We start from the raw sequence: 115,343 nt of genomic DNA, 5'->3' as shown, positions 1-115,343 counted from the left end.
ATCTGGATTATATTTACCAAGGCGCGGTTCAACTATTTTCTCAGTAACAAAAGTACCTAAAATAGCAATTAAAAATACCGAAACTATCATAAAATACCAGTTCGCTTCAGCGCCAACTTGGTAAGTTGGGTCTATCATTTGAGCTGCTGGCGTAGTAATACCCGCTAAAAGTGGATCTATTGTACCGAGTAATAAATTAGCACTGTAACCGCCCGACACACCAGCAAACGCAGCAGCAAGACCCGCTAGCGGATGACGACCTAAACTATGAAATATCATTGCCGCTAACGGAATAAGTACCACATAGCCAAGTTCTGAGGCGGTATTTGATAAGATAGCGGCAAACACCACCATAAAAGTAACTAAACGTTTTGATGCGCCCATCACCATGCCGCGCATAGCGGCAGATAATAAACCAGAGTGTTCAGCAACACTAACACCTAATAATGCAACCAGTACCGTACCCAATGGTGCAAAGCTGGTAAAATTAGTCACCAGGCCTGTTACAATCCGTTGTAAGCCCTCAGCACTGAGTAGGCTAACCACTTCAATTACGCCATCAGGTTCACGACCGGCGGCCCCCTCAGGCCGTGGATCGATGGCGCTAAGTCCAAACCAATCGGCAACACCACTAAATAAAATAATGGCAATACAAAACAATGCAAATAACGTAATAGGATGGGGAAGCATGTTCCCTAAAAACTCTACTGTGGCTAAAAACCGATTAAACCAGCCGTTTTTTGCGACCTGATTTTCATCTTGGGATGTATTTGGTAAGTCTGACATACCATGCTCTCTCAATTACAAAATGCGCGTAAACTAGCATTATTTTGCGAGTAGGTCATGTAATAAAGATGAATGACTTGTTATGTCATAGTAACGAGTGGGGAGTGCTTATACACTTAAGTAACAAAAAGAGGCTCTCGCCTCTAAAGTAACCTGTTTAAACTTGCTCTATCGGTTCTAGTTGTAATTTTGCGGCAATTAAAACAGCTTGAGTACGGTTATAAACACCAAGTTTTCTAAATATGGCGGTAATGTGTGCTTTGACCGTGGCTTCAGAAATATGCAGTTCGTACGCTATTTGTTTATTCAACAAGCCTTCGTGCAAATATTGTAATACACGATACTGCTGTGGAGTAAGTGATGCCACCTGTGCAGCAATTTCTTTATCCTGACCTGCAATTTCGGCTACTTTATTTTTAAGCTCTGTTGGCAGCCAAATATCACCCTCTAATATCTGGTTTATTGCATTGGCAATATCATCGGATGATGATGATTTGGGAATAAACCCCATTGCACCATAACCCATTACTTTAGAAACAATATTTACATCTTCACTGCCCGACACCACCGCTATGGGCAGGCTCGGATAATCTTCACGTATACGAATTAATCCATACAAGTCGCCATTGCCTGGCATATGTAAATCTAGTAATAAGATATCAAGATCGTCTTGTTCGCTTAACACTTGCAATGTGCTATCAAAATCAGCTGATTCAAAAACCTCTAAATCAGTAAACTTTGCGCTCAAAGCGCCCTTTAATGCTTCACGAAATAACGGGTGATCGTCCGCTATTAAAAACTGACTCATTGTTTACTCCCAAAAATTCGGCTGCTATCCAATAGATAACAGCCGATATACTACGTTTAGAATCAACTTGTAATCAAGCTTTTAACGCGAAATTAACGATTTAATCGGTTTTCTACTAACTCATCAACCACCGACGGATCCGCAAGCGTTGACGTATCACCTAGCTGTTGGTACTCATTGGCGGCAATTTTACGTAAAATACGGCGCATAATTTTACCTGAACGCGTTTTTGGTAACCCCGGCGACCATTGGATCATATCGGGTGATGCAATGGGGCTGAGTTCTTTACGTACCCAATTACGAATTTCTTTGGTTAATTCATCGCTAACTGTGACGCCTTCGTTAGGGGTAATGTATACATATATACCTTGGCCTTTAATGTCATGCGGGTAACCAACCACTGCCGCTTCAGCAACCGCTTCATGAGCAACTAAGGCACTTTCAATCTCAGCCGTACCTAGACGATGACCTGATACATTAAGTACATCATCAACACGCCCTGTTATCCAGTAATCACCGTCGTCATCACGACGACAGCCGTCTCCTGTAAAGTAAACACCTGGGTAGGCGCTAAAGTATGTTTGTTCAAAGCGCTCATGATCGCCATACACAGTTCGTGCTTGTGAAGGCCAGCTATCCAAAATAACCAGATTACCTTCCACTGCGCCCTCTAATGTATTACCCTCTGCATCATATAATGCTGGCGCAATACCAAAAAATGGTCGCGTTGCAGAGCCTGGCTTCAGATCTGTAGCCCCTGGCAGTGGCGCAATCATGATACCGCCCGTTTCGGTTTGCCACCATGTATCAACAATTGGGCAGTTAGATTTACCAATTTTTTCAAAGTACCAGGTCCATGCTTCTGGATTGATGGGCTCTCCCACTGACCCCAAAATGCGCAAACTATCTCGATTTGAACTAGCAATTGGTTCATCACCTTTTGCCATCAGTGCACGAATAGCAGTCGGTGCGGTGTATAAAATAGTCACGTTATGTTTATCAACGATTTCTCCCATACGCCCTGCTGTTGGATAAGTCGGTACACCTTCAAATACCACTTGTGTACACCCATTAACGAGCGGCCCATAAGCAATATAACTATGGCCTGTGATCCAGCCGACATCGGCGCTACACCAAAAAATATCATCTTCTTTTAAGTCAAAAACATATTCGTGGGTCATTGATGAATACACTAAATAACCACCGGTAGTATGCACCACACCTTTTGGCTGACCTGTTGAGCCTGATGTATATAAAATAAACAATGGATCTTCGGCGTTCATTCGCTCAGGTTCACACTCTGGTGCTTGATCTGCAACTAAATCATGCCACCAAATGTCATGAGGATGCCAATCTACATCGCCAGCAGTTAATTTATGCACGACAACGTGCTCAACGCTGGTCACTGAATCTTGAAGTACAGCTTCGTCAACGTTTGCTTTAAGGGGAACACAATTACCCGCGCGTCTACCTTGATCTGACGTAATCACCACTTTAGCACCCGAATCATTAATACGATCCGCAATCGCCGATGGTGAAAAACCGCCAAATATAACCGAGTGAATCGCACCGATACGGGCACAAGCTTGCATTGCATAAATAGCCTGTGGGCTCATTGGCATATAAATGGCAACACGGTCACCTTTTTTCACCCCTAACTTTTTTAACCCATTAGCAAACTTAGCAACTTCATCATGTAATTGTTGATAGGTGATATTTTCGCTTTGCGAAGGATCATCGCCTTCCCAAATTAGTGCGACCTTATTAGCTTTTGTTTTTAAATGACGATCAATACAGTTATAAGATGCGTTTAGGTAACCATCTTCATACCATTTGATATTAATATGGCCTTTATCAAAAGAGGTGTTTTTTACTTTAGAATAAGGAGTATACCAGTCTAGGCGTTTACCGTGCTCAGCCCAAAACCCTTTAGGGTCCTCAACAGACTGTTTATACATCGTATTATATTTTTCATTATCGACGAGCGCTGCGCTTTTGATGCTCGCAGGAACTGGGTAGATACTTTGTGACATATTTGTCTCCAACTTATATTCTGGTTTTAACTAAGCATCACTCAGCAGTGCACTATTAAATATTAGACATTAGTTGTATCAAGCTTCAAACAATGGCTATCTTGTCTATAATACCGTAAATAACATTCTGTTAAATAAGTGTTAAGTGTATTCCCATACAATTATTAAACCTTAGTCTAATAGACTAATAGTTGATTGAGTAAATTGTTTACATGTACAAAAGTAGCTTACATCGGTAAATGCTTTAGCTAGTAATAAAATGATAGTATTTACAAATACTTTTTAACAAACAATATAAAAGAACTACACAACAAGTAGCCTATAAAGGACGAAACAATGAAATTTAGCCCTATAAAAACACTAGTAGCCAGTGCCGTACTTTGCGCGTTTTCTAGCAGCGCTTATGCCGCAACAGCTGCAAAAATAGGTGATACAGAGTTTACCTACGGTGGATACATTAAACTCGACGCAATGTGGAGTGACTATTCAGCGGGTGCACCTGCTGGCACAAACGTTGGCCGTGACTTTTATGTTCCAAGCACAGTACCTGTAGGTAACGACAACAGCTCGGATGCCGTATTTGATATGCATGCCCGTGAATCTCGCTTTAACTTTGGTACTTCAACGCTTTTAGATAATGGTAAAACCGTCAATACAAAAGTAGAACTTGATTTCCTAGCCTCTGCACCTGGCGGTAATGAACGGGTATCTAACTCTTATTCTCCGCGCATTCGTCATGCTTTTATCTCTTATGATGGTTGGTTATTTGGTCAAACGTGGTCAAACTTTCAAAACGTAGGTGCATTACCCGAAGCGCTCGATTTTGTTGGCCCTGCGGAGGGCACGGTATTTGTTCGTCAATCTCAAATTAAATACACTACAGGTGCATGGTCTTTTTCGTTAGAGAATCCAGAAAGCACAATCACTACAGCCGGTGGTAGTATGGCTGTTACCGATGATGCTTCATTACCTGATTTTACCGCACGCTACACCCACAAAGCTGATTGGGGTAACGTTGTAGTTGCTGCACTTGCACGTCAACTTACCTATAAAATAGGTGATGTTGATGCCGATGAAACCTCATTTGGTGTTAGCGCATCCGGCATGGTGAAGCTTGGAGAAGACAACCTTAAATTTATGCTTACTCAAGGTAAAGGCTTGGGTCGTTATGTTGGTATAAACGTAGCACGCGGTGCAGTGCTTAACGGTAATGACTTAGATGCCATTGATTCAACCTCTGGTTTTATTGCTTATCAACATAAGTGGAACAGCCAGTGGCGCTCTACTTTCCTATATTCGTTCTTTTCAGCGGATAACAATGAAAGCTTGTTTGCAATTTCAGGTGATCCAACAAAATCAAGTCAAAGCTACAGTGCTAACATTCTTTATTCACCAGTTAAACGCCTAACCTTTGGCGCTGAATTAAAACATGCCGAGCGTGAGCAAGAAAGTGGTGTAGATGGCGATCTGGATCGCTTACAGTTCTCTGTTAAATATGCATTTTAATTTCACACTCCCTTAACATACTGTTTTACTTCCTGAGCGGCTTTGGCCGCTTTTTTGTTCAATTAAAGCTTAACAAGTAAAACCACAAAAAATCATCAATAATAGCAATAAAAACGAGCATGACCGCACGTAACCGGCTACACACCTCCCATTTTACATTACAACTCAATATCAAAACAAAATAGCTATTGAATTACCTTTTTTAACGAACTCATTTCTACAAACAGTATCATCCACAGTAACTATAAGACTATTCACAGACTAATTGCTTTCTATTAAACCCAGTAAAAACACCTATGCAAATGATAATTATTTTTATTTGAGATTTTTAAATCTAAATAGTAGAATGTGCCAACTACTTAAATAAACTCAAATAATATTAATTAAGGGAAACCATGAAACTCAATCGCACTTTTGCACTTTCTTCTTTAGTTTTAGCTATGGGCTTTTCGGTTCATGCACAAGAGGCATCAACTAAAAATACCGTTGAAAATAACGATGAAAAAATGGAAGAAATATTAATACTTGGTGTACGTCAAGATCGTGTTAGCCAAGGTGCTACAGGTTTAACTATAGAGCTTAATGAAACACCACAGTCTATTAGTGTAATAAGCGCAGAACAACTCCAAAAATTTTCTGCAAATAGTATTAATGATGCATTGAAAATGGCCACGGGTATTACTGTAGAGCAAGGTGAAACTAACCGCACACGATATACTTCCCGAGGGTTTGATATTAAAAGCACTCAAGTTGATGGTGTTGGATTACCTAATAACTGGGGACTTGTTACTGGTGCAATGGAAAGTTATGGTTATGAAAAAATTGAAGTCATTCGAGGTGCTAATGGGCAACTAACAGGCGTTGGTAATGCGGCAGGTACTATTAACTATGTTCGAAAGCGTCCAACAAATGAAAATAAAGGTGAAGTCGGTATCTCTGTTGGTACTTATGGTTTAAAACGCTTACAAGCAGATTATTCATTTTTACTCACAGAATCAGGTGATTGGGCTGCACGCATTGTGGCTGCTGCAGAAGATTCTGATTCATATTTGGATGGCTTAGAAAATGATCGTACTTACTTCTCTGGCGTGGTTGATGGGCAACTAACAAATAATTCAACACTTTCATTTGGCGTTTCGTATCAAGATGCTAATACTGATGGAACTATGTGGGGAGGATTACCGCTTTCATATGCCGATGGTACACAAGCTGAATGGGATGTAGGTACTAGTACAGCTCAAGAGTGGACTAAATGGGATACTCTTAATACCACTGCGTTTATTGAATACACTTATGTTTTCAATAATAACTGGGAGATTAAAACAACTTATAATTACCAAGACTCTGAGGATCAAAGTAAATTACTTTATCTTTATGACGCTCAGAAGATGTTCGATAGTGAAACTAATTTAGGTTTAGTTAGTCTTCCTGGGCGATACGATACAGAATTCTCAGCTGATTTATTTGATATTACAGCTAAAGGTGAATATAGCTTATTTGGTCAAGAGCATGAATTAATGCTTGGTGGAAGTATTTCACAAAGTACGGCCTATTCTTTTACTAACTCTTATGATGCAGCAACAACTGAAGCTTACGGATTGGCGCCTGCTTTTCCATACGCGTTAGATGCGATTGCTGAGCCTATTTGGGGAGCTCAAACTAAGTATGCTGATATTGATGTTACTTTGAAGCGATTCTTTGGTTCTACTAAATTAAACCTAACAAGTGATCTTTTTGTTATTGCTGGCTTTAACGCCATCGATTATGAGCGTACAGGCTTCAGCCAAGGCGTTGCCATAGATAATAATGAAAATGAAGTTAGCCCTTACCTTGCAACAACGTATGCAATCAATGACGATGTTAATGTATATGTAAGCTACTCCGATATTTATCAACCACAAGAACAATATGATTACGACGGTAACTTTTTAGATCCAAGTAAAGGTGTTAATTACGAAATTGGAGTAAAAACTCAATGGTTTGATGATCGTCTACTTGCTACCTTTGCAATATTTAGTGCCAAACAAAAAAATATTGCAACTTACGCTGGACTAAACTCATCTGGATTTAATTACTATAAAGGTGAAGATCAAGATACACAGGGCTTTGAATTAGAGTTAACCGGACATATAACAGATGATCTAAATGCTGTATTTGCCTATACATACTTAGATATTAATGATGACGCTGGCAATAGCTCTCATGAGTGGGAACCTGAAAATGTTGTTAATTTTTCATTCGATTATACATTACCACAACTACCTGACTTTCAGTTTGGTTTAGCAGGTAAATGGCAATCGAAAACAGCAAATATAGCAAGTAATGTGAAGCAGGATTCTTATTTACTTGTAAACGCATTTGCTCGTTGGAATGCTTCAGAAAACGTATCAATACAAGCTAACATTGATAACATTACTGATGAAAAATACATTACTAGCTTAGCTAATGTTGGTTTTTATGGCTCTCCTATGAGCGGTAAAATCAGTCTAACCTATCGCTTTTAAAGCCCAACTTTAATTAGACGCACCTCAGTTACTACTAGAAGTGCGCTTTAAATTTTTAATAACAAAAAAGCGCTAACCTCAGTAGTTAGCGCTTTTTTTAGCTCGGGTCAAATCAAGCTATAACAATGTATCAATATTTAAAGCTCTGGCGCTTCACCTAATACGTCTTCACCATCTTCTGGCTCAACGGTTGCTTTTAGTAACAACATCTCACGCAGTTTACCTTCAATCTCATCAGCAATCTCAGGGTTTTCTTTTAAGAATTTAATTGAATTAGACTTACCTTGGCCAACTTTATTGCCATTGTAGCTGTACCAAGCACCGGCTTTTTCAACCAGTTTATGCTTAACACCTAAATCAATCAGCTCGCCTTGCTTAGAAATACCTTCGCCATACATAATGATAAATTCAGCTTGTTTAAACGGCGGTGCCACTTTATTTTTTACAATTTTAACACGGGTCTCGTTACCAACAACTTCATCACCTTCTTTTACCGAACCAATACGACGAATATCAATACGTACTGAGGCGTAAAATTTAAGTGCGTTACCCCCAGTGGTGGTTTCAGGGTTACCAAACATCACACCAATTTTCATACGAATTTGGTTAATAAAAATACACAATGTGTTTGAGCGTTTAATATTGCCTGTAAGCTTACGCAATGCTTGTGACATTAAACGTGCTTGTAAGCCCATGTGTGAGTCACCCATGTCGCCTTCAATTTCAGCTTTGGGTGTTAATGCTGCCACCGAGTCAATAACAACCACATCAACCGCACTTGAACGTACTAACATGTCGCAAATCTCAAGCGCTTGTTCACCTGTATCTGGTTGAGATACAAATAACTCATCAATGTTAACACCTAACTTTTGGGCGTATACTGGATCTAGGGCATGCTCAGCATCAACAAAGGCACAGGTTTTACCTTCTTTTTGAGCTTCAGCGATAACTTGCAATGTAAGTGTTGTTTTACCTGATGACTCCGGGCCATACACTTCAACAATACGCCCCATTGGCAGGCCGCCTATACCTAATGCAATATCAATCCCTAATGATCCTGTTGATATAGATTCGATGTTTAACGCCTTATTATCACCCAATTTCATAATTGAGCCTTTACCAAATTGACGTTCAATTTGTGATAAAGCCGCATCCAATGCTTTTTGTTTGTTATCGTTCATTCTACTCTCCAATCCAGCTAATGTAGACAAGTATACTGTATGAAATCACAGTATCAAGCTAATTTTATTATTTTATCTTCTCTATTATTATTTTTAATGAAAATACAATGGCTTGTAGCCTTACTTGCGCTCTATCACCACTAAATACTTGCTCAAATGTCCAGTGTTCATCATTGATTTGCAGCCCAAACCATACCAGCCCCACAGGCTTACCCGCTGTTGCACCGCCAGGCCCTGCAATCCCTGAAATAGCAATGCCAATATCGGCATTAGCTGCCTTACAAGCGCCTGCAGCCATCTCTTTAACTGTTTGTTCACTTACCGCTCCAAATTGCGCGAGAGTATCAAGCTTGACGTTAAGTAATTCATGCTTTGCCTCGTTACTGTAAGTAACAAACGCACGGTCAATATAATTTGAACTTCCGGGTGTATCTGTAAGCGAATAACTCACCCCGCCACCGGTACATGATTCAGCAGTAGTGATCCATAAGCGTTTATCCGTTAAAATAGCGCCTAATTGCGCAGCAAGTGTTTTAATCTCTTGATGTAATTTCATATTCAGCCTTTGGGTAAATACATGTCGTTTGATCTTTATGCACCGCACACTATAGAACAACAAACCCCTATGATGCAGCAGTATCTAAAAATAAAATCAGCGCATCGCGATATTTTATTGTTTTATCGGATGGGTGATTTTTATGAACTTTTTTTTGATGACGCAAAACGCGCCGCACAGCTGCTAGATATTTCACAGACACATCGCGGTAAAGCTGGCGGCGATCCAATACCGATGGCAGGTGTACCTTATCATGCGGTAGAGAACTACTTAGCCCGCTTAGTACAAATGGGTGAGTCAGTGGCTATTTGTGAACAAGTAGGCGACCCTGCCACCAGCAAAGGGCCTGTTGAGCGTAAAGTAGTACGTATTGTAACCCCAGGTACAATTTCTGACGAAGCGCTACTGCAAGAACGCCAAGACAACCTTTTAACCAGTGTATGGCAAAATAAAAAGGGCCAATACGGGATTGCCTACCTTGATATTAATTCAGGGCGTTTCAATGTCGTTGAAGTTAACACTGATGAAGCATTTAGCTCTACGCTTCAACGTCTTTCTCCTGCTGAATTACTTTACAGCGAACGTTTTGAAAACACGCATTTAATTGAACACATCAAGGGGGCACGCCGCCGCCCACAATGGGAATTTGATTTAGATACCGCTCAACATTTATTGTGCGAGCAGTTTGGCACCAAAGATTTAGTCGGTTTTGGGGTAGACAAAGCACACTCTGCAATTGTTGCCGCAGGCTGCTTAATGCAATACGTTAAAGATACTCAACGCATTGCCCTGCCCCACATTCGCGCAATCACACTTGAACATAACGAACATGCGGTAATTTTAGATGCATCGACTCGTAAAAACCTTGAGCTGACCGTTAATTTATCAGGCGGATATGAAAATACCTTAGCGCAGGTGCTTGATAAAACGGCTACCGCTATGGGCTCACGATTGCTTAAACGTCGTATTCATACGCCTATTCGCAATAAAGATGAGCTCAATTCACGACTCAATGCCATTAGTGCCATTTTAGATGCACAACTATGCAGCGAACTTCATCAAGCACTCAAAGATATTGGTGATATAGAACGTGTTATTGCACGTTTGGCATTACACACCGCTCGTCCACGCGATTTAACGCGACTTCGCAGCGCATTGCAAGCACTGGCACCGCTACATACCTTGTTAAATGATGCCACAGATCCACGTATTGCTCATATTATTGAGCATTCTAAAGAGCTCCCTGAACTGCAAGCTCTACTTGAACGTGCCGTGATTGATAACCCACCGGTGTTAATTCGTGATGGCGGCGTCATTGCACCAAGCTATAACAGCGAACTTGATGAATGGCGTAATTTAAGCCAAGGTGCTACCGATGTACTTGAACAATTAGAGCTACGCGAGCGCGAACGTACCGGAATAAGCACGCTTAAAATTGGTTATAACCGTGTGCATGGCTTTTTTATTGAAGTGAGCCGCGCTAATTCACATTTAGTTCCAGCAGATTATATTCGTCGCCAAACCTTAAAAAATAACGAGCGTTATATAATTCCAGAGCTTAAAGAACACGAAGATAAAGTACTGGGTAGTCAATCCAAAGCGCTAGCGCTTGAAAAACAGCTGTATGAACAGTTATTTGAATTTATTGCGCCACATATTGAACAGTTACAAATAATGGCTTCGGTGATTGCTGATTTAGACGTGCTGAACAACTTAGCAGAACGTGCGCAAACACTCAATTATGCAAAACCAGAACTGTGCGATAACGATAATATCAGTATTAAACAAGGCCGCCACCCTGTGGTAGAGCAAGTAATGAAAGACCCATTTATTGCCAACCCAGTAGAGCTAAACAGCCAACGTAAAATGCTGATTATTACCGGTCCTAACATGGGGGGTAAATCAACTTATATGCGCCAAACCGCGTTAATTGTGCTTATGGCACACATTGGCTGTTATATCCCAGCTGATAGCGCTAAAATTGGTAATATAGATAGAATATTTACCCGCATTGGTGCCAGTGATGATTTAGCTTCTGGGCGTTCTACGTTTATGGTTGAAATGACCGAAACAGCGACAATTTTAAATAATGCCACCGCGCAGTCTCTGGTGCTTATGGATGAAATTGGCCGAGGAACGAGTACGTATGATGGCTTATCACTTGCGTATGCAACAGCTGATCATTTAGCATCAAAAATAGCGGCAAAAACCTTATTTGCCACTCATTACTTTGAACTTACAGAACTTGCTGAGCAAACACCTGGATTAGTTAATGTGCACTTAGATGCCATAGAGCACAACGATACGATTGCCTTTATGCATAAAGTATTAGATGGCGCTGCAAGTAAAAGCTTTGGATTACAGGTGGCGGCACTGGCGGGTGTACCTAAAGAGGTTATTTACCAAGCAAAACAAAAGCTTGCGCTATTAGAAAATCATCAAAGCGTAACAACACCAAGTACCGAACAACAGACTTTTACTTTCGACAACGAAACCGTACTTCACTCTCCCTCTGAGCTTGAAGAACAGCTAGCAGCAATTGACCCCGATAACTTATCACCACGTCAAGCGCATGAATTATTGTATAAATTAAAAGCGTTACTTTAACAAGCAAACAGCCCGACTTAAAAAGCCGGGCTGTGTATTACATTATGTAATTTCAGTGTTAAGCAAACTGCTCAAATAAGCTTTCGGTGCTCAATCCTTCTTGTTGTAAAATGTCTTTTAACCGGCGCAGTGCCTCTACTTGAATTTGGCGAACTCGCTCACGCGTTAAACCTATCTCACGACCTACGTCTTCGAGTGTTGAAGGCTCATAGCCCAGTAAGCCAAATCGACGAGCGAGTACTTCGCGTTGCTTAGGGTTTAACTCCCCTAACCAATCAATAATATGCATATTCATATCATTGTTTTGTACTTCTCCTTCGGGGCCCATATTTTTTTCATCAGCGATAACATCCAATAACGCACTGTCATTTTCACCACCAATAGGCATATCAACAGACGCTATTTTTTCATTTAAACGCAGCATTTTGGTTACATCTTCAACTGGCCTATCTAAACTTTCTGCAATTTCCTCGGCGGTAGGCTCATGATCGAGTTTTTGAGTTAATTCACGAGCAGTACGTAAATAAACATTAAGCTCTTTAACCACATGAATAGGTAAACGAATAGTACGGGTTTGGTTCATTATGGCGCGTTCAATTGTTTGGCGTATCCACCAGGTGGCATAAGTAGAAAAACGAAAACCACGTTCGGGATCAAACTTTTCAACCGCTCGAATAAGGCCTAAATTACCTTCTTCAATTAGATCAAGCAATGCAAGCCCACGGTTATTATAGCGACGTGCAATCTTAACAACGAGCCGTAAGTTACTTTCAATCATACGTTTACGGGAGGCTTCACAGCCTTTTAACGATTTACGAGCAAAAAAGACTTCTTCTTCGGCGCTTAGTAAAGGGGAAAAACCAATTTCGCCAAGGTATAGCTGTGTGGCGTCAAGATTTTTAGTGACTTCTTCTTTTACAAATACATCTTCATCATCCACTGTATCAAGTAACTGTGAAGACTCTTCAAGTTTAGAATCGTCAAACTTATCATCAGTGGGGATTTTATCAGCTTTTGCTACATCAGCCATAAGACTTCTCCTAAGCAAGCTATCAATAACTTAAGATTAAGGTCTGTGGTCGTTTTATAAGACTTTGCTGTATTAGCCATGAGCCTTCTCCAGAACAATTAATCAACACCTTGAAGCTCAGGGTAGGTATTTAGCAGGATTGACAGCCTTACCTCGATAACGAATTTCAAAACGAAGAGCCGTTACTGTGGATTCTGAATTACCAATTTCTGCTATTTTTTGTCCCGCCTTCACTTCTTGCTTTTCTTTAACAAGTAACTTTGAGTTATGTGCATAAGCACTTAGATAATCATCATTATGTTTCAATATGATTAAATTACCATATCCTCGCAGCGCGCTACCCGCATAGACGACCGTTCCATGTGCAGCAGCTAAAACTGCAGCCCCTTTTCTATTAGTAATCTGTAGGCCTTTGTAACCATTTTCCTTGCTAGAGAAGCGTTGTGTTATTTTGCCTTTAGCAGGCCAAAACCACCTCAATTTTCTATTTTGCGAACCGTCAGGCTTACTAATTTTTTGGTTAGCTTGTTTTTGAACATACCTTCGTTGTTTCGGCTTATCAAGCTCTTTCTTTAACTTTTTGTTATTTTTTTGTAAATCAGATGGGTTTTTAGTTGACTTTTTTTGATACGTTTTTTCTACAGCCCTTGCTCTACTTGGTTCTAAAAGGGATACAACCTGACCAGGGACAATAATATAAGGTGATGGAATAGAATTGTTTTTTGCAAGCTCTCTAAAATCTTTCCCTGCACTAAAAGCGATTGAGTAAAGTGTATCGCCTTTTTGCACTGTGTACTTTGCACCGTTAATGTTAATACGTGAAGTGTAATCGTTAATATTGTTACTTAAATTACTTACCGGTGCTGGAACGTGGCGAGATGAGCAGGCACAAAGCAAAACACTAATAAATAAAGCAACATAGCAACGTATTTGTTTATTCAATGTGTTTTGCCCTCTGTATTGATACCTCAATATAATAGTGCTTATCGCAATAATATATACGCAACCGCAATTAAAGCTACAACAGTCCAGCCAAGGCCTTCAATATATTGACGTAATTTTTGCTCCATTTTACCCCCCCCCCATTTCATTAAAGCAGCCACTAAAAAGAAACGTGCCCCACGTCCAATTGCCGAGGCAATAATAAAGGGTAAAAATGCCATGTGTAATACACCGGCACCAATGGTAAACACCTTATAAGGAATAGGAGAAAACCCCGCTAAAAACACCACCCACACCCCATATTCTTTAAACCAATTTAACGCTATGTTAAATTTATCCTGCCATTGCATTTGCGCGATTAATGGCTCTACAACTGGCTCAAATAACCAAAACCCAAGTAGATAACCCAAAATACCGCCAAGTACTGACGCTATTGTAGTAAAACTTGCAAATCGCCATGCTTTACTCGGTTGTGCCAACGACATCGGCGCTAACATCACATCGGGTGGCACCGGAAAAAAGACTGATTCGGAAAAGCTCATGGCGGCTAAATAACGCTCTGCATGACGGTGTTTAGCCCACACTAAGGCCATATCGTACAACTTAGTAAACAACTTCAAAATGAATTCCTATTCAATATCACCAGAGACTAAAGGTACAAATCTTACTGGCGCAATTACATGCTCTGTAAAGTTATCGCCTTGGCGAATAACCATGGTTAATTTTTGTTCTCCCTCACCAATAGGCGCAAGTAACACGCCTCCATCGGCAAGTTGTGCGAGTAACTCAGGAGGAGTGTAGGTTGCTGCGGCCGTGACTATAATACCGTCAAATGGTGCTTGCGATTGCCAACCTTGCCAACCATCACCATGTTTCATAGCCACATTATACAAATCGAGCTGATGCAACCGACGTTTTGCTTGCCATTGCAGCGCTTTTATACGTTCAACTGAATATACGTTAGAGAATACTTTGGCAAGCACTGCTGTTTGATAACCAGAACCGGTGCCAATTTCTAGTATTTTATTTTTAACTCCAGCCAAGCGCATTAATTCGGTCATTCGCGCAACAATATAGGGCTGAGAAATAGTTTGTCCCTTCCCTATGGGTAACGCCGTATTTTGATACGCTTTGTGCTTTAAAACATCATCAATAAAAATATGCCGAGGAATTTGCGCTATTGCGTTTAAAACCTCGGTATCTTCTACGCCTTCTCGCTGTAGCAGCTCTGAAAGCGCTTGTGCACTGCGGGTGTAATTAGCCAGCACGATTGATCTCCAAATCGGCTAACCACTCTCCTACGGCCTTAATACTATCTTTGGCGGTCATATCAACGCTTAATGGCGTAACCGACGCATAACCATTGTTAATTGCATAAAAATCAGTACCTTCCCCAGCATCGCTTTCAAGGCCGAGGGAGCCATACCAAAAAATATCACGCCCCCATGGATCTATTTGCTTTGTCATGGTTTCTGCTTTATGGCGTGCGCCTAAGCGCGTTACCTGAATGCCTTTTAGTTCACTTAGCGCAATATCAGGAACATTAATATTAATGATCTGATCTTTTGGCAGCGGATGCGACGCAAGCCCTTTAATAATATTAACCGTGACTGCCGCAGCCGTTTCAAAATGTTCACCATCATGCGCGCACAAAGAGACCGCAATTGCTGGCAAACCCAAATGACGACCTTCAGTAGCCGCGGCCACTGTACCAGAATACAGCGTGTCATCGCCTAAATTACCGCCATGGTTAATACCGGCAACGACTAGATCAGGTTTTTCATCTGCTAACTGATTCACACCTAAATGCACGCAATCAGTAGGAGTACCATTTACCGATATAAAGCCATTGTCGAGCGTTGTTGCACGCAGTGGGTTCATTAACGTTAGTGAGTTACTTGCACCACTGCAATTTCTGTCTGGCGCAACCAGCGTAACTTCGGCAATTTGTATTAACGCTTGGTATAAAACAGCAATGCCTTTGGCATTAACACCATCATCATTACTTAATAGAATCTTCATCTAGGTTGTCCTTTTCTTTTCGCTCGCGAGGACTGGCATCGGTGTAATCAACCAACTCGCGCAGTAAAGCCGTTGCAAAGCAGCCTTTGGGTAAGCCAAAGCTGAGTTTTAATGTGCTGTTATCAAGTGTTTCTACGCTTAGCGCTTGCGGGATTAAACGCAGCATTCTGCGCTCGTTTTTAAGCCCTAATTCACCTAAGCCATCACACCATGCCTGATACGGCGCTAACCATGTTTTTTCTTGTTCGGTAAGGCCTTTTTCACTTTTTCCTACCATAGGAGCCGACATCATAATATCGCCTGAGGCAAGTCGCGCAATATTTTCATCGCTTATTGCATCTTCAAAAAATGCATTACTGCCGCTGAGCATAAATACTTCACGGTGCATAGTTTTAGCAAGGCCGTGCTGTGCTACGCGCAAACTAACAATTTGATTAAACACATGCGAACGCGCAGCGGAGATGATAATACCGCGTAGTTTTTTATCGCGAATACGCTCACCGGCAAACATTTTTTCAGCCATTACTAAGTTATGACCATCACGGCCAAAGCGCTGTTCACCAAAGTAATTGGGCACACCAGCACGCACTGCATTTATGCGGCACAAAATATCAAGCGGCTTGGTTACATTACGCAGGGTGATGGTGAATTTATTACCCTTGTGGCAACCTGTGCGTAATTTACGCTCATGACGCTGCTGCGAAACCACAAACACACTTTCACTATTGAGCTCAGTAAAATCAATATGCTTTTTAATCGGTACTTTCACGCTAAACCACTGCGAGCACACGCCATGGCGGTCTTTCATACCCGCATAACTTACATCACGGGGGGATACACCGGCTTTTTGCGCAATTAGCTTGGCCACATATTGGGTGTTTTCGCCTTTTTTAACCACCTGCAAACACACGTGCTCACCACTGCCGGTAAACTCAATACCGAGGTCTTCATCGACCATAAAATCTTCTGCGGTGGTTTTAAAATCGGCTTTAGAAAGCGGTGCGCCGTATAAATAATTTAATTCACTCATGCGGTTTGTTTACTCATTAACGCTTTATTCATAATAACCACAGCATGACTAGAAATGCCCTCTTTACGCCCCTCAAACCCGAGTTTTTCGGTGGTTGTGGCTTTAACATTTACCTGTGACAGCTCGGCATTTAAGTCACTGGCAAGGTTGGCTCGCATGGCTTGAATATGTGGTAGCATTTTTGGCGCTTGCGCCACAATGGTGACATCCGCATTACCTAATACATAACCTTGCTGTTTAGCAAGGTTCACTACATGGCGAAGTAAAATACGGCTATCTATGTTTTCATATTCACTGGCCGTATCGGGAAAATGCTTGCCAATATCACCCAGTGCCAATGCGCCTAAAATAGCGTCACATAAAGCATGAATAGCCACATCACCATCTGAGTGCGCTAAAAACCCTTGTGGGTAATCAATTTTTTCACCGCAGATGGTTAAAGGTCCTTGGCCTCCAAATTTATGCACGTCAAAACCATGGCCTATTCGTATCATGTTGCACTCTCATTATTTTGTTTTTGCAGTAAAAATTTGGCTAAATCTAAATCTTCTGGGGTGGTAATTTTAATATTGTCACTGCGCCCTGCCACTAATCTTACAGGCTTGTTTGCCCATTCCATGGCACTGGCTTCATCAGTAATAATTGCCCCATTGGCTAACGCATTTTGCAGTGCCGTTTTCAGCTCGTCGTATTTAAACAGTTGCGGGGTAAGCGCTTGCCATAAGTCATCACGTGGCACTGTATGCTGTGCATGAGTTTGCCCACGCTTTATGGTGTCTTTTACTTTACTGGCTAAAATACCGCCTTCATCAGCTTGCACGCACTGCGTTATTAAACGCTCTATATCAGCAACATTCACTAACGGCCTTGCCGCATCATGCACCAACACCCATTTTGGCGGATCTGACGCTAAAAAAAGTAAGCTATTTAACACCGAATCTGCACGCTCTTTGCCACCAAGGGTTCGCACAATGCGAGAATCAGTTAACGTAAGATCGTTAAAGTAAGGATCGTTGTCGCTCAATGCCACCACAATAGCGCTTAATTGCGGTAACTGCGCCAACTTAGCGAGCGTATGCTCTAAAATGGTTTTTCCCGCGAGGGAAATATATTGCTTAGGTGTTGCATGTTGCATTCGGCTACCAACACCGGCAGCGGGCACTATTGCAGCAAAGGTTTGTTTATTTATCATAGCGTTGAGCCGGTAAAACACGAATAAATGTTTCGTCCGGTTTGATCATTCCTAATTCGTTGCGGGCGCGCTCTTCTATACCTTCAAGGCCGAGCTTTAAATCTTCTATATCCGCTTTTAATACTTTATTGCGCTTTATTAGCTTTTCGTTTGTTTGTTGATGCGATGCCACCGCATTTTTTAAACGGGTGTAATCTTGCACCCCGTTATGACCAAACCAAAGTCGGTATTGAATAAAAAGTGCTAAGCACAATAAGCCAAGTTGAAAAAATCGCATTAAACACTCCTTATTTTAATTGTAATCATTTGCCTAGGGTCTGTTGACCTTTCAAGGTTAAATTTGCAGCAGTCTGTTTGGTATTTAGGCAAGGCAGAGCCTATGTGGTGTGGTTATTCCCCATAAATAGGCGATAACGCAGCATCAATGCCAAACAGGCGCTGCCCTTCGGGTTCTGCCTAGGGGCGATTTACTCTTTGTTGCTCGGTTTTTACTTAGCCCACTAGGTTACAAACCTCGCGCCGCGATTAAACCGCCCCTAGTTTGAACAAATTGTAATCCGCAAAGGTCAACAGACCCTAGGCTAATGGCCGCTTAACATTGCGCCAATTAATATTGACTGCCAATAGCATTTCCCGCAGTGATAAAACCCGTGGCGAACTGCGTTTTGAAAACTGCCACTGATGACCACAACATGCCGCTGCAAGCGTTGCTTTACTGGGTTTGAGTAACTGCGCACTTTGTTGCTTGTGCCCTTGACCTAAAAAATCAAACCAGCCAAGTTCATTACAATGAACCTGTGTTTTAGTTACTTGGTCAATGCTGTCTATTCTAACCTGAGTTTGGCCGTGATTTTGTAATAATACAGGAATAATCAGCCCCACTTTGGCATTCGTTTGATAAAAAAGTTCATTCGCTGAGGGGTTAACCTCTGGCGGCGTTGGCTTTTGTTTCTCAAGCCAGCCTCCATTTTGTGGATCAAGTGTAAAAGGTAACTCAGCATTAGCGACTCGCGTTGCTGCACGTTCAATATAATAAGGCAAACTTTTTAACTGCCTGCGTAAACGCTCTCCATTGGGCTCGGCGACTAATCGCTGCACCTCACGCTGATAAAAAGCATTGCTTAATTGTGCATAAAGCACTTTTTGTGCATCAGTTTGCCACATTTCAACTTGTTGGCCTGTGTTAAACTGTTTATTTTTAGCAACCTTTTTAGCAACCAATCGCTGTACTCTAAAACATCTTAATGAATGTTTTATAACACAGTAACGCACAGTTTTTAAGCACTGGTTATTAATTTAAGCACTTGGCTTTTCGCCTAATTTTGCAATGCCTGACTCTAAAAATTGCACCATGGCACTGCGCTTTTTACCAATTAATAAACTGCCATCAGCTAAAAACATAAAGTTTTGCCAGTTACGTTTAAACACATCAAATGTCGTTTCAATAATATTGTCGCGTGCCATGCAAAAATAAACGGTGGTATTAGCCTGCCAATCTAAGTGGTTAATTATCGTCTCAGGTAGTGAATCATTTTCGCTTTCCCACGCATCTTCCCAATTAATTTGTTGGCTAAAATTTTGCTCTTGCGCGCACCAATCGGTTTTATCAAAAAAGTCTGGATGATCATGTTCACGACTCACCATGGTTGTCCACAGTACGGCGGCACGCTCACTGGTCATCGGTTTAATATTGGCTGCATCAGCATCAGAAACCGGCATATCTTTGTGGCGAAATACCCAGGCTTTTTTGTAATCATCAAGAGAAATATAATTCATAGTATTGCTGTATTCTTTGGCATAATAAAAAGCGAAGGCAAATTATACAAGATAACAGACTATGACTACAGCACTAAAACTGGGTTTATATCAACACTACAAAGGCCCACAATATAAAGTTATGCATGTGGCGACTCACAGCGAAACCAACGAGCCATTGGTAATATATCAAGCGCTATATGGCGATTACGGCATATGGGCACGCCCATTAAGTATGTTTACCGAAACCATAGAAAAAGACGGTAAAACCATTCCTCGTTTTGCCTACCTTGGTGAAGCCGATTAACTATGGCATTATAACGTATAATAATTACTGCTCAGACCAGATAAAGGATACCCCGTGCAATTTAATTCTACTGATAATTACATCGCAAGCTCAGCATTAAAACAGGCAGTAAATGCCGCTATTATGCTGCAAAAACCGCTTTTAATTAAAGGCGAACCAGGCACAGGCAAAACCATGTTGGCCGAGGAGCTCGCTAAAAGTTTAGATACCGAGCTTATTCAGTGGCATATAAAATCAACCACCAAAGCGCAGCAAGGCTTATACGAGTATGATGCGGTATCTCGCTTGCGTGACAGCCAACTGGGCGATGAGCGCGTTCATAATATTAGTAATTACATTGTTAAAGGTAAGCTGTGGCAAGCGTTCATGTACGCAGAACTAAACGGTAAACGCCCAGTATTACTGATTGACGAAATAGACAAAGCCGACATTGAATTCCCTAACGATTTACTACTCGAACTCGATAAAATGGAATTTCATGTATATGAAACCGGTGAGCGCATTGTGGCCAAAGAGCGCCCAATTGTGATCATCACCTCAAACAATGAAAAAGAGCTGCCTGATGCATTTTTACGCCGCTGCTTTTTTCATTACATAGATTTTCCAAGTGCGGACGAAATGCAGCAAATTATCGATGTGCACTACCCAAACGTTAAACAAGATTTAGTACGCCAAGCACTGGAAGTATTTTTTAACTTACGCGAAGCCAATGGCCTTAAAAAGAAGCCATCCACCAGCGAGTTACTGGATTGGTTAAAACTATTAATGGCTGAAGACATAGATGCCAAAACCCTGCACGATAAAGCGCAAAAAGGCGGTTTAATGCCGATGTTTGGCGCGCTACTTAAAAACGAGCAAGACATAAGCCTAATCGAAAAACTTGCCTTTATGAGCCGTCGCTAAGATGTTGATTGCGTTTTTCTTCAAATTGCGTGAATACCGTTTACCCGTCAGCCTTCGCGAACTACTTGATTTAATTAACGCTTTAAAACAAGGCGTTATATTTGCTGATGTAGACGGGTTTTATCATTTAGCGCGCACTATTATGGTAAAAGATGAAACCCATTTTGACCGATTCGATAAAGCCTTTGCCGATTACTTTAGCGGTATTGCCGACTTAGACCTGCTCGAAAGCTTAAAACAGCAGCATAACCTGCCTGAAGATTGGTTGCGTAAAGAGTTTGAAAAGCACCTAAGCGATGAAGAAAAAGCCCAACTAAAAGCCATGGGCGGGCTCGACGAGCTAATGAAAACCCTCAAACAGCGACTAGAAGAGCAGCAAAAGCGCCATGCTGGCGGCAATAAATGGGTAGGCACTGGCGGCACCTCACCCTTTGGCGCGTATGGTTATAACCCTGAGGGCGTGCGCATTGGTCAAGACGGCAACCGCAATCGCCAAGCAGTAAAAGTGTGGGATAAGCGCGAATACCGCAACCTAGATTCTGACCGCGAAATTGGCTCACGCACCATAAAACTGGCGCTTAAAAAACTACGTAAATTTGCCCGCACCGGCGCAAGCGACACCCTTGATTTAAACGAAACCATTCGCGCGACCGCCAAACAAGGCGGCATGCTCGATGTAAAAATGGCCCCCGAGCGCCACAATGCGGTAAAAGTATTGATGCTGTTTGATATTGGCGGCTCAATGGATGACTACATTCACACCTGTGAAGAGCTGTTTAGCGCCGCCCACAGTGAATTTAAGCATTTAGAATTTTACTACTTTCATAACTGTTTGTACGAACACGTGTGGCAAGATAATCAGCGCCGCCACTCAAACGTAGTAGACACCATGACGCTGATTAACAAATTTACCAGCGACTACAAAGTTATATTTGTCGGTGACGCCACTATGGGCCCGTATGAAATTGCCTACCCTGGCGGCTCAGTAGAACACTACAATGAAGAACCCGGCAGTGCGTGGTTGGCGCGAATCACTAATCACTTTGATAAAGTCGCGTGGCTCAACCCTCAACCGGTTGAACACTGGCCATACTACCAATCAATTGATTTTATAAAGCAGCTGATGGATAACAGAATGTACCCACTGAGTTTAGATGGAATAAGTAAAGCGATAAAAGAGCTGAGTTAACCGTAATACGGGTAGTTAATTTTTTACGTAGGTTCGGTTGAGGTAGGTTGGGTTGAGCACAGTGAAACCCAACGAAAAAAGGCTGCATCAATCAACATAGGCGTTTTGCATTATCGATTGGCTGAACAGCGCCAAGTATAGGTCGGATAAGCGAAGCGCCATCCGTCACAGTAAATTATCTTGCCAATTATTATCAATATTTTATGTTGTCGAAAGACTAGAAAGTGCCAACAGTGGACGGTCAGGAGAACAATGTCTGAAGTCAAGATTTGACCCTCTAGCCTTCTCTAGCCTTTAATTCAAATTAAGAATTAAGGGTGCGGAACAACAGGTGTGGGGCTGAAGGTTAGAGACCTCCGGCTACCCTTATGTGATTATATTAGACCGTAGTAGTTATTCAACGCTGTGGCAAGTAAACTTCCCGCTACACCTAATTCGATCTGCCAACTTGTATCGATTGCTTTAGATACCATTGACTGCATCCACGATTTTACCGAAGGCCCAAATTTATCCTTCTCAGTTATAGAAAAATCAGAATCACTTTCTATGGCAACTTTCAGAAAAGTAATATCGTTATCTTCAACTCCGTTGTCCTTCAGGGTCTTAGCCAAAGAATCGAAATCATATTTGACGATACTGTTTTTTATTTTTTGAGTATTATCCGAGCCCAGCAATATTGTTACATTATCGCCAAATATCGCATTATTAAATAGATTTGAAGCATCGAATTTTCCAGCAGCTTCCTTTACTTCTTTGTCAGATTCCAATTCCGAAAATTCTGAGCTCAACTCAAGAACAAAATCCAAAAGGCGTGACCTTACCTGCATCAATATATTGGAAACACCAGCCACTGGTATTTCAGACCATGCCCGTTGAACCATATATGAATTAGCCAATCCCTTGCTTAGCATTCCATTTGCCTCCATTGGTATCGGTGATTGGAGTCTGTCGCCATCACTAGAATGCACTATTTTCTCAATCACAGCTAATGAATGAGTTAGCTTAGCTTGCTCCCACATCTCCCTGAAAGTTTTATCAAGATGGAGCATCGGGACAGGATGAGAATTTACTTCGTAAGCTCCATTTGTTGCCGAAACTAGTACTTGTGCCGGAATAATACGATAATCAGGGAGTTCATCTTCTCCACTGTAACCATTCAGCTCTTTGTTCACCCAAACTACTAGTTCTTTGTGCCCAATTTTATGAAGAAGAACCTTCATTTTAATCAGCGCCTCAGTCAAAACACCATCGTTAGAGCTCAATATTTCTACAATCTCATCTACTAGTTTCATTGATTTCTCTCTTGTGGTGCTTCATATAACGCTCAAAGCAGCAGCGCGGTAAGCATCGGCTGACTTAGCTTGTTAAACGAAGCCGCTTTGCGGCAGAAAAAGCAGATCGCGTATTTAATTAACTCTCTACCAATGCCGGTAAGGTTAATTGGAGTTCACGGTTATGAACACACACGATCAAGCTCGTTTCGAGTCTTTATATTCAGCCTATATTACCGAATTAAAACTGCAATGCAAGAATGATAAAACCATTGATTGTTATGCTCGGTGCTTACGCCAGCCGCTGTCTTTTTTGACACCTACCCTGATAATCTCAGCGCTGACAATCTCAAACGCTACTTTCTTTTTCTTGTTGAAAACAAATCATGGAGCGCGGTTAAAATTACCCGTAATGACATTCAGTTTTGTTACAAACATGTTTTCCATCGTCCGTGGACGTGGGTAGAGATTATTAAACCGCCTAAAACTCAGGTAGTTCAAGATGTGTTATCGCCCACTGAAGTCGCACGCATCATTAACGCCACCTGCAAACTCAACTATCAAACCTATTATTTAGTCACCTACAGTCTAGGTCTGCGCCTCAGTGAAGCCATTAACTTAAAGGTATCCCGGACTGCAAAGCGCGCATGACGCTGTATCTTGCGCGTATTGGCAGTCATATTATTGGACAGAATCAGGTTGTCGGGCTGACGATATAAAACACGGATGTGATCTTATTCTAAGGAGCAAGATTCGACGTAGCAGCAAAAGCTGATGCGTGAACTAAAGCCATAAAAGAAAGGTAAATACGCACAAAACAGGTAAGTAAAAACACGGCGAAATTAAGTAGACCGCGTTATTTGTTTTAAGGTTTTTTATAAACATTTTTTAAGCGATACGCAGCCTTAACCTCACTCGGCCTGAAAAACATAATCAAGCCGTCCCACAAAGCTTCTATCAATTTATTTACTATAAATAAGTGTCAACATCAGCAACGGGCTTGTCCAACAATAGGATTAAGTTGCAGCTTCGCGCAACCTATCCTTATTTATTGTGTTCATTTTCTAAGTTTTCTCGCACATATTTTACAAATCGGGGATCTTGAAAGAGCAAGACTTGAATAAATAGTAAAACAAACAACTATCAAGCTAAAGCCAGAAAGTACTTCGAACACTGTTAAAAATTGAAGAAACCATATACTTGGGCTTATATCACCGTAACCAACAGTAGTAATGGTAACACCACTAAAGTAAACAGCTTCGAGTACTGAGTTGAATTTATAAAAATCCTTGAAAAAGCACACTGGCATTAAGAAGTACAGCGTTCCAAAATTAATAATCAGTTCAATGTAACTGGTTAAGGCTAACTTTAATCTCTCGCCATACTTCAAGTCACTATTAGGTAAGCCACCGTTCAACTTATCAATTGCGTCCCCCAAAAACGCTTTAGTTATTTCGATTGCTCTTGAGAGCAAAAAAGACCACACAACCAAAACAATCATGAACCAGTATATATATTTAATAACTGGTTGAGACTCAAATCCGTAAACAGGAAACAGCTGAAACTCTAATATTGATAGTAGTTGAACCGCTAAACAGATCGTCAATGAAGATATAAAATATCGCGTGTTGTACTTTTTTAAAGCACTTGAGAGCTCTGTGGAACTTGCACCTTTTTCGATCAGGGCATTCTTACTGTATTCTGCATACTTATACGTTGGGGTAACAAGCCACCAAGCACATGATGTTTCTTTCTTCTGCATTAATTTTTACTTCTTACTCATATGAACATAACGCTTGCAGCACGCGCGCCCATGGAATGGAGCCGAAGGCGCAATGTAATGGGCGTCGCCGTGCCTACACTTGTTGAACGAAGCCGCTTTGCGGCAGAAAAAGCAGATCGCGTGTTTAATTAACTCTCTACCAATGTCGGTAGGATTAATTGGAGTTCACTGTTATGAACACACACGATCAAGCTCGTTTCGAGTCTTTATATTCAACCTATATTACCGAATTAAAACTGCAAGGCAAGAGTGATAAAACCATTGATTGTTATGCTCGGTGCTTACGCCAAGCCGCTGTCTTTTTTGACACCTGTCCTGATAACCTCAGCGCTGACGATCTCAAACGCTACTTTCTTTTTCTTGTTGAAAACAAATCATGGAGCGCGGTTAAAATTACCCGTAATGCCATTCAGTTTTGTTACAAACATGTTTTCCATCGTCCATGGACGTGGGTAGATATTATTAAACCGCCTAAAACTCAGGTAGTTCAAGATGTGTTATCGCCCACTGAAGTCGCACGCATTATTAACACCACCCGCAAACTCAGCTATCAAACCTATTATTTAGTCACCTACAGTCTAGGTCTGCGCCTCAGTGAAGCCATTAACTTAAAGGTATCGGATATTGATAGCCATTTAATGCGGGTGCATTTGCGTTATACCAAATCTAAAAAAGACCGCTTTGTGCCATTACCTCAAGCAACCTTGTTTGCATTGCGCCAATACTGGTGCACTCACAAACATCCTGAGTTAATTTTCCCTGGAGGGAAACCGCCCTTTCTGCGCAATGGTCACTCATTAGTCCCTCAGGGTCAGGTCCTGACGAATCCCCACAATTTGATAATATAAATCAATAAGATAATGTAAAAAATAGTTGAAGTGCACAGCCAATTTTGATCTTATATGTTTTTTCCAACCAAAGAAATTACAAAGTAAATCGACTATGCACTTGAGTAAATTATTACATAAAACATTTTCTAATACAGCGGGTATTATTGATAAGCGTAACCACTGCACATTAATGAAAGCGGTAGAAACACTCTGCCAACATAAGTTCTTATCCATTGCTGCTTTAGGGCGAAAACTAAAGAGCAACGCGAAGGTTAAACACACTATTAAACGAATGGATAGGTTATTTGGCAACCCTCGCGTCCAGCACTCCCGCAACCACTATTACCAAGAAATCACTCGCCGCGTAATTGGTCAAATTAGACGTCCATGCGTGACGATTGATTGGTCTGGGTTAACACCCTGTGGCGAGTTTCATTTATTACGAGCAGCAGTCCCAGTTAAAGGTCGAGCAATGACAATCTATGAGCAAAGTTTTCGTGAATGTGAATACATGAAGCAAAGCGTGCATAAGGATTTCCTCAAAACACTTAAATCAATATTGCCTTCTGAGTGCAAGCCGATCATCGTTACCGATGCAGGATTTCGCAATCCTTGGTTTAAGTTAGTGCTTAAATTTGGTTGGGATTTTGTAGGCAGAGTGAGGCATCAAACACAATATCAAAAGCCAGAAGATGATACATGTTGGTCACCAGTCAAAACACTTTACTCAAAAGCAACTGCAAGACCCGCTTATTTATTTGAAACACAACTCGCTAAAGCCAATTCATTGAGTGGTCACTTTTACTTATTTAAATCAAAACCTAAACAAAGAAAGAAGAAAAATCTTCGAGGAAAAACTATTCGCAGCAGCGTAAGCTTGAAACATGCTAAAGGTGCGACGGAGCCATGGTTATTATTTACCTCATTGTGCAATATTAATTATTCAGCACAAGATATTGTTAAAATTTACAGTCAACGAATGCAAATAGAAGAGTCCTTTAGAGACTTAAAAAACACAAGTAATGGCTTGAACTTACGTCATTGTCGTAGCTATGAAAAAGGCCGCTTGAATGTCGCATTATTGATTGCATTAATTGCTAATTTTATCCTTTGGCTAGCAGGTTTAACGGCAAAAATATTGAATGTGCATAGAAGCTTTCAGGCGAATACGATAAAGGATAGAAACGTGCTGTCTTGTTTTAGTTTAGGAACGCAATACTTCGAAAAATTTGGCTATAAAATAAAATTGAAAACGTTTTTAGAAGCACTCAATCAATTAAATAAGGATTGCCGTGAGTGCTTGTAGCTTGGATAAAAAATGTGGGGATCCCTCAGGGTCAGGTCTTTCTTCTTGCCTTTTTATTGGTTTTGGCTAATCTTTAGATATTGTAAGCGTCCGGCGATCACCAGCTAGGCTTTAAAATACCACGGTAATAGCCTGTCGATATCGGGCTTTGGTTGGCATAATTAATTTAAACATGCCGTGATGTAATCGTATGGCATTAAGGCGTTGGCTTTGGTTTTGGCTGTTTCAATGATGCTGTAAAATATCGCACTTGCGTGTTTCCCTGTCGCTATTTGACTAAACAGCCAGTTCTTACGGCCAATGACGAACGGTTTGATGGCTCTCTCTGCTCGGTTATTATCAATGCTCAGCAGCCCATCGTTGATGTGCATGATGAGTTAAGCCCATTGGTTTACCATGTAATTGGCAGCAGCTTTGTTGCTTTAACTTAAAGCGCTTTACTCATAAACTGAATCAACTAATTGAAACTCCGTGTCTACTTTATCCAAGTCAGATCAACCTTTAACCTTTAACCTTTAACCTCGAACCTCGAACCTCGAACCTCGAACCTCGAACCTCGAACCTCGAATATAAAATCACATCAACTTCCAAACCACAAACGCCACAGCAAAGCCAACTAAGTACACCAAGCCTAACCAGGTTAAGCTGCGCAAAAGTAAACTGTGTTTAATAGCAGGCTCTGAGCGCACTAGGCTAAAATTAAGCCATGCAAAAACGGGGGTAGTAACAAAAGCAAGTGTCATGGCAAAGGTAAGCATGGGGCCAAGGGCTGATTTAAAAAATAAAATCACCGCCATACCAGCCAATGCTTGCAATATAAGCCACGTATTTAAACTGTGCTTTGATTGCTTAAAACCCAGTAGTTTATGGGATTCATTAAGCGTACGGGCGTAACCGTCAAGCACGGTAAGCGTAGTGCCAAACATGCATAAAAACGCGATGGCAGATACCAACGGCCTTGCCCATTCGCCGATAGTGAGTGCATACATATCAATAAGCTGTTTAGCAAAGGCTACACCGCCAAGCTCTATATTACTGCTTTGCCCGCATTGCACCAACACCCCTAAACTAAAAAACATCAGCGCGAGCCCGGCGGTTAACCAATAACCTACATTAAAATCGAACAAGCCTTGGCGTTTAGTCACGCTTTGCTGGGCTTGTTTTTCTTTAAGCCATAAAGAACTTAGTGCCGATATTTCAATAGGCGCTGGCATCCAGCCCATTAAGGCAACCATAAAGCCTAACATGGCAAGTTCATACGGTGAGGGGCCAACGTAGTCTGTAGGTGCTACTGGGCCGTTCTTAAAGGCGATGATTAACGCTGTAATAGTGGCGACAGTGAGCAATCCCATAATTGCTTTTGCTACGTTATCGAGCGCTTTAAAGTGCCCCAGTAATAATATAACTAAACACACCGCCAATATTAACCAGCACAGTAAAGTAACAGGAATGCTAATAGGTAATGCGTAATGTAATAAACTCGCTGTAAGCAGCAATACGCCGGCGGTGTTTACCACCGCAGCAATAATATTCAGGGCAATAAAACTGTAAAAATAACCTGGGCCTTGGTTTTTATACCCCTCTACTAGGCTGTTTTTGGTGGCGAGCGTGTATTCCATACCAAAACGAAAAAACGGGTACTTTAAAACGTTAACCACCACAATAAGCCAAAATAGCTGCCAGCCAAATAATGCGCCAGCCTGAGTTGAGGCTACCAAGTGTGAGCCACCAATGGCAGCGGTTGCCATTAAAATACCGGGGCCGAGCGCGCCTAACCGAGACTGCCATGTGTTTTGTGTGTACTGCATTAACTTCTCAAATTGGGTGTGTTATGTGTTTTGTTTATTAATTATTATTATTAATAAACCATATGAATGCATAACTTACCTAATTTGCAGGCAATAAAAAAGAGCCCTAAAGCTCTAATGCCGTTCACTTAAGGTGAGCGGCTTTTTTATTTCTAGCGTACCGCTGCGGTCTTGGCTTGACTGAGCGAGGGAAACTTCGCTCCCTTCGAGGCTCTAGAATTAGGCTTTCTGCCATCGTATAAAAGTATTTTAACTGACGTGGTATGGCCCCTGGGGTTGAATAAGGTAATCCAACAAGCAACCTCATTATTTGAGCTAAACTACCATTGAAACTCAGTTGGTACGGTAAATAATCACCTTTTAATGTGTGGCACATTTTTACCATCTGATATCGCACCATATTATAAGTAAGCAACACTCCCCACAGCTCTTGCTTTACAAGCGCTGGTAAGCGACTTCTTAATGTTAATCGATTACCCAGCATATATTGCTTTTGTTCGCGATAACCAAGCTCTATCTCCCAGCGGTGACTGTATATATCGCCTATATCGGCTGATGGATATCGCATCGGATCTGTCATCGATGTCATCACACTGTATGATTTCCCCTTTATTTTTCGAGTCACTAACCTCGCTATTAAGGTGTCAGGCAGCGTTGGCCACATTTTGCTTGCTCTTGGGTTACTGCTAAGTTGGACTAATTTATCATTACGCCCTAATGTTTGAATAACGTTATATTGCACATTTTTTTTCAGGGGGATTAGCCAATGGCGTTCACTGCCAGTCGTTTGCCATTTATGTAAAAGCCCTAAAGAATAGAAGCCTTTGTCGAATAAAGTGAGACTGTTATCGGGTGTGGTTTCTATAAGCTTTTCAGCCAGCACCATTTCATTGACCTTGTAATCATCAAAAGCGCTCCCCGTTATTAAATGGCTGCTCAGCTCCATTTGACACACCATTCTGACCTGTGGGTATTGTGTATTGGCCGGTTTTGTAAAGGCCTCATTATTTTGGGGGGAGTCATCCGTACGCCAAACAACACCATCGACACCAAGCAAAGTAAGCCCATTCCAATGAGGGTGATTAGCGTCATCATTCCAATGTCTTTGGGTGCATTCAAATAAGGCTTTCATGGCGGCTTCACCTAGGTTTTTACGACGCTGAGTTAAAGCACTTGGCGCAACAAATGGCTTTCCTTCTCGGTCAATAATGTCGAGCATATTAACGACATCGGCCATGGATTTATCATTATAAATAACCATACCGATCAACAACCAAGCCATCGATTCTAGGGTTAGTTTTCTTTTTCGTAGTGTAACGGTTTCGGTCAGCGCATAGGCTTCTTCGATAAGGGATAAAGGGAGTAAATCTGCGAGTGTTTCAACTTCATTAGGTTTGATGTTGTTGATAATATCGAGAGCATTAGAAAGTTGCATAAAAAAATCCGAATTCTACAAAAGAATTCGGATTCTTACATACCTAGAAGATCGTTCAAGTGCTATTAACTATTTCTTAAATGATCGGCATTAGCCCTAAAGCTCTTTTTAAAAATAACACGTTGTTAATTTTTTATTTTAATTCCATCTCTTGGATGATTTCATGTGCTATTTCTGGTGTGGTACTTACCGGCTTTTCGTGTAAGTTTGCTTTTATTTGCCCTTTACGATGCTTTAGTGCGGCATCGAGTTTTTTAGCTGCGCTGGAAATAGCAGGATACATAACTTCGTTTTCCCCTTTTACCGATATACGCGCACCTTCATAATTTGTGCTAATTTCTGCTTGAAACTTATGATGCTCTGTTGAAAGAATAATATCTAAAGATATCAATGATGGGAAATGGCTCGCAACTTTTGAGAACTTTTCGTTAATGTGTTCTTTAATAGAATCAGTAACGTCAACATGGTGACCGGAAAGATTAATTTTCATAGGGTATCCTTTTTTATGTTACCTCATAATTAGTATTGGGGGCTAAACGAATTAACACAAGAGAAAAAAGCGATATTTAAGGTTTATTTACTATTTTAGGTGATTTAAATCATATGTTGTGCAAAGTTTATGCAAAGCCCATTAAATATGGGCTTTAAACGACTAATTAGTCACAGTGCTGATTAGCTAGTCTGTGTATGAACAACAGTAATCTGCAAAGTCAGCAACTTTTACTTGGAATTTAACATTAGCATCAACGTTAAATGATTCACCTGCCGACATTGTTTGCCATTCACTCTCATCTGGCAATAACACTTCCCATTGGCCGCCGTTTAATTCCATCAATTCTTTTTTACTGGTTGCGAATTCAAACTCACCGGGTTGCATAAACCCTAATGTTTTTGTGCTGCCATCACCAAATACCACAGCACGGCTCGATACTTTACCGTCAAAATATACGTTGGCCTGTTTAACGACACTTACATTATCAAACTGAGACATCCTCACTCCTGTTTATATTGTTTTTAAATATTCAGCGACCACCTTGCCTGATAGATAAGTGGCTTGCAAGAAAAGCGCTGTGAAAATTCTCACGAGCTTCGGGCTTCGGGCTTCGGCTGATAGCTGACAGCTCTGTATAAAAAAGCCCGCGCTGCGTTTAACACAGTGCGGGCTTTTTAAATTTTAAAGCTAAAACGATTAAAACAATGCGTTTGCTTTGTTAACTACATTTTCTACGGTAAAGCCGAAGAACTCAAACAGCTCGTTTGCCGGTGCCGACTCACCAAAGGTGGTCATACCCACTACTGCGCCATTGAGGCCTACGTACTTGTACCAGTAGTCAGCAATACCGGCTTCAATCGCTACGCGGCGTGAAACGCTTGCTGGTAATACGCTTTCTTTGTACTCTGGCGATTGATCTTCAAACGCATCCGTACATGGCATAGATACCACACGTACCTTTTTACCCTGTGCACGTAGCGCTTTAGCAGAGTCTTGCGCGAGTTGTACTTCAGAACCCGTTGCAATCAGAATAAGCGCTGGGTTGCCATCACAGCTTAAGATGTAGCCCCCCTTTTTAACGTCGCTTAATTGCTGTGCATCACGCGCTTGTTGCTCTAAACCTTGGCGAGTAAAGATTAACGATGTAGGGCCGTCTTTACGTTCAATAGCTTGTTGCCATGCAATGGCCGACTCAACTTGGTCACACGGGCGCCAGTTGTATAAGTTAGGCGTTAAACGCATGCTGGCAATTTGCTCTACAGGTTGGTGAGTTGGACCATCTTCACCTAAACCAATTGAGTCGTGGGTGTATACAAAAATGCTTGGTTGCTTCATTAATGCAGCCATACGTACCGCGTTGCGTGCATATTCCATAAACATTAAGAAAGTTGCACCGTAAGGAATAAAGCCTTTATGCAGTGCAATACCGTTCATAATGGCCGACATCCCAAATTCACGCACACCGTAGTAAATGTAGTTACCACTGGCATCATCTGCTGTTAAGCCTTTAGAGCCATCCCAAATGGTTAAGTTTGAACCGGCTAAATCAGCAGAGCCACCCATAAATTCTGGTAATAATGGGCCAAATGCATTTAGTGCATTTTGCGACGCTTTACGCGAGGCGGGATTTGCCGGGTTTGCTTGTAGCTGTTCAATGTACGCTTGCGATTTTTCAGCCCAATCAGCAGGGAGTTCTGAATGGGTACGACGCTTAAACTCAGCGGCTAGTTCTGGGTATGCTTTTGCGTATGCAGCAAATTTTTCATCCCAGCTTGCTTCAAGCTGTTGGCCTTTTTCTTTGTTATCCCACTGAGCGTAAATATCTGCTGGAATTTCAAACGCATCGCCCGTCCAACCTAAAAACTCGCGAGATGCTTTAATTTCATCATCCCCTAGTGGAGCACCGTGGCAGTCGTGGCTGCCTGATTTATTAGGTGAGCCGTAACCAATCACTGTTTTACAGCAAATGAGGGTTGGCTTGTCAGTCACGCTTTTGGCCTCACTAATAGCAGCACTTACAGCATCGCTATTATGGCCATCAACGTCACTAATTACATGCCAGCCATAGGCTTTAAAACGTGCTGGGGTGTCATCGCTAAACCAACCTTCTACTTCACCGTCGATTGAAATGCCGTTGTCATCCCAAAAAGCCACTAATTTACCTAGGCCTAATGTACCGGCTAGTGAGCATGCTTCATGCGAAATACCTTCCATTAAACAACCATCACCCATAAAGGCATACGTATGGTGATCAACAATGTCGTGGCCTTCACGGTTAAACTGCGCAGCTAATGCTTTTTCAGCAATGGCCATACCTACCGCATTAGTGATCCCTTGACCTAATGGGCCCGTAGTGGTCTCAATTCCTGGCGCGTATCCATATTCTGGATGGCCTGGTGTTTTAGAATGCATTTGGCGAAAGTTTTTAATTTCGTCCAGTGGCAAGTCATACCCACTTAAATGCAGTAGAGAATAAATTAGCATTGAACCGTGACCATTTGACAGTATAAATCTGTCTCGGTCGGCCCACTCTGGGTTTGTTGGGTTATGTTTTAGATAATCGCGCCATAATACTTCTGCGATATCGGCCATGCCCATAGGGGCTCCAGGGTGACCAGATTTGGCCTTTTGTACTGCGTCCATTGACAAGACGCGAATAGCATTTGCAAGTTCTTTGCGAGATGGCATGAATTCTCCTACCTTTATATGTATTTGCGCGGGTATTTGTATATCCCCATTCTTACTTATTGTAGGGGTTGTGTGCAATTAAAAACCCGCAAAAATAGGGCATTATGAATATTTTTTAATAACCAGTTACTCTCTGGCATTTTATTTAGACGTCTAGGCGTAAAAAACTATGAAAGTTGGCTTGTTTTAGATAATATACGCACCTTAATTTTTTTAGCGCTAATACCGACGTTTGTGAAGCGCAATATTTGTGAGCATAATGACAATGGCAAAACATTTATTTACTTCTGAATCTGTTTCTGAAGGTCACCCGGATAAAATCGCCGATCAAATTTCTGATGCGGTGCTTGACGCTATCCTAGAACAAGACTCTCATGCGCGCGTAGCGTGTGAAACTTACGTAAAAACCGGTATGGTTATGGTTGGTGGTGAAATAACCACTAGCGCATGGGTTGATATTGAAGAAATTACCCGTAAAACAGTGCGTGAAATTGGTTACACACACTCAGATATGGGCTTTGATGCCGATTCGTGTGCCATTTTAAACACCATTGGTAAACAATCACCAGATATCAACCAAGGTGTTGACCGCAAAAGCCCAGAAGAGCAAGGCGCTGGCGACCAAGGCTTAATGTTTGGTTACGCATGTAACGAAACCGAAGTATTAATGCCTGCTCCAATCACTTATTCACATCGTTTAGTTCAGCGCCAAGCGCAAGTGCGTAAAAGTGGTGAGCTTAACTGGTTACGCCCAGATGCAAAATCACAAGTTACCTTTGCATACGAAAATGGCAAGCCAGTAGGTATTGATGCTGTTGTACTTTCTACTCAGCACAGCGAAGATGTATCGCAAGCTGATTTAGTAGAAGCCGTTATGGAAACAATTATTAAGCCAGTACTTCCTGCTGAGCTTATTACTAGTGCTACTAAATTCTTCATTAACCCAACGGGTCGCTTTGTAATTGGTGGACCTATGGGCGATTGTGGTTTAACTGGTCGTAAAATCATTGTAGATACTTACGGTGGTATGGCCCGTCATGGTGGTGGTGCTTTCTCAGGTAAAGATCCATCAAAAGTTGACCGCTCAGCAGCCTACGCTGCACGTTATGTTGCTAAAAATATCGTAGCTGCTGGCCTTGCTGATAAATGTGAATTACAAGTGTCTTATGCTATTGGTGTTGCAGAGCCAACCTCTATCAGCGTTGAAACATTTGGCACAGGTAAATTAGAAGAAGCACGTTTAATCGAGCTTATTCGTGAACATTTTGACTTACGCCCTTACGGATTAATTAAAATGCTAGATCTTGAGCGTCCTATTTACCTTCCAACAGCGGCTTATGGTCACTTTGGCCGTGAAGAGTTCCCATGGGAGCGCACAGATAAAGCAGACGCACTTCGCGCAGCAGCTGGCTTATAAGCCAGCTAGCAAATATTAAAACGGCCCTTTTTAGGGCCGTTTTGCTATGTTAGTAAAGTTAGTGATAAAACAGTCTCGAATTGTTTAACATTTTAGGTATATACTCTGCTTATAATAAAAGTGTATTAGGAATAAAAATGACCGACAATTTTCGTGTTATATTTGTAGGACTTGCAGAGGACGTAACGAGCCAAGCAGTCACCGCAGCTTTGACTGAAAAACTAAAAACCTCACCTGAAAAGGTGGCGGCATTTTTTAATGGCAAGCCACTGTTTGCCCCTAGCAGCAAAGAGAAAGCCCTCAAGCAAGCCAAATTACTCTCTACACTCGGCGTTAAAAGTAAACTTCAACAAGCAGCCGTTGCTCAGACCACTTCACAAACAACTTTAGATAGTCAGCGCGATCAACGTTTATTTGATGCCTTAGATTACATAACCAGTAGCTTAATTCGTCTTGAAGAAAAATTAGAGGACCTTGAGCAGCGCCTCCCTGAAGTTGAATTATCGTTGCCAGAAGAAAATAAACAACCATGGCAAGATGACGATTTAATGCTTGATGAGCCACTGTCTGATACACCGAAAAAACGCAGTAACACCATTTTATACGTACTTATTGCCACTGCTGTAATTTTACTGATTGTGCTTGTTGTGTACTTGTTGTTTCCTGATTTATTCTCTTTTTAATTACGGTTTAGTGATTTAATGAGTAATAATCGCGCACAAATAAGACACGACATTCGTAAAGCACGTAATAATCTATCAAAAAACCAGCAAAAAATAGCCGCTGAATCGCTTAAAGTGAATTTTATTCAACACTTAAAAAGCGAAAAATCAACCAAAAAAAGCCATATAGCCCTTTATTTAAGTAATGATAGAGAGCTAGATACCTCATTGTTAATTAAAGAATTATGGAGAAAAGGCCATGTTATTTACTTGCCAGTGATCCACCCATTCAACCAGGCTAATTTGCTATTTCAACGCTATGAAAAAAACTCACCCATGAGAGCAAATCGCTATGGTATCTTGGAACCTAAGCTGAACTGCTCTCAAATATGCCCATTACCTGAGCTTGATTATCTACTTATGCCGCTGGTAGCATTTGACAAATACGGTAATCGCCTAGGAATGGGAGGTGGGTTTTACGATAGAACATTGGCACGTTTACACGCACAACACTGGCAAAAACCGCAACTTATTGGCCTTGCACACGCATGCCAACAAGTCGATGAGTTACCCATTGAGTCGTGGGATGTACCACTAAAAACAATTATCACACCCGATAAAACCTACTGTTGGTAAATGTTAAAATACCATTCCAACATCCTAATTGAAAAAATGAGCAGACAACAATGACACAAGATGAATTAAAAAAAGCAGCTGCGTGGGCTGCACTCGAGTTTGTAAAAGAAAACACCATAGTGGGTGTGGGTACAGGCTCAACCGTTAATCATTTTATTGATGCCCTAGGCACAGTAAAAGACACGATAGTCGGTGCGGTTTCTAGTTCAGAAGCCTCTACAGCGCGCTTAAAAGAGCTTGGTATAGAAGTATTTGAGCTGAACGATGTATCGGCACTGGATGTATACGTTGATGGCGCAGATGAAATTAATGCCCAGAACGAAATGATCAAAGGGGGCGGCGCTGCGCTCACTCGCGAAAAAATAGTCGCAGCTGTCGCTAAACAGTTCGTGTGTATTGTTGATGACACAAAATTAGTCGAAACCTTAGGGAGCTTTCCACTGCCAGTTGAAGTGATTCCGATGGCGCGCAGCTACGTTGCCCGTGAATTATTAAAACTCGGCGGTGACCCCGTTTATCGCCAAGGTGTTATTACCGATAACGGCAACGTTATTTTAGATGTACATAATTTAAAAATTACCCATGCTAAACAGCTTGAAACACAAATAAATCAAATTGTTGGCGTAGTTACCAACGGCCTATTTGCAGAACGCGGTGCTGATAAAGTGATTATCGGCACTAAAAATGGGCCACACATTATATAGGATAGGGTTATGAGTAAGGTATCGTTAGCAAAAGACAAAATTAAAATTCTCTTGCTTGAAGGTGTTCACCAAAGCGCGGTTGAAACGCTAAAACGCAATGGTTATAGCAATATCGACTACGTTAAAACATCACTGCCAGAGGACGAGCTTATTGAGCGCATTAAAGATGTGCACTTTGTAGGGCTTCGTTCTCGCACTCATATAAACGATGCCGTATTAAATGCGGCTGAAAAGCTGGTCGCTGTGGGTTGTTTTTGTATTGGTACAAATCAAGTAGATTTAACTGCAGCGCGAGAGCGCGGTATTGCGGTGTTTAATGCGCCGTTTTCAAATACCCGCTCTGTGGCTGAGCTGGTGCTAGGTGAAATACTACTGTTATTACGTGGTATTCCACAGCGTAATGCAGCCGCACACCGTGGCGGCTGGTTAAAAACAGCCAATGGCTCGTTTGAAGCCCGTGGTAAAACCCTTGGCATTATTGGTTATGGTCACATAGGTACTCAGCTGGGTATTATGGCTGAAAACATTGGTATGAATGTGGAGTATTACGACATTGAAGACAAGCTCTCATTGGGTAATGCAACGCAAGTACACAATTTAACGCAGCTATTACAACGCGCTGATATTATTAGCTTACACGTACCAGAAACACCACAAACTAAAAATTTAATTGGTATGGCAGAGCTTGCTGTGATGAAGCAAGGCGCTATATTAATTAATGCCTCACGCGGCACTGTGGTTGATATAGATGCGCTAGCAGAAGCACTCACAGAGAAAAAGCTCAGCGGCGCTGCTATTGATGTATTCCCCGTTGAACCTAAATCGAACGATGAAGAATTTATCTCGCCACTGCGCGAATTCGACAACGTTATCTTAACCCCGCATATTGGTGGTTCAACCCAAGAAGCGCAAGAAAACATTGGTATTGAGGTGGCTGGTAAATTAGCTAAATACTCAGATAATGGCTCAACAATTACAGCGGTTAACTTCCCTGAAGTATCATTACCAGAGCTTGCTAACCGCAGCCGCTTATTACACGTACACCACAACCGCCCTGGCGTATTAACACAAATTAACCAAGCCTTTGCTCAACACGGAATTAACATTGCTGCACAGTACTTACAAACGGATGAATCAATTGGTTATGTGGTTATAGATGTAGACACCGACCACTCAGAAATAGCGCTTAAAGAACTAAGCGCGGTAGAAGGTACAATTAGAGCGCGTATATTGCACTAATTGCTTTTCAAATTAAAAAATCGATTACAGATTTAAATGTAATCGATTTTTATTGCTAAGATGATTAATTAAAAGCTTCCAGCCGATTTAACTGTATCAGTTAATGAAGCTTTGTTTATGTAACCTATCATACTGGGATTTTTACTGATCAAGTCTATAACCTCAGAATCGTTAGACACCTCTTTTGGCGGTGACCCTTTACCTGTAAAAATTAGCTTTGACCAATATGCCTTCAATTGACTCCCTGACTTTGATAAAACTGAATTATCAAACTCATCTCGTACGTTTGAACTCTCATCTTGATTTATAGGCACAGCTTGGCTGCCATCAGGAAATGATTTAGTTTTACCTAAAAAAAGTCTTGATATATCTGATTGTTCAAAACTTACGTTATTTGAAGGATGGACAATCACAACCAATTCAGAACGGGCACTAAAACATGTAATGATTAAAAATATAAAAATAATTTTTTTTAAATACGTCATGTTGATTCCTTAAAATACTAAATCAATGCCAATGGAAACAGCTTTACTGTCTCCTGCCACTGCTAACTCAAATGACTTATCTTTAACATCATCATATTGAACCTTAAACGCAGCAGATGGATGAAAGTCCCAACGCAACCCCACTGAAGTCGTATTATGTTGTTCGCCATCAACTATATCTTCTTCAAATTGTGAATAGCTAAAATAAGGAGTGATTGAATCTAAACGATAGCCTAATGTAATCATCGCTGTATCGCTATTACCATTAAGATCTAGCCTATTTAGTTCCGTTAAAACAAAAATATTATCAAAGTCTAAGTTAACAGCTAATCCATAAAATTTGCCTGTTCGACTATTTTTCCCATCAAATAAAACCCGCTCTCCATCACGGTAACGCTCATTTTTATAGGTCATATGAGTCATGCGCACTTCAAACCAGTCTTTATTTAGCTGCAACACTCCCCCCATCATATCTCGCCATACCTCCCGCGTAGGTTCGCCGAAAAAGAATTCACTTAAAAGTTTATTTTCTGTGTCATCCTCTTCACCAAAGTAAATATTTCCCATTACAGACCAATCGCCAATATCACCGCTATATAATGCATTGACTCCGTTGTAATTAAAAACTTGCCATGTGTAATTATCAGCCGGCGGACGCATCCATACATAGGCATAACCTACATCATAAAAATCAGAATAATAAAACAGCGGTAAACGCTTTTTACCAATCTGAACAGTCCAGTTATCATTTACTTCGTACGATAGATACGCCCATTCAATTTTAGCATCAAAATCATTTGCTCCACGCGCTATAATTTGTCCTGTCATGGATAAACCTTCGGCTAAATTTGCCCTGATCTGAAGTCCAAATAAGCTTTCAGGTTTAAAGGAAATTTCTTCAGTATATGCTGAAACATTAGGGTAATCAGCTAGAAATGTTGGGGGGATATCATATTGAGGAACGCCACTTCCTGATAGAACCTTACCAGCATTAATACTTGAAAACCCTGATAGATTAATCTCACTATAACTCGCCCCAGAAAACAAAGCACAATTAATAGTTAATAACCAAAACAGCTTTTTAATCATTTTACGCTACCTTATTTCGTTAGTAGTTAGTATTTTGCAATGTGCAACAGTTAAAATAGTACAAATCTTTAACATTCGCCTGTTTTTTATGTTTATAAAAATCAGGTTAAGGTATTAATCTCATTGACTCTGACATTTTTTGTCATCAATACCTTGCCTAAATCGCTTTTAACGCTAACGACGCTGGCATTTTGAGATCGTTTAGGTATATAACTAAAAGGCACAAAAAAAGCGCAAACTAAATTCACGCTTTAATTATTTGATATGTCTAGTGTTATTACTAAGGCTACTATTAATCGCCTTTAACGTCTAAATTTATAAATTTAACCAACTCATCGGGTTGACCCGCTAACATCATTAGCTGCTGATTTACTTCCATCATGGTTTTACCTGCTGGGAGTTTAGCTGAAATACTAAGCGAGTTTAATCCTTTAGCAAAAGCAATTAACGCTTGTGCGATTTCTTCGGTCACAGGCGCTTGCTCTAGCTGCTGTGCAAGCATTGCTTGCATTTGCTCAAGCGTCATACCTTGTTTGGCAAGCTCGTTTTCTAATAAACCTTTAAGATCACCTTGATTATTAACGATAAAGCTGACATTACGTGGTTCAAGCTGACTCATCGTTTGCATCATGATTGTTTGCTGTTGTAGCTCTTGCTCATAGGTAAGCGGCGTATTGCCTGCACCTTGCTGAGCCTTACTGATTTCAAGTGAGGCATCCATAAATGCTTTAGAATTAGCTAGCCCAATATTCATATTCATACTGGCAATATCGTTGGCATGCAGATTAACCACAATGTCACTGTTACCTGTTTGCTCATCGTAATCTAATGATGAGTGTAAATCATAACTGGCCGACGCTAACATCGTGTTTGTATCGCCTGGTAATTTAGATACAAACGTTTTATCAAACTGAAAGTTTTTCAGCGTAAAAGCGGTATGGGGTGATATTTTATCGGTTTCGTAACCTATTACTTCAACATGTTCAACCGTGGCAATATTATCACCCTCTGGGCTGGTCACTTCTATGTTGCTAATAGTCACGCTGTTTGAAATAACACTGGCCGATAACTTTGTATAATTAAAGCTAGCACCTGTTTGTTCAGTAACTAAAGCCAACTGCTTATCAACCTCAGCACGCACTTCTTGAGTTGCTACATAGTTTGCATAGCTTACGCCACCCACACCGGCTGCAATAATTGCGGCTGCTATTACTAATTTTTTCATGTTATTTCCTTATTAAATTCTTTGCGTTAATAGTTCAAAGCAAGACTATCATTGGGAGCATTAGCCGTTAAGCAGTTTTTAATTAATTAAGCTAAGTAGCTCGTGCACGGTTTTAACGGGCGTTATTTTAGCGCCCAGCCCTTCCATTGATTTATGGTAGTTGCGAAATGGGATAAATATTTCAGTAAACCCGTGCTGTGCCGCCTCTTTAACCCGTGGTACACCACTGTCGATTGGACGCACATCACCGTTTAAACTCAGCTCTCCCATAATACAAGTCGTTCGCGGTACAACAAATTCGTTTAAGCTGCTCAGTAATGCCGTAACGAGTGCTAAATCGATACAGGTTTCTGATTCATCAATTTTTAAGCCGCCAACAATATTAAAAAATGTATCGTGAAATATTTTGGTTTTGGTGTGCTTACGTAAAATACCGGTGAGCATTTTAATTCGGTTCATATTTAACCCCACGCACACACGTTGTGGGAACTCAGCTTCGGTTTCAGTGGTTAAACATTGAATTTCGAGCAGCAAATTACGATTACCCTTACGGATACAGGTAATTGTTGAGCCCGGTGATTCTGTTGTTGAACCCGATAAGAAAATTTCACTGGGGTTATCCACACTCAGCATACCGCGTTCACACATTTTAAAAATACCCACGGTATCAATATCACCAAAACGGTTTTTATTGGCTCGCAGTGTACGCACTTGACCGTCGTTGGTGTCAATATGCAATAGCGCATCAACAATATGTACTAAAGTTTGTGGGCCAGCTATTTCATTATTTTTATTGACGTGGGCAATAATGAACATGGTCACATCGTTTTGCTTACAGTACTGAGTAAGCGCTTGAGCGGCACTTTTTACTTGCGAGGGTGAGCCTGGGCTGCCATTAGCGGTATCGGTAACGACTGCTTGAATGGAGTCGATAACGGCAAACTTAATTTTATTTTTATCCAGCTCTTCTATAATTGTTTCAACACTGGTTTCTGACAGTAAATAGAGTTCATTTTCATTATAATCAAGCTTTAAACGGTTTACTCGATTTTTAAACTGCGATAAAGACTCTTCCGCGGTGCAGTAAAGCGACGGCATGCGCTGAGACATTCTTGCCACTAAATCCGACAACAGTGTTGTTTTTCCCGCCCCAGGATCGCCTGAAATAATATTCACTGAGCCGGTGGTCACGCCGCCGCTTAAAACACGGTCAAGTTCACCAATTTCGGTAGGCTGCTTTTCAACTTCGGCTGTTGCCACTTCATTGATTTTTTTAGAGCCACCACCAACGCCACCTGCATAGCCGCCAACACTGGTGCGAACGGCCGTTTTTTTGCTTTGCCCTGCTGAGGGTTTAAACTCGGCTAACGTATTCCACGCACCGCAGCGACACTGACCTTGCCAGCGTTGATAGTTCATGCCACATTCTGTACAAACAAACTCTATTTTAGCCGCTTTAGCCATTTAAAACCTTACCTACTCTTTTCATTGTTCAGCGTATTTTGCCATTGCACACTGAGCTTTAGCAACAACGTCTTGTGATTAAGCACATTTAGTATCACACTTATACCATTAGGATGTTGTTACATTTAGCTTAGGGCATACTTCTTGCTTAAAAAAGCCAGTAGTAACTCGCCAATTAATTGGCTAATAGCAAATAATAACAAACACAAAGTATACCTACTTTTAAATTAGACGGTGATGATTTATAAATGGCTGAAGACGTATTGCTTAAGCATGAAAAACTTGTTGATGAATTAAAACAGTATTTAGGAAATGCTAAGTTTGACCTCATTTTCAAGTCAAAAACCGCCGAGTTAACCAAACCCGAGCAGTTTTTAATAAAAATGGAAATGTCACGTTTATCTCAGCCGATAGACCGCTTTATTGATCTACGCGGTTTAGTAACAGGTGAGGTGAAACCTTATGACTATAAAGGTAAGCAGCACTTTATGGATGACACCGCAATTAATGTATTCGAAGCGGCCATAAAACAACACCACGGTTATACCCTTGCTGTTTACGAAGCGGTAATGAACACTGAGAACAACTACCGTATATTGCAGCAAAAACAAGCCACACAACCAACTATTGAGCCTGAAAAACAACCTGTATTGCCTACCAATGTAATTAAGTTTGCAGCGTATGAAAGTCGCTGTGAAGAGCGAATGAATTACTCAATTAAAATTACTATTGAATATGATGGGCAAGCAAAAATTGAAGCAAGTACCTCTGATATTTCACTCAGTGGCTGTAAAATCAAACTAACATCGCGTTACAGCTTAAAAAAAGATCAGCTTATTAGCATGCACTTGATGGGACTAGAACAAGATTTTGAACTAGGGCTAAAAAAGGGCATTGAATATCAAGTTGTTGCTATAGAACACACTTCAGATGAATTTAATCATATTCGCCTAAAACGTACTTTTAAAGAAAATAATAAGGCATTTGATCGCTTTTTAGAAAGCTTTATTAATGGTAATAAACGCCGCTATAAAGTGAACTTAGATAATACCTTAGATGCTGTTATTTCTAAGGGATATGAGCAATATTACATTCCTAGGGTAAATTCTCTATACGTTTTTATTAGCCAAAAAAATGGTGTTTATTATCCAAGCCTGAGTTTAACCACCGAAAATAATTTATTTATTCAACGCTATTTTACTGATGAGCGAAAAACATCATGCCTTTACAATGTATTAAACCATAAGCGTGTTCGTACCCTTGCTTTAAAACCTGTTGCTGTGAAGGAAGAATATTTATATACCTTTACTCATATCTCTAAGGGGAAAATTTACTACTATTCAGCCACACGTTCAGAGCTTGAACAGCAACCACAATTAAAAGCTCTGTTTTTAGGTTTTGGTAGCCAAAGAGACAGTTGGCGTTGCTTTAAGCTACAACTGATGCCAAGCCACAGCGAAGATGCGTATATTCCACTATCTTTACCAAATTCATTAGGTAAAAACATTGAGAAGCTTAATAAGCGGCCTTCACCGCGTGTTGAAGGGGCAATAACAAATGTTAAATATTTAATGCTGCTTACTCAAGTGGGCGGTAAACACGAGCAACAGCATTATCAGCGTTACGAATTCAATAAAGCGTTAGCAAATAGACTAAAGCTCTTTGGCCACAGTAAGCATGAATCGCCCCCCGAACTTAACGCTGTTGCCCTTGAGTATGTAAACCTTCGTTCTAACAAGCGCTATTTATATAAAACGAGTGTTATTATTAATACTCGTGATGCGGTATTACATGGCCATACGCGGGATTTTTCAGTATTTGGTTTACAGCTAGAATGCAATCAAGCCGTTAACTTTAAAAAAGGGGATGTTGTTTCACTGTCATTTCCTGACTTGCAAAAAATTACCAAAAACTATTCTCTTAGTCTTATTCAGTATGAAGTAATGGCAGTGAGTAAATCGTTAACCACCATTAATTTAAAAACTTATGTAGAAAAAGAGTTATCTCATACTGGGGTCGATTTTTTTACCCTTTTAATTAATAGCAACAAACAAAAATTAAAAGCGGCCGAAGAGTCACCAAAAGTACCGGGGCTTTCTACCGCGCTTAGAAATATGGTGACCAAAACACTGTGCCAATTCCCAATTTACTTACATAAATCAATGGCACATTTTGAAGTGGGTGCCATGGGGCTTGGTTTATACCCAAGTCCACTGCATGTTATTTTACAAAACTTTGCACTGTTAAACGCTAAAACAGACCTATCGAGTATGATAACTAGAGCCCACATTGTTGATGTAATAACCCCTAATATAAAAGATCGCTCCCGCCAAGACCCGCCCGTAGAATTTAGCTTAGTAATTAGCTTTGACCCTAAAAAAGAAAATATTGCCGATGCAATCACCAGTCAGTGTATTTTAGGCACTGATTGCAGCAAGTTTAAGCCACAAATAAGTAAAAGACTTAAATCGGAGTTGGTTTTTATTATGCGTTTATATATTTCACGCACAGGGCGCTTAGATACTGACTATTTAGCTAATGAGCTACAGTATGTTAGCCAATACGCACTGCATAAAGCTAAAGACTTAGAAGATGCTTTATGGTCTGTCGCGGGTGTTGGCGATATTATTGATGTAACAGATGAAGCAATTGAGCCTTTAGCGCTCAACCAACAACAGGTTGAACAAATGAGCAGACGTAAACTCATTTGGTTAAATCGTTTAAGTTAAACCTGTGGTGTATTAAGCGGAATAGCCAACATATACAACAATTGTAATAATGAGCCTTGGCAAATAGCGGCTTTGGCCTGTTCAATCACTTTGGGTTTACCATGTATCGCAACCCCTAGCCCAGCTTGAGCCATCATTTTTAAATCGTTTGCGCCATCACCAATAGCCACCGTTTGCATTTTTTCAAGGCCCAATTTTTGTTGTAATGTGTTTAAAACTACCGCTTTTCGCTCTGCATCGACAATATCTCCTAACACCCTACCTGTGAGTTTATCATCTTTAAACGCCAGTACATTGGCATGCACTTCATCCAGACCAATCAACTCCTGTACCCGCTCAGCAAACGGTACAAAACCACCCGACGCTATTGCTAAATACCATTGGTGTTGTTTTAAAATTTGGCACAACACTTTAATACCTTCCATTAAAGGGAGTGTATTTTTAAGATTATCAATTAAGCTTTTTTCAATACCTTTAAGCTTGGCAACCCGCTGATGTAAACTGTCACTAAAATCTAATTTACCTGCCATCGCTTGTGCAGTTACGCTCGCAACTTCGTCATATACATTAGCTAAACGCGCTATTTCATCAATACACTCAATTTTAATTGCAGTAGAGTCCATATCCATCACCAATAATCCCGGCGAGTACAAATCAGGGGGGGTACTCACTTGTACTAACTGACAGCCTAGGGTATTTGCAAAAGTTTGTAACTCAAGTGGATTAATAGCTTGAACTGCGTTTTCTATGTAAAAACACAGCGCAGGAGATAGGCCCAAATCGGGCTGATACTGACAGATAGCTGTAACCTTTTGCTGGTGTGTGGCAAAAAAGTCAATAACACTATTGATATGCGCCATAGTAAAATCACCGGCAAATGCAATGCTAAATAATCCTCGGCTTCTGTTAGGGGATGCAGTTAAAGGTGCAAAAATACCTTCTTGATAGCTGAACCATTTATTTAGAGCAAATTGTGATAATAACAGCTCAGCACTGTGCTGTGCCATGTTCGCATTCGACATGGGATCTCCGTTTACATTTCCTGACATTTAGCGCATTGATGATAGAGAGAGTAGATACAAAATTCGCCATCAGGGTAGATTTAAGGTTATAGTGTAGTTGTAACATCAAAACAAAATGTTGTCAGCAGCATATACGGTGACTATGAAAAATAACCATCTTAAAAATCCACTTACAGCGTCGCAAAAAAAGCGTTTAACTCGTTTATTATTAGCGGCTGGCTGCTTTGTTTTATTAAGTTGGGTTGGCATAAACAGTAGCTTTCAAAGCCATCAATTACTTTACGATAATGCTAATAGTGCAGCTAAATCACTGACTCAGTTTATGGCACTCAATGCCAAGCAGCCGTTAATTGAAAAAAACAAATCGCAACTCACTTTGCTGTGCAACAACATAAGCCAAGATGAATTTGTACTCTCAGCCACTATTTATGACAAGCAAGGTGTAATGCTTGCCAGCAGCGATAATTGGCAATCGCATCATGTATATGGCTTATTACCCGAGTCATCCCCAGGCATTAGTAAATTAAAAACCCCGTTCGTTGAACAAGTGATTTCGGATGATAACCGCCCTATCGGCTTTGTATCTATCACCTATTTAACCCGTGCTGCGGTCTCTGCTAGCCATAATCATTTTCACGATTTAGGACGCCAAGTATTACTAATGTTGATAATTGCCTGTATTTTCACTTGGCAACTAGGCAGAGGGTTAAAGCGCTGGCAAGTAAATCGTTATATACAAAAAACCTCAGAGCACGAATCGTAAAGCTGCTTGGCAAGCACCTCTTTATCACTGTTTGGTTTTAAGCTACATAGTGCGTTAAACACATTAGGAATATGCAGCGGTGTGTTTATTTCACCTTGATAACCACTTAATGGCATTGAGGGAGAGTCAGTTTCAAGCACTAAATGTTGAGGTTCAATTTTTGCTATTACTGCGCAAGTTTTAACTGCGCGTTCATACGTTATTATCCCACCGACTCCTAGTTTAAAGCCCAGCTTTATATAGTGCTGTGCTTGTTGTATTGAGCCAGAAAAAGCATGGATCACACCGCCATTCTTAGGTTTACAACGCTTAAACGATTGCGCTATCAAATCATGGCTTTGTCTGTGATGCACAATCAGTGGTAAGTTAAGTTCATTAGCAAGGGCTATTTGCTGCTCAAACAGAAAAGTTTGTTTTTCAAGATTTTCGATACTGCGATCAAGCCCGCATTCACCAATAGCCACCAGCTGAGCTTTGTTTGTTTTAGCAAAATTAAACAATGATTCTAAGTGCGATTGCTGATGCTGCGCTAAAAAATAAGGATGTAGCCCTGCAGCTATGCTGATTTGTGGGTAGGTTGCTTTAAACTGCAGTAGCTTTTTAGACTGCGCCAAGCTAATGCCTGGCACAATAAATTGTATAACGCCCTTTGCTACACAGGCATTAATCAGTGATTCTCGATTTTCATCAAACTCACTAAAATCGAGATGACAATGCGAGTCTATAAACTTCACGTTATTAAACTATTAAGGGTTTAAACGGGTAATTGTCCAACTATTGTCGGCTTGTCGCTGATACATAAAGCGATCATGTAGACGATGTGCACCGCCTTGCCAAAACTCGATTTTTTGTGGCACAACACAATATCCACCCCAAAAATCAGGAAGTGGAATTTCACCTTTAGCGAACTTGTTTTTCATATTGGCAAAGGTGTCCATTAACACTTTACGTGATGATACCGGGCGGCTTTGCTTTGAAGCCCATGCTGCTAATTGACTTTCTTTAGGACGCGATAAAAAGTACTTAGCCACAGCCGATGTAGGTAATGGCTGCGCTTCACCATACACAATTACTTGGCGTTCCATAGGGTGCCATGGGAAGTGTAAGGAAATTTTATTATTACCTTTAAGCTCTTGTGCTTTTCGTGAACCAGTATTAGTAAAAAACACAAAGCCGTTATCATCTAAATGCTTTAGCAACACAATACGCTGTGAAGGCTGGCCTGTATTATCAACTGTCGCCACCACCATTGCTGTAGGGTCGGGAAGATTACTGCCCACCGCATGCTCAAGCCAAGTTTCAAACTGTTTGAATGGATCGTCCAATAAGTTATCTTCGCTGAGCGCGTCTTGTAAGTATTCACGACGTATATCTTCGAGTTTCATAAAATTCCCTCTAGGTTCTAGGTTCTAGGTTCTAGGTTCTAGGTTCTAGGTTCTAGGTTCTAGGTTCTAGGTTCTAGGTTCTAGGTTCTAGGTTAATCAAAGTAAACAACCAACTATCTGGTCAAGCAACCAAAAAGATGCGTGATTTATATTAACTTTGTTGGGTTTCGTTATACTCAACCCAACCTACGGAGCTGTCAGCTACAAATTGATGACCTATTAGGAGGTGTCAAGTATAAACCTAACACCTAACACCTAACACCTAAAATTATCTGCAAGTGCAGGAGTGCTCGCAAGGCAATGAGTTTATTTATGCCAAGGAGCATACGTTCTTGTATATGACTTAGCTTTTTTGGGTTTCGCTGCGCTCAACCCAACCTACAACAAAATCCGGCCTAGCTAGTTTAGCCTAAGCATGCCTGTTGGCAGCTAAAGCGAACTACACGCAGCAGACGTTCACCTAAGTAGTTTAGTCTAAGACAAGGCGGACACTCGACTTATCCCTATGTGATTAGGGTCAACTATTTAGTGCCAAGCTTCGCATCTACAAGTGTAGAAGTGCTAGCAAGGCGGTAAAACTATTTATGCCAAGGAGCATACGGTTTGTATGTGACTTAGGCTAAATAGTTTTACCAACGCAGCTAAAGCGAACTACACGCAGCAGATTACATTTGCTCCATGACTTCGATACCTAGTAGATCTAAGCCTGTGCGCAGCGTATCTGCCACTAAATTACACAACACTAAACGGCTATCACGCACACTTGGCTCTACGCCCTCTTTGAGCACTGGGCAAGCTTCGTAGAAAGTCATGTATAAACTGGCTAGCTCGTATAAGTAACCACATAATACGTGCGGCGTGGCTTCGTTGATCATCAGATCAAGCACTTCTTCTAATTGCAGTAATTTAAGTGCCAGGGTTTTCTCTTGCGGCTCAATAATACTCACATCAGCCTTTAAACTTACAGCATCAACGCCAGACTTACGGAAAATACTGCGCACGCGCGTATACGCATATTGTAAGTAAGGGGCTGTTGCGCCTTCAAAGCTTAGCATGCTGTCCCAGTTAAAAATGTAATCGCTGGTACGGTGCTTAGAAAGATCAGCGTATTTAACCGCGCCAATGCCCACTTTACGAGCAATTTCACTGCGTTCTTCATCAGATATATCTGATTCACGCTCAGCAAGTTTAGCTGCTGCGCGAGTAATTGACTCTTCAAGTAAATCAGCTAATTTTACCGTGCCACCTGTACGGGTTTTAAATGGTTTGCCATCAGCGCCCATCATGGTGCCAAATGGGCAAAACTCGTAACTGGTTTCATCACGTAACAAACCAGCTTTACGTGCAGTGAGCTCTACTTGGTTAAAGTGTAAACTTTGGCGCGCATCTACAAATATTAAAATACGCTCAGCGCCTAGTTTGTTTGAACGGTAATCACAGGCCGCTAAATCTGTGGTTGCATATAAAAAGCCGCCCCCTGATTTTTGCACAATAAACGCTGAAGGTTCACCGTCTTTATTTGCCAGCTCATCTAAAAATACCACTTGCGCGCCTTGCGACTCTACGGCTATATTTTTATCTTTTAGTAAGCTGATAATATCGTTAAGTTCACTGTTATAGGCACTTTCAGCCATAATGTCGGCTGGTGTAAGGGTTACGTTTAAACGCTTGTATACTTCTTCAGAGTGCTTCACTGAGGTGGCAATAAATAGCTTCCACAGTTTTTCACAGTGTGCGTCGCCACTTTGCAGTTTAACCACGTAGTTACGTGCTTTATCGGCAAAGCCTTCTTCATCGTCAAAACGCTTTTTGGCATCACGGTAAAAAGTTTCTAAATCAGCAAGGGCCACAGTATCTAAATCAACACCTTGGTTAATTTGATCTTCTAAATGCGCGATTAACATACCAAATTGTGTGCCCCAATCACCCATGTGATTTTGACGTACAACGGTATCGCCTCTAAATTCAAGCGCACGCACTACCGCATCACCAATAATGGTTGAGCGTAAATGACCTACATGCATTTCTTTTGCAAGGTTAGGCGATGAGTAATCAACCACCACTTTTTGTGGCTTGGCGTGCTCATTTACTGCAAGTTTTGCATGGTTATTAGCAGCTTGTACGCTTTGTGCTATAAATTCAGGTTTTAAGTGAATATTAATAAACCCAGGGCCCGCAATTTCCGTTTTTTCAGCAATGTCACTTACATCTAACTGATCAATAATCTTTTGCGCCAATTCACGTGGGTTACTTTTCATTTTTTTAGCTGCACCCATCGCGCCATTAATTTGGTAATCACCAAACTGTGGGCGTGTGCTTTGTGTAACCGCTGGGTTGGTATCTGCAGGTAAGCCTGCGGCAGTCATGGCAGCAATGGCTTTTTCTACTAAAATGGTACGAATATTCATTATATTGTTTACCTTTATAAGCCCACCAAAGCGGGCTTTTGTGCTAATTCTATGCGTATGGTCTAGTTTTCACGGGTGTGGTTAAATACCACCTCAGGGTAACGTTCAATCGACAAGTTAAGATTGACACGACTCGGCGCGATATACGTTAAGTTATCGCCACCATCGAGTGCTAAATTGCTTTCGCACTTACGTTTAAACTCTTCAAACTTTTTAACATCATCACAGCTAACCCAACGGGCGGTGTTTACATTCACGCTTTCATAAATTGCATCAACGTTATATTCTGCCTTTAAACGCGCTACAACCACGTCAAACTGCAACACACCTACCGCACCTACAATTAAGTCATTATTAATTAATGGCCTAAATACTTGTACTGCGCCCTCTTCTGAAAGCTGCACTAATCCTTTTAATAATTGCTTTTGTTTTAATGGATCGCGCAGACGAATACGGCGGAACAATTCAGGGGCAAAGTTTGGAATACCGCTAAACTTAATTTTTTCGCCTTGAGTAAAGGTGTCACCAATTTGAATCGTACCGTGGTTGTGTAAACCAATAATATCACCGGCGTAAGCGTCTGCTGTGCGTTCACGATCGCCGGCCATAAAGGTTACCGCATCAGAAATACTCACCTGTTTACCAATACGCACATGGTTCATTTTCATGCCTTGGCTGTATTTACCCGATACAATACGCATAAAAGCAATACGGTCACGGTGTTTTGGGTCCATGTTGGCCTGAATTTTAAATACAAACCCTGTGAAGTTTTCTTCTGTCGCTACGACTTGGCGGTCTTCAGTTTCACGTGGTAAAGGCGTTGGCGCCCATTGCGTTAGGCCATTTAAAACGTGATCAACACCAAAATTACCAAGTGCGGTACCAAAATACACAGGCGATAGCTCACCGGCTAAAAACAAATCTAAATCAAACTCGTGTGATGCACCAATAACCAGCTCTAGCTCTTCACGTAACTGCGCGGCAAGCTCATCACCAATCGCTTGGTCGAGCTCTGGGTTATCTAGCCCTTTAATGCTACGCACTTCTTGAATAGTGTGGCCTTGGCCCGTTTTATATAAAATAGTTTCTTCGTTATGGATATGGTAAACACCTTTAAATTCTTTACCACAACCAATTGGCCACGTAATAGGGGCGCAGGCAATATTTAGCTCTGTTTCTACTTCGTCAAGCAACTCCATTGGGTCACGTATGTCACGGTCACATTTATTCATAAAGGTAACAATTGGCGTGGTGCGCAGGCGTGTTACTTCCATTAACTTGCGAGTACGTTCTTCTACACCTTTAGCAGCATCAATGACCATTAAACACGAATCTACCGCGGTTAAAGTTCGGTATGTATCTTCAGAGAAGTCTTCGTGTCCTGGGGTATCAAGTAGGTTAACCAAAGCCTTGTTATATGGAAATTGCATAACTGAAGTAGTGACAGAAATACCACGCTCTTTTTCCATTTCCATCCAGTCAGACTTGGCATGCTGGTTTGAACCACGGCCTTTTACCGTTCCGGCTTTTTGAATTGCTTGTCCGAATAACAATACTTTTTCAGTGATGGTGGTTTTACCCGCATCCGGATGCGAGATAATCGCAAAGGTACGGCGCTTATTAATTTCGCTAAGGAGATTTTGTTCAGCCATTAAAAAGATTCTTTTAGTTGATATACGGATGTATTTGTATTTTAGTATGCTGAGCTTTCAGAGCTAATTACAAGCCAACCCCGAAAGCTCAACATACCCCAACAAGAACCCAAATTAGCTCTTGTGACGCTATCCGTTATATTAATTGTAATTGACTACTATTTTCGCTGATCTTGGCATTATAAACAATCAATGGTTGGGTATTAATGAATCTTTTTTAATGAAACGATTAATATGGGTGTTCCCAATAATTATTAACAATAACGATATAAATTGGTCACTAACTTAACACCATGCTTGAGTAATAGTGCTGTAAATCATATTATTGTCCGATTACATGGAGGATTAAATGTTGGGTAATGAAAACCAGTAAACTAAGTATTCGATTATTATGGTATATAACGCCACTGGTTATATTGCCTTTGTTATTTTTAGGCGGGTTCACGCTCACTAATGTAACAAACTCTACACAAAAACAAGCTGATTTGATTATGAGTCGTTTTGTAGAGCAGCAGCAGCAAAAGGTGTTCAACTACATAGATTCATTCCATGCAACTGCCAAATTACTTTCAGCGTCTCCTGTACTGAGTGATTTTTTAGCAAAAGATCTATTCGAAGACGCCCGTTATACTTATCGCCTTGGTGCATTGATGGATGTATTTGCCAGTTACAGTGAAGCCTATCCTGATATTATCAGCATCAATTTAATTTCTAAAAATGGTAAAAGCGACGCGTATTACTCCAGTAATTTAACCGTAGCGCCTAAGTCTTATCCATTTTTTGACCAAGTCACACAAAGTAATTTAAGCCAACAGCAGTTTATGGTACAAAAAGAAGATGGCGCCACCAACTTATACTTTGTACAACGCATATACAGTGTTGACTATTATTTAAAGCGCCCACAACAACTTGGTTTTATAATATTAAAGGTTGACCCTTCTATTTTAAATACCAGTATTTTAGAAGCGCCATACAATAATACCTTAAACTTACTGCTCGCCAATGATGGAAAAATTCTATTTAGTTCTGATTATAAAATGCGAGGCCACTATGTCAGCGAATATGAACTAAATAAAATTAACGACTTAGCCGATATAGGTAGCTTATCTACCATCGAGCTTTCAAGTGTTGATAAAATAGAACGACTAATTTTTGCAGCTCAAATGAGCGGCGGTTATTACTATGTCTCAACCATTCCCAAAGCCGTTTTATACCAATCGGGTAAGGCGATTAGTGTAATTACCGGGCTCATTGTGATTATTTCTGTGATCACTTTACCCATCTTAATTTTTATTGTGGTACGTAATTTATTACTCAATCCAATTGAATTATTAGGTGAAGCAAGTCATCGCGTTGGTGATGGCGACCTCTCAGTCACACTGCCCGCTTACACAACGGATGAAGTAGGCATACTGTTTAACGACTTTAATCATATGATTAATCAAATAAAACATTATCAACAACAGTTAGAAGAATATAAACATCACTTAGAAGACAAAGTAGAAAGCCGCACTAAAGCGCTTGAGTCGATGAATAGTAAGCTTGAAGCAGCCATAGCCCAAGCAGAGCAAGCCAACCAGCTCAAAAGTCGATTTTTAGCCAATATGAGCCATGAAATTCGCACCCCACTCACCGCAATTATGGGCTTTACTGAACAACTACTGCATAGCAATAAGCAAACCAATGACAAGCACCATTTGGGTACTATTTTACGTAATTCAAAACACTTATTAGAGCTGATTAATAACATCCTTGATCTATCAAAAATTGAGGCCGAAAAACTGGCTGTTGAACAAACCCCGTTAAATGTTGTACAGCTAATTCACGATGTTGAATCAATCATTAAACCTCTCGCACAACAAAAACAGCTGTCATTTAGCGTTAATTACTCACTGCCGTTGCCGCACACTATTAACAGCGATATTACCCGCTTAAAACAAATACTCATCAATATCGCCAGTAATGCAGTTAAATTTACTGAGCATGGTCATGTAATAATTACGGCTAAATACCAAGCACCAAACACACTCACCTTTGTAATAGAAGATAGCGGCATAGGCATGTCGGCAAACCAAATAAGTCGATTATTTACGCCATTTGAACAAGCTGATGCGACCACCACGCGTCGATTTGGTGGCACGGGATTAGGGCTGTGTATTTCAAAAAATTTAGCTCAACTGCTTGGTGGTGATGTGAGCGTAACCAGCGAAGTAGGTAAAGGTAGCTGTTTTACAATTGATATAGACTGTCATTTAGCTAATGAGCTCAGTAATAAACTATTTTTAACTGAACCATCTCAATTGACTCCGGAAAAAGATTCACAACTTTCTTTTGCTACCAATAGCTTTGATGCGCATATTTTAGTAGCAGAAGATAATCCCGATAATCAGCTACTGATTAAATTACTATTACAAACATGGGGATTAGAGCCTGACATGGCCAACAATGGAGCACAAGCAGTAGAAATGGCATTAGTGAACGACTACCAACTAATAATCATGGATATGCAAATGCCGGTTATGGGCGGCTTAGAAGCAACTAAAATGCTTAGAAATGCGGCTTATGATGGCCCAATTATCGCCCTAACCGCTAATGTCATGAACCATGATATTGATACTTACCTTGAAGCAGGCTGTGATAAAGCGCTGGGGAAACCCATTGATAAAGACGCACTGGAAAATGTACTTGTAAGTTATTTACACCTTGAACGTGATAATCAAAATAAATGGGACAGCTTATTAAAAAGTGAAAAATTTCAGCAAATAAATGCTAATTATTTGACAAGTTTGCCAGATTATTTAAAACAAATAAAAACTCTGTATAACAGCCGAGACTGGGAAACATTACGCGCCCTTGCCCACAGTATTAAAGGCAGTGCGGGTTGTTTTGGGTTTGATGATATTTATCAAAGTGCCTCGGCGGTTGAGCAAAGTTTGGCGAGCAGTGATATGCCACAAAGCGAAAAGCGGATTGCAGAGCTAATTACAGCCATAGAGACTACAATTGCTAATAAGTAATACCGTTAAAAATTTAAACCCAGTGCCATGCCCATTAAAATAGCATCTTCAAAGCCATTTTTATTTGGCGCATCGCTGGGATAATAATTTTTACGTACTGACATTTCAATAAAGCCTGCACGTTCATATAAAGCAATAGCCCGCATATTAGACGCTCGCACTTCTAAAAATAAGTTTTCGGCACTGTGTTGCTCACCGTACGCTATAAACTGTGTTAGTAACTGCTTAGCAACCCCTTGCCCCTGAAAACTTGGAGCAACACAAATATCCATTAAGGTAAAATCAGGTCCTGCTTTTTCGCCAATGTAAAAACCTATCATTTGCTCGTCATCGAACGCGGCTAAATTAAAATAGCGCCCCTGCAAACACGACTGCATAGTTTTTAACGCCCAAGGATGTGTATGGCAGGCATTTTCAATGACCATAAGGTCATTAATATGCTCATCGGTAACCGGTTTAAAGTGTATCAAGGTATTCACTCATTAATGCCCATAATGTGCGTTTTTGTGCACAAGTTAGGTTTGAACTAGGTAGCCCTAATTGTTGCTCACTAAACTCGATGGTTGGCGATTTAACAATTGAATTTATTGTTACAGGCGCAAATGCGCGCTCAATATCATCTTTTAATTTATCACAGAGTATTAACGATGAAATTGCCGGTTGAGCTGGGCGAAAGTATTGATTAAGTTCAAGCGTTTCTATACCAAAAACAGATGCGTAACGTGAATGCATAACAACTCGATGGATTAGTAAGTTGAATAATATATGAAGTAATCAAAACGATGTAAAGAAGAAATGGCAGGGGCGGAGAGATTCGAACTCCCAACCGTCGGTTTTGGAGACCGCTGTTCTACCAATTGGAACTACGCCCCTGCAATGACGATGAATTATAAAGACCTTTCGACAAAGGTAAAGTAAAAAATCAAACTTTTAGTTTATTTGCTTTTTAAATAAACAAAACGGCGAATTAGCATGCTAATTCGCCGTTAGTTATTACTTAATTAAAGTAATGAGAGAGTTATTCCCACTCAATCGTCGCAGGTGGTTTACCTGAAATATCGTAAACAACACGTGAAATGCCGTCGATTTCGTTAATTATACGGTTTGAAACCACACCTAAAAATTCATACGGTAAATGTGACCAACGCGCCGTCATAAAGTCGATGGTTTCTACACAACGAAGTGAAACAACCCAATCATACTTACGTGCATCCCCCATCACCCCTACCGACTTAACCGGTAAAAATACCGTAAATGCTTGGCTTACTTTGTGGTAAAGCTCTGCTTTGTGAAGCTCTTCAATGAAGATAGCATCTGCGCGGCGAAGTAAATCACAGTACTCTTTTTTGATTTCACCAAGAACGCGCACACCTAAACCAGGCCCCGGAAATGGGTGACGGTAAAGCATGTCGTACGGTAAACCTAACTCTAAACCAATTTTACGTACTTCATCTTTAAATAACTCACGTAATGGCTCAACAAGGCCCATTTTCATGTCATCTGGTAAGCCGCCCACATTATGGTGCGACTTAATTACATGCGCTTTACCAGTCGCTGATGCCGCTGATTCGATGACATCAGGGTAAATTGTACCTTGGCCTAACCATCTAGCATTTTTAAGCTTTTTAGCTTGCTCATCAAATACATTAATAAACGTATGGCCAATGGCTTTGCGCTTATCTTCAGGGTCTGATTTACCCGCTAAGTCATTTAAAAATTGATCTTCCGCGTCTACTTTAACAATGTTTAAGCCAAACTTATTGCCAAACATGTCCATTACTTGTTGGCCTTCGTTTAAACGAAGTAAGCCGTTATCAACAAATACACACGTTAATCGCTCACCAATGGCGCGGTGAATAAGCATAGCCACAACCGATGAATCTACACCGCCCGATAGCCCTAAAATCACTTCGTCGTCGCCTACGGTTTCTTTAATGCGCTCAATGGCATCATCGATTATTTTTGCTGGCGTCCATAATTTTTCACAACCACAAATATCAATAGCAAAACGCTCTAATAAGCGTTGCCCTTGATGTGTGTGCGTTACTTCTGGGTGAAATTGCACGCCATAAAAACGCTTTTCTTCGTTAGACATCGCAGCATGCGGGCAGGTAGATGTTTTAGCTGTAGTGTTAAACGTATCTGGAATTTCCATTACTTTATCACCGTGGCTCATCCACACATCTAATATGCCATTACCGCCATCAGTAATATGATCTTCAATGGCATCAAATAATGCACAGTTACCCACTTTTTCAACTTGTGCGTAACCAAATTCTTTTTTATCTGAGCTATGTACACGCCCACCTAGCTGCGTTGCCATTGTTTGCATACCGTAACAAATACCAAGAACGGGTACACCGGCGTTAAATACATACTCAGGAGCACGTGGGCTGTTTTCAAGCGTAGTTGATTCTGGGCCACCAGAGAGGATAATACCTTGCGGGTTAAACTCGCGAATTTGCTCTTCGGTTACATCCCAAGCCCAAAGCTCACAATAAACACCAATTTCGCGCACGCGACGGGCGATTAACTGTGTGTATTGTGAACCAAAATCTAAAATGAGGATCCGTGAATCGTGAATATCTTTGCTCATGAAGTATCTCGTAAAGTCAGATGCTAAACGCCACCAGCATAAGCTGTGTGGCTATATTAGGGCTAGTAAATACCAGCCCAGTTATTTCAAGTAGTGAGGAGTGATTAACCTAAACGGTAGTTAGGCGCTTCTTTGGTAATTTGCACGTCATGAACATGCGACTCACCCATACCTGCAGACGTAACACGTACAAATTGCGGTTTAGTGTTTAGCTCTTCGATTGTGGCACAACCGGTTAAACCCATTGCACTACGCAGACCGCCCACTTGTTGGTGAATAATGGTTGCAATTGGCCCTTTGTAAGCTACGCGACCTTCAATGCCTTCTGGTACTAACTTGTCAGCTTGGTTTGATTTTTGGAAGTAGCGATCTGATGAACCTTCTTTTTGATCCATTGCCCCTAAGCTACCCATACCACGGTAAGACTTGTAGTAACGACCTTGATAAAGCTCAACTTCACCCGGTGCCTCTTCAGTACCTGCCAACATAGAGCCCACCATTACACACGACGCACCGGCAACTAACGCCTTTACAATATCGCCAGAAAAACGAATGCCGCCATCGGCAATCACAGGGATATCACGGCCTTTTAAGCCTTCAACCGCATCTGAAATAGCCGTAATTTGCGGTACACCACAACCGGTAACAATACGTGTAGTACAAATTGAACCTGGGCCGATACCCACCTTAACCGCGTCTGCGCCCGCATCAGCAAGCGCAATAGCACCTTCGGCAGTAGCTACATTGCCCGCAACAATTTGTAGTTCAGGGTAAGCTTGGCGTGTTTGTGCAACGCGGTCAATAACACCTTGTGAATGACCATGAGAGGTATCAATTAGTAGTACATCAACACCGGCTTCAACTAAGGCTGCAATACGCTCATCAGTCCCGGCACCAACACCAACAGCTGCACCTACACGTAAACGACCTTGCTCGTCTTTACATGCGTGTGGTTTGTCTTGAGCCTTTTGGTAATCTTTTACTGTGATCATGCCTTTGAGCTTAAACGCATCATCAACAACAAGGATTTTTTCAATACGGTGTTCGTGCATTAAGCCTAAAATTTCTTCGCGAGCTGCGCCTTCTTTAACGGTAACTAGCTTTTCTTTTTTCGTCATAACAGTTGAAACAGGTTGTTCAAGCTTAGTCTCAAAGCGCATATCGCGGCTTGTTACAATCCCGACAAGGTGATTGTCACCATCGGTTACAGGAAAACCTGAAAATCCCTTTTCCTGAGACAACTCAACAGCATCTGCAATAGTCAGATCAGCCGTTACCGTAACAGGATATGAAACAATACCTGCTTCATAGGTTTTAACTTTACGAACGTTTTTCGCTTGTTCTGCAATGGTCATGTTTTTATGAATAAAACCAAGACCGCCTTCTTGCGCAAGGGCAATAGCTAAACGAGCTTCAGTAACAGTATCCATAGATGCTGAAATGAGCGGCAAGTTAAGTTTGATACCACGCGTTAAGCGAGTTGAAATATTTGCCGTGTGTGGCAAAACAGTAGAATGACCAGGTACTAAAAGTACGTCATCAAAGGTAAGAGCTTCTTTAGCGATTCTAAGCATTTTGGCAACTTCTCACATGTGGATCTAAGATAAGGAATTGCGACCAAATTTTAACAGCGTTGTAGGCACTAGTAAATAATATTTTGTATTTATTTATGATAGACTCGCTTTCTAAATAGTTTTAGGTTGTTTTTTATGTTTTCTAAGCCCTCGCAAGCCATTTACACCGTATCGCGACTCAACCGAGAAATTCGTTCTGTGCTTGAGCAAGGTTTTGCCTCTTTAGTATTAACCGGTGAAATCTCTAATTTTATTGCACCTGCATCTGGGCATTGGTATTTTTCGTTAAAAGACGATAAAGCGCAAATAAAAGCCGCCATGTGGCGCGGTAATAATCGTAATCAAAGTTACCGCCCGATAAATGGCGCACAAGTAACGGTTAAGGCTCGGGTATCTTTGTACGAACCTCGTGGCGATTACCAGCTAATTGTTGAACATATGGAGCCTGCGGGTGAAGGGCAACTAAAGCTTGAGTTTGACGCGCTAAAAATGCGTTTGGCTGCAGAGGGCTTATTTAGCTCCGCTTATAAAAAACCCCTACCCCAAAACATAAATCGCATAGGGGTGATCACCTCACCTACAGGCGCCGCAATTAAAGATATTTTAACAGTGCTAAAACGACGAGCGCCGCAATTAGAAGTCGTTATTTACCCTGCGATGGTGCAAGGCAAAGAAGCGCATGGTCACTTAATCAAGCAAATAGAACTAGCAAATCGTCGTAACGAAGTCGACGTTATCATACTCGGGCGTGGCGGTGGTTCATTAGAGGATTTATGGTGCTTTAACCATGAACAACTTGCTCGTGCTATTTATCAAAGCTCATTGCCTATTATTAGCGCTGTTGGCCATGAAATAGACACCACCATAAGTGATTACGTAGCCGATGTACGCGCTCCAACGCCATCTGCCGCAGCTGAGCTAGTAAGCCCCAATACACAAGAGCTGCACAATAAGGTTAATCAGTTAATTAGCCGTTTAGCGAATGCATTTAAACATGACATTGCCGATAAACGTGCACTGGCCATACAGTTGCAGCACCGCTTAAATTTATGCCACCCGCGCAATCAGCTAAACCAAAAATCACAACGCTTAGATGAGTTGAGTATTGCACTGCAACAGGCAATGCGTCAGCGTTTATACCAGCAAGAACGCGTGTTAGTTAATTTAACACCCAGACTAATGCGTCAATCTCCTGATAAAAAGCTCTCACGAGCAAGCCATCAGTTAGCCCAGCTACATGCAAGGTTACACCAAGCGATGCAGCAGCAATTACAACAAGCAAATAACACTCTGGCCTTGCAAGCAAGTCGACTTGATTCGGTAAGCCCGCTTAATGTATTGGCGCGCGGCTACAGCATAACTAAAACAGCACAAGGCAAAGTTATTAAATCTGCTAAAGAAGTTAAAAAAGGCGATGTGTTAATTACAGAACTTGGCGATGGCAATATAGCGTCACAGGTAACTTAAAGCGCTGTAATAAACAACATAATTAATTCCTTTTAACTTTTATTTTTAGAGCATAGCACTAGTATGCGATTCGTTTTCTGGTTCTGAGTACTCCAAAAAATTTTGATTCATACTCTCTGCTGGGCACTCACAATCTGGACGGCCAATAATTTTTGCAGGCACACCCACCGCGGTGGTATGAGGCGGTACTGGGCTTAATACCACAGAGCCTGCGCCAATACGTGCGCCCTCGCCCACTTCAATATTACCCAACACTTTAGCGCCCGCACCAATAAGTACGCCTGCTCTAATTTTAGGATGGCGATCACCTTGCTCGTTACCCGTACCACCTAATGTAACCGATTGTAATATTGATACATTATCTTCAATAACGGCAGTTTCACCAATAACAATACCCGTGGCATGGTCAAACATGATGCCTTGACCCACTTGGCAGGCAGGGTGAATATCAACCCCAAACACCTCAGAGGTACGACTTTGAATAAAGCGCGCCAGCTCTTTGCGATTTTGTTGCCATAAGCAGTGCGCTAAACGATGCGCTTGTATCGCGTGAAATCCCTTTAAGTTTAAAATCACAGTAAGGTAAGTTTCAGCTGCAGGATCACGGTCTTTTACTGCTTTAATATCGTGAGCAACATGCGTTAGCATACGCTCGCATTTTACAAAAGCTTGGTCAAATAATTCGCGTATTGTAAAAGCAGATACCACAGCATCAGCTAACTTATTAGCAACAATAAAACTTAATGCCGAACCCAAACATTCGTGGTTTAAAATACATGAATACACATGGCTTGCTAAAAGGGGTTCACGAGTTACTACTTCATTTGCTTCGCTGCGAAGCTGTTGCCAAATTTCATGACGCATAATAATGCCTTAAGTTAGTACAAAGAGCCTGGCGTCAATTCTAACGGATTTACCACCTAGGTGTTAATCCCTTTGTTATTTGTTCTAGTTATTAAATATAACCAGTTAAGTTTTGAGTATATATTACTTTTTTAAAGTCATGTCATATGACAGTTAGGCTGATTTAACTATTTATTAAGCTTGATGAAACCAACCAAAATGATGTTAATAACAGTCCATCTAAAAGTTTTATCGCAGGTTTGATTATTAGCTCGGTAGTTAGTTTTGCTCTTGGCGCAGCCTCAGTACTTTTAGTAAGTAACTAGTATTTACAACCTAAAATATAAAAATGCCCCAATGCTTACTGCACAGGGGCATTTTTTTATACTTAAGAACTTAAATTATTGAAATACTTTATCAACCTTCATTACTTCAATATTTTTTGCAGGTATAGCTAATTTATAATCAGCAATGACTTTATCTTCAGCCACTAACTCGGCAGGCTTATCGGTGTTATACACCATGGGCGAGGTTTGCATAGATGCTAAACGCTTTTGCATATCAGCGCCATCACCGGTTACAAACACATAATGAATATCATCGGTTTGTAGATTGTCTTTAATCACGCGATTTACATCTTCAACGCTTAATGTTTTAAGCTTGTTTGTTACATAGCTTACAAAACTATCGGTGTTATAAAACTCGCTATCGAGTGCATAACCTAACTGGCGATTTTGACTAGCAACCATTTGTGGCACAAAGTTAATTAAAAAGTTACGTGTGGCTTCAAAATCTGCCTCGGTCATACCATTTTTAATTAGCTTATCTAGCTCAAATAATGCGGTACGGGTAGCAAAATGCGCATCGTTGTTTGAGCGCAGTGGACGCAACCACACTTGGAAAATTTGCTCCGAGCGGCCTAAGTTTGCATCCGGTTTAGTTTGAAACATACCCCGTGGGAAGTACTCTATGTATGCATAATCACCATAGTTCATACCGCGCGTTTGACGAATACGTTCATATAAATAACTGTTAGAACTACGGTGCTCGCCAAAGTAAGAGCGCACTAGCCACAAAGCGGTCCAGTCTTCGCTGCTACGAATGGTATCAATAGGAAAGCCGAACGACACAGCCGTTGATTGCGCTGACTTTTCAACAATCGTTGCATGATGACCTTTAAGCACTGGCGCATCAGGGATTGTTAAGCGGCTTTGTTCGCCTTTTGGAAGTGTCGCTAAGTCAGCTAACATCTGTGCTTTAAGTTTTTCAGGCACAGCACCAATTAAACCCACAGTAAGTTTAGCTTGTGTAAGCTCACTGTTATAAAACGCTTTAACATCATCAAGGGTGAGCGCTTCTAAATCTGATAAGTCACCGTAGTTATAGCTTTCATAAGGGTGACCTTTATAAAGCACACTGTAGAGTACCTCTTTACCTAACTCTTCGTCATTAGAGGCTTTTAAACCCGACTTAATGCCATCGATCATGTCTTTTTTCAGACGCTTAAAGTCATCGTCTCTAAAGCCTGGGCTTAACAGCTGCTCACTCACTAAGGCATACCACTGAGCTGCATTATCTTTATGAATACGCCCTTGGAACGACAGCATTTCTTTATCTATTTGATACCCAAAACTACCCGCCAGCGGGTACATTGCCTTTTTAATATCTTTGTAACTCATTGACGTTGAGCCACCTTGCGCCAGCATTGCAGCAGTCAGTGCAGCAACCCCTTTTTTACCCTGCGGATCGGCAGCGGCACCGGTATTAAATAATAAGTTAATATCGATTAACGGCGAGCTATTGGTTTTATCAAGCACTTTAAAGATTGGCTTACTCGGTACTTGCTGATACTTGGCTACCAAGGCATTTAAATCGTTTTCTTGCTCAAAACCTGGGGCTTTATCAAGTGCCGACATAGTAATTGTGGTGCGGGCATTATCCACAAAATACTTATTTGCAACGGCTCTAATATCTTCGCTAGTGATGTTGTCTGCCGATTTATACAGCTGATTAATCACCTCAGGATCGCGCTCAAAATGCATATAGCTGGCAAGTGTAGAGGCAATTGCTTGCGATGAATCTAAACCATTTATAAAGCTGTATTTAAGGTTAGACTTTAAATCGCTGAGTTTTTGGCTATCAACCAACTCGGTACGCGCTTTGGCATACGTACGGTTAATGGCGTCACGCACTGTGGCTAAATCATCGGCATTTTCTACTTTTACAAATACATGCAGTAACCCTGGATCTTTAGTCTCTGGGTTATAGGTAAACATTTGACTCGCTATTTGCTTTTCTACTACCAGCTCTTGGTAAACATCTGAATTGCTCGAAAAATAAAGCTGCGACAGTAAATCTAATGCGGCTCTGTCTTTTTTCTGTGGCTCCCATGCAGCGCCTTTATACGAAACCAGTAACCAATGCCCAGGTAATCCCTCGTTTTGCTGATGCACATATTTTGGCGCTTGTTGAACGGGCTCTTTTGGAATATCAGCAACATAGTCGCCCTTTTTCCAGTTACCCCAGTGCTTTTTAACCATCGCCATGGTCTCTTTTGGCTCAACATCACCAACAATCACCAGCGATACATATTCAGGCTTATAAAACTTAGCAAAAAATTCTTTACCGTAGGCCATTTGATCTGGCATGGCTTCAATATCTTCAAAAAAGCCCATAGTAGTGTGTTTATAGGTATGTTTATCGAACGCTTCTTGGCGCACCGCGCTTAACAATTTACGAATTGGACTGGCGTTATTTTTTAAATACTCGCCTTTAACGGTAAGCGCCTCGGTTCTAAATTGCTCCTCGGTATAACTTAGGTTTTGAAATATATCCGCTTCAATTTCAAGTACTTTATCAAGGTGTTGTTTTGAAAAATTTAAGTGATAGTTAGTGTAATCGTTGGTTGTGTAGGCACGGTTATCAACTCCAGAATTTTTTAAGATATCTGAATATACCTCTTGCGGAAATTTTTCAGAACCTTTAAACATCATGTGTTCAAAAAAGTGAGCAAACCCAGTTTTACCCGCTTCCACTTCATTACGCGAGCCAACAGAGACAGGTATTTGTAGCGATACGACATCGGGGTAATCGGTTTTAACTACCATAACGCGCAAGCCGTTATCTAGCTCCTCTATTAGGTAATCTTGTGAAAAAACACGCTCATCCCCTTTATTAACTTGTTCTTGTTGAGCCGCTGTTTGCGTGTTTTGACTTTGCTGCATTGCACAACCCGTTAACGCCAGCGATACCGCTAGACTGGTTGCCAGTAATTTAAATTTCATTGTTATCCCTTTTTAAATTGAGCAAATATATTGGTTACTTAAAATAATAACGTACTACGCTAAGTATGCCGTAAAGTAATTAAATCAGGGCAAACGGGTAAAAAACATACAAGTACTTTTTGATCATTTGACCGATCCTAATGATCGTGGTTTATAATAGTCTTTGCCTGTACAAAACATGAAAGAAACGACTATCAGCCAAGCTTTTAATCAACTAACCGATCCAAGAAACTCTGCCAGTGTCCGCCATCCACTTATTAATATTCTGAGTATCGCTATTTGCGCTATTATCAGCGGTTGCAATAATTTTAACGAGATAGAAGAATACGGAAAGTCAAAAGTAAAGTGGTTACGGAAATTTTTAGACCTGAAAAATGGTATTCCTAGTCATGACACTTTTAATGACGTACTCAATCGCCTCAACCCAACTGAATTTAATAGCGCATTTACCAAATGGGTCACTGAAATAAGTAAGAATAAAGAAGGAGTGATTGCTCTGGATGGTAAAGTAATGCGCCGTACATTAGATAAAGCCTCAGGTATGCCCGCAACTCACTTAGTCAGTGCATGGTCTGTTGAGAATAATTTTTGTTTAGGACAAGTTAAGGTTGCTGATAAATCGAATGAAATAACCGCTATCCCCATTTTGCTTGAGCTCCTTGACATAAAAGGAGCAACAATTACAACAGATGCCATGGGATGCCAGTATAAAATCGGTGAGCAAATAATCTCTAACGAGGGTAACTATGTGCTTGGACTTAAGGGGAATCAAGGGGAGATTTATGATGACGTTAAACTACATTTAGATACCCAGCTCAACACGCAATTTAAAAATATCCCACACAGCGTGCATCGTTCACTAAATGGTGATCACGGGCGAATAGAAAATAGAGAGGTTTGGTTAACGACAGAAGTAGATTGGTTGGTAGCACGACATCCACGATGGAAAAGCTTAAAAAGTATTGCCGTAATATGCTCAACACGAGAGGTAAATGGTGTAAGTTCGAATGAGAAGCGGTATTATCTTAGTAGCCATAAAGATAAAGACGCTGCATTTATTGCTGATGCTATCCGTAGTCATTGGCATGTGGAGAATAAATTACATTGGCAACTCGACGTTAGCTTTAATGAAGACCAAAACCGTTTACGCAGTGGGTATGCAGCTCAAAACATCGCGTTAATTAATAAAATAGCACTTAATCTATTGAAGAACGAAAAAAGTGCAAAGGTTGGAGTGAAAAGCAAGCGCTTGAAAGCGGGTTGGGATAATGTTTATATGATGAAAGTGCTAACCGTTGGGCTAACTGTATAAAATCAACCCGTTTGCCCTGGTAATTAAATATAAGAGCCCTAAGCCTATTAATTATGTAAACAACTGTGTCAGTTTTTTACTCTTTTTAGGTTTAACTATGAAAATAATTCACGTTAGTTGAGAAACTTTCAATAAATAAATCTATCTAGACGTCTAAATGGCTGCTATATTAAATCCATCACCACACACTAAGCTGGAATGAGGATTATGGCTTTATCACTTCAAGAAAAAATAGAAGACGCTAATCAGGGTGTTTACCTTATTGGCACAACACCGCCAAAAATTGGGACTGATAAAGCGCAATTAAAAGTCATTGCCGAAAAGTTATTAGGCCGTTTACACGAAATTGAGTATGACGGCGTAATAATCTACGACATTCAAGATGAAAGTAGCCGAACTGAACAAGCTCGCCCATTTGCATTTAAGCAAACAGTTGATCCGCGCGAGTACAGTCAACTGTTACGTGGCTTATCTGATCTTGATGTAATTACCTATAAAAGTGTAGCTCAGCGCGGTGTGAGTGAGTTTAAAGCGTGGTTAGATGAAACTAAAAACGATTACGATTTAAAAAACGTGGTGTTAGTCGGTAGTCCGTCATCAGCGGGTGATATAAAGCTGAGCTTACCAAATGCATACAAAACATTGGCAGAGCAGTCTGAAGACTTCTTTTTAGGTGGTGTAACCATTGCAGAGCGCCATGCCAATAAGCGCAATGAGCACCAACGCTTAATAGAAAAAACAGCACAAGGGTGCCAGTTTTTTATCTCTCAAGCGGTGTACAACGCACAAGCCACCACTGATTTAATCACCAGTTATGCGCGCACATGCAAAGCACAAGGCCTGACACCTAATCGAATTATATTAACCTTTACCCCGTGTGGTGGTGAAAAAACCTTGGAGTTTATGCAGTGGTTGGGCATTTCGGTACCAGAGGCCACTAAATGGCGCATGCTTGATGCAGATAACACCTTAAGCGAATCAGTGCGTATTTGTCGCGAAAACCTCGATTCAATCCTTAAAAGCTGTGCCCACTTAGGTGTGCCGCTCGGCTTAAATATTGAAAGCTTAACCAACCGTAAAGAAGAAATAGACGCGTCAATAAATTTATATCGGTTGTTAAAAGCCACTATGGAATTAAATATTGCGGAGAAACTGATAGCTTAATTTCGGGGTTCGGGGTTCGGGGTTCAAGGTTCAAGGTTCAAGGTTCAAGGTTCAAGGTTCAAGGTTCAAGGTTCAAGGTTCAAGGTTCAAGGTTCAAGGTTCAAGGTTCAAGGTTCAAGGTTCAAGGTTCAAGGTTCAAGGTTCAAGGTTCAAGGTTCAAGGTTTAAGGTTTAAGGTTTAAGGTTTAAGGTTTAAGCAAAATTATCAATTACGTAGAATAAGCAAGTCAATATTTACACTTTTTAGCAAACCACGGCGCTAAATTTAACGCCATTTTGGGCTCTTTCTTACTGATAGCTGATAACTAAAACTGAACACCTATATTGAATAAGTCTTAACTTGATCTGCCAAATTCGAATTTTAGAGTTGAATCAAATCTGGCGGTGAATAGCCGATTTGTGCCAATTGCAGACATTGGCACAACGTTCAGCTCACCGGTGGAGTAATGTTGGCGGCTATTGCGCGTTCCTTTGCGCAAAAGATGCCAACATTACGGAGTCCGGTGGAGCTGCTTGTTAGCCTTATTTGAGACCCAGTTCTTTGTGATAGTTGCAAAGAGTTGAGAAACGGTAATTCACACTTTTTAGAATATTTTCATCTGAATTTTGAATTGCAATAAGATATTTTGAAACATATTTTTCAAATTTATTTGTAATATAATACTCTTTATCAGCGAGCTTTTTATGCTCGCTCGCTGATATTTTGAAGGGCAGATTTGAGATGTATTTCTGGTCAGTAATCAAAAGTGCTTTAGTAAAATCTAGCCCTTTACCTTCAATATTGGCTTGATTAGACTTTACAGTAATATACGATGATTTATGTTTGATATTTGAACGTAGAGGAATGGCAAAAGATAAACTGTTGATTGTTATAATAACAATACCATACCCTCGCACTTTGCCTTGAGTCCAGCTACCGTTATGGTTATCTAATGCTTCTTTTAAATTCGAATGTTCGACATAAAATGAGTTATCTAATTTTTTTAATTGCAAAATATATGTCCCCAAAACGAAAAAACCTCCTTACGGAGGCTTTCGGTAGTCAATTCTGTTTGGATGCTTCAGTTTTTTACGTGGGGTGCTCCTACCGCCACAACATTCTGTTTGGATGCTTCAGTTTTTTACGTGGGGTGCTCCTACCGCCACAACATTCTGTTTGGATGCTTCAGTTTTTTACGTGGGGTGCTCCTACCGCCACTGACTACAGTTGAATTATGGAACGATTTTAGCTTAATGTCAAACTACTACGGCTAACTTTTCAATAACGGGCGCAGGCACGCGGGGTTATAATGGCGAAGCCGCCCCGCGTGTATGCGTCCCAACGAGCAACGCGAGTGAGTTAATTGACTTGTATGGATAATAAACCCATTAATTATTTAATCTTTAAACCAAGTTCGGGTAATGAAAGCAAAGGGGTCTGTGAAAGCAAAGGGGTCAAATCTTGACTTCACACAAAAGCAAAGGAAAGCAAAGGGGTCAAATCTTGACTTCACACAAAAGCAAAGGGGTCAAATCTTGACTTCACAGATAAGATCAATAAAGAGGTCAAATCCTGAGGGATCCCCACATTTTTTATCCAAGCTACAAGCACTCACGGCAATCCTTATTTAATTGATTGAGTGCTTCTAAAAACGTTTTCAATTTTATTTTATAGCCAAATTTTTCGAAGTATTGCGTTCCTAAACTAAAACAAGACAGCACGTTTCTATCCTTTATCGTATTCGCCTGAAAGCTTCTATGCACATTCAATATTTTTGCCGTTAAACCTGCTAGCCAAAGGATAAAATTAGCAATTAATGCAATCAATAATGCGACATTCAAGCGGCCTTTTTCATAGCTACGACAATGACGTAAGTTCAAGCCATTACTTGTGTTTTTTAAGTCTCTAAAGGACTCTTCTATTTGCATTCGTTGACTGTAAATTTTAACAATATCTTGTGCTGAATAATTAATATTGCACAATGAGGTAAATAATAACCATGGCTCCGTCGCACCTTTAGCATGTTTCAAGCTTACGCTGCTGCGAATAGTTTTTCCTCGAAGATTTTTCTTCTTTCTTTGTTTAGGTTTTGATTTAAATAAGTAAAAGTGACCACTCAATGAATTGGCTTTAGCGAGTTGTGTTTCAAATAAATAAGCGGGTCTTGCAGTTGCTTTTGAGTAAAGTGTTTTGACTGGTGACCAACATGTATCATCTTCTGGCTTTTGATATTGTGTTTGATGCCTCACTCTGCCTACAAAATCCCAACCAAATTTAAGCACTAACTTAAACCAAGGATTGCGAAATCCTGCATCGGTAACGATGATCGGCTTGCACTCAGAAGGCAATATTGATTTAAGTGTTTTGAGGAAATCCTTATGCACGCTTTGCTTCATGTATTCACATTCACGAAAACTTTGCTCATAGATTGTCATTGCTCGACCTTTAACTGGGACTGCTGCCCGTAATAAATGAAACTCGCCACAGGGTGTTAACCCAGACCAATCAATCGTCACGCATGGACGTCTAATTTGACCAATTACGCGGCGAGTGATTTCTTGGTAATAGTGGTTGCGGGAGTGCTGGACGCGAGGGTTGCCAAATAACCTATCCATTCGTTTAATAGTGTGTTTAACCTTCGCGTTGCTCTTTAGTTTTCGCCCTAAAGCAGCAATGGATAAGAACTTATGTTGGCAGAGTGTTTCTACCGCTTTCATTAATGTGCAGTGGTTACGCTTATCAATAATACCCGCTGTATTAGAAAATGTTTTATGTAATAATTTACTCAAGTGCATAGTCGATTTACTTTGTAATTTCTTTGGTTGGAAAAAACATATAAGATCAAAATTGGCTGTGCACTTCAACTATTTTTTACATTATCTTATTGATTTATATTATCAAATTGTGGGGATTCGTCAGGGTCAGGTCTTTCTTTTTGCTTCTTATCGTAAAAGGCAAGATGCAAGACCTGATAATCATATAGAAAGCTCCTCGAGTATTTCGATACAGTTGTGTTGAACAAAACATAAACTGTACCTCGAGGAGCTTAGTATGAAACTATATGGTGGAATTGACTTGCATTCAAATAATAGTGTTATTGCTATCATTAATGAACAAGGTGAAACGCTTAACACTAAGCGTTTAAATAATGATATGTCTGTCATTTTATCTTTTCTAACCCCTTATAAAGACACGCTATCAGGGCTTGCTGTTGAATCAACCTTTAATTGGTATTGGTTAGTTGATGCATTAATGGATGCTGAGTTTAAACTTCACTTAGCAAACCCCGCTGCAATTCAACAATATTCAGGCTTAAAATATGCTGATGACCATAGTGATGCACGCTGGCTGGCTGAAATGCTACGTCTAAATATTCTGCCTGAGGGCTATATTTACTCGCGTGAACCCAGGGCTGTTCGCGACTTAATGCGTAAACGAATGGACATTGTTCAACAGTCCACTAAAAACGTATTATCAGTGCAAAGTTGTTATATACGACATCTTGGCTACAAGCTCAGCAGCAACAAAATAAAGCAAATGGCTGCTATCAGAAAAGGCGTGGATGTTGAGCAAGTGAATGCAGATTTTAGTTCAATAAACACGGCGCTGGCAGTCATTTCTAACCTCTCATTAATACGTTGTGCTCAACAGCAGATCAATGCAATAGAGGGGGCGATTTTAAAACAAATGTCACTCTCCCCTGAGTTTATAAACCTAATCAGTATCGATGGAATTGGCAATATATTAGCGCTAACGATAATGTTAGAAACAGGCACGATTAACCGTTTTGATAGCCCAGGTAATTTTTCTTCGTATTGCCGCTGCGTTAAAGGGGCAAAATACAGCAATGGGAAAAAGAAAGGCGCTACAAATCAAAAGAATGGTAATCGTTATTTATCCTGGGCGTTTACTGAGGCGGCTAATTTTGCCATCAGATATAACCCAACAATCAAAAAATATTATCAACGTAAACTAGCTAAAACAAACAACGTAGTCGCGATTAAAACCGTTGCGCATAAGCTTGCAAGAGCGTGTTATCACGTGCTTAAAGACAATGTGCCATTTGATGAACACAAGGCTTTTTCTTAACGGCTATACAATGAATTAGGTTAACGTGTTGAGTTAATAATAGGGTTGGTAAAACCATCAGATCTGATTGAGCCTGCACGTTAACCGCTCAAATTTAAATGTTGGATATGCCCAATATCTGAGCCATAAAGGGTTGGTTATGTGAAAACATAAACCACTGATTTGTTATTGCGCAGTGCATACACACTGCCAAAAACTGGACTGATATTGGCACTAAACGATGACTGAGGCGAAAGCCAAGGGCCTTAATTAATCATCAATGATGCTTATTAAACCGCCTTAATTCATATGGGTGACTGGTGCATATTCACACCAATCGACGTCATTACTGGATGTATAGCCATATTTAAATTGAGTTTAAAAAATAAGAGCACTTGGTTTTTTGACTAAAAAGATCAAGAAAACACGGCTGTCTGCTTGACCGGAACTTTCTAATGGGTGACCTCGTTGATTCTCCAAAAGATAATATTCAGCATGAAAGTCAACCAGCACAGCTAAAGCCATTTGGCGGTAGCCACATCAAAGAGGCGATCCCCTTTAATTTACTGGATTACATTGAATTAGTAGACTGGAGTGGCCACCACATAGATCGAAAGAAAAAAGGACATATCAGCAAACAAATTTTGCAGGCAGTAAACAACGATTAAAGCAGCACGCCGCCAGCAACGATGTAAAATGGTATAAAGGTGCAGGTTAGCAGCGTTTTGCACATACGTTTTGCACAGTTAAATGGGTGTTATATTTTCATCGACGAGTGATGCGCATCACGCTATACTTGTTTGATGATTAAGTCTTTCAAACATAAAGGCCTCAAGAAATACTTCCAAACAGGAAGTGTAGCTGGAATTCAGGCAAAGCATGAACGTAAATTACGTATGCAACTTACAGCAATAGATACCGCGCAAGTAATTGATGACATCAATTTACCCGGTTTTAAATTGCATGCTCTAAAAGGGGAGCGTGACGGGATTTGGTCTATTACTGTAAATGGTAATTGGCGCATTACTTTCGAATTTATCGATGGAAATGCTTTTATTCTCAATTATGAGGACTATCACTAATGACTATGTATAACCCACCACACCCAGGCGAGTTTATTTATGATGTTTACCTTGAACCTGCCGGCTTTAGTTGTCGTTACTTAGCTAAACAGTTAGATGTTGCTTCATCGACTCTAAATCGAGTTCTTAAAGGTCAAAGTGCGATATCACCTGAAATGGCACTTCGCTTGTCTAAAGCAATCGGTAGAACACCAGAGAGCTGGTTATCAATGCAAGATAACTATGATCTTTGGCACGCTAAACAACAAATCAATTTAACAAATGTCCACCCAGTAAACTTTGCAGTGGCATAAAAAATATAATCGGGTGGCCGGAGGTCTCCTCCAGCCCTCACACTACTCATTATGCGCTTTATATTAGTAGGAAATGCAAGGTACAGGTGGAGTCCGTAAGCTAAGATGGGCAAAAGAGGGCGGTGGAAAAAATTGGTGGTGTGAGAGTCATTTATTACTACCACAGTGAAGAAATACCACTGTTTATGCTTTCTCTATTTGGTAAAAATGAGAAAGCAAATCTATCTAAAGCTGAATGTAATGTTCTTAGTAAACTAACCAAAATACTTGCAGACAGTAACAGGAGGCAATCATGACTAATGCATTTGAAAGTATCCAACAAGGTCTAATGGAAGCCATTGATTTTGCCGAAGGTGATACTAAAGGGGCGACTGTCCATAAGTTTGACCCTGTTGACGTAAAAGCTGTGCGTAATAATGTTGCAATGACACAAGCTGAATTTGCATCTACTTTTGGTATCAGCCTTGGCACATTGCGTCACTGGGAACGTGGAGACAGAACTCCAAGAGGTCCTGCATTGGTGCTACTGAATGTGCTCGCTAAAGATCCTCAAGCGGTGATCAGGGCTCTTGCGTAACCAAACACATAATAAAGCGTTTAAGACAGATTCCCAACGTGTGGCATTTTTACATTCCATTATTGGGTTTTGTGGTATGGTTAGGTTTCGTTGAGGCGCTGCTCGGGGTAACCACACTAAATAAGCGATCCCCTTTAACTTACTGGATTATATTGAATTAGTAGACTGGAGCGGCCGCCACATAGATCCAAAGAAAAAGGGGCATATCAGCAAAGCTTACGCCAAGAGTGCTCCTCAGTTTAAATATAGAAGAGGCGCGATGGCTTGAATCAATTCAACGTTTCAGGCAGCACGCCGCCAGCAACGAGGTAAAATGGTATAAAGCTGCAGGTTAGCAGCGTTTTTCATCAGTACATCAGTAATTAAAAAATAGATTCTTCAACAAAATTAATCACCTAGCTTTGCCTAAAACTCTTTCAAACAATTAAAATCTAAATACTGTAACAAACCGTGTGTAAAAATAATGGTCTGGTTTATTACATTGAAAGAAGTACTTAATTTTTTGACAAAAATATATGCCTGTCCTTTTATTTTTCTAGTTTGGCGTTAGTTGTAACCTCAAATTTATGTGATACTATTGTGATACATTACTTAATGTTTAGATAGGATCTCTCATGAGAGTTGAACTTGTTACAACGCTTAAACGTCAAGCCACTAAAATTTTAGCGGAGCTTCATATATCTAAAGAGCCAGTGTTAATTACTGAACATGGTCAACCATCTGCGTATTTAGTCGATGTTGAAGATTATGAATTTATGCAGCAACGAATGGCAATTCTTGAAGGCGTTGCTCGCGGTGAACAAGCAATTAAAAATGGCCATACATTTTCAAATCAAGAAGCAAAAGAGAAAATGAGTAAATGGCTGAAATAGTATGGACATCATCAGCTCTTGACGATTTAAAAGATATAGCAGAATATATTGCTTTAAGTAATCTTTCTGCGGCTAAGAACCTGACTCAAAAAATATTTGATAAAATATCTAGGTTAGAAGACCGTCCTGAGTCAGGTAAAAGGCCAAAAGGGTTAATTAACTTAAATTATCGTGAAGTTACTGTTAATCCTTGTCGAATTTTTTATAAAATAGATAGCGACAAAATTTATATTTTGCATGTAATGCGGCAAGAACGAGATCTTCGTAGATTTATTCTGAAGAGTTAAATATGGCCAATTATTGCGACATAGTTAATTTGGCTACCCATTAAGCATTTTTATTAAAAACTTCTTCTAATGTTAAACTAACTAGAATTTAGCAACCTAAGTAACTGCGAAAAACTACGGCATAGTTTTAACACCCCACTTAAATTTCAAATATTGCTTAAGGCAAGTTCCTCCATGCGTGTAATTCAGGAATGAGTGATTATGAACTGCCCCCCCCCAGGGGATTAAAAGGCTGTTTAAAAATGCAAAGCAATGACGATCTATGGCGTAATAAAATATAACAAATGCATCAACCCGATCTTCCGCACCCATTTTAAGAATAAATCCGCTGATATTTTTCACCCAAGCAATCAACAATGGTTTGATTGCGCGGTTGCATATTCGCCACTATGGGTGGTTTATCTGGTATGTACATGATGATGATATGCTCGAAGCACTGGAACACCCAGCGTGCTGTGGGGCGTTGGCCCGGCTTGTATTTCATCGTGGGGAAGTAGCAGTCTTTCTCCACCAAGGTTTTACGGATTTGGTGCTCTAACCCCGCGTACACCATTAGGCAGCAAGTCATTACCATGAGTAACGCTTCAATGCGCTCAGGCTTTTTCAGGTAAATAGCGCTCGTAAGGAAGTCGGGACTTTTCAAGAATCGAAAGCCTTTTTCCACGTTTTGCTGCGCTTTGTACCTGCTCAGCAAGCTGGCCATATCAAGATGGTCGCTAACATCATTGGTGGCAATAATAAATAACCCCAGTTGTTGTAAAGCGGCTTTTCTGGATGCCAGTGGTGTGCATAATGCACCCGTAATCTGGTATTCGATACGCTCAGGTAACTGCCCTGCTTTAGGGCGTCCTGCTCCCTTAAAAATGGCTACTTCAACAACATTTGCATCCACATCACATACCGCTTGTTTACCTCGCCATTTTATAAGGGCGCTTTGTGCGTCATTTTGGCAAGCGAAGCGTTGTTGGCACAGTTTTTTAAAGCTTTTGCGGGCAACTTCTCCGGCTTTTAGCATACGCTTGTTCAGGTTATGCTGCTCTCGCTTATACGCCTGCTCACTGCGAATGAGTAGCCATTTTTGTTTCACCCCCCCGTATTCACTGTCATAACTCACGCCTTCATAGCCTGGTGAGATAGGGGTGAAATTCAAGTTAGGCGCTTGCTTAACAAGGGTTTTAGCTTCTTTGAGGGTTTGCGGTACCCGCGTAATGAACAGTTGGCCTTGAGTATGTAAATCTACAATCGTTTCTTGCACATACAAGGCGGCATCGGCCACCAAATAGCGGCTGGCTTGCGCGGCTTTTAAACTGCCAATATGCGCCTTTACAATCTGTTTAAAGCCTTCCATGTCATTACTGTTGCCACTGGCAGGCTTCATATAAACCGGTATGCCGGATTGGTTCTCACAGATAAGATTGAGTATCACTTGGTTGAGCTCAGGGCGATGGTCGCGCGAATAACCTTTAGCGATACGGATAGATTTTGGTTCACCATCATCAGGCTCGCTTGTCGCTTTGCCATCGTAATGAAAGCTTGTTGAATCAAGGTGTAAAGCTTCGGTTTGTAACCCTAATTTCTCTACCACCGCCTCACCCAATTGCTGATACAGCTTCGATACGCCGTATTCATATAAGGTGTCTAAACAGCGACCAAGCGCATCGTCGTTGATGTGCTCGGACTTTACGCCTTCACCAATTAATCTATCAAGCGGCTTGCCTTGAAAATACTCGCTGTACATATGCAGTGTGCGGCCAGTGAAACCTAGGCCGTTTAGCACCATAGCCAACACTAATTGACCACAACTGATGTTGCGCTCAGGCGCCACGCCACCGAGTGCGTTATCAATAATATCGACAAAACCTAGATCGTGACAAAATCCAGCAACTAAGCCGTGGTGTTCGAGTTTTTGGGCATAAGGGATAGACATAAATACGCGCTCTCAAAAGAGAGTAATAGATCAAATATGGGGATCGCCGTCAAGTGTTTTTTAACAAAATTCGATCAACCGCTCATTTAATGAACTAATTTAATTCAGATTTAGGGTGCGGAATGACAGATCAACATGTTTTATCAGTAGTTTTGCCATAAACGACCCAGACAAGCACAAAGTATTGAGTGTATTAAAGCGATCAATAAAGAGGGTGAGTTTGCCTTGGTGTTTAAAAATTTTTCAAAACAGGGAGATATCTAAGCAACTGCCGATAATATAAAGGCCAAATTAATTATTTTAGCATGAACTATGAAATCAGGGCTAAAATTAACAGTCAAACGCAGGGCAAACGGGTTGATTTTATACAGTTAGCCCAACGGTTAGCACTTTCATCATATAAACATTATCCCAACCCGCTTTCAACCGCTTGCTTTTCACTCCAACCTTTGCACTTTTTTCGTTCTTCAATAGATTAAGTGCTATTTTATTAATTAACGCGATGTTTTGAGCTGCATACCCACTGCGTAAACGGTTTTGGTCTTCATTAAAGCTAACGTCGAGTTGCCAATGTAATTTATTCTCCACATGCCAATGACTACGGATAGCATCAGCAATAAATGCAGCATCTTTATCTTTATGGCTACTAAGGTAATACCGCTGCTCATTCGAACTTACACCATTTACCTCTCGTGTTGAACATATTACGGCAATACTTTTTAAGCTTTTCCATCGTGGATGTCGTGCTACCAGCCAATCTACTTCTGTCGTTAACCAAACCTCTCTATTTTCTATTCGCCCGTGATCACCATTTAGTGAACGATGCACGCTGTGTGGGATATTTTTAAATTGCGTGTTGAGCTGGGTATCTAAATGTAGTTTAACGTCATCATAAATCTCCCCTTGATTCCCCTTAAGTCCAAGCACATAGTTACCCTCGTTAGAGATTATTTGCTCACCGATTTTATACTGGCATCCCATGGCATCTGTTGTAATTGTCGCTCCTTTTATGTCAAGGAGCTCAAGCAAAATGGGGATAGCGGTTATTTCATTCGATTTATCAGCAACCTTAACTTGTCCTAAACAAAAATTATTCTCAACAGACCATGCACTGACTAAATGAGTTGCGGGCATACCTGAGGCTTTATCTAATGTACGGCGCATTACTTTACCATCCAGAGCAATCACTCCTTCTTTATTCTTACTTATTTCAGTGACCCATTTGGTAAATGCGCTGTTAAATTCAGTTGGGTTGAGGAGATTGAGTACGTCATTAAAAGTGTCATGACTAGGAATACCATTTTTCAGGTCTAAAAATTTCCGTAACCACTTTACTTTTGACTTTCCGTATTCTTCTATCTCGTTAAAATTATTGCAACCGCTGATAATAGCGCAAATAGTGATACTCAGAATATTGATAAGTGGATGGCGGACACTGGCAGAGTTTCTTGGATCGGTTAGTTGATTAAAAGCTTGGCTGATAGTCGTTTCTTTCATGTTTCGTACAGGCAAAGACTATTATAAACCACGATCATTAGGATCGGTCAAATGATCAAAAAGTACTTGTATGTTTTTCACCCGTTTGCCCTGCAGTCAAACGGCCTGTTTTAATATAAAATACGGCAAATTTTTATCACTAGGTTTATTACTATGGCTATTCACGTTATTTCTCACCCCCTTGTTCAGCATAAGTTAGGTTTAATGCGCGCGCATGGAATTAGCACGAAAAGTTTTCGAGAGTTGTGTTCAGAAGTTGGCACATTATTAACTTACGAAGCCACTAAAAACCTAGAATTAGAAGATAACGAAATTACAGGTTGGGACGGTAATAAACTTAAAGTTGAGCATATTAAGGGTAAAAAAATTACCGTTGTGCCTATTTTACGAGCAGGCCTTGGCATGATGGAGGGTGTAATGTCATTACTGCCAGCGGCTAAAGTAAGTGTAGTGGGTTTAGAGCGTAACGAAGAAACACTTGAGCCGGTGCCTTATTTCGAAAAGCTAGTGGGTAATATTGATGAGCGTTTGAGCTTAGTGATTGACCCGATGCTGGCAACCGGTGGTTCTATGATCGCCACTATCGATATGCTTAAAAAAGCAGGCTGTAAAGACATTAAAGTAATCGTACTGGTTGCTGCACCTGAAGGCGTTGAAAAAACATTAGCTGCTCACCCTGATGTAGAGATTTTTACTGCCTCAGTAGATAGCCATTTAAATGAAAAAGGCTATATTATCCCGGGGCTTGGGGATGCAGGTGACAAAATTTTTGGTACGGTTTACTAGGGTTTAGCAGTGCAAAATAATTCTACGTTTTCAATAAAAACTATTTTAACGGGTGCCCAAATGCTGTTTGTTGCATTTGGAGCGCTGGTATTAGTGCCTATTTTAACTGGTCTCGATCCAAGTGTTGCACTATTTACCGCCGGTTTAGGCACCTTGTTGTTTCAATTTGTGACTAAAGGCCAAGTGCCTATTTTTTTAGCGTCGTCATTTGCGTTTATTGCCCCCATTATTGCCTCAGTGCAAATGTGGGGTATACCGGCCACTATGGGCGGCTTAATGGCGGCGGGCTTTACTTATATGCTGTTGAATTAAAAAGGGTCAAATCTTGACTTCAGACATCAATGGGCTAGACTTATAGTTTACTACTTATTATTGAGTTGAGTACTATGTCTAGGCCGCTGCGAATAGAGTATGAGAATGCGTTTTATCATGTAATGAATCGTGGAAGAGGGCATGAAAATACCTTTTTGAGTGATGATGACTTTAAGTATTTTTTACATTGCATTGAGCAAGCAAGCCTTCGCTTTAATATTGAAGTGCATTCATATTGTTTAATGACCAATCATTACCACTTGCTAATTAAAACCCCCGATGCAAATTTAGGCCGAGCTATGAAGCATATTAATGGCCTTTATACCCAATACTTTAATAGAGCACATAACACAGATGGTGCGCTGTTTAGAGGGCGCTACAAAGCGGTATTGGTGGATGCAGATAACTACTTATTGCATGTTAGTAGGTATATCCACCGTAACCCAATTGAAACCAGCATACCGCTAGTGGAAGACTTAGTTAAGTATCAATGGTCTAGTTATCCAGCTTTCGTTAAAAGAGTAGCGACGCCTAAATGGCTCGTTCGAGATTTTATATTTTCCCTGCAAAGTAAAAAGCGTAAATATACTGCCTATAAGCAGTTTGTTGAATTTGAAAACAGTAAAGAAATAAGCGCTTTTTATAGTGCTAAAAAATTGTTGTCGGTTTTGGGCTGTGAGGACTTTATTGAAAACATAAAGGACTATATTGCAAAATCAGATAGTGAAAGAAAGCTTGTTAGTAAAAAGCACTCAGCAGATGATGTTATTGATTACTTAGCTAAATATTTTAGTGTTGAAGTAGATGACATTGTAACGGTTAAAAAGGGGCGAAAGAGAAAAACTTACCACGTTGGTTTGCGGTAAAGTTATGCCAAGATTTAACGGGATTGAATTTGAAGGCGTTAGCATGTTTTTTTAATGTTAAACACTATTCGGCGATATCAAAAACGGTGGGAAGGTTGAATGTATTAATGACTGAAGATAAAAAGGTTAAATTACAATTTGAGAAGCTTAGAGATTGCTTGATGTATGAAGTCAAGATTTGACCCTGACGAATCCTGACCCTGACGAATCCCCACAATTTGATAATATAAATCAATAAGATAATGTAAAAAATAGTTGAAGTGCACAGCCAATTTTGATCTTATATGTTTTTTCCAACCAAAGAAATTACAAAGTAAATCGACTATGCACTTGAGTAAATTATTACATAAAACATTTTCTAATACAGCGGGTATTATTGATAAGCGTAACCACTGCACATTAATGAAAGCGGTAGAAACACTCTGCCAACATAAGTTCTTATCCATTGCTGCTTTAGGGCGAAAACTAAAGAGCAACGCGAAGGTTAAACACACTATTAAACGAATGGATAGGTTATTTGGCAACCCTCGCGTCCAGCACTCCCGCAACCACTATTACCAAGAAATCACTCGCCGCGTAATTGGTCAAATTAGACGTCCATGCGTGACGATTGATTGGTCTGGGTTAACACCCTGTGGCGAGTTTCATTTATTACGGGCAGCAGTCCCAGTTAAAGGTCGAGCAATGACAATCTATGAGCAAAGTTTTCGTGAATGTGAATACATGAAGCAAAGCGTGCATAAGGATTTCCTCAAAACACTTAAATCAATATTGCCTTCTGAGTGCAAGCCGATCATCGTTACCGATGCAGGATTTCGCAATCCTTGGTTTAAGTTAGTGCTTAAATTTGGTTGGGATTTTGTAGGCAGAGTGAGGCATCAAACACAATATCAAAAGCCAGAAGATGATACATGTTGGTCACCAGTCAAAACACTTTACTCAAAAGCAACTGCAAGACCCGCTTATTTATTTGAAACACAACTCGCTAAAGCCAATTCATTGAGTGGTCACTTTTACTTATTTAAATCAAAACCTAAACAAAGAAAGAAGAAAAATCTTCGAGGAAAAACTATTCGCAGCAGCGTAAGCTTGAAACATGCTAAAGGTGCGACGGAGCCATGGTTATTATTTACCTCATTGTGCAATATTAATTATTCAGCACAAGATATTGTTAAAATTTACAGTCAACGAATGCAAATAGAAGAGTCCTTTAGAGACTTAAAAAACACAAGTAATGGCTTGAACTTACGTCATTGTCGTAGCTATGAAAAAGGCCGCTTGAATGTCGCATTATTGATTGCATTAATTGCTAATTTTATCCTTTGGCTAGCAGGTTTAACGGCAAAAATATTGAATGTGCATAGAAGCTTTCAGGCGAATACGATAAAGGATAGAAACGTGCTGTCTTGTTTTAGTTTAGGAACGCAATACTTCGAAAAATTTGGCTATAAAATAAAATTGAAAACGTTTTTAGAAGCACTCAATCAATTAAATAAGGATTGCCGTGAGTGCTTGTAGCTTGGATAAAAAATGTGGGGATCCCTCAGGACCTGACCCTGACGATAATTCGCCGGTCAATTTCTCTTTAAATTCTGACGAATCCCCACAAAATAAAAATTAATGGTAGACTCTCATGATTATTTGTGATCAAATTTTTTCACTATAAAAAAACTCACTCATAATCATGAAAGCCACCGAAATATTACACAAAGATATTGCCATTGCCTACCCTGAAATTCATAAAACACGTTTAAATACAGTCTTTACGTTTGTTAACTCAGGCTTGCGTGACCAGCGCGTTACTGTCACTTACCTAGGCCGCGGATTAAAATCATTTTCTAATACCGATAAAAAACATGATATTAAACGCGCAGACCGTTTGATTGGTAATGCTAACCTGCATCAAGAACGTCTTTGTTTCTATGAACATATGACCGAATGCTTAGTAGGCCAGCAACAACACCCACTTATTATCGTTGACTGGTCACCTATTAATGGCGGCGAAATATTTCAAGTGCTCAGGGCAAGCATACCAATGGGGGGAAGAGCGTTAACGCTCTATGAAAAAGTGTATCCTGAAAGCGAATTAAATACCGAAGCGGCTCATCAACACTTACTCGATAGCTTGGCACAGTGTTTACCTGCAGATTGTCAGCCTATTATTTTATCTGATGCTATTTTTAGAACGCCATGGTTTAAAGCCATAGAAGATAAAGGCTGGTATTGGCTTGGGCGCGTCAGAGGCAATGTGACCTTATCTAGCGACCTTGAGACATGGCGAAATTGTAAATCATGGTTTGAGCAAGCAACAGATAAACCACACCTTCTGACACAGATTTACTACGGAAAAACAGTTCGTTTCGCGTGCCAAGGTGTTTTGTTTAGAGGGAAAAACAAGGGACGTAAAAAAATCAAAAAACGGGGTGGGCAATCTCAATGTACAACGGTTAAATACCAACAACAAAAGGCCAAAGAGCCTTGGCTACTTGTGTTTAATTTACCTACACAATTTACAGATAAGCCTCAACGGATTGTGACTTTATATAAACAACGTATGCAAATAGAAGAAAGTTTCAGAGACACTAAGAATGCAAAACTTGGCATTAGTTTAGCCTTTGCAAATTCAAGAAGCGCAGAAAGGTTTGATAATTTATTGCTCATAGCGGCGTTAATGTTGTTTGTCTTATGGTGCATAGGGTACACCGTGTCGGCACAACAAGGGGATGCGGCATTACAAGCGAATACAGAGAAAAAACGACGAGTATTGTCCTATATTTATCTTGGCAAAGAAGTGGTTGATGATCCTAGGTATGAGCCTGATGGGCAGTTCATTATTTATGTGTATAGCCAGTTGTCACTTCTGACTATACAAATTGATAATTTAGGCTAAATTCGTGGGGATCTCTCAGCTTTAAATTTATATTTTATTGCTGTGTTTATCGCGGATTGTTTTTTTTAGCTGTTTCTTAATTAATGTTTGTTCGCAATATAATGCAACAAGAATTCCAATAAAACTCGAAAAGATCACAATAAGCCAATAGTAAATACTATTAAAAGTGACCACGTCTGAAATAGACAGGTACAAATTGAATGGAACCACAAAAATTAAAAATCCTAAGACTTTAATAAACTCCCTAAATAGCTGAGAGTCCATTTTGGCTGAGTTTATATGAGTATAAATAGTTTCGTCTGACACATTACCTAGCTCTGCGTATTCCTTTTTCAACCAATTAAGATAATCCATATTTACTTCCTTTTTTATATTTTACGTTTCAATCATCTGATTTCATTCTCGGCAAAATAATTACACTTTATTAATTACATGTAAACAACACAATGACTTACACTTAAGCTGTGTGCTAAAAAGAACGAACTGGGAGAGGTAGTGAATTAAGAATATGCAGCAAACTACGGCGCTAAATTTAACGCCGTGTTGGGCTCTTTTTTACTGACAGCTGATAGCTGAAAACTGAACGCTTTTATTTACGTCTTCTATTTGGCGCTCTTTGTCCTGTAATACGTTTTTTATCGCGATCTTTACGCGCTTTGTTGGTGTTTTTGCGGTTATCTTTAGGTGGCTTATTTAAGTCGGGTTCATAACCTTCAAGCCATTGTGGGTCTAAACGTGTATCAAGCAGTACTTCTATTTCTTCAAGTAGCCATTGCTCATCTAAGCTCACTAGCGACATAGCAAGGCCTTGCTCGCCAGCGCGTCCTGTGCGGCCAATACGGTGCACATAATCTTCAGCTATGTATGGCAATTCAAAATTAATTACGTATTTAAGTGTTGGTATGTCTAAACCGCGTGCGGCTACATCGGTCGCCACTAAAACACGTGTACTGCCCTCTTTAAAATTTTGTAATGCGCGGTCGCGAGCACCTTGCGATTTATCACCATGAATAGATTCGGTTTTTAAACCATCTTTACACATTTCTTTGGCAAGTTTATCGGCCATTTGTTTAGTGCGGGTAAATATAAGCACTTGGCGCCAGTTTTTCATGCCAATCATGTGCGATACCAGCTCGCGCTTACGGTCTTCATCTACTGCGTAAATAACTTGTTCAACCTCTACAGCAGCAGAGTTGCGCTTATCAACTTCAATAAGCTCAGGGTCTTTGAGCAATTTTTTACTCAGCTCAAATACACTGTCATCAAAGGTGGCGGAAAACAGTAAGGTTTGACGATCACCTGGGATGTGACGCAATATTCGTCTGATTTCGTCAATAAAGCCCATATCGAGCATACGATCAGCTTCATCAAATACTAAAGAGTCCACACTTGAAAGCATCACACTGCCTTTAACTATATGATCAAGCAAACGCCCTGGCGTTGCTACAATCACTTGCGCTGTTTTAAGCGCCTTTGTTTGCGGGCCAATGCTTGCGCCACCATAAGCGAGTGCACCTTTTATATCTGTACCTTGTGCGTATTTTTCAAAGCTGGCGAATACTTGCTGAGCAAGCTCCCTAGTGGGCATTAAAATAACCACACGGGCAATGCCTGGCTCATCTTTTTTAGGGCTGTTTAAAAGCTTATGTAGCAGTGGTAACACAAACGCGGCTGTTTTACCGGTGCCAGTTTGCGCGCTGCCCATCACGTCTTTGCCCGCTAAAATTGGCGGTATCGTTTTAATCTGAATAGCGGTTGGTGTGGTGTAATTATTTTGCTCAATCGCGTTTAATAATACAGGGTCGAGATCAAGTGATGAAAATGATGTGGCAGACATAGGCTTAGCTTTAATATAACAAAGAGCGCTATTATACCTGAGCTACATCAATATCGAGTAGGGTGAGGCTTTTGCCTCATCCCTCTCACAGAACCGTACGTACGGACCTCGTATACGGCTCCTGTATTCTTCTATCCCTTCGGCTTATTTACTAAACGCCGATTGAGCAAGCCATCCTGTACTTACTTTTTCCATTGAATATAAACCTAGCTCTTCAAACCATTGGTTTGGCATTGCTACACTCGATAATGGACTTAGGGAGTTTCGCCATGAGTTCATTTTTATAAACTTAAATGGCGGCTTTTTCCCTAATTGTTTTAGTCGTTTATGCAATCTCGCTGGATTTTTCCACAACCTTAACTGAATGGCCCTTAATCGGCGTCTTAACCACCCCGCCAGCTGAGTTAATGCTCGTTTACAATTGGCTATACTGAAATAATTTACAAAACCACGCACCACTGGGTTTAGTCTTTTTATTATTTCAACTAAGTTCATGCCGCTATTTCGTTTTGTTAATCGTTTAACTTTTTGTTTGAAGCCTTTGAGTTTTGACCCTTGGATCCGTGTCCAATTACATCCTATCTCCACTCCCAAAAATTTTACCCCTTCACTGCTATGCGCTATGTGGGTTTTCTTTTGGTTGACTGTTAACTTCAAGTCTTTCTCCAGTATCTGAGTTGCTACAGTGAGTGCATGTTTCGCTGCTTTTTCTGTGCAGCATAAGATCAAAATGTCGTCGGCGTACCTCACTATTCTGTGATTTCGCTTTTTCATTTCTTGATCGAACGCATCTAGGTAGATATTCGCCAACAATGGACTGATAACCCCTCCTTGTGGACTCCCTACCTCACTCGCTTCCCAGTGATTGCCTATCATTACCCCACTTTTTAAAAACTGATTGAGCAGCTTTAAAATGCTACCGTCTGTCACTTTGCGTTTGACGCTGCTAATAATTAAATCGTGATCTAACAGGTCAAAGCACTTCGACAGATCCATATCAACCACCCACTCACGCTGATATTTACGAATAAATACCGTGGCTTTGCTGATGGCATCATGGCAGCTTCGTTTCGGCCTGTACCCATAACTTGATGGGTGAAAGTCGATGTCGAAGATCGGTTGGAGAATGTTCAATAGCGCTTGTTGTACTATGCGATCGCGAACTGTTGGAATGCCCAGCAATCTCACGCCGCCATCGTCTTTCGGTATTTCTATCCGTTTGACCGGCTGCGCGCGATACTGCTTGCTTTGCAGTTCTCGTTGCAGTTGTTTCAAGTTTTCTTCTAAATTCAAGGCGAACGCGGCTATGGACTGCCCATCTATTCCGGCGGCTCCTTTTGCTGCTTTCACTTTTTTGAATCCCTTGTACAGGTTATTAATATCTAATAATTGCCCATACAAGCTGTAGTAAACTGTCATCAATTGCCTTTGCTTGCGGTATGTCTGTCGTTTCACATTGATGTATAGTGGTGTCCTTCATGATGACATTAGGTGTGCTAGCCCAGTGGCAATCTGCCTAAGTGGTCAATCATTACTCCCGTGCTCGGCCTTTAATTCTCAGCGTCCACATTCCTGCTTAGCCGTCATCTCTTGCCTATTTCCGTCGAAATACATGTGAGCCTATACGTCGATATTCCTGATTTTCATACTCTTAAAGAATACTTCCCCCCTTCGCAATCAATTAAAACTTTTGATTTAAATTGACCCTATCAGACACGCTGCTGATAGTCGGCTTGGTTTTGCCCTCCACACCATTACTGGCTTTCATCGGCCTAGCCTTACTCACTACTACGGGTTCATCTGCCACCTCACACCGACGTTAAACCTTGGGTTTCCCCTTGAGTTTAGGCCACTTATTTACACTAAGTTTAGATGCCAGGCTTCCCCAGTTACTGTGCTGGCTCCCTGTTAACAATCCCACCCTCAAACACAGTATAGGTCTGACTGAGTATCGGGCTTTGCGCTATTTTGCACGCTTACCCACCTACACTGCCGAAACAGGTTCACTTGCGTTGTGTACTGTTAACTTCCTATCGCTTCCTTCAGACCCTGCCGTTGGCCAGCAACGCCCTTACGATTCGGATTATCTTCCCCTCAGTCGGGGTGATTCAGATTTCTTTCAACCTGACGGGTTTGCCAGCTTCGCTGGGCAAACAAAAAAGGCGTTAAATACAGCTGTATTTAACGCCTTTTTTCTCTGTATTTTTTAAGCCGGCTTTAACGTCGCCTTGCGCTCATTGTAAAATGCAATTAAATCATCTACGGTTGCTTGGCAATATTCGCGAATACCCGATACCACCATGTGTTTTTCACCAAAACCCACCTTTTCACCGTTTTCTAGTAAATTAAAGCGCAAGGTTATTTTGCCGCGTTTACCAGCGTATTCAAAGCTTGGCTCTGCAAACTCAAGGGTCGGTGATTTAATATCAATGTTATCAAGATTAATAATCATAGATTCATAAATAATCATAGGGCGAGCAGGGTTTATCATGACCTCTTGCTTGCCCATTAAAGGAATAATGACATGCGGGAACGCAGCACCTGAGAACTCAACATAATTTTTTATTAAACTGTTTGTCAGTGTTGGGCATTTACTGGTTTTACCGTCGCGCTTAACCTTTAAAATTACTTTTTCGCCATAGGTTATATCAAACTCATCTACCGGCTTTGCTGGAAAATTTAGCTTGGTGTTTTCATCAACCATACCAGCAAAGGTAAATTCCATTCGCTCACTAATGCCATAGCGGTCTAACACTAGAGAAAAAAGTAAATCTCCTGGTGCACAAAACTTTTTAGCGTCTTTATCATGAAGCGGGTTGTAGTCGTCGGCTACGCATTTAGCAAAGCGACAACCTTGCTCACGAGAAATTGAAACATAATCAGCATGCTGCTGATAATAAGGACTTAACATAGTGTGTTCACTGCTTAAACTGCTTATAACCTAGCTATACTAACAGAAAAAAGTTCCAGAGAGGTCGAATCTGTTTAACAAAACAAAAAAGCCGCTAAAATTAAGCGGCTTTTAAATCAGTGTACGCAGTTACGCACTTGGGTAATCGCGGTACGCGCGTTCTATTTTTTTAGCCTGCTTTTTAGAAATACCTAAATGCGCAAGCGCGACACGTAAACGTGCACGCGATAGGTCAGAACCTAAAATTTCCATTGCATCTAATACCGAAGTTGATGATGTTTTGCCGGTAATCGCCACAAATATAGGCTCTAAAAAGTCTTTAATTTTAAGCTCATGGAAAGTGGCTACTTCTTTAGCGATTGCAAAAATAGCAGGCTTTTCAAAGCTGCGTAAACCTTCTAGCTGCCATACAAAAAACTGCAGCGCTTGGCGAATAACATCGTCGTCGGCTTTACCGGCTGTTAATAGCGCTGGGTCGTAAGTCGGGATACCGCCTACAAAGTGCCCGGCTAAATCAACCATGTCAGAAAGCGTATTGATACGCGTTTTAGCTTCTGGTAATACTTTAGCAAGCATGTCGCCATTAAATTTCCAGTCAACAAAACGCTGCATTAGCTGGGCATCTGTTAAGTTTTCGCGGATCCACATACCGTTTAACCAGCTTAACTTGTCTACGTCGAATACTGGGCCACCAAGCGATACACGCTTCATGTCAAAATGTTCAATCATTTCATTAAGGGTGAACTTTTCACGCTCATCGGGCATTGACCAACCCATACGGCCTAAGTAGTTAAGTACCGCTTCTGGCAAGTAACCCATTTCTTTATAGTAATTAATAGAGGTTGGGTTTTTACGCTTAGATAGTTTTGATTTATCTGGATTACGCAGTAATGGTAAGTGACCGAGTACGGGTGCTTGCCAACCAAAATCTTCATAAAGTTTTAATAACTTAGGCGCTGAGTTAATCCACTCTTCACCACGGAAAATATGGCTAATTTGCATATGGTGATCATCCACCACGTTAGCTAAAAAGTACGTTGGAAAACCATCCGCTTTTAATAGCACTTGCATGTCTACGTTTTCCCACGGGATCTCAATTTCACCGCGTAGGTAGTCGTTAAACTTAAAGGTACCTTCGCTTGGGATTTTCATACGTATAACGTACGGCTTACCGGCAGCTAGGTTTGCTTTTATTTCGTCTTCTGTATGGTTTAAGCCACGGCCATCGTATTTAGGACGCAGGCCTTCGGCCATTTGCTGTTCACGCATTTTATCCAGCTCTTCGCTGGTTGCAAAACAGTAAAATGCTTTGCCGTTTTCAACTAACTGATGGGCGTATTTTTTATATAAATCACTGCGCTCAGATTGACGGTATGGGCCAAATTCACCACCGACATCAGGACCATGATCCCACTCAAGGCCTAACCAGCGTAAGCTATCCATAATGGCTTGTTCAGATTCAGGTGTGCTGCGAACTTGGTCAGTATCTTCAATACGAAGTACAAATTCACCGCCTTGCTGTTTAGCAAAACAGTAGTTAAATAAGGCAATGTAAGCGGTGCCAAGATGCGGGTCACCAGTGGGTGACGGAGCAACACGGGTACGAATTGTCATGGTAATGTCTCTTTTAATAAGTGAGATGGTATGAAATACCAGTAAATATTTTAAGCGGCTACTTTGTTTAAATAAGCAATAATATCATTTGATTCATAAAGCCATTGAACTTGGCCATCTTGCTCAATACGTAAACAAGGTACTTTAATTTTTCCGCCTTGCTCTAAAAGCTCTTGGCGGTATTGTTGATCATTTTTTGCATCACGCGTTTCAATTTTTAAGCCTTCACGCTTAATTTCACGGCGCACTTTTACGCAAAAAGGGCATGCTTTAAATTGATAGAGCTTAAATTGTGCGGTTTGCTGATCAAGCTTAGTTTGCGCTTGCGCAGCACGTTTTTTACTGCGTGGCGTAAAAATAAAATCAAAAAATAAGATGATACAACCTAAAACCCAGCGAACTATTTTCATCTTCAATACTCTTTACAACAAATTTCAAGGTAGGAGATTTTAACACAAAAAAATGAAACACTATAAGCGGATTATAGGCTGTAATTTATCACTAAAACATGACTTAGCTATAACAGTACCATATCATCTCTGTGTAACACTTCAGCACCGCTATCGTAATCAAGTAATTGGCTAATTTGATTAGAGTGCGCCCCTTTGATTTTATCAATTTCCAAATGACTAAAACGAGTTAACCCGCGTGCAATAATTTGCTCGTTTACATCAATTAAGTTAATTAAATCTCCACGTTCAAATTCACCAATTGCACGCGTAATGCCTTTAGCAAGTAAACTGGCGCCTTTCGATTGCAATGCATGCACCGCACCGGCATCAATTAAAATTTGACCGCTACTTTTAGGCCCTGCCAATAACCATTTTTTTCGGCCATCTTTAGGGGCGGTAAGTTTTAAAAAACGGGTACCTGGCAGTTGCTCGCTCATGCATTTTAAAATCACGTTTTCATCGGCGCCTTTGGCAATAATAACTTCAACTCCTGCTCTTCTGGCAATATCTGCTGCCTGTAGTTTGGTTGTCATACCCCCTGTACCTAAGTTTGTACCGCTGCCACCCGCAAGTTGTCGTAACTCATCATTAATATGAGCGACTTCGTCAATCAAGGTGGCGTTAATGTCAGTGCGCGGATCGCTGGTAAATAACCCTTGTTGGTCGGTCAGTAGCAGTAATTTGTCGGCATTGGCTAAAATAGCCACCAGCGCAGATAAGTTATCGTTGTCACCTACTTTTATTTCACTGGTAGCAACCGCGTCGTTTTCATTAATGATCGGCACAACATCATAATTTAATAAGGCATTGAGGGTATCGCGCGCATTTAAATAACGCTCTCTGTTCTCAACATCTGCGCGAGTTAATAACATTTGCCCCACGTTAACGCCATACAAAGCAAATAAAGTTTGCCAAATATGAATAAGCTGCCCCTGCCCAATAGCAGCCAACATTTGTTTATCTATTAATGTGCGCCCGCAGGGTTTTAATAATTGTTCGCGCCCAGCAGCAACCGCGCCACTAGAAACTAAAATAACCTGATGGCCTTGCTTTTTTAGCTCACAGCATTGGCGAACCAGTTCTACCATGAGTGCTTTGTCTAACTTATCGGTACCGCTAGTGAGTACGCTTGTACCTAGCTTTACCACTATTACCTGTTCCCTTTGCATGTTTTTTACTTTGCGCAATAAATGATGAATTTATTTATACCAGTTCGGTATTTTTGAACAAGTAAAAAATATTCAACCACACCGTCGCCGTGCTAGGATCGCATTATATTCAACCGTTTAAATGACGCCTTATGCCTGCCAGTTTATGTTTAATTATTGCCACCTTTTTGTGGGGTAGCTCCTTTATTGCACTTAAATACGCGATTGCGATTTATGATCCGGCCTTGGTGATATTTTTACGCATGCTGACTACTTTGCTGATTTCACTATCCTTGTGGCGTTTTGTTATTCGATTTAACTACTTAAAAGGCGATTGGAAATATTTAGTCGGTATGTCGCTGGCAGAGCCGTGCTTATATTTTTTATTTGAAGGCCACGCAATGGAGTACACCTCAGCCTCTCAGGCGGGGGTTATTGTGTCTTGTTTACCGATTATTGTGGCATTTTTGGCGTTTTTTATGCTCAAAGAGTACATCAGTAGAGCTATTATAGTTGGTTTTACATTGTGTATTGGCGGCAGTATTTTACTGACTCTACTTTCACCCAGTTCAGCGCAAGCACCTAACCCTTTATTGGGTAACTTTTTAGAACTAATGGCCATGGTATGCGCGGCGTTTTATACTGTGTGTATAAAACGTTTAGCTAACCGCTATTCCCCACTCACATTAATTGCTCTGCAAGGCGTGAGTGGTAGCTTGTTTTTTGCTCCGTTTTTATTATTTATTGACCTACCCAGCGAAAACCAACACGATTTGACTGCTCTATTGAGTATTTTATACCTCGGTTCCTGCGTTACGTTGGGCGGATACGGCATGTACAACTACGCAATTAGTAAAGTGTCGGTGTTAACCGCAGCGGCTTACTCTAATTTAATTCCAATTTTCACTTTAATTTTGTCAGCCATTATCCTTAACGAAGTACTGACACTTGGCCAGTGGGCAAGCATATTTGTGGTGTTTATAGGCGTAATGATAAGCCAACGCCATCAAGAACTAGTGGTCGATATTCCTAACTCAACTTCGGGCGAGGATATTTCCGCCGACACTAACCATCTTAAATCGGTACCCGAGGCCAGTGAATCAAAATGAGCACGTTAGCACACAGCGCTTAAATCTCATTTTATGTATTTTGTAAAAACGCTTTAATGCACTCTATTTCTGCCTGTTTGACCGCTTCGCCTATTTCTGGGCCTTTTTTGCCGCTTTTAAGCGCGTTTTGCACTATTTGTTTTTTATCCATTTGTTGAAGTTCGTTGTGAATTGCACGTAATTTAGCCCCTTGTGGATAGGGTTTATCAACAAAAGTTTCACCTCGCCCTTGTGCATCACATTGGCAGGCTTGGGTAAATGCTAAAAAGCGCTCAGAGTGCACCAAGCCATTTAACTGAGTGACAATTAATTTATGAATGGTTTGCGGCCTTAATTGTTCAAGCGTGTGGCAAAGGGTATGGTTATCACTGGTGAGCACGCCGATATCACGAAAGCGATTAGGTACTTTTAGTCGCTCACAAAAGGCCTCAACCACCGCAACCCCTTCGCGTTCATGGCCGCGTAAATTACCTTGTTTTTTATAGCTCAGCGCTTTACCAAAATCATGAGTTAAAGCAGCAAAACGCGTTTCTAAATTAAAGTTTAAATCGGCCGCTCGTCTAAGGACTAACATAGTATGGACAAAAACATCGCCCTCTGGGTGATGATTTACCGGCTGCGGAGTGTTTTTCATTTGTTCGATTTCAGGAAAAATACCTAAGCCATCTAATGCTTGAAAATAAAGCTCTGGATGTTTTTCACCAAGCGCTTTTTCTGTTTCAAGCCATACTCGCTCTGGCACTAAATGTTCCAGCTCGCCTTTATTTTTAAGCTCATGCATTAATGCAGTAGTACTTGGATGAATAGACCATTCACTACCATAACGGGCTAAAAAACGGGCAATACGTAATACCCGCACAGGGTCTTCTACAAATGCATGGGTGGTGTGGCGCAGTATTTTATTTTTTAAATCAGCTTGACCATTAAAAGGGTCAATAATAGTGCCGTTTTCGTCTAGTGCCATAGAGTTAATGGTTAAATCTCGGCGTGCTAAATCTTCTTCAAGGGTTACGTTTGGGCTGGCATCCACCACAAAGCCGGTATAACCTTTACCACTTTTACGCTCAGTGCGCCCGAGTGCATATTCTTCTTTAGTGTTTGGGTGTAAGTAAACCGGAAAATCACTGCCAATGGGTAAAAAACCGAGCGCTTCCATAACCTCTGGTGTTTCACCAATCACAACGTAATCGTTATCTTTTGATTGTATGTTTAGCAGTTTATCTCGTACTGCTCCGCCAACGAGGTAAACTTGTTTTAAGCTTTGTTGCACTTTATTTCCAACCACTACTTTTAAGCCTTTCTTTGATGTTAATCATACCTAATCGCAATTTAAAAATCAGTGTTGTTTGCCAAGCTTTAGTAAGCTCATTACAATAGTGCATTATTTTTTAATACCTCAACTCATCTTAACTAATGAAAAAACACTCAGCAAAAAAAGAACTTAGGTTATTGCCCATCCTTTTGGTGGTTATTATTATGTGTGTTGCAGGGCATTTTTTGCTGCAAGCTAATTTTCAAGACAGCCATTTGGTTGAGTATTTGTTAGCCGCTATTCCATTTGCCATGTTTGGCTTAGTAATAGTAGCCTTTAAAATGGCCGCTAAAAGTGAACAACAAGAAAGTGATGAGTAAATAAGTTACTGATAGGTTTTTTCTGCCTTTGTGACTTTGTATAAGTAGCGTCTTGATTCTGCACGTGAGTGCTTAGTGGTGAGAATGTTATAAAACTGGCTTGAAGTAAGCTGATTTATTTGTGAAAACGCCACACTTCTATTTTTATTAAAGATGCGCAATACATTACCCGCCCCACCGTTATAAGACGAGATCATGGCATAATGCTTACTTTTATCGGTATTAATTTTATGTAAGTAGTTATTTTTTAAAATACTTAAATAGGCACTGCCAATATCAATATTATGTTTTGGATTAAATAATACCGCTTGGGTTGGCTGCCCGGGTACTTTTTTTATTTTTTGATACACATCCCGCCCTGCGGTGGCTGGGATCACTTGCATTAATCCATACGCATTGGATGAACTCACCGCGTGCGGGTTAAAACTACTTTCGGTTTCAATAATGGCATAAATAAGTGCTGCCGATATTTGATATTTTTTTGCAGCTGCTAGCACATAATCACTGTATTTTTGTTTTCTTAAATGGGCATTCTGCTCGACTAAATCAAAACTGACCGACGAAATAACATGCCCATGCTGACGCCTTTTTTGTAAGCTATTATTCACTAAATAACGCGCAAATCGATTAGCACGCCATGTATATTTTATGGGTAACTTATCTTGGTCGAGTACTTGTTGGTATAAAAACGGCTCACCTTCTAAAATGGGCGCTTCACTGGTAAAAATATCGGTTTTATCGGGGTCGCTAGAGGTCAGTAAGGTCATAACAATGGCTTGCTGTAACAAACTTGCCGTGTTTTTTAGTGCGATGGTTTCTACTTTTACTGTGCCTTGCTCAAAATCAATAATGGCACGAGCCTGATAATCATTACTGTATTTAACGTATTTTTTAGCACTAGGTTGCTGCGTGTTTTGTTTTCCCCACTTGCGCCCAACAACGCTCTCTAATGCGGCTAAAAGCTGTTTTACGCTACCAACTTGTGCCTTAATAGAACGGTGTGTTTTTTGTGCTTGCTTGTGAATTGCAACCACGTCAGTAGGGTCGTTTTTTACTTGCTTTACCAGCTTATTTAAATCAACAACGGGCGGTAAACCCGACAGTGATTTACAGCCACTTAAGCCTACTAGCAAAAGTATAAACACATACTTTTTCACACAACATCCTAATAAACTTAATAAATCCTCATTTATTATAATACATGATAACCAAACCAGTCAGGTTTAATTGGTTGTGCTTGACCACTTGGGGTGAGTTTAATAGTAAGCTGGCTATCGAGTAAATCTATTGCAAAGCAATCATCGACATCATGTAAATCATCTTTATGCAGATGGCTAAGCCCAGCGAGTAAATCATTTTTAGCGCGCTGTTTTGCTTGCTCACTACTGCTGGCAACATATAAAGCAAAGTCGTGTTGCTCTGCCATTGAGTCGCTTCTGTAAGCACCTAAGTTAACAAAATAAAGCTGCTTATTTTGCTCTACATAACCATCAACCACCTCAACTTGATAACCATCAATGTGATTAACCGCCATGTAGCTATCCATGTGTACACTGTTTTTATCACCCACCCATTGGCTTTTAAGCTTGCTGTAGGTTTGCTCAATGTTTTGGCCCACTACAAAACGTATGTCGTGCATTTCTATGTGGCAGCCCTGTATGCGTCCACCTAAATACACCATAAATAACTGCATGCTCACTTCCTTTTTAAAATTACATTAAGCTCTCTACATCAATTTCATGCTTTTTAATCAGCTTATAAAAATCAGAACGATTACGTTTGGCAAGCTTGGCACCTTCGGCCACATTGCCGCCTGCCATTTTCAGGGTGTTAATGACGTAATCTCGCTCAAACTCTTTTTTAGCGTCGTTAAGCGAAAGTGGCTCAACGTTATTTTCATTGCTATTTAACGCACTAAGCACTAAATGCTCAGATATAACCTCACTGGGTGTTAGCGCAACCACCTGCTCCACCACATTTTGTAATTGACGTATATTACCCGGCCAATCATACCTTACTAGGGCATGCATGGCATCGTTTGCGAAGCGTTTTTCTTTTTGCTCCATACGCTTGGCGATGTTGGCACTAAAAAAGTTGGCTAATAAACTAATATCTTCACGGCGCTCACGCAGCGGGGGCAACTTTAGGTTTACTACATTTAAACGATAATATAAATCTTCTCTAAATTGTTGATTATTAATCGCTTCAGGTAAGTTTTTATGGGTTGCCGAAACAATCCGTACATTAATGGGAATTTCTTGCTCAAAGCCTACCGGGCGAATGGTTTTTTCTTGTAGCACCCGTAATAACTTAACCTGAAGATTAAGGGGCATATCGCCAATTTCATCTAAAAATAAAGTGCCCCCTTGCGCTTGCTGAAACAAGCCTTGATGATCTTTTACAGCCCCAGTAAACGCGCCTTTTTTGTGACCAAATAGCTCCGACTCTAATAGCTCACCTGGCACGGCTCCACAGTTTATTGCCACAAATGGGCCGTCACTGACATGGCTATGCTGATGAATCGCCTGCGCAAGTAGCTCTTTACCGGTACCGCTGGCACCAGAAATAAGCACGTTAACTTGGGTAGGTCCCAATAACTTAACTTGCTCCAGCAAATGCAGCATAGCGCCGCTGCGTGTTACAATATTACTTTGCGGGGTGACTTCATCATTATTAACCCCATGTATTTCTATAGCCTTGGCTAAGCTATCAAACAACTCGTCTTTATCAACTGGCTTAGTAATAAAGGCAAAAATGCCTTGTTTGGTGGCCTCTACCGCATCAGGGATAGAGCCATGGGCTGTCATCATAATGACTGGCAGCGCGGGGTAACGGCTTTGCAGCTGCCGATGCAGTGCCATACCATCCATCTCATCCATTCTTAAGTCGGTGATCACCGCATCAAACACGTGGTTTTTAAGCAGTTGTAATGCGTTCATGCCACTCTCACAGGTTGTTACTTCATACCCTTTTGATTGAATGCGGATCGCCAGTAACTGCAGTAAACTGGCATCATCATCAACCAGTAAAACTTTAGCGCTTGAGGGTAATGTGACTGACATAGTTACTGCTCCTTGGTTTCTTCACGTAATAAAAGTTGCTGTTCGATTGCGGCTAATGACGATAAGGTTTTTTGCATTTTGGCATTCAATGCTTGCTGTTGCTTTTTTTCATTTATTTGCATTAATATTTGCTGTTTTTGCAACCATAAATAGTGTTTTATATCATCTGGCCAGTAGTGCGCCTGATCCAACTTAAGTAATTTACTCATTACAGTATTAGGGTCGCTACTAAGGTTTAAACACGCTGTCTTAAAAAATGCTTTGAGTGCTTGCTCCCCTAAATAGATTTCATTACTCGGCGCTAACTTAAAACCACCGCATTGATGCACATGCCAAGCAATAACTCGTGCTGCAGGCGGATATATAGGCTCTGCTTTTGGCCGAGGTTTTGGATTTGGCTGATTGTTTTTATTATCGGGCTGAGGTTTTAAAATTAACTCAGGTTCCGCCGGTGCGTGCGTTACTTCACACCCAGATAAAAATACAAGACTGCTGGTTAGCCATACAATAGCCATTAAACGCGCAGACATATTATTTTACTCCTTTATTTTTATAGGGAATAACCATGTTAAATTGACAGCCTTGCGGCTCATTTTGCTCAATACTGAGTTGCCCATGTAACTGCTCAACCGTCTCTTTTACTATAGTAAGGCCTAAACCACTGCCTTGTAGACTAATCTCTTTGCTATGTTTACCTTGATAAAAAGCCCCAAAAACATGTTCTTTTTCATGCTCTTTAATACCACACCCTTCATCCGATACCTGCATTTTCAAGCGGTTGTTTTCTAAACTCAAGCAAATAGTAACCGCTTGGTTTGACTCTGAAAACTTCAAACCGTTAGAGATTAACTGAATTAGAATCATTTCAATTAACTCCTGTGGTAAATATAGAGGTGAGTTGGGTAAATTATTATGCCAAATAAGCGATTGCGCTCGTGCATTTAAACGGTGCTCAAAGTGGTTATTTACTTTTGTTATTAGTTGCTTAAATTCCACTTCACTGACATTGTCTTTACTGGTGCGAATAGCGTTATAGTTTAATAAACTGTCTATCATAGTTCGCAGCCGCACCATCGATTGACTGATCAGGCTAAGTACCGCTTTTTGTTCGCTGTTTATTGGCCCAACAATTTCATCGGCTAATAATTCAGTGCCCTCAACCATAGAAGCCAATGGGGTTTTTAATTCGTGAGTAACATGGCGTAAAAATGTATCTTTTTGTTGTTCCAGCATATATAACTGCGCTTGTACCCATTGTAATTTATTACCTAACTCAATCAGCTCCGCAGAGCCTTGAACCGATATTTTTTGCTGCCAATCTCCTTGGCCTAATTTATCAATCACTGAGGTTAAGCTTTTTAAGCGCCCGCTTATGCGCCACAAAAACCCGCCACCAACAAATAACGTTAAAGGCGTTAGCGCAATCAACCAGTTTATAAAAGAGGCTTGAATATTGGTTAGTTTGATTTGATTTTCAGTAATTTTGGCTTCATTTTCCTCACGTAGCCACTGCGTTAGTTCAGCGAGTATCTCACTGATTGGCACAAATAATTCAGCCTGCTGACGCGCTTGAACCACCAGTTTTGTATGCGCCGTTTGCAAAGTATTGGTTAGCCGCTGCCACTGTTTAATATTTGTTTGACTATTAGATAGCTGCTTAAGCTCATTGATGTTTTGCAATGATGATTGCCATTTATCAACTATTAGCTTATCGAGCGAGTCGCTCTTTAACACCCAGTTTTGTCTTGTTGCTCGCTCTAAACTATTGAGCTCTTGTTTAAGCGTATTAAATGATTTGGTTACTTGGTAGTTATTACTAACAATTTGCTGAGTGAGCGCTAATTGCTTATTTAATACATTTAAAAACACAATAACCACTACGGATAAAGGCAACAGTGACAACAGCATACTCATCACAAATTGGCCAATCAAATTAGGGCGCCAATTTACTAATCCTTTATATTTTTCAGCCATCACCTTGGGCATAAAAAAGGCCTTTGTTATTTTTGAACGCCCATTATTAAGTGCTTAACTTATACACTTGCTGAACCGGCCACTTATTATCTGAATTTAGGCCTCTTAAGTTTAGATTCAACTTTAGTTTTGTATCATTACCGCTACCGATTGAAAATACGCCTTGAGACGCCAACCATGAAAATACTGCTTTTTCTTATTGCTGCTTTATTATTTATAAGCCAAAACGCATTTGCACTTGATGTAAAACTTCGCTTTGCGCATTTAGACACAAACAATGACGGGTATTTAACCGACAGTGAGCTTAGCAATCAACCTCAGCTTTTAAACTCATTTTCAAAATGGGATAAAAATCAAGATAACAAAATTTCTTTGACCGAATTTAAGAATTACCTAACCAATAACCGATATTGAGCACTTATATGAAACCTCTTCGTTATAGTATTTTATTAACGCTTACTGTTTTTAGTGGTATGAGCTTTGCGACACACAACTACATTGCTGCAAAATTTGAAAAGCTTGACCATAATAAAGATGGCTTTTTAACGCGCTCGGAAGCTGCCAGCGATCCGGCTTTATGGTCACGCTTTAGCAGTTATGACAGTGATAAAGATGCGCAACTATCATTAAGTGAATATAGTTTATACGCCAGTAAATAAATGGCTAAAAAATAAATTCATAAAATCCTATTTTGCTTGTTACTTCGCACTTTTTTGCTTCGAACAAAAACGAGCGTATATACCCTAATTATAGTTGATTAGTCGCTTGCTATTGGTATTCTAAATTTGAGTTTGCTACTGTGTTAGAACAAATAATAACAACATGCCCCTTATGCAACTGAAAAAACTAATTAAACCGATATTACTAGCCAGCCTTTACGTCGTCTCTAGTGTGGCAATAGCGCAAACTAAAGTGATTTATAATGCCAACGGCTATACCCCTTTATACAAAGGAAAAATGCGTCATGGCGAAGTAAACACCTTTACCACTTTGGTCATAAAAGATGGCAAAGTTATAAAAACAGGTGACGATAGCTTAAAAAATAGTTTCCCGGGTGCAACCCTCATTGACGCGCATGGTAAAACCTTATTACCGGGACTCATTGATGCGCACGGACATGTGATTGGCTTAGGTGACACCTTGTCGCAGCTTGATGTGCGTGGTGCTAAATCAGTGGACGAAATTACCAATAAATTAAAAACCTATGCCGAAAATAAACAAGGTTGGATTATTGGTCGCGGCTGGAATCAAGAGCTGTGGTCAGATACCCGTTTTCCAACTGCGGCTGATTTAGATAAAGTAATTAAGGATCGCCCCGTTATTTTGTCTCGGGTAGATAGTCACGCTATTTGGGTTAACTCAAAAGCACTTGAACTTGCCAACATTAACGCTGAAACGTTAGCCCCAGACGGTGGGGAAATTATAAAAGATGAGTTTGGCAAACCCACTGGTATTTTTATTGATAAAGCCGAAGCTTTAATTACCCAGCATATGCCTGCTCCTAGTGAAGAGTCTGTTAGTAATGCATTAGATGCCGCGGGGAGCCATTTATTAAGCCTAGGTATTACATCAACCCATGATGCTGGCATTGATAAAACCACGTGGCAGGTTTATAAACAACGCGCAGAGTTAGGTACATTACCGCTGAGGCTGGTTGCGATGTTAAGTGCAGCAAGCCCCGACTTCGAGGTCATGCTTAAAGCGGGACGTTATCAAGATGCACACGATTTTTTATCTATTCGTAGTGTAAAAATATCGGCAGATGGCGCATTAGGTTCTCGCGGTGCCGCGCTGATTGAAGAATACGCCGACAGAGCCAATCACTTTGGTCTCATGCTTGAAAATCAAGAAAAAATAGAGCAATTATTCACTCTTAGTTTTAAAAACGGATTTAGCGTTAATACGCATGCCATTGGTGATAGAGCCAATAAGATTGTCCTAGATGCTTATCAAAATGTATTTAAACAAACCGGAGGCATGTTACTACGTAACCGCATTGAACATGCGCAAATAGTCACCCCCGAAGACATCCCTCGCTTTAAAACCTTGAAAATAATTCCATCCATGCAACCGGTGCACGCCACATCAGATATGCATATGGCAGAGCAGCGCTTAACCAACAAACAACTACAGGGCGCCTACGCTTGGCAAACATTTTTAGATCAAGGGTCCACTATCGCAGCGGGTTCTGATTACCCCGTAGAACTGGCAAACCCGTTTGACGGCTTATATTCTGCCATAACGCGCATGGATCACAATCAACTGCCTGAAAACGGCTGGCGTGCCAGTGAAGTATTAAGTAGGGAGGACGCATTACGTGCGTTTACACTCGGCGGCGCTTATGCTGCGCACCAAGAGTTTAAACTAGGTAGCTTAGAGCAAGGTAAATGGGCTGATTTTATACTGGTTGATCAGGATTACTTTAAAGTGCCCATCGAGCGACTTTACAAAACTCAGGTATTGCAAACGTGGATAGCGGGTAAACTACGTTACCAAAAAAACCCGGCAAACGCTGAGTAACAAAAAAAGGGTTAACTTAATTAATTACGTTAACCCTTTTTTGTATCCGCTTTAGACTGACGATTAAGCCTAATAATGTGGTAAATATTTACTACCGCTAATAAACCATTGGTAAAAGCCACCGGCACTGAACCTATTGCGGCACCATAAATAGTAAACGCAATACACCCAAATAAATTAAACCAACGCAGCTTAGTTACATCTGTCATAGTCAGTGATATGACCAATAAAATAGATGCTAAATAACCTAAATATTCCCAACTCAATTGTTCTCTCCTAGGCTTTAGGTTAGCATTACACTTTAAAGTTTAGTACATTTACACCGATCACAGCTAAAATAAAAAAGCTAACTTGCCAATAAAACCCTAAAATGTGCAGGTTTTTACCTACAATTTTTAAATCATTACACGGTAGAATGAGGGTCATGGCACAGCATTAAATATGTTAATAATGTGAGCAAGTTAGCATAAATTCTTAATCTTAATGCTATCGTCATTAAGGTGTAATAAATAGGACAATTGTCCGAAGAGCATAATTGATGTTTCAATACCATTTTTCCAGTTATCTTGTTGAACAGCTGCTGACTTTTGCCGGCAGTAGTTATCAGCAACCAAAAAAAGAAATTTTAATACAGCAAGACCAGCCGTTAACGAAGTTGGTATTGGTACGCAGTGGTACTGTCTCGTTTAGTTACGATGTAGGTAATGGACGTCGCCTGTTGCTTGGTCAGCTCGACTGTAACAATACTTTAATTGGGGAAATTGAAGCGTTAAATAATAACCCCTGTATTTACACAGTCACCTGCTTTAGCGATGTAACCTACAACCTTATTGAACTAAAACATTGGCGTACATTATTACTCGATAAACCTGAATTGAGCTTATACACAGCGCAAACTATTGCGGCTAAATTCCAAGAAAATCAAAAAATAAATTTAGATAAGCTACTACTGCCACTGAGTTATAACATTGCTAAAGACTGTTTATTACGCGCAAATAATAACAACCCAACATTGTTGCGTGCCTACCCAACAGTAAATGCTGAAGCCGAGCGCTTTGCAACCACTGAGCGTGCTTATCGACGAGTAGTGAGTGAACTGGTAGAGAAAAACTTAGTGCAAAGAAGCACGCAGGGACTGCAAGCTGTCGATATTTCAAAGTTAAGTGAATACGTTGATAGCTTTGCACAACTTTAAAGACAATAAAAAAGGCCTTAACGGCCTTTTTTTATTGTCTTCTTTATTTTTCAAGCAAAATATCGTGAATTTTAGCTAAGTCAGATTTACCTGCAATAATTTCATCGGGTGTTAAACCTGACAACTCATGCGGGAACACTAACCACTCTTCAGACTCATGAATATAGTAATCTGGCACTATGTCTACTTTTGAATTTTTTGGCTTGTAATATGGGCAGGCAATACGAATATCATTGGGTAAGTTTAAACGCATTAATTCCGCTAGCTTTTCTTTTAGAGCAAAAATGCTGCGACCTGAGTCGAAAACATCATCAACAATCAACAATGAATCACCCGCATTGGCATTTTCAACAATGTAATGCAATCCATGTACTTTAATTTCTTTTGATTGCTTACCAATTCCATAGTAAGACGACGTACGTACCGCAATATGATCGGTTTCTATGCCTTTGTAATCATAATATTCTTGAACTGCAATCCCAATTGGAGCACCACCGCGCCATATACCAATAATAAAATCTGGACGAAAGCCATCTTTATACACTTGTGCCGCTACGCGGAATGAGTCTTCAAGTAATTGTTGAGCCGTGATATAGCACTTATCTGACATAATTAAGATCCCAGTGGTATGTATAATATTTAGGTAGAGTTTAATGTAAACAGATACCCAAATACGTAATGGCGGAAGATATTACCGTAAATTAAACAAAATTGCTTGTATGATGGATAAAAAAAATAGGCACCAAAGCACCTATTTTTTAACTCATCCCTAATCAGGGTATGTTACGCCTTTTCAAGCAAGGTACGCGCTACGGTACGCATCCCTTGTGTAGTTGCACCTGAAGCCCATTGACTGGTACCACCGCCCATATTAAATGCAGCTGCTAAATCAATATGTACCCACCCTTTACCATCGTTTGGCACAAAGCGAGACAAGAAACCCGCGGCGTTAGATGCACCACCAAAACCACCGCCTTTTTGCGCACGGCTATTTGCAGTATCAGCATACGGTGACGGGCAACTTTGTTGATGCCATTTTTCAAGTGGTAATGGCCAAGCGGCTTCCATTTCTTGTGCCGCAAAATCTTCCACTTCACGCACTAACTCTTTATCAAGGGCAAACAATGCGTTGTATTCTTGACCGACTGCAACAAGCGCAGCGCCCGTTAATGTTGCCGCATCAATAATAAGTGGAGCACCTGTTTCGCCTGCCGCCATTAAACCATCCGCTAATACTAAACGTCCTTCTGCGTCGGTGTTTACAATTTCAACGCTAGTGCCATTTTTGTAAGTCAAAATGTCACCGAGTTTGTATGCATTACCAGAAATTAAATTCTCAGCACAACATAAAAACAACTTAATGCGTTTTTTTACGCCACGGTTAATTGCCAACGCTAAACCTGCGGTTACGGTTGCAGCGCCGCCCATATCGCACTTCATGCCCAACATGCCTTCACTTGACTTAATTGAGTAGCCACCTGAATCAAAGGTAATACCTTTACCAACAAGTGCAGCGCTTATCGGTGCGTTATCATCGCCCGTCGGGTTGTAATCAAGTTCAAGTAATACCGGCGGGCGTTCACTGCCACGCCCTACAGCATGAATACCAATCCATTGCTGTTCGAGTAATGCATCGCCTTTGATAATTTGATAACTAACATGCTCTGGTGCCAATGATTGAATAAATTCAGCCGCTTTTTCAGCAAGGCTCTCTGGGTATATGTCATCGGCGGTGCCGTTAATCATTTCACGTGCCCACGTGGCTGATGCTTTTAAATCGGCAAGTTCTTTTAAATCCGATTGTGCATTATCAACAAACTCAACGCCATGCAATACTTTTGGTGATACGAAGCCTTGGTAAAATGCCCATTGACTCTCTGTACACCAAACATCGCCTTCAAGCACAACACGTTTAATGCCTTGGCTTGCAATAGTGCGACCCGCTTTTTGCACATTTTTTAATGTTTCTTGCTCAGATAAATGAATCGTTGCGCCGTGTTCGTTAAAAGATAATGACGCACTTTCACCCCAATGTCCTGGTGCCGACTGCTCGCTTAATTGAACAACAAATTTTTCACTCATGTTAGAATATCCTTGCACTTAAATGTGTAACTGAGTCTACTATAGAGCGCTTAAGTTCCCAACTGCTTGAGGTGAATAACATCAAACAGCCTCCATTTTACTTAAGGAAGCAATAAATGAAGTACACCCCACCATTACAATCTGCCACTTTATTAAAACGTTACAAACGCTTTTTAGCTGATTTAGAGCTCAGTGATGGCGCTGTTTTCACTTCCCACTGTGCTAATACCGGTAAAATGACGGGCTGCGCCGATCCTGGATTTAATGCATTTTACTCCACCAGCAATAACACTAAGCGAAAGTACCCGCAGTCATTAGAGCTGACGCAAAATAATTTATCGCAGCTTATTTGCGTCAATACGACCATTGCCAATAAAGTAGTCGAAGAAGCGATTAATAATGGGGTTATTAATGAACTGACAGGTTATCAACAATTACAAAGTGAAGTTAAATATGGCCTTGAAAACAGCCGTATCGACTTTTTACTTACCAGCGACAATAAAGCAAATTGCTATGTCGAAGTTAAATCTGTCACGCTTTTAAGCCAAGAGTCTCCACAAGGTGGCCAAGGCTACTTTCCTGATGCACAAACAATTCGTGGGCAAAAACATATTCGTGAATTAATCGACATGGTAAGACAAGGGCATCGTGCGGTATTACTATTTGCGGTGCTACATCAAGGGATCACACAAGTAAGTGCGGCGGCGCATATTGACTCAACCTATGCACAATTACTCACTGAAGCTATTGAGCAAGGCGTAGAAGTATTAGCTTATAAAGCGCATATTTCTGCCAGTGAAGTTACTCTCATTGAAAAAGTGGCATTTATTGAATAAATAGCACGTATTAAAATACTGATGTTGTACCACACTTAAAAAATACTTAACCAAAAGTAATAAGTAAGTTGTTTTTATTATTTTTGCCTATATAACTAGGCCAGTTTATAAACCAATATTGCGATAAAAAAGTATAATCACTGCTTTCGCTAGTTTTATATCGCTAAACAGGGTTGAAGCTAATTCGATTATTTAAAAATAAATTTGCCTAGGGTATGAGTTTCTGTTATTTATACCGCCGGCTAATGCTGAGGCATTAAATTAAGGATTTAGGAGAGAGTTATGCCAGACCAAAAAAGACATGGTTTATTGGCTCAAGCCGGTTTAGAACCATACCAAGAAAAACCGGGTGAAGAGTATATGAATGAAGCACAACGTGCTCATTTTAGAACGATTTTAGAAACTTGGCGTAATGATTTACGTAACGAAGTTGACCGTACAAAATCGCATATGCAAGATGAGGCAGCTAACTTTCCTGATCCAGTTGACCGCGCCGCACAAGAAGAAGAGTTCTCGTTAGAGCTTCGTACTCGTGACCGTGAGCGAAAATTAATTAAAAAAATTGAAAAAACAATTACTTTAATTAAGGAAGACGATTTTGGCTTTTGCGAATCATGTGGCATCGAAATTGGTATTCGCCGTTTAGAAGCACGCCCTACTGCCGATTTATGCGTAGATTGTAAAACACTTGCAGAAATTAAAGAAAAGCAATCCGGACGCGGCTAATTAAGTTATCCCCATGTCCTCTACAGCCGCTGTAGCACAAGTATCTGATTATCGTGGCCGATTTGCACCGTCGCCTTCGGGATCGTTACATTTTGGCTCGCTTGTGGCGGCTGTAGGTAGCTACTTAGATGCAAAAATTAACCAAGGGACATGGTTAGTTCGCATTGAAGACATAGACACTCCTCGCGTCGTCAAAGGCGCCGCCACCGATATCCTAAATACCTTAGAAGCCTATAGTCTTAATTGGGATGAAGACGTTGTCTATCAAACTCAGCGCCTCAACATTTATCAAGATGCAGTAAATTCACTGTCAGAGCAACAGCTAACTTATGCTTGCCAGTGCTCTCGTAAACAAATAAAAGCACTTGGCGGAATTTATCAAGGGCAATGTAAACACAGCCAACTGAGTGAACAAGGTCATGCCCTTCGCTTAACTCAATGCCATGCAACCGTGGCTTATAACGACCTTATTCAAGGGCATATTGAAGTAAACTCAGCCCTTGCACATGAAGATTACATTATAAAACGCAGCGACGGTTTATTTGCCTATCAACTAGTGGTGGTTATTGACGACATTGAGCAAAAAATTACGCGTGTTGTCCGTGGGGCCGATTTAATTGAGCCTACCGCACGCCAAATCAGTTTATTTAAACAGCTTAATCGTCCTATTCCACAGTTTGCACATTTACCGCTGGCGGTTTCTAAGCCTGGGTTTAAGCTTTCCAAACAAAATTATGCTCCCGCTATTTGTAAACAAAACCCCAAACCCACTTTGATTAGTGCATTTAACTTTTTAGGCTTGCCAGTTAATGAGTCATTAATGGATTTAACCACCGAGCAGTTACTGGCGTGGGGGGTAGCTAATTTCAACTTGGAGCGGGTTCCAGCTATGCGCGAAATGCAGATTTAATCCTCTTCAACTAAATAAGTGTCATAAATTCAAATAAAATCGTTAAAAATGGCTTAATTTCAGTGCTGCAACTTAATTTTTCTACCTTGCTGGTATATGATAGCCGCCTAAATATGTGCTAATTACATTAAACAGTCAGTAGAGTGCTATGGGTACTTACTCACTGTCGTTTTGATTGCAATGGCGATTCAATCAACCGCTTCTCTAGGAGACAGACTATTATTTCCAAGCTTTTTCAATTTTGTCGACAAATTATTGGCCCCAGTGCCAGTACCGAAAAGGTCGCAATCAGCAGTGAACCGTTAGTGTTCCCTCGAGGTGAGCATGGTATTTCTCGCAAACAATTTAGCCCGAATGCAATCAAAGTGCTCTACCGCTTAAAAGATGGTGGCTATGATGCCTATTTAGTGGGTGGTTGTATTCGCGATGTATTGTTAGGCCAACAACCCAAAGACTTTGATGTTGTAACCAATGCGACCCCTGATCAAGTAAAAAAACTATTTAGAAATTGCCGTTTAATTGGCCGCCGCTTTCGTCTAGCACACATTGTTTTTGGTCGTGAGATCATTGAAGTGGCCACTATGCGTGGTCATCACGAGGCGCAAGAAGATAAAAATCAAATCAGTCAGTCAAGCGAACATGGACAATTGCTTCGCGACAACGTATTTGGCAGCATTGAAGAAGATGCTGAACGCCGTGATTTTTCAATTAACGCTTTATACTACTCTATTAACGATTTTTGTATTTATGATTACGCCAATGGTTTAGCGGCTATAAAGGCCAAGCAAATTGAGTTAATTGGCGACCCTGAAACACGTTACCGGGAAGATCCGGTGCGTATGCTTCGCGCAGTGCGCTTTGCAACTAAACTTGATATGCAAATAGCGCCTGCAAGCGAAAAACCCATTACCGAATTAGCGAGTTTGCTTGATAACATTCCCCCAGCGCGTTTATTTGAAGAAATACTCAAACTATTTTTAAATGGCAAAGCACAACAAAACTTTTTAATGCTGCGCAAGTACGGGTTATTTAAATCCTTGTTCCCTGAGCTAGACCTCATACTAGATAAAAACCCAGGTGGATTGGAAGAGGTTTTCATTAAACAAATGTTTGCCAACACAGACATGCGTATTAATGCCGAGAAAAAAGTGACGCCTGCGTTTATATTTGCAGCGCTTCTTTGGTTCCCATTGGTTGAGCGTACAGAGAAAATTCAACGCCAAGAGCAACTTTCTCACTACGATGCGTTTTCTCAAGCAATTAATAGTGTGCTGAGTGAGAATGCCCAGCATATTGCCGTGCCAAAACGCTTTACCTTAGGCGCACGTGATATTTGGCATATTCAACAACGCTTAGATAAACGAGCTGGCCAACGTGCCTATCGCTTATCACAACAGCCACGCTTTAAAGCCGCTTATGACTTTTTACTACTGCGCGTTGATGCAGGTGAAACACAACATAGCGAACTGGCACAGTGGTGGACACAGTACTTAAGCCAAGATATCAATGGTCAAAAAGAAATGGTGCGAGAATTGGGTCATCAAGGTGGACCAAAAACACGTAAACGACCTCGCCGCCGCACGGTTAAAAAGCCAGCTGAGTAAATAATGCAACCTGTCTATTTGGGGTTAGGTGCAAACCTTAATACTCCTAAAAAACAACTTGATAACGCTATTGTTGCGCTTAAAAACTTACCTAACTGTGAGTTTATAAAGTGCTCGCACTACTATGCGAGTAAACCTATGGGGCCGCAAGATCAACCCGATTATATCAATGCGGTTGCCTGTATTAATACCTCGCTAGCGCCAGAGCAACTACTCGATTTAACCCAAGCCATTGAGCTGGAGCATGGTCGAGTCAGAAAGGCTGAGCGCTGGGGCGCTCGCACACTGGATATTGATATTTTATTATTTGGTGAGCAAATTATAAATACCGAACGTTTAACTGTGCCCCATTATGGGTTAAACGAAAGAGAATTTGTTGTTTACCCGCTGCAAGAAATTGCACCTGAATTGATTTTACCAAGCGGTTTATCTATCAAAAAGATAACCAATAACTTACCGCTTAACGACTTACAACAATTACCGCTGTAATTAACCAAGGCCACTGTCTGCGAGAATATTATGTCTAAAATAACGGTTTCAACTTTAAATAAAATGAAAGCTAAAAGTAATAAAATCACTGCGTTAACAGCTTATGATGCCAGTTTTGCTAAGTTATTTCATGAAAATGGCGTTGAAGTTGTGTTAGTGGGTGATTCTTTGGGTATGGTATTACAAGGGGGTGATGACACACTCGCTGTGACAAACCAAGAAATTGCGTATCATACTCGCTGTGTACGTGCTGGAAGCCGTGATTTGTTTGTTATTGCTGACCTACCATTTATGACCTATTCAAACCCCAATGATGCCTGTAAAAATGCCGCAGAGCTAATGCGTGCGGGGGCGAACATGGTCAAGCTTGAAGGCGGTGAATGGCTACATGACAGCATAAAATCACTCACTCAACAAGGTATTCCGGTGTGCGGCCACTTAGGCCTTACACCTCAATCTGTGCACGTATTTGGTGGTTTTAAAATCCAAGGTCGTGAAGAAGCACAAGCACAGAAGATTATTGCCGATGCGAAAGCATTAGAAGCCGCAGGCGCACAACTATTAGTACTTGAATGCATTCCAAGTGCCTTAGCAAAACGTATAACTGACTCGCTAAGCATACCTACTATAGGCATAGGAGCGGGTAATGTAACTGATGGCCAAATTTTGGTTATGCACGATTTAGTCGGTATTTCTGCAGGTTATATTCCTAAGTTTTCAAAAAACTTTTTACTCGAAACAGGTAACATGCCTGCCGCTGTTAAAAAGTATTGTAACGATGTTAAAAACAGCGTATTTCCAAGCGCTGAACACGAGTTTAAATAATGCAGTCAATCACTGAAATAAAATCATTACGAAGTCAAGTTAAAGCATGGCGTCAAGCGGGGCTAAGTGTTGCCCTAGTTCCTACCATGGGCAACTTACACCGTGGTCACTTTTCACTGGTCGAAAAAGCAAAAACATTGGCCGACAAAGTGGTAGTGAGTATTTTTGTTAACCCAATGCAATTTGGTGCTAACGAAGATTTAGACAGTTATCCGCGTACCTTAAATGCTGATAAGCAGGGTTTAGCTGATCTCGAAACTGATATTGTGTTCACCCCAAGCGTAGAAACTATTTATCCTAATGGCCTAGGAGCTCAAAGTTTTGTTGATGTCCCGGGTATTTCAATGGGTTATTGTGGAGGTTCACGTCCTGGTCACTTTAAAGGGGTTGCGACAATTGTCACTAAACTGTTTAATTTAGTGCAACCTGACTACGCCTGTTTTGGTGAAAAAGACTTTCAGCAACTACAAGTTGTTAAAACCATGACCAAGGATTTATCGATACCGATAGAAATTATTGGCGTACCAACCATGCGCGAAGTTAGCGGCCTTGCCATGAGTTCACGCAATGGCTATTTATCAAATGATGAAAAACAAACGGCCACAGCTTTATTTAACACCTTAAAACACTGTGCTGAGCAGCTTAAAAGCAGTAATAAAGAATTTACAGCGCTTGAAAGTGATGCCAAAACAAGGTTAATTAACGCAGGCCTAAAACCAGATTATTTTTCGATAGCTCAACGAGATACATTAAAAGCTGCTACACTTGATGACAAACGATTTGTAATTTTAGCTGCCGCCTATTTGGGTAGCGTTAGATTAATCGACAATATTCAAGTCGACGTTTAATGCTGGTGTAGCCTTACTTTAAGGATAAGCATGAATACTTTCATTAAAATTTCGCTAGCAGCTTTTTCATTTGTAATATTTGCAGGGTGCCAGAGCCAAACAACCAATCCCGCACTTAATCAATGTGCTCAACAGAGTTATCAATGTGAAATTAGCTGTGAGCAGCAAACAACCATCGATAGCTTAAAAGCGCAGGTTTGTTCATCTAAATGTATTGAGGCGTATAATCAATGCAAGGTGCAAGCTGAAAATTTAAGTAAAGCTGACTAATTCCAATCGGCATAAATTGTAAAACAAAAAAAACCGCTCAGTGAGCGGTTTTCTGTTGTTTACTTATAAACTGTTTATTGTAAGCCTAACTTTTTAAGTTCCAGTTCAACTAACTGAGCCGTTAGAGGGATGTAACCATCTTTTTCTACTATTTTTTGACCCGCTTGTGAAAGTACCATTTTTAAGAACTCTGCATCAATAGGTGAAAGTGGCTTGTTAGGATGCTTGTTAATGTATATGTATAAAAAACGCGACAGTGGGTATTTACCTTGCGCTACATTTTCAAACGTTGCGTCTACAAAATCAGTGCCTCTTTTAGCAAGTGGTACGGTACGCACACCTGATGTTAAGTAACCAATTCCAGAGTAGCCTATTGCATTTAACGATGATGAAATTGACTGTACAACAGAAGCTGAACCCGGTTGCTCGTTTACAGTGTTACGAAAATCACCTTTACATAATGCTTCTTTTTTGAAGTAACCGTAGGTGCCCGATACAGAGTTACGTCCGTATAACTGCACATCTTTTGCAGCCCAATCACCGGTTAACCCTACATCGCTCCAACGATTTACTTGCTCTGATGCGCCACATTTACGTGTTGATGAGAAAATAGCATCGACTTGCTGAATACTTAACCCCTCAATAGGGTTATCTTTATGAACAAATACCGCCAATGCATCAACTGCTACACGTACTTGAGTTGGCTTATAACCAAAACGTTTTTCAAATGCTTCTATCTCTTTTGATTTCATAGCACGGCTCATAGGAGCCATATTTGCAGTTCCTTCGGTTAGCGCTGGTGGCGCAGTCGAGGTGCCTGCGGCTTGAATTTGAATATTTACATTTGGGTAAATGCGTTTATATTCTTCAGCCCAAAATGTCATCATGTTTGCTAATGTGTCAGAGCCAACTGATGAGAAATTACCCGAAACACCACTGATTTTTTGATATTCAGGAATACCGTCTTCTAATGCGATTGCTTGTGCAGATACAAATGTTGTAACAGCCACACCCATAGCGGCAACTAAATTTTTAAACTTCATTTTGGGGTTCTCCAATTTGTTCGTCCCATTAACTAACTGTGTTTCACTCTATAGCCAGCACATGACAATGGTATGACTATTAAATGACACTTTTATGACTACCCACTAATGGTGAAAAAGAAATAACCCTATCGTTTAAAAACGTAAAAGAAAAACAAGACCCTTTACCCAGTTCACTGTCAATTTTTAGTTGGCTACCATGACGTGTCAGTACATGTTTAGTAATAGCAAGCCCTAGCCCTGAGCCACCTGTGGTGCGGCTTCTGGCTTTATCCACTCGGTAAAAGCGCTCAGTTAGTCGGTTTATATGTTCTGGCGCAATACCATCACCATTATCAGTCACACTAAAGTATGCTTGTCCATTATTGCGCTGCCAACATACCTCAATTTTGCCACCCGGTTTAGTGTAATAAATAGCATTGAAGACTAAATTTGAAAATGCACTTCTTAGCTCATCTTCAGCACCGGTAATATCAAGTGATGTATCGATATTAAAAACAAGCTGGTGGCCTTTATCTTGATTAATGGAGCGTGCTTCAGTTTCAATCAATGTGAGCAATTGCGGAACATTAATAGCTTTATCCTTATCGTGTTGTTTTGCGCCTTCTATTCGCGATAAAGAAAGTAATTGATTAACTAAACTTTCCATCCGCTTGCACTGCTCTAGCATGGTATTTTGTGCTTTATTCCACATTGCAGGTGGGGGCAATGCATCACCATCAAGCATCTCAAGGTAACCCGCTATTACCGTTAAAGGTGTTCTAAGCTCATGAGATACATTAGCAACAAAGTCCTTGCGCATTTGTTCTAATCGCTTTAACCGGGTAATGTCGCGTATTACAACAAGTAACTGAGTATTCGCATAATGCATCACCCTAAACTCGAGTATTTGCTCATCATTATGACCACTTTCAAGCTCCAGCGCATCGCTAAATTCCCTACGACGCATGTATTTTGCAAATTTAGGATCGCGAATTAAATTATCTAACCGTTGTCCATGATCGCCAGGCCACTGCAAACCTAATACTGTAAGTGCTAACTGGTTACACCAGACAATAGATAAATTATTTTGCAACACAACAACCGCATCGGGGACGGCTTCTGCACCATCACGAAAGCGGCGTATCAGCTCAGCCAGCTCATTGCGCTTTTTACGATTACGGTTTTGTAACTGATAAATACCTTCAAATACTTGCTCCCATGAGCCCTCCCCTTCGGGTGGGTTAAAACTGCGTTGATTATGCAGCCAATCACTTAAGCGATAAAGTTGGTGGTAGTGCCACATAAGTAGCGTAAAAGAGCCCAAAAACAGCATCAAAAATGGAGCATTAATTAACACTCCAATTAAAAGTAAAGGGATAAAATAGACAAACAGCCGCTTTGTTAACGCCCGTTTGTTAATAACTCGATACATACACGCTTTTTACCTTATAAACGCTAGCAGACAGGTTGACTGAACTAGGTTAATAGATTGTGACTTACTAAGCACACTATAATTTACTCGAAAAGCGATAACCCGCTCCGCGTACTGTTTGTACCAAACGGTCGTGTCCAAGCGTAGAAATCGCTTTACGCAAACGGCGAATATGAACATCGACGGTTCTGTCTTCAACGTACACGTTAGTACCCCAAACATGATCAAGTAATTGTTCACGGCTATAAACACGCTCTGGATGGGTCATAAAAAAGTGTAACAGTCTAAACTCTGTAGGCCCCATATCCAGCTCATTATCGCCTGAGGTGACACGATGCGAAATGGGATCTAAACGTAAACCTTGTACTTCAATGGCTTCCTCAAGAGAGGTAGGAGCAACACGGCGAATAACGGCTTTAATCCGAGCCATAAGCTCTTTAGGTGAAAACGGTTTAGTAACGTAATCATCGGCACCCACTTCTAAACCGCGTATTTTATCTTCTTCTTCGCCACGGGCTGTGAGCATAATGATAGGGATTTGACGTGTGTATTCGCTTTGTTTAAATTTTTTAGCGATTTGAATTCCACTTCCCCCAGGTAACATCCAATCGAGTAACACCATATCTGGATAAGGTTCAACCATTGCCGCAATTGCAGAATCATAGTCTTGTGCTTCAATGGCTTGAAAGCCATTTTGTTCTAAAACAAAAACCAACATTTCCCTGATAGGTGCTTCGTCATCAACGACTAATACTTTACGTGACATTCCAATTTATCTCTTAGGCTATTGAGTAGGTTTCATTATTATGACTAAGTATGACATTTTTATTAAAGTGTAACGCGTAAATCAAAATGAGCGTAAAAAAAACACAAATTAGTGACAAAAAATTAAATATGTCATATTTTTATCATCTTAAGCAGTAAATAAAAAGTGGTTTTCAGTAAAATGGGTTAGCCATTAAAGTCACTGTTTATGCTATTAACATAAGATCATCAAATTACTAACTAGCCTAGTTTAAACACCTATTTGTTACGCTTAATAATAAAAAGTAGGCCCCGCGTAGCACTATTTAGATCTTGTTTATTATAATCTTAAATACCTGGATCAACGTTTTATCAAGTAGATCCCTTCACGGATCACTATTTTACCCACTAACAAAGTTAAACCAATGATTTTCTGTGTGATTTTTATCCATACGTTATGATATTCGACACTTAAAAGTGCAAAATGCATCACTTTAAGCCCTTCACTTAGTAAAGTAATGATCCCAGATAAGGTTAGTTAGTAATAGAGTGATCCCAAA

At 40.7% G+C, this 115,343-nt stretch carries 104 protein-coding genes, 1 tRNA gene and 4 pseudogenes (1 of these 109 cut by a window edge); 46 read left to right on the top strand and 63 right to left on the bottom strand.

All coding sequences use genetic code 11. The features are described 5' to 3' along the window. The 3 genes from AC6H44_RS03185 to acs all read right to left on the bottom strand — a co-directional run. A protein-coding gene (locus AC6H44_RS03185; RefSeq protein ID WP_500737462.1) for an AbgT family transporter crosses the window boundary here: on the bottom strand, positions 1-786 show its 5' end (the start). Its footprint begins 813 nt before the window's first position; 786 of the gene's 1,599 nt are visible here — the first part of the coding sequence; the start codon lies at positions 784-786; its stop codon lies beyond the left edge, outside the window. A 157-nt stretch (positions 787-943) separates the two neighbouring features. Further along, on the bottom strand, positions 944-1,594 hold the full coding sequence (locus tag AC6H44_RS03180) for a response regulator transcription factor (RefSeq protein ID WP_500737461.1): 651 nt from the start codon (positions 1,592-1,594) through the stop codon (positions 944-946). A 92-nt stretch (positions 1,595-1,686) separates the two neighbouring features. Next, the gene (gene acs, locus AC6H44_RS03175) at positions 1,687-3,627 is read right to left on the bottom strand and encodes an acetate--CoA ligase (protein WP_500737460.1); all 1,941 of its coding nucleotides are present in this window, start codon (positions 3,625-3,627) and stop codon (positions 1,687-1,689) included. Between the two features lie 336 nt (positions 3,628-3,963). Between acs and AC6H44_RS03170 the strand changes: the two genes are divergently transcribed. Both AC6H44_RS03170 and AC6H44_RS03165 read left to right on the top strand, forming a co-directional pair. Then, positions 3,964-5,133: a DcaP family trimeric outer membrane transporter gene (locus tag AC6H44_RS03170; RefSeq protein WP_500737459.1), complete on the top strand. Its 1,170-nt coding sequence runs from the start codon at positions 3,964-3,966 to the stop codon at positions 5,131-5,133. 395 nt (positions 5,134-5,528) lie between these two features. Continuing rightward, positions 5,529-7,637, top strand: a complete 2,109-nt coding sequence (locus tag AC6H44_RS03165; protein WP_500737458.1) for a TonB-dependent siderophore receptor — start codon at positions 5,529-5,531, stop codon at positions 7,635-7,637. 137 nt (positions 7,638-7,774) lie between these two features. Here AC6H44_RS03165 and recA read toward each other — a convergent pair whose 3' ends face one another. Further along, positions 7,775-8,818, bottom strand: coding sequence for a recombinase RecA (gene recA / locus AC6H44_RS03160; RefSeq protein ID WP_500737457.1), 1,044 nt, complete (start codon positions 8,816-8,818; stop codon positions 7,775-7,777). Positions 8,819-8,885: 67 nt separating this feature from the next. Further along, positions 8,886-9,374 carry a CinA family protein gene (locus AC6H44_RS03155; RefSeq protein WP_500737456.1) on the bottom strand — a complete coding sequence of 163 codons (489 nt, stop codon included), beginning with the start codon at positions 9,372-9,374 and terminating at the stop codon, positions 8,886-8,888. A gap of 21 nt (positions 9,375-9,395) precedes the next feature. On the opposite strand from AC6H44_RS03155, the gene mutS reads away from it, so the two are divergent. Next, positions 9,396-11,981, top strand: a complete 2,586-nt coding sequence (gene mutS, locus AC6H44_RS03150) for a DNA mismatch repair protein MutS (RefSeq protein WP_500737455.1) — start codon at positions 9,396-9,398, stop codon at positions 11,979-11,981. A gap of 58 nt (positions 11,982-12,039) precedes the next feature. On the opposite strand, the gene rpoS is transcribed toward mutS, so the two are convergent. From rpoS to AC6H44_RS03095, 11 genes are all read right to left on the bottom strand, one after another. Further along, the gene (gene rpoS / locus AC6H44_RS03145; protein WP_500737454.1) at positions 12,040-13,011 is read right to left on the bottom strand and encodes an RNA polymerase sigma factor RpoS; all 972 of its coding nucleotides are present in this window, start codon (positions 13,009-13,011) and stop codon (positions 12,040-12,042) included. Between the two features lie 117 nt (positions 13,012-13,128). Continuing rightward, on the bottom strand, positions 13,129-13,953 hold the full coding sequence (locus tag AC6H44_RS03140; RefSeq protein ID WP_500737453.1) for a peptidoglycan DD-metalloendopeptidase family protein: 825 nt from the start codon (positions 13,951-13,953) through the stop codon (positions 13,129-13,131). A gap of 41 nt (positions 13,954-13,994) precedes the next feature. After that, positions 13,995-14,573, bottom strand: a complete 579-nt coding sequence (locus AC6H44_RS03135) for a YqaA family protein (protein WP_500737452.1) — start codon at positions 14,571-14,573, stop codon at positions 13,995-13,997. A 9-nt stretch (positions 14,574-14,582) separates the two neighbouring features. Then, positions 14,583-15,221 carry a protein-L-isoaspartate(D-aspartate) O-methyltransferase gene (locus AC6H44_RS03130; RefSeq protein ID WP_500737451.1) on the bottom strand — a complete coding sequence of 213 codons (639 nt, stop codon included), beginning with the start codon at positions 15,219-15,221 and terminating at the stop codon, positions 14,583-14,585. Then, a complete protein-coding gene (gene surE, locus AC6H44_RS03125; protein ID WP_500737450.1) occupies positions 15,211-15,975 on the bottom strand; it encodes a 5'/3'-nucleotidase SurE in 765 nt (254 codons plus the stop codon). Before surE ends, AC6H44_RS03130 begins: the two co-directional genes overlap by 11 nt. After that, a complete protein-coding gene (gene truD / locus AC6H44_RS03120) occupies positions 15,956-17,005 on the bottom strand; it encodes a tRNA pseudouridine(13) synthase TruD (protein ID WP_500737449.1) in 1,050 nt (349 codons plus the stop codon). Before truD ends, surE begins: the two co-directional genes overlap by 20 nt. Then, the gene (ispF, locus tag AC6H44_RS03115) at positions 17,002-17,499 is read right to left on the bottom strand and encodes a 2-C-methyl-D-erythritol 2,4-cyclodiphosphate synthase (RefSeq protein ID WP_500737448.1); all 498 of its coding nucleotides are present in this window, start codon (positions 17,497-17,499) and stop codon (positions 17,002-17,004) included. The genes truD and ispF overlap by 4 nt, the downstream gene beginning before the upstream one ends. Next, positions 17,496-18,197, bottom strand: a complete 702-nt coding sequence (gene ispD, locus AC6H44_RS03110; RefSeq protein WP_500737446.1) for a 2-C-methyl-D-erythritol 4-phosphate cytidylyltransferase — start codon at positions 18,195-18,197, stop codon at positions 17,496-17,498. Before ispD ends, ispF begins: the two co-directional genes overlap by 4 nt. Next, entirely contained in the window at positions 18,187-18,474 is a 288-nt protein-coding gene (gene ftsB / locus AC6H44_RS03105) for a cell division protein FtsB (RefSeq protein WP_500737445.1), read from the bottom strand. Before ftsB ends, ispD begins: the two co-directional genes overlap by 11 nt. Before the next feature lie 299 nt (positions 18,475-18,773). Next, positions 18,774-19,361 (bottom strand): hypothetical protein, encoded by a 588-nt coding sequence (locus AC6H44_RS03100; protein WP_500738366.1) that lies wholly within the window; start codon positions 19,359-19,361, stop codon positions 18,774-18,776. Positions 19,362-19,493: 132 nt separating this feature from the next. Beyond that, complete coding sequence (locus tag AC6H44_RS03095; protein WP_500737444.1) at positions 19,494-19,973, bottom strand: DUF2947 domain-containing protein; 480 nt, start codon at positions 19,971-19,973, stop codon at positions 19,494-19,496. 61 nt (positions 19,974-20,034) lie between these two features. On the opposite strand from AC6H44_RS03095, the gene AC6H44_RS03090 reads away from it, so the two are divergent. Genes AC6H44_RS03090 through AC6H44_RS03080 form a run of 3 tightly spaced genes read left to right on the top strand, consistent with a single transcriptional unit; the run spans position 20,035 to position 22,351 of the window. Beyond that, positions 20,035-20,259 (top strand): DUF1653 domain-containing protein, encoded by a 225-nt coding sequence (locus AC6H44_RS03090; RefSeq protein WP_500737443.1) that lies wholly within the window; start codon positions 20,035-20,037, stop codon positions 20,257-20,259. 54 nt (positions 20,260-20,313) lie between these two features. Continuing rightward, positions 20,314-21,162 (top strand): AAA family ATPase, encoded by an 849-nt coding sequence (locus AC6H44_RS03085; RefSeq protein WP_500737442.1) that lies wholly within the window; start codon positions 20,314-20,316, stop codon positions 21,160-21,162. A gap of 1 nt (position 21,163) precedes the next feature. Beyond that, positions 21,164-22,351: a vWA domain-containing protein gene (locus tag AC6H44_RS03080; protein ID WP_500737441.1), complete on the top strand. Its 1,188-nt coding sequence runs from the start codon at positions 21,164-21,166 to the stop codon at positions 22,349-22,351. 374 nt (positions 22,352-22,725) lie between these two features. Here the strand turns inward: AC6H44_RS03080 and AC6H44_RS03075 are convergent, their stop codons facing one another. Then, positions 22,726-23,643, bottom strand: a complete 918-nt coding sequence (locus tag AC6H44_RS03075; RefSeq protein WP_500737440.1) for an AbiTii domain-containing protein — start codon at positions 23,641-23,643, stop codon at positions 22,726-22,728. A 1,036-nt stretch (positions 23,644-24,679) separates the two neighbouring features. Continuing rightward, a complete protein-coding gene (locus AC6H44_RS03070; protein WP_500737439.1) occupies positions 24,680-25,384 on the bottom strand; it encodes a potassium channel family protein in 705 nt (234 codons plus the stop codon). Between the two features lie 194 nt (positions 25,385-25,578). On the opposite strand from AC6H44_RS03070, the gene AC6H44_RS03065 reads away from it, so the two are divergent. Together AC6H44_RS03065 and AC6H44_RS03060 are read left to right on the top strand one after the other, a co-directional pair. Continuing rightward, positions 25,579-26,253: a site-specific integrase gene (locus AC6H44_RS03065; RefSeq protein WP_500737438.1), complete on the top strand. Its 675-nt coding sequence runs from the start codon at positions 25,579-25,581 to the stop codon at positions 26,251-26,253. A gap of 94 nt (positions 26,254-26,347) precedes the next feature. Beyond that, the gene (locus tag AC6H44_RS03060; RefSeq protein ID WP_500737382.1) at positions 26,348-27,541 is read left to right on the top strand and encodes an IS4 family transposase; all 1,194 of its coding nucleotides are present in this window, start codon (positions 26,348-26,350) and stop codon (positions 27,539-27,541) included. Between the two features lie 161 nt (positions 27,542-27,702). Here the strand turns inward: AC6H44_RS03060 and AC6H44_RS03055 are convergent. The 6 genes and pseudogenes from AC6H44_RS03055 to tkt form a co-directional block, all read right to left on the bottom strand. Further along, positions 27,703-27,951 (bottom strand): annotated as a pseudogene (locus AC6H44_RS03055) (IS66 family transposase); the annotation flags it as partial. A gap of 165 nt (positions 27,952-28,116) precedes the next feature. Further along, the gene (locus AC6H44_RS03050; RefSeq protein ID WP_500737436.1) at positions 28,117-29,349 is read right to left on the bottom strand and encodes an NRAMP family divalent metal transporter; all 1,233 of its coding nucleotides are present in this window, start codon (positions 29,347-29,349) and stop codon (positions 28,117-28,119) included. A gap of 124 nt (positions 29,350-29,473) precedes the next feature. After that, the gene (locus tag AC6H44_RS03045) at positions 29,474-30,784 is read right to left on the bottom strand and encodes an IS4 family transposase (RefSeq protein ID WP_500737435.1); all 1,311 of its coding nucleotides are present in this window, start codon (positions 30,782-30,784) and stop codon (positions 29,474-29,476) included. Between the two features lie 133 nt (positions 30,785-30,917). After that, complete coding sequence (hpf, locus tag AC6H44_RS03040; protein WP_500737433.1) at positions 30,918-31,274, bottom strand: ribosome hibernation-promoting factor, HPF/YfiA family; 357 nt, start codon at positions 31,272-31,274, stop codon at positions 30,918-30,920. A gap of 186 nt (positions 31,275-31,460) precedes the next feature. Then, positions 31,461-31,775, bottom strand: a complete 315-nt coding sequence (gene ppnP / locus AC6H44_RS03035) for a pyrimidine/purine nucleoside phosphorylase (RefSeq protein ID WP_500737432.1) — start codon at positions 31,773-31,775, stop codon at positions 31,461-31,463. 198 nt (positions 31,776-31,973) lie between these two features. Continuing rightward, positions 31,974-33,965, bottom strand: coding sequence for a transketolase (gene tkt / locus AC6H44_RS03030; RefSeq protein ID WP_500737431.1), 1,992 nt, complete (start codon positions 33,963-33,965; stop codon positions 31,974-31,976). 265 nt (positions 33,966-34,230) lie between these two features. On the opposite strand from tkt, the gene metK reads away from it, so the two are divergent. From metK to serA, 5 genes are all read left to right on the top strand, one after another. Continuing rightward, complete coding sequence (gene metK / locus AC6H44_RS03025) at positions 34,231-35,382, top strand: methionine adenosyltransferase (RefSeq protein WP_500738365.1); 1,152 nt, start codon at positions 34,231-34,233, stop codon at positions 35,380-35,382. Between the two features lie 137 nt (positions 35,383-35,519). Then, the gene (locus tag AC6H44_RS03020) at positions 35,520-36,065 is read left to right on the top strand and encodes a hypothetical protein (protein WP_500737430.1); all 546 of its coding nucleotides are present in this window, start codon (positions 35,520-35,522) and stop codon (positions 36,063-36,065) included. A gap of 18 nt (positions 36,066-36,083) precedes the next feature. Beyond that, a complete protein-coding gene (locus tag AC6H44_RS03015) occupies positions 36,084-36,680 on the top strand; it encodes a 5-formyltetrahydrofolate cyclo-ligase (RefSeq protein ID WP_500737428.1) in 597 nt (198 codons plus the stop codon). Between the two features lie 50 nt (positions 36,681-36,730). Continuing rightward, positions 36,731-37,384 carry a ribose-5-phosphate isomerase RpiA gene (rpiA, locus tag AC6H44_RS03010; protein WP_500737426.1) on the top strand — a complete coding sequence of 218 codons (654 nt, stop codon included), beginning with the start codon at positions 36,731-36,733 and terminating at the stop codon, positions 37,382-37,384. Positions 37,385-37,393: 9 nt separating this feature from the next. Further along, positions 37,394-38,623 carry a phosphoglycerate dehydrogenase gene (gene serA / locus AC6H44_RS03005; RefSeq protein WP_500737425.1) on the top strand — a complete coding sequence of 410 codons (1,230 nt, stop codon included), beginning with the start codon at positions 37,394-37,396 and terminating at the stop codon, positions 38,621-38,623. Positions 38,624-38,691: 68 nt separating this feature from the next. On the opposite strand, the gene AC6H44_RS03000 is transcribed toward serA, so the two are convergent. From AC6H44_RS03000 to radA, 4 genes are all read right to left on the bottom strand, one after another. Beyond that, entirely contained in the window at positions 38,692-39,108 is a 417-nt protein-coding gene (locus AC6H44_RS03000; protein ID WP_500737423.1) for a type 2 periplasmic-binding domain-containing protein, read from the bottom strand. A 9-nt stretch (positions 39,109-39,117) separates the two neighbouring features. After that, positions 39,118-40,197, bottom strand: coding sequence for a porin (locus AC6H44_RS02995; RefSeq protein ID WP_500737421.1), 1,080 nt, complete (start codon positions 40,195-40,197; stop codon positions 39,118-39,120). Positions 40,198-40,489: 292 nt separating this feature from the next. Further along, positions 40,490-41,422, bottom strand: coding sequence for an aq_1923 C-terminal domain (locus AC6H44_RS02990; RefSeq protein ID WP_500737419.1), 933 nt, complete (start codon positions 41,420-41,422; stop codon positions 40,490-40,492). 78 nt (positions 41,423-41,500) lie between these two features. Then, positions 41,501-42,886: a DNA repair protein RadA gene (radA, locus tag AC6H44_RS02985; RefSeq protein ID WP_500737417.1), complete on the bottom strand. Its 1,386-nt coding sequence runs from the start codon at positions 42,884-42,886 to the stop codon at positions 41,501-41,503. A 248-nt stretch (positions 42,887-43,134) separates the two neighbouring features. On the opposite strand from radA, the gene AC6H44_RS02980 reads away from it, so the two are divergent. Further along, positions 43,135-45,615, top strand: a complete 2,481-nt coding sequence (locus AC6H44_RS02980; protein ID WP_500737415.1) for a PilZ domain-containing protein — start codon at positions 43,135-43,137, stop codon at positions 45,613-45,615. Here AC6H44_RS02980 and serB read toward each other — a convergent pair. Next, the gene (gene serB / locus AC6H44_RS02975) at positions 45,612-46,637 is read right to left on the bottom strand and encodes a phosphoserine phosphatase SerB (RefSeq protein ID WP_500737413.1); all 1,026 of its coding nucleotides are present in this window, start codon (positions 46,635-46,637) and stop codon (positions 45,612-45,614) included. The genes AC6H44_RS02980 and serB overlap by 4 nt on opposite strands. 142 nt (positions 46,638-46,779) lie before the next feature. Here serB and AC6H44_RS02970 point away from each other — a divergent pair, with 142 nt between their 5' ends. Then, on the top strand, positions 46,780-47,400 hold the full coding sequence (locus AC6H44_RS02970) for an AhpA/YtjB family protein (protein ID WP_500737411.1): 621 nt from the start codon (positions 46,780-46,782) through the stop codon (positions 47,398-47,400). Here the strand turns inward: AC6H44_RS02970 and AC6H44_RS02965 are convergent. The 4 genes from AC6H44_RS02965 to prfC all read right to left on the bottom strand — a co-directional run bounded on the left by AC6H44_RS02965 (position 47,367) and on the right by prfC (position 52,845). Continuing rightward, positions 47,367-48,134, bottom strand: coding sequence for a TatD family hydrolase (locus AC6H44_RS02965; protein WP_500737409.1), 768 nt, complete (start codon positions 48,132-48,134; stop codon positions 47,367-47,369). The two genes, AC6H44_RS02970 and AC6H44_RS02965, sit on opposite strands and share 34 nt — an antisense overlap. Positions 48,135-48,146: 12 nt before the next feature. After that, positions 48,147-48,785: a pyridoxamine 5'-phosphate oxidase gene (gene pdxH, locus AC6H44_RS02960; protein WP_500737408.1), complete on the bottom strand. Its 639-nt coding sequence runs from the start codon at positions 48,783-48,785 to the stop codon at positions 48,147-48,149. A 665-nt stretch (positions 48,786-49,450) separates the two neighbouring features. Continuing rightward, positions 49,451-51,193, bottom strand: a complete 1,743-nt coding sequence (gene argS, locus AC6H44_RS02955; RefSeq protein ID WP_500737407.1) for an arginine--tRNA ligase — start codon at positions 51,191-51,193, stop codon at positions 49,451-49,453. A gap of 62 nt (positions 51,194-51,255) precedes the next feature. Then, positions 51,256-52,845: a peptide chain release factor 3 gene (prfC, locus tag AC6H44_RS02950; RefSeq protein WP_500737406.1), complete on the bottom strand. Its 1,590-nt coding sequence runs from the start codon at positions 52,843-52,845 to the stop codon at positions 51,256-51,258. 359 nt (positions 52,846-53,204) lie between these two features. Between prfC and AC6H44_RS02945 the strand changes: the two genes are divergently transcribed. After that, positions 53,205-55,862 carry an ATP-binding protein gene (locus AC6H44_RS02945; RefSeq protein ID WP_500737405.1) on the top strand — a complete coding sequence of 886 codons (2,658 nt, stop codon included), beginning with the start codon at positions 53,205-53,207 and terminating at the stop codon, positions 55,860-55,862. Positions 55,863-55,867: 5 nt separating this feature from the next. Here AC6H44_RS02945 and rimI read toward each other — a convergent pair whose 3' ends face one another. From rimI to guaB, 5 genes are all read right to left on the bottom strand, one after another. Further along, positions 55,868-56,332, bottom strand: coding sequence for a ribosomal protein S18-alanine N-acetyltransferase (rimI, locus tag AC6H44_RS02940; protein WP_500738364.1), 465 nt, complete (start codon positions 56,330-56,332; stop codon positions 55,868-55,870). Further along, positions 56,319-56,594, bottom strand: coding sequence for a hypothetical protein (locus AC6H44_RS02935; RefSeq protein WP_500737404.1), 276 nt, complete (start codon positions 56,592-56,594; stop codon positions 56,319-56,321). Before AC6H44_RS02935 ends, rimI begins: the two co-directional genes overlap by 14 nt. Before the next feature lie 64 nt (positions 56,595-56,658). Further along, positions 56,659-56,735, bottom strand: a tRNA-Trp gene (locus AC6H44_RS02930). A 145-nt stretch (positions 56,736-56,880) separates the two neighbouring features. Beyond that, entirely contained in the window at positions 56,881-58,458 is a 1,578-nt protein-coding gene (gene guaA, locus AC6H44_RS02925) for a glutamine-hydrolyzing GMP synthase (protein ID WP_500737402.1), read from the bottom strand. Positions 58,459-58,562: 104 nt separating this feature from the next. Further along, positions 58,563-60,032 (bottom strand): IMP dehydrogenase, encoded by a 1,470-nt coding sequence (gene guaB, locus AC6H44_RS02920; RefSeq protein WP_500737401.1) that lies wholly within the window; start codon positions 60,030-60,032, stop codon positions 58,563-58,565. A gap of 135 nt (positions 60,033-60,167) precedes the next feature. On the opposite strand from guaB, the gene xseA reads away from it, so the two are divergent. After that, entirely contained in the window at positions 60,168-61,499 is a 1,332-nt protein-coding gene (gene xseA / locus AC6H44_RS02915; RefSeq protein ID WP_500737400.1) for an exodeoxyribonuclease VII large subunit, read from the top strand. Between the two features lie 45 nt (positions 61,500-61,544). On the opposite strand, the gene cysE is transcribed toward xseA, so the two are convergent. After that, positions 61,545-62,363 (bottom strand): serine O-acetyltransferase, encoded by an 819-nt coding sequence (gene cysE / locus AC6H44_RS02910; protein ID WP_500737399.1) that lies wholly within the window; start codon positions 62,361-62,363, stop codon positions 61,545-61,547. Between the two features lie 380 nt (positions 62,364-62,743). Then, on the bottom strand, positions 62,744-65,626 hold the full coding sequence (locus AC6H44_RS02905; protein WP_500737397.1) for a M16 family metallopeptidase: 2,883 nt from the start codon (positions 65,624-65,626) through the stop codon (positions 62,744-62,746). A 178-nt stretch (positions 65,627-65,804) separates the two neighbouring features. On the opposite strand from AC6H44_RS02905, the gene AC6H44_RS02900 reads away from it, so the two are divergent. Continuing rightward, a complete protein-coding gene (locus AC6H44_RS02900; protein ID WP_500737093.1) occupies positions 65,805-66,938 on the top strand; it encodes an ISAs1 family transposase in 1,134 nt (377 codons plus the stop codon). Between the two features lie 207 nt (positions 66,939-67,145). Beyond that, complete coding sequence (locus AC6H44_RS02895; RefSeq protein ID WP_500737395.1) at positions 67,146-68,102, top strand: methylenetetrahydrofolate reductase; 957 nt, start codon at positions 67,146-67,148, stop codon at positions 68,100-68,102. A gap of 521 nt (positions 68,103-68,623) precedes the next feature. Here AC6H44_RS02895 and tenpIN read toward each other — a convergent pair. Next, positions 68,624-69,094, bottom strand: a complete 471-nt coding sequence (gene tenpIN, locus AC6H44_RS02890) for a type III toxin-antitoxin system TenpIN family toxin (protein ID WP_500737394.1) — start codon at positions 69,092-69,094, stop codon at positions 68,624-68,626. A 588-nt stretch (positions 69,095-69,682) separates the two neighbouring features. After that, positions 69,683-70,876 (bottom strand): IS4 family transposase, encoded by a 1,194-nt coding sequence (locus AC6H44_RS02885; RefSeq protein WP_500737382.1) that lies wholly within the window; start codon positions 70,874-70,876, stop codon positions 69,683-69,685. A 256-nt stretch (positions 70,877-71,132) separates the two neighbouring features. Here AC6H44_RS02885 and AC6H44_RS02880 point away from each other — a divergent pair, with 256 nt between their 5' ends. The 8 genes and pseudogenes from AC6H44_RS02880 (at position 71,133) to AC6H44_RS02845 (ending at position 75,260) form a co-directional block, all read left to right on the top strand. Beyond that, positions 71,133-72,170 carry an IS110 family RNA-guided transposase gene (locus AC6H44_RS02880; protein WP_500737393.1) on the top strand — a complete coding sequence of 346 codons (1,038 nt, stop codon included), beginning with the start codon at positions 71,133-71,135 and terminating at the stop codon, positions 72,168-72,170. Positions 72,171-72,628: 458 nt separating this feature from the next. After that, positions 72,629-72,867: pseudogene (locus AC6H44_RS02875) on the top strand (alpha-amylase family glycosyl hydrolase); the annotation flags it as partial. A gap of 85 nt (positions 72,868-72,952) precedes the next feature. Beyond that, entirely contained in the window at positions 72,953-73,231 is a 279-nt protein-coding gene (locus tag AC6H44_RS02870; RefSeq protein WP_500737392.1) for a type II toxin-antitoxin system RelE/ParE family toxin, read from the top strand. Continuing rightward, complete coding sequence (locus AC6H44_RS02865) at positions 73,231-73,524, top strand: HigA family addiction module antitoxin (RefSeq protein WP_500737391.1); 294 nt, start codon at positions 73,231-73,233, stop codon at positions 73,522-73,524. The genes AC6H44_RS02870 and AC6H44_RS02865 overlap by 1 nt, the downstream gene beginning before the upstream one ends. A 292-nt stretch (positions 73,525-73,816) precedes the next feature. Further along, the gene (gene nadS, locus AC6H44_RS02860) at positions 73,817-74,101 is read left to right on the top strand and encodes a NadS family protein (RefSeq protein WP_500737390.1); all 285 of its coding nucleotides are present in this window, start codon (positions 73,817-73,819) and stop codon (positions 74,099-74,101) included. 106 nt (positions 74,102-74,207) lie between these two features. Continuing rightward, positions 74,208-74,436, top strand: a pseudogene (locus tag AC6H44_RS02855) (alpha-amylase family glycosyl hydrolase); the annotation flags it as partial. 279 nt (positions 74,437-74,715) lie between these two features. Then, positions 74,716-74,973 (top strand): type II toxin-antitoxin system Phd/YefM family antitoxin, encoded by a 258-nt coding sequence (locus AC6H44_RS02850; RefSeq protein ID WP_500737388.1) that lies wholly within the window; start codon positions 74,716-74,718, stop codon positions 74,971-74,973. Next, positions 74,961-75,260, top strand: coding sequence for a type II toxin-antitoxin system RelE/ParE family toxin (locus AC6H44_RS02845; RefSeq protein WP_500737387.1), 300 nt, complete (start codon positions 74,961-74,963; stop codon positions 75,258-75,260). The genes AC6H44_RS02850 and AC6H44_RS02845 overlap by 13 nt, the downstream gene beginning before the upstream one ends. Positions 75,261-75,573: 313 nt before the next feature. On the opposite strand, the gene AC6H44_RS02840 is transcribed toward AC6H44_RS02845, so the two are convergent. Continuing rightward, a complete protein-coding gene (locus tag AC6H44_RS02840; protein WP_500737386.1) occupies positions 75,574-77,187 on the bottom strand; it encodes an IS1634 family transposase in 1,614 nt (537 codons plus the stop codon). 363 nt (positions 77,188-77,550) lie between these two features. Beyond that, positions 77,551-78,684: an ISAs1 family transposase gene (locus tag AC6H44_RS02835; protein WP_500737385.1), complete on the bottom strand. Its 1,134-nt coding sequence runs from the start codon at positions 78,682-78,684 to the stop codon at positions 77,551-77,553. A gap of 153 nt (positions 78,685-78,837) precedes the next feature. On the opposite strand from AC6H44_RS02835, the gene upp reads away from it, so the two are divergent. From upp to AC6H44_RS02810, 5 genes and pseudogenes are all read left to right on the top strand, one after another. Beyond that, positions 78,838-79,470, top strand: coding sequence for a uracil phosphoribosyltransferase (gene upp / locus AC6H44_RS02830; RefSeq protein WP_500737384.1), 633 nt, complete (start codon positions 78,838-78,840; stop codon positions 79,468-79,470). A 9-nt stretch (positions 79,471-79,479) separates the two neighbouring features. Next, a pseudogene (locus tag AC6H44_RS02825) lies at positions 79,480-79,779 on the top strand (solute carrier family 23 protein); the annotation flags it as partial. Positions 79,780-79,856: 77 nt separating this feature from the next. Beyond that, the gene (locus AC6H44_RS02820; RefSeq protein WP_500737383.1) at positions 79,857-80,648 is read left to right on the top strand and encodes a transposase; all 792 of its coding nucleotides are present in this window, start codon (positions 79,857-79,859) and stop codon (positions 80,646-80,648) included. Positions 80,649-80,972: 324 nt separating this feature from the next. After that, positions 80,973-82,166 carry an IS4 family transposase gene (locus AC6H44_RS02815; protein ID WP_500737382.1) on the top strand — a complete coding sequence of 398 codons (1,194 nt, stop codon included), beginning with the start codon at positions 80,973-80,975 and terminating at the stop codon, positions 82,164-82,166. A 166-nt stretch (positions 82,167-82,332) separates the two neighbouring features. Next, positions 82,333-83,538 carry an IS4 family transposase gene (locus tag AC6H44_RS02810; RefSeq protein ID WP_500735106.1) on the top strand — a complete coding sequence of 402 codons (1,206 nt, stop codon included), beginning with the start codon at positions 82,333-82,335 and terminating at the stop codon, positions 83,536-83,538. A gap of 27 nt (positions 83,539-83,565) precedes the next feature. Here AC6H44_RS02810 and AC6H44_RS02805 read toward each other — a convergent pair whose 3' ends face one another. From AC6H44_RS02805 to proB, 7 genes are all read right to left on the bottom strand, one after another. Then, positions 83,566-83,892 (bottom strand): hypothetical protein, encoded by a 327-nt coding sequence (locus tag AC6H44_RS02805; protein ID WP_500737381.1) that lies wholly within the window; start codon positions 83,890-83,892, stop codon positions 83,566-83,568. A 235-nt stretch (positions 83,893-84,127) separates the two neighbouring features. Next, a complete protein-coding gene (locus AC6H44_RS02800; protein WP_500737380.1) occupies positions 84,128-85,375 on the bottom strand; it encodes a DEAD/DEAH box helicase in 1,248 nt (415 codons plus the stop codon). A 144-nt stretch (positions 85,376-85,519) separates the two neighbouring features. Then, positions 85,520-86,794, bottom strand: coding sequence for a group II intron reverse transcriptase/maturase (gene ltrA / locus AC6H44_RS02795; protein WP_500734985.1), 1,275 nt, complete (start codon positions 86,792-86,794; stop codon positions 85,520-85,522). 787 nt (positions 86,795-87,581) lie between these two features. Further along, the gene (locus tag AC6H44_RS02790) at positions 87,582-88,286 is read right to left on the bottom strand and encodes a DUF3581 domain-containing protein (protein ID WP_500737378.1); all 705 of its coding nucleotides are present in this window, start codon (positions 88,284-88,286) and stop codon (positions 87,582-87,584) included. A 129-nt stretch (positions 88,287-88,415) separates the two neighbouring features. Then, the gene (gene gltX / locus AC6H44_RS02785) at positions 88,416-89,900 is read right to left on the bottom strand and encodes a glutamate--tRNA ligase (protein ID WP_500737377.1); all 1,485 of its coding nucleotides are present in this window, start codon (positions 89,898-89,900) and stop codon (positions 88,416-88,418) included. A gap of 50 nt (positions 89,901-89,950) precedes the next feature. Continuing rightward, on the bottom strand, positions 89,951-90,310 hold the full coding sequence (locus AC6H44_RS02780; protein WP_500737376.1) for a glutaredoxin family protein: 360 nt from the start codon (positions 90,308-90,310) through the stop codon (positions 89,951-89,953). Between the two features lie 107 nt (positions 90,311-90,417). Then, on the bottom strand, positions 90,418-91,521 hold the full coding sequence (gene proB, locus AC6H44_RS02775) for a glutamate 5-kinase (RefSeq protein WP_500737375.1): 1,104 nt from the start codon (positions 91,519-91,521) through the stop codon (positions 90,418-90,420). Between the two features lie 131 nt (positions 91,522-91,652). Here proB and AC6H44_RS02770 point away from each other — a divergent pair, with 131 nt between their 5' ends. After that, the gene (locus AC6H44_RS02770; protein WP_500737374.1) at positions 91,653-92,609 is read left to right on the top strand and encodes a DMT family transporter; all 957 of its coding nucleotides are present in this window, start codon (positions 91,653-91,655) and stop codon (positions 92,607-92,609) included. Positions 92,610-92,640: 31 nt separating this feature from the next. On the opposite strand, the gene AC6H44_RS02765 is transcribed toward AC6H44_RS02770, so the two are convergent. Next, positions 92,641-93,879 (bottom strand): multifunctional CCA addition/repair protein, encoded by a 1,239-nt coding sequence (locus tag AC6H44_RS02765; RefSeq protein WP_500738362.1) that lies wholly within the window; start codon positions 93,877-93,879, stop codon positions 92,641-92,643. 143 nt (positions 93,880-94,022) lie between these two features. Between AC6H44_RS02765 and AC6H44_RS02760 the strand changes: the two genes are divergently transcribed. Further along, the gene (locus tag AC6H44_RS02760) at positions 94,023-94,241 is read left to right on the top strand and encodes a hypothetical protein (protein ID WP_058155178.1); all 219 of its coding nucleotides are present in this window, start codon (positions 94,023-94,025) and stop codon (positions 94,239-94,241) included. Positions 94,242-94,246: 5 nt separating this feature from the next. On the opposite strand, the gene AC6H44_RS02755 is transcribed toward AC6H44_RS02760, so the two are convergent. The 5 genes from AC6H44_RS02755 to AC6H44_RS02735 are packed head-to-tail and all read right to left on the bottom strand — an operon-like array spanning position 94,247 to position 99,289. Continuing rightward, on the bottom strand, positions 94,247-95,398 hold the full coding sequence (locus AC6H44_RS02755) for a murein transglycosylase domain-containing protein (protein WP_500737372.1): 1,152 nt from the start codon (positions 95,396-95,398) through the stop codon (positions 94,247-94,249). Positions 95,399-95,433: 35 nt separating this feature from the next. Next, the gene (locus AC6H44_RS02750; protein WP_500737371.1) at positions 95,434-95,934 is read right to left on the bottom strand and encodes a DUF1543 domain-containing protein; all 501 of its coding nucleotides are present in this window, start codon (positions 95,932-95,934) and stop codon (positions 95,434-95,436) included. Positions 95,935-95,953: 19 nt separating this feature from the next. Further along, positions 95,954-97,303, bottom strand: a complete 1,350-nt coding sequence (locus AC6H44_RS02745; protein ID WP_500737370.1) for a sigma 54-interacting transcriptional regulator — start codon at positions 97,301-97,303, stop codon at positions 95,954-95,956. Positions 97,304-97,305: 2 nt separating this feature from the next. Further along, on the bottom strand, positions 97,306-97,833 hold the full coding sequence (locus tag AC6H44_RS02740; RefSeq protein ID WP_500737368.1) for a hypothetical protein: 528 nt from the start codon (positions 97,831-97,833) through the stop codon (positions 97,306-97,308). 1 nt (position 97,834) lies between these two features. Next, positions 97,835-99,289: a HAMP domain-containing sensor histidine kinase gene (locus AC6H44_RS02735; RefSeq protein ID WP_500737366.1), complete on the bottom strand. Its 1,455-nt coding sequence runs from the start codon at positions 99,287-99,289 to the stop codon at positions 97,835-97,837. Between the two features lie 165 nt (positions 99,290-99,454). On the opposite strand from AC6H44_RS02735, the gene AC6H44_RS02730 reads away from it, so the two are divergent. The 3 genes from AC6H44_RS02730 (at position 99,455) to AC6H44_RS02720 (ending at position 101,797) form a co-directional block, all read left to right on the top strand. Continuing rightward, positions 99,455-99,691, top strand: a complete 237-nt coding sequence (locus AC6H44_RS02730; RefSeq protein ID WP_500737364.1) for an EF-hand domain-containing protein — start codon at positions 99,455-99,457, stop codon at positions 99,689-99,691. An 8-nt stretch (positions 99,692-99,699) separates the two neighbouring features. After that, the gene (locus AC6H44_RS02725) at positions 99,700-99,936 is read left to right on the top strand and encodes an EF-hand domain-containing protein (protein ID WP_500737362.1); all 237 of its coding nucleotides are present in this window, start codon (positions 99,700-99,702) and stop codon (positions 99,934-99,936) included. A 172-nt stretch (positions 99,937-100,108) separates the two neighbouring features. Then, positions 100,109-101,797, top strand: coding sequence for an amidohydrolase (locus AC6H44_RS02720; RefSeq protein WP_500737361.1), 1,689 nt, complete (start codon positions 100,109-100,111; stop codon positions 101,795-101,797). 29 nt (positions 101,798-101,826) lie between these two features. On the opposite strand, the gene AC6H44_RS02715 is transcribed toward AC6H44_RS02720, so the two are convergent. Continuing rightward, positions 101,827-102,063 carry a uroporphyrinogen decarboxylase gene (locus tag AC6H44_RS02715; protein ID WP_500737359.1) on the bottom strand — a complete coding sequence of 79 codons (237 nt, stop codon included), beginning with the start codon at positions 102,061-102,063 and terminating at the stop codon, positions 101,827-101,829. A 272-nt stretch (positions 102,064-102,335) separates the two neighbouring features. Between AC6H44_RS02715 and AC6H44_RS02710 the strand changes: the two genes are divergently transcribed. Continuing rightward, on the top strand, positions 102,336-102,992 hold the full coding sequence (locus AC6H44_RS02710; protein ID WP_500737357.1) for a Crp/Fnr family transcriptional regulator: 657 nt from the start codon (positions 102,336-102,338) through the stop codon (positions 102,990-102,992). Between the two features lie 43 nt (positions 102,993-103,035). On the opposite strand, the gene AC6H44_RS02705 is transcribed toward AC6H44_RS02710, so the two are convergent. Then, on the bottom strand, positions 103,036-103,602 hold the full coding sequence (locus AC6H44_RS02705) for a phosphoribosyltransferase (protein ID WP_500737355.1): 567 nt from the start codon (positions 103,600-103,602) through the stop codon (positions 103,036-103,038). Positions 103,603-103,775: 173 nt separating this feature from the next. Then, positions 103,776-105,074, bottom strand: a complete 1,299-nt coding sequence (pepB, locus tag AC6H44_RS02700; RefSeq protein WP_500737354.1) for an aminopeptidase PepB — start codon at positions 105,072-105,074, stop codon at positions 103,776-103,778. Between the two features lie 116 nt (positions 105,075-105,190). Between pepB and sfsA the strand changes: the two genes are divergently transcribed. From sfsA to AC6H44_RS02660, 8 genes are all read left to right on the top strand, one after another. After that, positions 105,191-105,910 (top strand): DNA/RNA nuclease SfsA, encoded by a 720-nt coding sequence (gene sfsA / locus AC6H44_RS02695; protein WP_500737353.1) that lies wholly within the window; start codon positions 105,191-105,193, stop codon positions 105,908-105,910. A gap of 282 nt (positions 105,911-106,192) precedes the next feature. After that, positions 106,193-106,636 (top strand): RNA polymerase-binding protein DksA, encoded by a 444-nt coding sequence (gene dksA / locus AC6H44_RS02690; RefSeq protein ID WP_500737351.1) that lies wholly within the window; start codon positions 106,193-106,195, stop codon positions 106,634-106,636. 13 nt (positions 106,637-106,649) lie between these two features. Further along, on the top strand, positions 106,650-107,546 hold the full coding sequence (gene gluQRS / locus AC6H44_RS02685) for a tRNA glutamyl-Q(34) synthetase GluQRS (RefSeq protein ID WP_500737350.1): 897 nt from the start codon (positions 106,650-106,652) through the stop codon (positions 107,544-107,546). A 254-nt stretch (positions 107,547-107,800) separates the two neighbouring features. Further along, positions 107,801-109,150 (top strand): polynucleotide adenylyltransferase PcnB, encoded by a 1,350-nt coding sequence (gene pcnB, locus AC6H44_RS02680; RefSeq protein WP_500738361.1) that lies wholly within the window; start codon positions 107,801-107,803, stop codon positions 109,148-109,150. Positions 109,151-109,153: 3 nt separating this feature from the next. Beyond that, positions 109,154-109,639, top strand: coding sequence for a 2-amino-4-hydroxy-6-hydroxymethyldihydropteridine diphosphokinase (folK, locus tag AC6H44_RS02675; protein ID WP_500737349.1), 486 nt, complete (start codon positions 109,154-109,156; stop codon positions 109,637-109,639). Positions 109,640-109,669: 30 nt separating this feature from the next. Beyond that, positions 109,670-110,464 (top strand): 3-methyl-2-oxobutanoate hydroxymethyltransferase, encoded by a 795-nt coding sequence (gene panB, locus AC6H44_RS02670; protein WP_500737347.1) that lies wholly within the window; start codon positions 109,670-109,672, stop codon positions 110,462-110,464. Continuing rightward, a complete protein-coding gene (gene panC, locus AC6H44_RS02665) occupies positions 110,464-111,312 on the top strand; it encodes a pantoate--beta-alanine ligase (protein WP_500737346.1) in 849 nt (282 codons plus the stop codon). The genes panB and panC overlap by 1 nt, the downstream gene beginning before the upstream one ends. Before the next feature lie 30 nt (positions 111,313-111,342). After that, positions 111,343-111,582 (top strand): hypothetical protein, encoded by a 240-nt coding sequence (locus AC6H44_RS02660; RefSeq protein ID WP_500737344.1) that lies wholly within the window; start codon positions 111,343-111,345, stop codon positions 111,580-111,582. A gap of 74 nt (positions 111,583-111,656) precedes the next feature. Here AC6H44_RS02660 and AC6H44_RS02655 read toward each other — a convergent pair whose 3' ends face one another. The 3 genes from AC6H44_RS02655 to phoB all read right to left on the bottom strand — a co-directional run bounded on the left by AC6H44_RS02655 (position 111,657) and on the right by phoB (position 114,805). Further along, positions 111,657-112,625 (bottom strand): PstS family phosphate ABC transporter substrate-binding protein, encoded by a 969-nt coding sequence (locus AC6H44_RS02655; protein WP_500737343.1) that lies wholly within the window; start codon positions 112,623-112,625, stop codon positions 111,657-111,659. 79 nt (positions 112,626-112,704) lie between these two features. Continuing rightward, complete coding sequence (gene phoR, locus AC6H44_RS02650; RefSeq protein WP_500737342.1) at positions 112,705-114,039, bottom strand: phosphate regulon sensor histidine kinase PhoR; 1,335 nt, start codon at positions 114,037-114,039, stop codon at positions 112,705-112,707. Between the two features lie 76 nt (positions 114,040-114,115). After that, complete coding sequence (gene phoB / locus AC6H44_RS02645) at positions 114,116-114,805, bottom strand: phosphate regulon transcriptional regulator PhoB (RefSeq protein WP_500737340.1); 690 nt, start codon at positions 114,803-114,805, stop codon at positions 114,116-114,118. Between the last annotated feature and the right edge of the window lie 538 nt (positions 114,806-115,343).

Source organism: Pseudoalteromonas sp. TAP-3C, from assembly GCF_059888565.1.
The sequence above is the reverse complement of the archived record's forward strand: the minus strand, read 5'-3'. Positions and strand labels throughout refer to the sequence as shown.

What these genes read in the sequence shown, in the direction of transcription:
- AC6H44_RS02705 (WP_500737355.1), bottom strand. Translation starts at nt 103,602, where the DNA reads ATGTCAGATAAGTGCTATATCACGGCTCAACAATTACTTGAAGACTCA.
- AC6H44_RS02730 (WP_500737364.1), top strand. Translation starts at nt 99,455, where the DNA reads ATGAAAATACTGCTTTTTCTTATTGCTGCTTTATTATTTATAAGCCAA.
- AC6H44_RS02805 (WP_500737381.1), bottom strand. Translation starts at nt 83,892, where the DNA reads ATGGATTATCTTAATTGGTTGAAAAAGGAATACGCAGAGCTAGGTAAT.
- AC6H44_RS02750 (WP_500737371.1), bottom strand. Translation starts at nt 95,934, where the DNA reads ATGCAGTTATTTATGGTGTATTTAGGTGGACGCATACAGGGCTGCCAC.
- truD (WP_500737449.1), bottom strand. Translation starts at nt 17,005, where the DNA reads ATGAGTGAATTAAATTATTTATACGGCGCACCGCTTTCTAAAGCCGAT.
- hpf (WP_500737433.1), bottom strand. Translation starts at nt 31,274, where the DNA reads ATGAAAATTAATCTTTCCGGTCACCATGTTGACGTTACTGATTCTATT.
- AC6H44_RS02895 (WP_500737395.1), top strand. Translation starts at nt 67,146, where the DNA reads ATGGCTTTATCACTTCAAGAAAAAATAGAAGACGCTAATCAGGGTGTT.
- panC (WP_500737346.1), top strand. Translation starts at nt 110,464, where the DNA reads ATGCAGTCAATCACTGAAATAAAATCATTACGAAGTCAAGTTAAAGCA.
- AC6H44_RS03000 (WP_500737423.1), bottom strand. Translation starts at nt 39,108, where the DNA reads ATGACGTATTTAAAAAAAATTATTTTTATATTTTTAATCATTACATGT.
- AC6H44_RS02810 (WP_500735106.1), top strand. Translation starts at nt 82,333, where the DNA reads ATGAAAGCCACCGAAATATTACACAAAGATATTGCCATTGCCTACCCT.
- AC6H44_RS03090 (WP_500737443.1), top strand. Translation starts at nt 20,035, where the DNA reads ATGACTACAGCACTAAAACTGGGTTTATATCAACACTACAAAGGCCCA.
- AC6H44_RS02790 (WP_500737378.1), bottom strand. Translation starts at nt 88,286, where the DNA reads ATGTTAAGTCCTTATTATCAGCAGCATGCTGATTATGTTTCAATTTCT.
- AC6H44_RS02720 (WP_500737361.1), top strand. Translation starts at nt 100,109, where the DNA reads ATGCAACTGAAAAAACTAATTAAACCGATATTACTAGCCAGCCTTTAC.
- ispF (WP_500737448.1), bottom strand. Translation starts at nt 17,499, where the DNA reads ATGATACGAATAGGCCATGGTTTTGACGTGCATAAATTTGGAGGCCAA.
- AC6H44_RS03095 (WP_500737444.1), bottom strand. Translation starts at nt 19,973, where the DNA reads ATGAATTATATTTCTCTTGATGATTACAAAAAAGCCTGGGTATTTCGC.
- AC6H44_RS02835 (WP_500737385.1), bottom strand. Translation starts at nt 78,684, where the DNA reads ATGAAAGAAACGACTATCAGCCAAGCTTTTAATCAACTAACCGATCCA.
- AC6H44_RS03165 (WP_500737458.1), top strand. Translation starts at nt 5,529, where the DNA reads ATGAAACTCAATCGCACTTTTGCACTTTCTTCTTTAGTTTTAGCTATG.
- ispD (WP_500737446.1), bottom strand. Translation starts at nt 18,197, where the DNA reads ATGATAAATAAACAAACCTTTGCTGCAATAGTGCCCGCTGCCGGTGTT.
- rpiA (WP_500737426.1), top strand. Translation starts at nt 36,731, where the DNA reads ATGACACAAGATGAATTAAAAAAAGCAGCTGCGTGGGCTGCACTCGAG.
- tkt (WP_500737431.1), bottom strand. Translation starts at nt 33,965, where the DNA reads ATGCCATCTCGCAAAGAACTTGCAAATGCTATTCGCGTCTTGTCAATG.
- AC6H44_RS02740 (WP_500737368.1), bottom strand. Translation starts at nt 97,833, where the DNA reads ATGTCTGCGCGTTTAATGGCTATTGTATGGCTAACCAGCAGTCTTGTA.
- phoR (WP_500737342.1), bottom strand. Translation starts at nt 114,039, where the DNA reads ATGTATCGAGTTATTAACAAACGGGCGTTAACAAAGCGGCTGTTTGTC.
- metK (WP_500738365.1), top strand. Translation starts at nt 34,231, where the DNA reads ATGGCAAAACATTTATTTACTTCTGAATCTGTTTCTGAAGGTCACCCG.
- AC6H44_RS03015 (WP_500737428.1), top strand. Translation starts at nt 36,084, where the DNA reads ATGAGTAATAATCGCGCACAAATAAGACACGACATTCGTAAAGCACGT.
- AC6H44_RS02815 (WP_500737382.1), top strand. Translation starts at nt 80,973, where the DNA reads ATGCACTTGAGTAAATTATTACATAAAACATTTTCTAATACAGCGGGT.
- serA (WP_500737425.1), top strand. Translation starts at nt 37,394, where the DNA reads ATGAGTAAGGTATCGTTAGCAAAAGACAAAATTAAAATTCTCTTGCTT.
- AC6H44_RS03060 (WP_500737382.1), top strand. Translation starts at nt 26,348, where the DNA reads ATGCACTTGAGTAAATTATTACATAAAACATTTTCTAATACAGCGGGT.
- argS (WP_500737407.1), bottom strand. Translation starts at nt 51,193, where the DNA reads ATGAATATTCGTACCATTTTAGTAGAAAAAGCCATTGCTGCCATGACT.
- AC6H44_RS02865 (WP_500737391.1), top strand. Translation starts at nt 73,231, where the DNA reads ATGACTATGTATAACCCACCACACCCAGGCGAGTTTATTTATGATGTT.
- AC6H44_RS02990 (WP_500737419.1), bottom strand. Translation starts at nt 41,422, where the DNA reads ATGAAAAAATTAGTAATAGCAGCCGCAATTATTGCAGCCGGTGTGGGT.
- AC6H44_RS02780 (WP_500737376.1), bottom strand. Translation starts at nt 90,310, where the DNA reads ATGAAAATAGTTCGCTGGGTTTTAGGTTGTATCATCTTATTTTTTGAT.
- mutS (WP_500737455.1), top strand. Translation starts at nt 9,396, where the DNA reads ATGTCGTTTGATCTTTATGCACCGCACACTATAGAACAACAAACCCCT.
- AC6H44_RS02800 (WP_500737380.1), bottom strand. Translation starts at nt 85,375, where the DNA reads ATGTCTGCCACATCATTTTCATCACTTGATCTCGACCCTGTATTATTA.
- AC6H44_RS02725 (WP_500737362.1), top strand. Translation starts at nt 99,700, where the DNA reads ATGAAACCTCTTCGTTATAGTATTTTATTAACGCTTACTGTTTTTAGT.
- AC6H44_RS02710 (WP_500737357.1), top strand. Translation starts at nt 102,336, where the DNA reads ATGTTTCAATACCATTTTTCCAGTTATCTTGTTGAACAGCTGCTGACT.
- AC6H44_RS02735 (WP_500737366.1), bottom strand. Translation starts at nt 99,289, where the DNA reads ATGCCCAAGGTGATGGCTGAAAAATATAAAGGATTAGTAAATTGGCGC.
- AC6H44_RS02840 (WP_500737386.1), bottom strand. Translation starts at nt 77,187, where the DNA reads ATGTCTATCCCTTATGCCCAAAAACTCGAACACCACGGCTTAGTTGCT.
- acs (WP_500737460.1), bottom strand. Translation starts at nt 3,627, where the DNA reads ATGTCACAAAGTATCTACCCAGTTCCTGCGAGCATCAAAAGCGCAGCG.
- AC6H44_RS02980 (WP_500737415.1), top strand. Translation starts at nt 43,135, where the DNA reads ATGGCTGAAGACGTATTGCTTAAGCATGAAAAACTTGTTGATGAATTA.
- pepB (WP_500737354.1), bottom strand. Translation starts at nt 105,074, where the DNA reads ATGAGTGAAAAATTTGTTGTTCAATTAAGCGAGCAGTCGGCACCAGGA.
- xseA (WP_500737400.1), top strand. Translation starts at nt 60,168, where the DNA reads ATGTTTTCTAAGCCCTCGCAAGCCATTTACACCGTATCGCGACTCAAC.
- AC6H44_RS03065 (WP_500737438.1), top strand. Translation starts at nt 25,579, where the DNA reads ATGAACACACACGATCAAGCTCGTTTCGAGTCTTTATATTCAACCTAT.
- AC6H44_RS03045 (WP_500737435.1), bottom strand. Translation starts at nt 30,784, where the DNA reads ATGCAACTTTCTAATGCTCTCGATATTATCAACAACATCAAACCTAAT.
- AC6H44_RS03020 (WP_500737430.1), top strand. Translation starts at nt 35,520, where the DNA reads ATGACCGACAATTTTCGTGTTATATTTGTAGGACTTGCAGAGGACGTA.
- AC6H44_RS02845 (WP_500737387.1), top strand. Translation starts at nt 74,961, where the DNA reads ATGGCTGAAATAGTATGGACATCATCAGCTCTTGACGATTTAAAAGAT.
- AC6H44_RS02970 (WP_500737411.1), top strand. Translation starts at nt 46,780, where the DNA reads ATGAAAAATAACCATCTTAAAAATCCACTTACAGCGTCGCAAAAAAAG.
- ppnP (WP_500737432.1), bottom strand. Translation starts at nt 31,775, where the DNA reads ATGTCTCAGTTTGATAATGTAAGTGTCGTTAAACAGGCCAACGTATAT.
- AC6H44_RS03100 (WP_500738366.1), bottom strand. Translation starts at nt 19,361, where the DNA reads ATGTGGCAAACTGATGCACAAAAAGTGCTTTATGCACAATTAAGCAAT.
- AC6H44_RS02885 (WP_500737382.1), bottom strand. Translation starts at nt 70,876, where the DNA reads ATGCACTTGAGTAAATTATTACATAAAACATTTTCTAATACAGCGGGT.
- AC6H44_RS02850 (WP_500737388.1), top strand. Translation starts at nt 74,716, where the DNA reads ATGAGAGTTGAACTTGTTACAACGCTTAAACGTCAAGCCACTAAAATT.
- AC6H44_RS02760 (WP_058155178.1), top strand. Translation starts at nt 94,023, where the DNA reads ATGAAAAAACACTCAGCAAAAAAAGAACTTAGGTTATTGCCCATCCTT.
- ftsB (WP_500737445.1), bottom strand. Translation starts at nt 18,474, where the DNA reads ATGCGATTTTTTCAACTTGGCTTATTGTGCTTAGCACTTTTTATTCAA.
- phoB (WP_500737340.1), bottom strand. Translation starts at nt 114,805, where the DNA reads ATGTCACGTAAAGTATTAGTCGTTGATGACGAAGCACCTATCAGGGAA.
- AC6H44_RS02945 (WP_500737405.1), top strand. Translation starts at nt 53,205, where the DNA reads ATGAAAACCAGTAAACTAAGTATTCGATTATTATGGTATATAACGCCA.
- folK (WP_500737349.1), top strand. Translation starts at nt 109,154, where the DNA reads ATGCAACCTGTCTATTTGGGGTTAGGTGCAAACCTTAATACTCCTAAA.
- prfC (WP_500737406.1), bottom strand. Translation starts at nt 52,845, where the DNA reads ATGGCTGAACAAAATCTCCTTAGCGAAATTAATAAGCGCCGTACCTTT.
- AC6H44_RS03075 (WP_500737440.1), bottom strand. Translation starts at nt 23,643, where the DNA reads ATGAAACTAGTAGATGAGATTGTAGAAATATTGAGCTCTAACGATGGT.
- AC6H44_RS02900 (WP_500737093.1), top strand. Translation starts at nt 65,805, where the DNA reads ATGAAAGAAACGACTATCAGCCAAGCTTTTAATCAACTAACCGATCCA.
- guaA (WP_500737402.1), bottom strand. Translation starts at nt 58,458, where the DNA reads ATGAGCAAAGATATTCACGATTCACGGATCCTCATTTTAGATTTTGGT.
- AC6H44_RS02870 (WP_500737392.1), top strand. Translation starts at nt 72,953, where the DNA reads ATGATTAAGTCTTTCAAACATAAAGGCCTCAAGAAATACTTCCAAACA.
- AC6H44_RS02660 (WP_500737344.1), top strand. Translation starts at nt 111,343, where the DNA reads ATGAATACTTTCATTAAAATTTCGCTAGCAGCTTTTTCATTTGTAATA.
- dksA (WP_500737351.1), top strand. Translation starts at nt 106,193, where the DNA reads ATGCCAGACCAAAAAAGACATGGTTTATTGGCTCAAGCCGGTTTAGAA.
- AC6H44_RS02745 (WP_500737370.1), bottom strand. Translation starts at nt 97,303, where the DNA reads ATGTCAGTCACATTACCCTCAAGCGCTAAAGTTTTACTGGTTGATGAT.
- proB (WP_500737375.1), bottom strand. Translation starts at nt 91,521, where the DNA reads ATGCAAAGGGAACAGGTAATAGTGGTAAAGCTAGGTACAAGCGTACTC.
- gltX (WP_500737377.1), bottom strand. Translation starts at nt 89,900, where the DNA reads ATGACAATTCGTACCCGTGTTGCTCCGTCACCCACTGGTGACCCGCAT.
- AC6H44_RS02880 (WP_500737393.1), top strand. Translation starts at nt 71,133, where the DNA reads ATGAAACTATATGGTGGAATTGACTTGCATTCAAATAATAGTGTTATT.
- upp (WP_500737384.1), top strand. Translation starts at nt 78,838, where the DNA reads ATGGCTATTCACGTTATTTCTCACCCCCTTGTTCAGCATAAGTTAGGT.
- panB (WP_500737347.1), top strand. Translation starts at nt 109,670, where the DNA reads ATGTCTAAAATAACGGTTTCAACTTTAAATAAAATGAAAGCTAAAAGT.
- AC6H44_RS02770 (WP_500737374.1), top strand. Translation starts at nt 91,653, where the DNA reads ATGCCTGCCAGTTTATGTTTAATTATTGCCACCTTTTTGTGGGGTAGC.
- radA (WP_500737417.1), bottom strand. Translation starts at nt 42,886, where the DNA reads ATGGCTAAAGCGGCTAAAATAGAGTTTGTTTGTACAGAATGTGGCATG.
- AC6H44_RS03155 (WP_500737456.1), bottom strand. Translation starts at nt 9,374, where the DNA reads ATGAAATTACATCAAGAGATTAAAACACTTGCTGCGCAATTAGGCGCT.
- ltrA (WP_500734985.1), bottom strand. Translation starts at nt 86,794, where the DNA reads ATGACAGTTTACTACAGCTTGTATGGGCAATTATTAGATATTAATAAC.
- cysE (WP_500737399.1), bottom strand. Translation starts at nt 62,363, where the DNA reads ATGCGTCATGAAATTTGGCAACAGCTTCGCAGCGAAGCAAATGAAGTA.
- nadS (WP_500737390.1), top strand. Translation starts at nt 73,817, where the DNA reads ATGACTAATGCATTTGAAAGTATCCAACAAGGTCTAATGGAAGCCATT.
- AC6H44_RS03050 (WP_500737436.1), bottom strand. Translation starts at nt 29,349, where the DNA reads ATGCAGTACACACAAAACACATGGCAGTCTCGGTTAGGCGCGCTCGGC.
- serB (WP_500737413.1), bottom strand. Translation starts at nt 46,637, where the DNA reads ATGTCGAATGCGAACATGGCACAGCACAGTGCTGAGCTGTTATTATCA.
- surE (WP_500737450.1), bottom strand. Translation starts at nt 15,975, where the DNA reads ATGAAGATTCTATTAAGTAATGATGATGGTGTTAATGCCAAAGGCATT.
- AC6H44_RS03170 (WP_500737459.1), top strand. Translation starts at nt 3,964, where the DNA reads ATGAAATTTAGCCCTATAAAAACACTAGTAGCCAGTGCCGTACTTTGC.
- AC6H44_RS02820 (WP_500737383.1), top strand. Translation starts at nt 79,857, where the DNA reads ATGTCTAGGCCGCTGCGAATAGAGTATGAGAATGCGTTTTATCATGTA.
- AC6H44_RS02935 (WP_500737404.1), bottom strand. Translation starts at nt 56,594, where the DNA reads ATGCATTCACGTTACGCATCTGTTTTTGGTATAGAAACGCTTGAACTT.
- AC6H44_RS02905 (WP_500737397.1), bottom strand. Translation starts at nt 65,626, where the DNA reads ATGAAATTTAAATTACTGGCAACCAGTCTAGCGGTATCGCTGGCGTTA.
- guaB (WP_500737401.1), bottom strand. Translation starts at nt 60,032, where the DNA reads ATGCTTAGAATCGCTAAAGAAGCTCTTACCTTTGATGACGTACTTTTA.
- AC6H44_RS03180 (WP_500737461.1), bottom strand. Translation starts at nt 1,594, where the DNA reads ATGAGTCAGTTTTTAATAGCGGACGATCACCCGTTATTTCGTGAAGCA.
- rpoS (WP_500737454.1), bottom strand. Translation starts at nt 13,011, where the DNA reads ATGGCTGATGTAGCAAAAGCTGATAAAATCCCCACTGATGATAAGTTT.
- recA (WP_500737457.1), bottom strand. Translation starts at nt 8,818, where the DNA reads ATGAACGATAACAAACAAAAAGCATTGGATGCGGCTTTATCACAAATT.
- AC6H44_RS03080 (WP_500737441.1), top strand. Translation starts at nt 21,164, where the DNA reads ATGTTGATTGCGTTTTTCTTCAAATTGCGTGAATACCGTTTACCCGTC.
- AC6H44_RS02655 (WP_500737343.1), bottom strand. Translation starts at nt 112,625, where the DNA reads ATGAAGTTTAAAAATTTAGTTGCCGCTATGGGTGTGGCTGTTACAACA.
- AC6H44_RS02995 (WP_500737421.1), bottom strand. Translation starts at nt 40,197, where the DNA reads ATGATTAAAAAGCTGTTTTGGTTATTAACTATTAATTGTGCTTTGTTT.
- sfsA (WP_500737353.1), top strand. Translation starts at nt 105,191, where the DNA reads ATGAAGTACACCCCACCATTACAATCTGCCACTTTATTAAAACGTTAC.
- pdxH (WP_500737408.1), bottom strand. Translation starts at nt 48,785, where the DNA reads ATGAAACTCGAAGATATACGTCGTGAATACTTACAAGACGCGCTCAGC.
- AC6H44_RS03070 (WP_500737439.1), bottom strand. Translation starts at nt 25,384, where the DNA reads ATGCAGAAGAAAGAAACATCATGTGCTTGGTGGCTTGTTACCCCAACG.
- gluQRS (WP_500737350.1), top strand. Translation starts at nt 106,650, where the DNA reads ATGTCCTCTACAGCCGCTGTAGCACAAGTATCTGATTATCGTGGCCGA.